The 113,648-nt window shown below is 69.3% G+C and carries 102 protein-coding genes and 4 pseudogenes (2 of these 106 cut by a window edge); 55 read left to right on the top strand and 51 right to left on the bottom strand.

What is annotated here, in order from left to right:
- The 3 genes in view from ACFHYQ_RS03395 to ACFHYQ_RS03385 are tightly spaced (at most 5 nt apart) and all read right to left on the bottom strand, a layout consistent with a single transcriptional unit that may run on beyond the window.
- Positions 1-251 carry the start of a carbohydrate ABC transporter permease gene (locus tag ACFHYQ_RS03395; protein WP_394299540.1) on the bottom strand. Its footprint begins 601 nt before the window's first position, so 251 of the gene's 852 nt are visible here — the first part of the coding sequence; its start codon is at positions 249-251; the stop codon falls past the left edge of the window.
- On the bottom strand, positions 248-1,258 hold the full coding sequence (locus tag ACFHYQ_RS03390) for a carbohydrate ABC transporter permease (protein WP_394299539.1): 1,011 nt from the start codon (positions 1,256-1,258) through the stop codon (positions 248-250). The genes ACFHYQ_RS03395 and ACFHYQ_RS03390 overlap by 4 nt, the downstream gene beginning before the upstream one ends.
- A 5-nt stretch (positions 1,259-1,263) precedes the next feature.
- Positions 1,264-2,616 (bottom strand): sugar ABC transporter substrate-binding protein, encoded by a 1,353-nt coding sequence (locus ACFHYQ_RS03385; RefSeq protein ID WP_394299538.1) that lies wholly within the window; start codon positions 2,614-2,616, stop codon positions 1,264-1,266.
- A gap of 214 nt (positions 2,617-2,830) precedes the next feature.
- Between ACFHYQ_RS03385 and ACFHYQ_RS03380 the strand changes: the two genes are divergently transcribed.
- Positions 2,831-4,006 (top strand): ROK family transcriptional regulator, encoded by a 1,176-nt coding sequence (locus tag ACFHYQ_RS03380; protein WP_394299537.1) that lies wholly within the window; start codon positions 2,831-2,833, stop codon positions 4,004-4,006.
- 15 nt (positions 4,007-4,021) lie between these two features.
- A complete protein-coding gene (locus tag ACFHYQ_RS03375; protein ID WP_204011795.1) occupies positions 4,022-4,267 on the top strand; it encodes a hypothetical protein in 246 nt (81 codons plus the stop codon).
- A 43-nt stretch (positions 4,268-4,310) separates the two neighbouring features.
- On the opposite strand, the gene ACFHYQ_RS03370 is transcribed toward ACFHYQ_RS03375, so the two are convergent.
- Positions 4,311-9,149 carry an Lhr family helicase gene (locus tag ACFHYQ_RS03370; RefSeq protein WP_394299536.1) on the bottom strand — a complete coding sequence of 1,613 codons (4,839 nt, stop codon included), beginning with the start codon at positions 9,147-9,149 and terminating at the stop codon, positions 4,311-4,313.
- Positions 9,150-9,253: 104 nt separating this feature from the next.
- Here ACFHYQ_RS03370 and ACFHYQ_RS03365 point away from each other — a divergent pair, with 104 nt between their 5' ends.
- The 5 genes from ACFHYQ_RS03365 (at position 9,254) to ACFHYQ_RS03345 (ending at position 12,246) form a co-directional block, all read left to right on the top strand.
- Positions 9,254-9,448 carry a DUF3046 domain-containing protein gene (locus ACFHYQ_RS03365; protein WP_394299535.1) on the top strand — a complete coding sequence of 65 codons (195 nt, stop codon included), beginning with the start codon at positions 9,254-9,256 and terminating at the stop codon, positions 9,446-9,448.
- 99 nt (positions 9,449-9,547) lie between these two features.
- A complete protein-coding gene (locus ACFHYQ_RS03360; RefSeq protein WP_394299534.1) occupies positions 9,548-9,988 on the top strand; it encodes a hypothetical protein in 441 nt (146 codons plus the stop codon).
- Positions 9,985-10,293 (top strand): winged helix-turn-helix domain-containing protein, encoded by a 309-nt coding sequence (locus ACFHYQ_RS03355; RefSeq protein ID WP_204011910.1) that lies wholly within the window; start codon positions 9,985-9,987, stop codon positions 10,291-10,293. Before ACFHYQ_RS03360 ends, ACFHYQ_RS03355 begins: the two co-directional genes overlap by 4 nt.
- Positions 10,286-11,164 carry an ABC transporter ATP-binding protein gene (locus ACFHYQ_RS03350; protein ID WP_394299533.1) on the top strand — a complete coding sequence of 293 codons (879 nt, stop codon included), beginning with the start codon at positions 10,286-10,288 and terminating at the stop codon, positions 11,162-11,164. Before ACFHYQ_RS03355 ends, ACFHYQ_RS03350 begins: the two co-directional genes overlap by 8 nt.
- The gene (locus ACFHYQ_RS03345) at positions 11,161-12,246 is read left to right on the top strand and encodes an ABC transporter permease (RefSeq protein WP_394299532.1); all 1,086 of its coding nucleotides are present in this window, start codon (positions 11,161-11,163) and stop codon (positions 12,244-12,246) included. Before ACFHYQ_RS03350 ends, ACFHYQ_RS03345 begins: the two co-directional genes overlap by 4 nt.
- Positions 12,247-12,342: 96 nt before the next feature.
- Here ACFHYQ_RS03345 and ACFHYQ_RS03340 read toward each other — a convergent pair whose 3' ends face one another.
- The 3 genes from ACFHYQ_RS03340 to ACFHYQ_RS03330 form a co-directional block, all read right to left on the bottom strand.
- Positions 12,343-12,618: a hypothetical protein gene (locus tag ACFHYQ_RS03340; RefSeq protein ID WP_204011771.1), complete on the bottom strand. Its 276-nt coding sequence runs from the start codon at positions 12,616-12,618 to the stop codon at positions 12,343-12,345.
- A gap of 108 nt (positions 12,619-12,726) precedes the next feature.
- Positions 12,727-13,389, bottom strand: a complete 663-nt coding sequence (locus tag ACFHYQ_RS03335; RefSeq protein WP_394299531.1) for a response regulator — start codon at positions 13,387-13,389, stop codon at positions 12,727-12,729.
- On the bottom strand, positions 13,377-14,558 hold the full coding sequence (locus ACFHYQ_RS03330; RefSeq protein ID WP_394299530.1) for a sensor histidine kinase: 1,182 nt from the start codon (positions 14,556-14,558) through the stop codon (positions 13,377-13,379). The genes ACFHYQ_RS03335 and ACFHYQ_RS03330 overlap by 13 nt, the downstream gene beginning before the upstream one ends.
- 165 nt (positions 14,559-14,723) lie before the next feature.
- Here ACFHYQ_RS03330 and ACFHYQ_RS03325 point away from each other — a divergent pair, with 165 nt between their 5' ends.
- From ACFHYQ_RS03325 to rny, 6 genes and pseudogenes are all read left to right on the top strand, one after another.
- A complete protein-coding gene (locus ACFHYQ_RS03325) occupies positions 14,724-15,155 on the top strand; it encodes a DUF6069 family protein (protein ID WP_394299529.1) in 432 nt (143 codons plus the stop codon).
- 273 nt (positions 15,156-15,428) lie between these two features.
- Positions 15,429-16,040 (top strand): annotated as a pseudogene (recA, locus tag ACFHYQ_RS03320) (recombinase RecA); the annotation flags it as partial.
- Positions 16,032-16,901, top strand: a pseudogene (locus ACFHYQ_RS03315) (LAGLIDADG endonuclease); the annotation flags it as partial. The pseudogenes recA and ACFHYQ_RS03315, both read left to right, overlap by 9 nt.
- A gap of 228 nt (positions 16,902-17,129) precedes the next feature.
- Positions 17,130-17,651: pseudogene (locus ACFHYQ_RS03310) on the top strand (recombinase RecA family protein); the annotation flags it as partial.
- An 8-nt stretch (positions 17,652-17,659) separates the two neighbouring features.
- Positions 17,660-18,229, top strand: a complete 570-nt coding sequence (recX, locus tag ACFHYQ_RS03305; RefSeq protein WP_394299528.1) for a recombination regulator RecX — start codon at positions 17,660-17,662, stop codon at positions 18,227-18,229.
- A gap of 304 nt (positions 18,230-18,533) precedes the next feature.
- Positions 18,534-20,159, top strand: coding sequence for a ribonuclease Y (gene rny, locus ACFHYQ_RS03300; protein WP_394299527.1), 1,626 nt, complete (start codon positions 18,534-18,536; stop codon positions 20,157-20,159).
- A 42-nt stretch (positions 20,160-20,201) separates the two neighbouring features.
- On the opposite strand, the gene ACFHYQ_RS03295 is transcribed toward rny, so the two are convergent.
- From ACFHYQ_RS03295 to ACFHYQ_RS03270, 6 genes are all read right to left on the bottom strand, one after another.
- Positions 20,202-20,942, bottom strand: a complete 741-nt coding sequence (locus ACFHYQ_RS03295) for a transporter substrate-binding domain-containing protein (RefSeq protein WP_394299526.1) — start codon at positions 20,940-20,942, stop codon at positions 20,202-20,204.
- A 104-nt stretch (positions 20,943-21,046) separates the two neighbouring features.
- Positions 21,047-21,916, bottom strand: a complete 870-nt coding sequence (locus ACFHYQ_RS03290) for an amino acid ABC transporter permease (protein ID WP_394299525.1) — start codon at positions 21,914-21,916, stop codon at positions 21,047-21,049.
- Entirely contained in the window at positions 21,913-22,581 is a 669-nt protein-coding gene (locus ACFHYQ_RS03285; protein WP_204011755.1) for an amino acid ABC transporter permease, read from the bottom strand. Before ACFHYQ_RS03285 ends, ACFHYQ_RS03290 begins: the two co-directional genes overlap by 4 nt.
- Before the next feature lie 94 nt (positions 22,582-22,675).
- Positions 22,676-23,551: a glutamate ABC transporter substrate-binding protein gene (locus tag ACFHYQ_RS03280; RefSeq protein ID WP_394299524.1), complete on the bottom strand. Its 876-nt coding sequence runs from the start codon at positions 23,549-23,551 to the stop codon at positions 22,676-22,678.
- 56 nt (positions 23,552-23,607) lie between these two features.
- Positions 23,608-24,363 (bottom strand): amino acid ABC transporter ATP-binding protein, encoded by a 756-nt coding sequence (locus tag ACFHYQ_RS03275; protein WP_275408887.1) that lies wholly within the window; start codon positions 24,361-24,363, stop codon positions 23,608-23,610.
- Between the two features lie 134 nt (positions 24,364-24,497).
- A complete protein-coding gene (locus ACFHYQ_RS03270; RefSeq protein WP_394299523.1) occupies positions 24,498-25,139 on the bottom strand; it encodes a Uma2 family endonuclease in 642 nt (213 codons plus the stop codon).
- A 170-nt stretch (positions 25,140-25,309) separates the two neighbouring features.
- On the opposite strand from ACFHYQ_RS03270, the gene miaB reads away from it, so the two are divergent.
- The gene (gene miaB / locus ACFHYQ_RS03265) at positions 25,310-26,821 is read left to right on the top strand and encodes a tRNA (N6-isopentenyl adenosine(37)-C2)-methylthiotransferase MiaB (protein ID WP_394299522.1); all 1,512 of its coding nucleotides are present in this window, start codon (positions 25,310-25,312) and stop codon (positions 26,819-26,821) included.
- 992 nt (positions 26,822-27,813) lie between these two features.
- Here the strand turns inward: miaB and ACFHYQ_RS03260 are convergent.
- Together ACFHYQ_RS03260 and ACFHYQ_RS03255 are read right to left on the bottom strand one after the other, a co-directional pair.
- A complete protein-coding gene (locus ACFHYQ_RS03260) occupies positions 27,814-28,257 on the bottom strand; it encodes a hypothetical protein (RefSeq protein ID WP_394299521.1) in 444 nt (147 codons plus the stop codon).
- Positions 28,254-30,647 (bottom strand): nitric-oxide reductase large subunit, encoded by a 2,394-nt coding sequence (locus tag ACFHYQ_RS03255; RefSeq protein ID WP_394299520.1) that lies wholly within the window; start codon positions 30,645-30,647, stop codon positions 28,254-28,256. Before ACFHYQ_RS03255 ends, ACFHYQ_RS03260 begins: the two co-directional genes overlap by 4 nt.
- 308 nt (positions 30,648-30,955) lie before the next feature.
- Between ACFHYQ_RS03255 and ACFHYQ_RS03250 the strand changes: the two genes are divergently transcribed.
- From ACFHYQ_RS03250 to ACFHYQ_RS03215, 8 genes are all read left to right on the top strand, one after another.
- The gene (locus tag ACFHYQ_RS03250) at positions 30,956-31,900 is read left to right on the top strand and encodes a ribonuclease Z (protein ID WP_394299519.1); all 945 of its coding nucleotides are present in this window, start codon (positions 30,956-30,958) and stop codon (positions 31,898-31,900) included.
- A gap of 53 nt (positions 31,901-31,953) precedes the next feature.
- Complete coding sequence (locus tag ACFHYQ_RS03245) at positions 31,954-32,484, top strand: methylated-DNA--[protein]-cysteine S-methyltransferase (RefSeq protein WP_394299518.1); 531 nt, start codon at positions 31,954-31,956, stop codon at positions 32,482-32,484.
- A gap of 87 nt (positions 32,485-32,571) precedes the next feature.
- Positions 32,572-33,495 (top strand): tRNA (adenosine(37)-N6)-dimethylallyltransferase MiaA, encoded by a 924-nt coding sequence (miaA, locus tag ACFHYQ_RS03240; protein WP_394299517.1) that lies wholly within the window; start codon positions 32,572-32,574, stop codon positions 33,493-33,495.
- 11 nt (positions 33,496-33,506) lie between these two features.
- Positions 33,507-34,376, top strand: coding sequence for a diaminopimelate epimerase (gene dapF, locus ACFHYQ_RS03235; protein WP_394299516.1), 870 nt, complete (start codon positions 33,507-33,509; stop codon positions 34,374-34,376).
- 91 nt (positions 34,377-34,467) lie between these two features.
- On the top strand, positions 34,468-35,844 hold the full coding sequence (locus ACFHYQ_RS03230; RefSeq protein WP_394299515.1) for a carbohydrate-binding protein: 1,377 nt from the start codon (positions 34,468-34,470) through the stop codon (positions 35,842-35,844).
- Positions 35,845-36,083: 239 nt separating this feature from the next.
- Entirely contained in the window at positions 36,084-38,366 is a 2,283-nt protein-coding gene (locus tag ACFHYQ_RS03225; RefSeq protein ID WP_394299514.1) for an ATP-binding protein, read from the top strand.
- 374 nt (positions 38,367-38,740) lie between these two features.
- Positions 38,741-39,685: an ABC transporter substrate-binding protein gene (locus ACFHYQ_RS03220; RefSeq protein ID WP_394299513.1), complete on the top strand. Its 945-nt coding sequence runs from the start codon at positions 38,741-38,743 to the stop codon at positions 39,683-39,685.
- A gap of 123 nt (positions 39,686-39,808) precedes the next feature.
- On the top strand, positions 39,809-40,585 hold the full coding sequence (locus ACFHYQ_RS03215) for an HNH endonuclease family protein (protein ID WP_394299512.1): 777 nt from the start codon (positions 39,809-39,811) through the stop codon (positions 40,583-40,585).
- 295 nt (positions 40,586-40,880) lie between these two features.
- On the opposite strand, the gene ACFHYQ_RS03210 is transcribed toward ACFHYQ_RS03215, so the two are convergent.
- The 8 genes from ACFHYQ_RS03210 to aceB all read right to left on the bottom strand — a co-directional run bounded on the left by ACFHYQ_RS03210 (position 40,881) and on the right by aceB (position 49,649).
- Entirely contained in the window at positions 40,881-42,050 is a 1,170-nt protein-coding gene (locus ACFHYQ_RS03210) for a CU044_5270 family protein (RefSeq protein WP_394299511.1), read from the bottom strand.
- Complete coding sequence (locus ACFHYQ_RS03205; protein ID WP_394299510.1) at positions 42,047-42,670, bottom strand: RNA polymerase sigma factor; 624 nt, start codon at positions 42,668-42,670, stop codon at positions 42,047-42,049. The genes ACFHYQ_RS03210 and ACFHYQ_RS03205 overlap by 4 nt, the downstream gene beginning before the upstream one ends.
- 143 nt (positions 42,671-42,813) lie before the next feature.
- Positions 42,814-43,026, bottom strand: a complete 213-nt coding sequence (locus ACFHYQ_RS03200; protein ID WP_204011724.1) for a DUF2277 domain-containing protein — start codon at positions 43,024-43,026, stop codon at positions 42,814-42,816.
- A gap of 55 nt (positions 43,027-43,081) precedes the next feature.
- Positions 43,082-43,846 carry an IclR family transcriptional regulator gene (locus ACFHYQ_RS03195; RefSeq protein ID WP_394299657.1) on the bottom strand — a complete coding sequence of 255 codons (765 nt, stop codon included), beginning with the start codon at positions 43,844-43,846 and terminating at the stop codon, positions 43,082-43,084.
- Positions 43,847-43,848: 2 nt separating this feature from the next.
- Positions 43,849-45,159 (bottom strand): (Fe-S)-binding protein, encoded by a 1,311-nt coding sequence (locus ACFHYQ_RS03190; protein ID WP_394299509.1) that lies wholly within the window; start codon positions 45,157-45,159, stop codon positions 43,849-43,851.
- A 69-nt stretch (positions 45,160-45,228) separates the two neighbouring features.
- On the bottom strand, positions 45,229-46,560 hold the full coding sequence (locus tag ACFHYQ_RS03185; RefSeq protein WP_394299508.1) for an FAD-binding oxidoreductase: 1,332 nt from the start codon (positions 46,558-46,560) through the stop codon (positions 45,229-45,231).
- Positions 46,560-48,029: an FAD-linked oxidase C-terminal domain-containing protein gene (locus ACFHYQ_RS03180; RefSeq protein WP_394299507.1), complete on the bottom strand. Its 1,470-nt coding sequence runs from the start codon at positions 48,027-48,029 to the stop codon at positions 46,560-46,562. The genes ACFHYQ_RS03185 and ACFHYQ_RS03180 overlap by 1 nt, the downstream gene beginning before the upstream one ends.
- A 33-nt stretch (positions 48,030-48,062) precedes the next feature.
- Positions 48,063-49,649 (bottom strand): malate synthase A, encoded by a 1,587-nt coding sequence (aceB, locus tag ACFHYQ_RS03175; protein ID WP_394299506.1) that lies wholly within the window; start codon positions 49,647-49,649, stop codon positions 48,063-48,065.
- A 195-nt stretch (positions 49,650-49,844) separates the two neighbouring features.
- Between aceB and ACFHYQ_RS03170 the strand changes: the two genes are divergently transcribed.
- Positions 49,845-50,534 carry a DUF4097 family beta strand repeat-containing protein gene (locus ACFHYQ_RS03170; protein ID WP_394299505.1) on the top strand — a complete coding sequence of 230 codons (690 nt, stop codon included), beginning with the start codon at positions 49,845-49,847 and terminating at the stop codon, positions 50,532-50,534.
- Positions 50,535-50,556: 22 nt separating this feature from the next.
- On the opposite strand, the gene ACFHYQ_RS03165 is transcribed toward ACFHYQ_RS03170, so the two are convergent.
- Complete coding sequence (locus tag ACFHYQ_RS03165; RefSeq protein ID WP_394299656.1) at positions 50,557-51,960, bottom strand: FAD-binding oxidoreductase; 1,404 nt, start codon at positions 51,958-51,960, stop codon at positions 50,557-50,559.
- A gap of 177 nt (positions 51,961-52,137) precedes the next feature.
- On the opposite strand from ACFHYQ_RS03165, the gene ACFHYQ_RS03160 reads away from it, so the two are divergent.
- From ACFHYQ_RS03160 to ACFHYQ_RS03145, 4 genes are all read left to right on the top strand, one after another.
- On the top strand, positions 52,138-55,533 hold the full coding sequence (locus ACFHYQ_RS03160; RefSeq protein ID WP_394299504.1) for an ATP-binding protein: 3,396 nt from the start codon (positions 52,138-52,140) through the stop codon (positions 55,531-55,533).
- Between the two features lie 135 nt (positions 55,534-55,668).
- A complete protein-coding gene (hflX, locus tag ACFHYQ_RS03155; protein ID WP_394299503.1) occupies positions 55,669-57,081 on the top strand; it encodes a GTPase HflX in 1,413 nt (470 codons plus the stop codon).
- A gap of 450 nt (positions 57,082-57,531) precedes the next feature.
- A complete protein-coding gene (gene hutI, locus ACFHYQ_RS03150) occupies positions 57,532-58,740 on the top strand; it encodes an imidazolonepropionase (protein WP_394299502.1) in 1,209 nt (402 codons plus the stop codon).
- A gap of 202 nt (positions 58,741-58,942) precedes the next feature.
- A complete protein-coding gene (locus ACFHYQ_RS03145) occupies positions 58,943-60,121 on the top strand; it encodes an AAA family ATPase (RefSeq protein WP_394299501.1) in 1,179 nt (392 codons plus the stop codon).
- A gap of 15 nt (positions 60,122-60,136) precedes the next feature.
- Here the strand turns inward: ACFHYQ_RS03145 and ACFHYQ_RS03140 are convergent, their stop codons facing one another.
- Positions 60,137-60,931: a GNAT family N-acetyltransferase gene (locus ACFHYQ_RS03140; protein WP_394299500.1), complete on the bottom strand. Its 795-nt coding sequence runs from the start codon at positions 60,929-60,931 to the stop codon at positions 60,137-60,139.
- Between the two features lie 169 nt (positions 60,932-61,100).
- Here ACFHYQ_RS03140 and ACFHYQ_RS03135 point away from each other — a divergent pair, with 169 nt between their 5' ends.
- Together ACFHYQ_RS03135 and ACFHYQ_RS03130 are read left to right on the top strand one after the other, a co-directional pair.
- Entirely contained in the window at positions 61,101-62,048 is a 948-nt protein-coding gene (locus tag ACFHYQ_RS03135; protein WP_394299499.1) for a ComEA family DNA-binding protein, read from the top strand.
- Between the two features lie 140 nt (positions 62,049-62,188).
- Complete coding sequence (locus ACFHYQ_RS03130) at positions 62,189-64,564, top strand: ComEC/Rec2 family competence protein (RefSeq protein ID WP_394299498.1); 2,376 nt, start codon at positions 62,189-62,191, stop codon at positions 64,562-64,564.
- 70 nt (positions 64,565-64,634) lie between these two features.
- Here the strand turns inward: ACFHYQ_RS03130 and ACFHYQ_RS03125 are convergent, their stop codons facing one another.
- Together ACFHYQ_RS03125 and ACFHYQ_RS03120 are read right to left on the bottom strand one after the other, a co-directional pair.
- Positions 64,635-65,114: an SRPBCC family protein gene (locus ACFHYQ_RS03125; RefSeq protein WP_394299497.1), complete on the bottom strand. Its 480-nt coding sequence runs from the start codon at positions 65,112-65,114 to the stop codon at positions 64,635-64,637.
- A complete protein-coding gene (locus ACFHYQ_RS03120) occupies positions 65,107-65,490 on the bottom strand; it encodes an ArsR/SmtB family transcription factor (RefSeq protein ID WP_394299496.1) in 384 nt (127 codons plus the stop codon). The genes ACFHYQ_RS03125 and ACFHYQ_RS03120 overlap by 8 nt, the downstream gene beginning before the upstream one ends.
- A gap of 110 nt (positions 65,491-65,600) precedes the next feature.
- Between ACFHYQ_RS03120 and holA the strand changes: the two genes are divergently transcribed.
- Positions 65,601-66,566: a DNA polymerase III subunit delta gene (gene holA, locus ACFHYQ_RS03115; protein WP_394299495.1), complete on the top strand. Its 966-nt coding sequence runs from the start codon at positions 65,601-65,603 to the stop codon at positions 66,564-66,566.
- An 80-nt stretch (positions 66,567-66,646) separates the two neighbouring features.
- On the opposite strand, the gene rpsT is transcribed toward holA, so the two are convergent.
- The gene (gene rpsT, locus ACFHYQ_RS03110; protein ID WP_394299494.1) at positions 66,647-66,919 is read right to left on the bottom strand and encodes a 30S ribosomal protein S20; all 273 of its coding nucleotides are present in this window, start codon (positions 66,917-66,919) and stop codon (positions 66,647-66,649) included.
- Between the two features lie 199 nt (positions 66,920-67,118).
- Positions 67,119-68,141 carry a glycoside hydrolase family 18 protein gene (locus ACFHYQ_RS03105; RefSeq protein WP_394299493.1) on the bottom strand — a complete coding sequence of 341 codons (1,023 nt, stop codon included), beginning with the start codon at positions 68,139-68,141 and terminating at the stop codon, positions 67,119-67,121.
- A 141-nt stretch (positions 68,142-68,282) separates the two neighbouring features.
- Here ACFHYQ_RS03105 and lepA point away from each other — a divergent pair, with 141 nt between their 5' ends.
- Positions 68,283-70,112 carry a translation elongation factor 4 gene (gene lepA, locus ACFHYQ_RS03100; RefSeq protein WP_394299492.1) on the top strand — a complete coding sequence of 610 codons (1,830 nt, stop codon included), beginning with the start codon at positions 68,283-68,285 and terminating at the stop codon, positions 70,110-70,112.
- Between the two features lie 50 nt (positions 70,113-70,162).
- On the opposite strand, the gene ACFHYQ_RS03095 is transcribed toward lepA, so the two are convergent.
- The 3 genes from ACFHYQ_RS03095 to ACFHYQ_RS03085 form a co-directional block, all read right to left on the bottom strand.
- Positions 70,163-73,168 carry a M48 family metalloprotease gene (locus tag ACFHYQ_RS03095; protein WP_394299491.1) on the bottom strand — a complete coding sequence of 1,002 codons (3,006 nt, stop codon included), beginning with the start codon at positions 73,166-73,168 and terminating at the stop codon, positions 70,163-70,165.
- Positions 73,165-73,629: a hypothetical protein gene (locus ACFHYQ_RS03090; RefSeq protein WP_394299490.1), complete on the bottom strand. Its 465-nt coding sequence runs from the start codon at positions 73,627-73,629 to the stop codon at positions 73,165-73,167. Before ACFHYQ_RS03090 ends, ACFHYQ_RS03095 begins: the two co-directional genes overlap by 4 nt.
- 317 nt (positions 73,630-73,946) lie before the next feature.
- A complete protein-coding gene (locus tag ACFHYQ_RS03085) occupies positions 73,947-75,233 on the bottom strand; it encodes a glycoside hydrolase family 18 protein (RefSeq protein WP_394299489.1) in 1,287 nt (428 codons plus the stop codon).
- A gap of 124 nt (positions 75,234-75,357) precedes the next feature.
- Between ACFHYQ_RS03085 and hemW the strand changes: the two genes are divergently transcribed.
- The gene (hemW, locus tag ACFHYQ_RS03080; RefSeq protein ID WP_394299488.1) at positions 75,358-76,587 is read left to right on the top strand and encodes a radical SAM family heme chaperone HemW; all 1,230 of its coding nucleotides are present in this window, start codon (positions 75,358-75,360) and stop codon (positions 76,585-76,587) included.
- Here hemW and ACFHYQ_RS03075 read toward each other — a convergent pair.
- On the bottom strand, positions 76,578-77,399 hold the full coding sequence (locus tag ACFHYQ_RS03075; protein ID WP_394299487.1) for a DUF3097 domain-containing protein: 822 nt from the start codon (positions 77,397-77,399) through the stop codon (positions 76,578-76,580). The two genes, hemW and ACFHYQ_RS03075, sit on opposite strands and share 10 nt — an antisense overlap.
- A gap of 264 nt (positions 77,400-77,663) precedes the next feature.
- Between ACFHYQ_RS03075 and hrcA the strand changes: the two genes are divergently transcribed.
- Genes hrcA through ACFHYQ_RS03060 form a run of 3 tightly spaced genes read left to right on the top strand, consistent with a single transcriptional unit; the run spans position 77,664 to position 80,614 of the window.
- Positions 77,664-78,677, top strand: a complete 1,014-nt coding sequence (hrcA, locus tag ACFHYQ_RS03070) for a heat-inducible transcriptional repressor HrcA (protein ID WP_394299486.1) — start codon at positions 77,664-77,666, stop codon at positions 78,675-78,677.
- A gap of 6 nt (positions 78,678-78,683) precedes the next feature.
- A complete protein-coding gene (gene dnaJ / locus ACFHYQ_RS03065) occupies positions 78,684-79,817 on the top strand; it encodes a molecular chaperone DnaJ (RefSeq protein WP_394299655.1) in 1,134 nt (377 codons plus the stop codon).
- Between the two features lie 14 nt (positions 79,818-79,831).
- Positions 79,832-80,614, top strand: coding sequence for a 16S rRNA (uracil(1498)-N(3))-methyltransferase (locus ACFHYQ_RS03060; protein WP_394299485.1), 783 nt, complete (start codon positions 79,832-79,834; stop codon positions 80,612-80,614).
- A gap of 26 nt (positions 80,615-80,640) precedes the next feature.
- Here ACFHYQ_RS03060 and ACFHYQ_RS03055 read toward each other — a convergent pair whose 3' ends face one another.
- Both ACFHYQ_RS03055 and ACFHYQ_RS03050 read right to left on the bottom strand, forming a co-directional pair.
- Positions 80,641-81,351, bottom strand: a complete 711-nt coding sequence (locus tag ACFHYQ_RS03055) for a hypothetical protein (protein ID WP_394299484.1) — start codon at positions 81,349-81,351, stop codon at positions 80,641-80,643.
- Positions 81,348-81,827: a SigE family RNA polymerase sigma factor gene (locus ACFHYQ_RS03050; RefSeq protein ID WP_204011875.1), complete on the bottom strand. Its 480-nt coding sequence runs from the start codon at positions 81,825-81,827 to the stop codon at positions 81,348-81,350. Before ACFHYQ_RS03050 ends, ACFHYQ_RS03055 begins: the two co-directional genes overlap by 4 nt.
- 244 nt (positions 81,828-82,071) lie before the next feature.
- Here ACFHYQ_RS03050 and ACFHYQ_RS03045 point away from each other — a divergent pair, with 244 nt between their 5' ends.
- From ACFHYQ_RS03045 to era, 6 genes are all read left to right on the top strand, one after another.
- Positions 82,072-82,416 (top strand): HIT domain-containing protein, encoded by a 345-nt coding sequence (locus tag ACFHYQ_RS03045; protein ID WP_394299483.1) that lies wholly within the window; start codon positions 82,072-82,074, stop codon positions 82,414-82,416.
- A 255-nt stretch (positions 82,417-82,671) separates the two neighbouring features.
- Positions 82,672-83,628: a PhoH family protein gene (locus ACFHYQ_RS03040; protein WP_394299654.1), complete on the top strand. Its 957-nt coding sequence runs from the start codon at positions 82,672-82,674 to the stop codon at positions 83,626-83,628.
- Positions 83,629-83,736: 108 nt separating this feature from the next.
- Entirely contained in the window at positions 83,737-84,207 is a 471-nt protein-coding gene (gene ybeY, locus ACFHYQ_RS03035) for an rRNA maturation RNase YbeY (protein WP_394299653.1), read from the top strand.
- The gene (locus ACFHYQ_RS03030; RefSeq protein ID WP_394299482.1) at positions 84,180-85,502 is read left to right on the top strand and encodes a hemolysin family protein; all 1,323 of its coding nucleotides are present in this window, start codon (positions 84,180-84,182) and stop codon (positions 85,500-85,502) included. Before ybeY ends, ACFHYQ_RS03030 begins: the two co-directional genes overlap by 28 nt.
- 300 nt (positions 85,503-85,802) lie before the next feature.
- Positions 85,803-86,138 (top strand): cytidine deaminase-like protein, encoded by a 336-nt coding sequence (locus ACFHYQ_RS03025; protein ID WP_394299481.1) that lies wholly within the window; start codon positions 85,803-85,805, stop codon positions 86,136-86,138.
- Between the two features lies 1 nt (position 86,139).
- Positions 86,140-87,072 (top strand): GTPase Era, encoded by a 933-nt coding sequence (gene era, locus ACFHYQ_RS03020; RefSeq protein ID WP_394299480.1) that lies wholly within the window; start codon positions 86,140-86,142, stop codon positions 87,070-87,072.
- Here era and ACFHYQ_RS03015 read toward each other — a convergent pair.
- The 8 genes and pseudogenes from ACFHYQ_RS03015 to ACFHYQ_RS02980 form a co-directional block, all read right to left on the bottom strand.
- Positions 87,063-87,539 (bottom strand): hypothetical protein, encoded by a 477-nt coding sequence (locus ACFHYQ_RS03015; RefSeq protein WP_394299479.1) that lies wholly within the window; start codon positions 87,537-87,539, stop codon positions 87,063-87,065. The two genes, era and ACFHYQ_RS03015, sit on opposite strands and share 10 nt — an antisense overlap.
- Before the next feature lie 2 nt (positions 87,540-87,541).
- Entirely contained in the window at positions 87,542-88,381 is an 840-nt protein-coding gene (locus tag ACFHYQ_RS03010) for an urease accessory protein UreD (RefSeq protein WP_394299652.1), read from the bottom strand.
- Positions 88,382-88,404: 23 nt separating this feature from the next.
- Positions 88,405-89,106, bottom strand: a complete 702-nt coding sequence (gene ureG, locus ACFHYQ_RS03005) for an urease accessory protein UreG (RefSeq protein WP_394299478.1) — start codon at positions 89,104-89,106, stop codon at positions 88,405-88,407.
- Between the two features lie 22 nt (positions 89,107-89,128).
- On the bottom strand, positions 89,129-89,923 hold the full coding sequence (locus tag ACFHYQ_RS03000; protein WP_394299477.1) for an urease accessory protein UreF: 795 nt from the start codon (positions 89,921-89,923) through the stop codon (positions 89,129-89,131).
- A gap of 38 nt (positions 89,924-89,961) precedes the next feature.
- Positions 89,962-91,683 (bottom strand): urease subunit alpha, encoded by a 1,722-nt coding sequence (locus ACFHYQ_RS02995; protein WP_394299651.1) that lies wholly within the window; start codon positions 91,681-91,683, stop codon positions 89,962-89,964.
- 84 nt (positions 91,684-91,767) lie between these two features.
- Positions 91,768-92,154 (bottom strand): annotated as a pseudogene (locus tag ACFHYQ_RS02990) (urease subunit beta); the annotation flags it as partial.
- A gap of 12 nt (positions 92,155-92,166) precedes the next feature.
- The gene (locus tag ACFHYQ_RS02985) at positions 92,167-92,469 is read right to left on the bottom strand and encodes an urease subunit gamma (protein WP_394299476.1); all 303 of its coding nucleotides are present in this window, start codon (positions 92,467-92,469) and stop codon (positions 92,167-92,169) included.
- Positions 92,470-92,577: 108 nt separating this feature from the next.
- Positions 92,578-92,823 (bottom strand): DUF2630 family protein, encoded by a 246-nt coding sequence (locus ACFHYQ_RS02980; RefSeq protein ID WP_394299475.1) that lies wholly within the window; start codon positions 92,821-92,823, stop codon positions 92,578-92,580.
- A 225-nt stretch (positions 92,824-93,048) separates the two neighbouring features.
- On the opposite strand from ACFHYQ_RS02980, the gene leuA reads away from it, so the two are divergent.
- The 3 genes from leuA to ACFHYQ_RS02965 all read left to right on the top strand — a co-directional run bounded on the left by leuA (position 93,049) and on the right by ACFHYQ_RS02965 (position 97,238).
- A complete protein-coding gene (leuA, locus tag ACFHYQ_RS02975; protein ID WP_394299474.1) occupies positions 93,049-94,782 on the top strand; it encodes a 2-isopropylmalate synthase in 1,734 nt (577 codons plus the stop codon).
- Between the two features lie 329 nt (positions 94,783-95,111).
- Positions 95,112-96,347 (top strand): AAA family ATPase, encoded by a 1,236-nt coding sequence (locus ACFHYQ_RS02970; protein WP_394299473.1) that lies wholly within the window; start codon positions 95,112-95,114, stop codon positions 96,345-96,347.
- A 624-nt stretch (positions 96,348-96,971) separates the two neighbouring features.
- Positions 96,972-97,238, top strand: coding sequence for a hypothetical protein (locus ACFHYQ_RS02965; RefSeq protein ID WP_394299472.1), 267 nt, complete (start codon positions 96,972-96,974; stop codon positions 97,236-97,238).
- A gap of 32 nt (positions 97,239-97,270) precedes the next feature.
- Here ACFHYQ_RS02965 and ACFHYQ_RS02960 read toward each other — a convergent pair whose 3' ends face one another.
- The 4 genes from ACFHYQ_RS02960 to ACFHYQ_RS02945 form a co-directional block, all read right to left on the bottom strand.
- Positions 97,271-98,188 carry a nucleotidyl transferase AbiEii/AbiGii toxin family protein gene (locus ACFHYQ_RS02960; protein WP_394299471.1) on the bottom strand — a complete coding sequence of 306 codons (918 nt, stop codon included), beginning with the start codon at positions 98,186-98,188 and terminating at the stop codon, positions 97,271-97,273.
- A gap of 17 nt (positions 98,189-98,205) precedes the next feature.
- Positions 98,206-98,841, bottom strand: a complete 636-nt coding sequence (locus ACFHYQ_RS02955; RefSeq protein WP_394299470.1) for a type IV toxin-antitoxin system AbiEi family antitoxin domain-containing protein — start codon at positions 98,839-98,841, stop codon at positions 98,206-98,208.
- Between the two features lie 292 nt (positions 98,842-99,133).
- Positions 99,134-99,355, bottom strand: coding sequence for a DUF397 domain-containing protein (locus ACFHYQ_RS02950; RefSeq protein ID WP_204019137.1), 222 nt, complete (start codon positions 99,353-99,355; stop codon positions 99,134-99,136).
- Entirely contained in the window at positions 99,343-100,170 is an 828-nt protein-coding gene (locus tag ACFHYQ_RS02945) for a helix-turn-helix domain-containing protein (protein ID WP_204019138.1), read from the bottom strand. Before ACFHYQ_RS02945 ends, ACFHYQ_RS02950 begins: the two co-directional genes overlap by 13 nt.
- A gap of 151 nt (positions 100,171-100,321) precedes the next feature.
- Between ACFHYQ_RS02945 and ACFHYQ_RS02940 the strand changes: the two genes are divergently transcribed.
- From ACFHYQ_RS02940 to ACFHYQ_RS02920, 5 genes are all read left to right on the top strand, one after another.
- The gene (locus tag ACFHYQ_RS02940; protein WP_394299469.1) at positions 100,322-100,774 is read left to right on the top strand and encodes an ATP-binding protein; all 453 of its coding nucleotides are present in this window, start codon (positions 100,322-100,324) and stop codon (positions 100,772-100,774) included.
- 274 nt (positions 100,775-101,048) lie between these two features.
- Positions 101,049-102,335: an AAA family ATPase gene (locus ACFHYQ_RS02935; RefSeq protein WP_394299468.1), complete on the top strand. Its 1,287-nt coding sequence runs from the start codon at positions 101,049-101,051 to the stop codon at positions 102,333-102,335.
- A complete protein-coding gene (locus tag ACFHYQ_RS02930) occupies positions 102,335-102,952 on the top strand; it encodes an RloB family protein (RefSeq protein ID WP_394299467.1) in 618 nt (205 codons plus the stop codon). The genes ACFHYQ_RS02935 and ACFHYQ_RS02930 overlap by 1 nt, the downstream gene beginning before the upstream one ends.
- Before the next feature lie 328 nt (positions 102,953-103,280).
- Entirely contained in the window at positions 103,281-104,141 is an 861-nt protein-coding gene (locus ACFHYQ_RS02925; RefSeq protein WP_394299466.1) for an SAM-dependent methyltransferase, read from the top strand.
- A 105-nt stretch (positions 104,142-104,246) separates the two neighbouring features.
- Positions 104,247-105,701, top strand: a complete 1,455-nt coding sequence (locus tag ACFHYQ_RS02920; protein ID WP_394299465.1) for an FAD-dependent oxidoreductase — start codon at positions 104,247-104,249, stop codon at positions 105,699-105,701.
- 202 nt (positions 105,702-105,903) lie between these two features.
- Here ACFHYQ_RS02920 and ACFHYQ_RS02915 read toward each other — a convergent pair whose 3' ends face one another.
- Complete coding sequence (locus ACFHYQ_RS02915; protein WP_394299464.1) at positions 105,904-106,920, bottom strand: YeiH family protein; 1,017 nt, start codon at positions 106,918-106,920, stop codon at positions 105,904-105,906.
- A 71-nt stretch (positions 106,921-106,991) separates the two neighbouring features.
- On the opposite strand from ACFHYQ_RS02915, the gene ACFHYQ_RS02910 reads away from it, so the two are divergent.
- Positions 106,992-107,900, top strand: a complete 909-nt coding sequence (locus ACFHYQ_RS02910; RefSeq protein WP_394299463.1) for a LysR family transcriptional regulator — start codon at positions 106,992-106,994, stop codon at positions 107,898-107,900.
- Here ACFHYQ_RS02910 and ACFHYQ_RS02905 read toward each other — a convergent pair.
- Complete coding sequence (locus ACFHYQ_RS02905) at positions 107,897-108,595, bottom strand: TetR/AcrR family transcriptional regulator (protein ID WP_394299462.1); 699 nt, start codon at positions 108,593-108,595, stop codon at positions 107,897-107,899. The genes ACFHYQ_RS02910 and ACFHYQ_RS02905 overlap by 4 nt on opposite strands.
- Before the next feature lie 111 nt (positions 108,596-108,706).
- Here ACFHYQ_RS02905 and ACFHYQ_RS02900 point away from each other — a divergent pair, with 111 nt between their 5' ends.
- From ACFHYQ_RS02900 to ACFHYQ_RS02880, 5 genes are all read left to right on the top strand, one after another.
- Complete coding sequence (locus ACFHYQ_RS02900; RefSeq protein WP_394299461.1) at positions 108,707-109,054, top strand: YrdB family protein; 348 nt, start codon at positions 108,707-108,709, stop codon at positions 109,052-109,054.
- A gap of 11 nt (positions 109,055-109,065) precedes the next feature.
- The gene (locus ACFHYQ_RS02895; RefSeq protein ID WP_394299460.1) at positions 109,066-109,995 is read left to right on the top strand and encodes an NAD-dependent epimerase/dehydratase family protein; all 930 of its coding nucleotides are present in this window, start codon (positions 109,066-109,068) and stop codon (positions 109,993-109,995) included.
- 96 nt (positions 109,996-110,091) lie between these two features.
- Complete coding sequence (locus ACFHYQ_RS02890; RefSeq protein WP_394299459.1) at positions 110,092-110,385, top strand: type II toxin-antitoxin system Phd/YefM family antitoxin; 294 nt, start codon at positions 110,092-110,094, stop codon at positions 110,383-110,385.
- A complete protein-coding gene (locus ACFHYQ_RS02885; RefSeq protein WP_394299458.1) occupies positions 110,382-110,774 on the top strand; it encodes a type II toxin-antitoxin system VapC family toxin in 393 nt (130 codons plus the stop codon). The genes ACFHYQ_RS02890 and ACFHYQ_RS02885 overlap by 4 nt, the downstream gene beginning before the upstream one ends.
- A 25-nt stretch (positions 110,775-110,799) precedes the next feature.
- Positions 110,800-111,687, top strand: coding sequence for a Gfo/Idh/MocA family protein (locus ACFHYQ_RS02880; RefSeq protein WP_394299457.1), 888 nt, complete (start codon positions 110,800-110,802; stop codon positions 111,685-111,687).
- A 36-nt stretch (positions 111,688-111,723) separates the two neighbouring features.
- Here ACFHYQ_RS02880 and ACFHYQ_RS02875 read toward each other — a convergent pair whose 3' ends face one another.
- Together ACFHYQ_RS02875 and ACFHYQ_RS02870 are read right to left on the bottom strand one after the other, a co-directional pair.
- A complete protein-coding gene (locus tag ACFHYQ_RS02875; RefSeq protein ID WP_394299456.1) occupies positions 111,724-112,734 on the bottom strand; it encodes an acetamidase/formamidase family protein in 1,011 nt (336 codons plus the stop codon).
- Positions 112,731-113,648, bottom strand: the 3' portion of a protein-coding gene (locus tag ACFHYQ_RS02870) for an APC family permease (protein WP_394299455.1). Its footprint extends 498 nt past the window's final position; 918 of the gene's 1,416 nt are visible here — the last part of the coding sequence; its start codon lies beyond the right edge, outside the window; its stop codon occupies positions 112,731-112,733. The genes ACFHYQ_RS02875 and ACFHYQ_RS02870 overlap by 4 nt, the downstream gene beginning before the upstream one ends.

The following is a 113,648-nucleotide window of genomic DNA, read 5'->3' as shown; positions in this document are numbered from 1 at the left end:
GCCACGATCGCGCTGTTGAGCAGAAACCGCCAGATCGAGTGCCCGGCCACGCCGTTGGTGAACACTGCTTCGACGTGCTCGAGTGTGGGCGGGCTCGGGAACAGGATGAAATCGGTGGTGAAGATCTGGTCGTTCGGCTTGAAGGCCGTGCCGACCATCCAGTAGACGGGGAAGACCGCGACGAGGAACACGATCATCCCGGCGCCATTGAGCGCGAACTTCCCGAGTCGCTTGCGGGCGAGCGGGCTCATCTGACGTCCTCCGTCTTCACGATCTGCCGGACGTACACGAAGGTGATGATCAACAGCATGCCGGTCAGCACTACCGCGATCGCCGCGCCCAGGCCCATCTTCATGGTGCCGCCGAACGCCTCTGCGTACATCCACAGCGAGAGGTTGTACGCGTCGCGGTTCACCGTCCCACCGGCCAGCATGTACAACTGGGTGAAGACCCTGAAGTCCCAGATGATCGACAGCACGATCAGGACCGAGTAGACCGGTCTGAGCATCGGGAGCGTGATCTTCCGGAACGTCGAGACCACCCCCGAGCCGTCCATCTTGGCCGCCTCGTACAGCTCACTGGGGATGCTCTTGAGCCCCGCCAGGATCGACACCGAGATGAACGGGAACGACGCCCACACCACCGCCAGGGTCAGCACCAGGAAGATGGAGAACGCATCGTTGAACCAGGGGTGGCCACTCCAGTCGGATTTGCCGAAGACCAGGTTGGACAGCCAGTCGGGCAGCAGGTTCAGCACCCAGTTCGCGGCGCCGGCGTCAGCGTCGAACAACCACCTCCAGATGATCCCCTGTGCCACGGGCGGCGTGGCCCAGGCGGCCATGACACCGACGATGACGAACAGTGACATCTTGCGGCCGAGCCGGTTGAGCAGCAGGCCGACGAGGGTGCCGACCCCGATCGTCAGGACGACGGCGGCCAGGGCGAAGAAGATCGTGTTGCGTAGCGACGGCCAGAACAGGTCGGAGTCGAAGACCTTCGTGTAGTTGTCAAGGCCCACGAACTCCGGCGGAACCGGGTTGTTCGGCCGGACGTTCTTCAGCTTCATGTCGTAGAAGGACATCTCGGCTACCTGGTACAGCGGATACAGCAGGAGAACTGCGATGACCAGGAGGCCGGGGCCGAGGAGAACGTAGGGAATCAGCCGGGGGGGCAGGCCGGACCCGCGCGAGGCCCGTCTGCGCCGCGACGGGGCGGAGGAAGGACCTCCGCCCCGAACGGTTGTTGACGTATGCGCCATGATCTTTACTGGTTGAGGATGGACTCGACTTCGGTGTTCGCGTCGGCGAGGGCGTCGTCGACGCTCTTCTTGCCCTCGATCACCGCTCTGGCGGCGTTCTGCAGCACCGACTTGACCTCGTTGACGTCACCCCAGTTCGGCGTGGCGGGGTAGGCGTGGGCGACCTTGTAGGCGTCCACGAACGCCTGCTGCTCCGGGTTCTCCTGGGCATACGCGTCAGCCGCCTCCGGGTAGACCGGGATCAGGCCGTTCTCCTTGGCGAACCGGACGCCCCACTCCTTGCCCGTGGCGAGCTTCAGGTACTCGGCGGCGAGTTCCTTGTTCTTGGTGGTTCCCCAGACCGCGAGGTCGTTGCCGCCCATCATGGTCGGGGCGGCACCGTTGCCGTCCTTGGTCGGGATCGGGAAGAAGGCCATCTTCTTCTCGTCGACCTTGCCGTTGCTCTCCTTCTTGATGCTGTCGATGTCCCAGCCCGCGGTGACGTACATGCCGACCTTGTTGTTGGCGAACCGCGTGCGGATATCCGTGCTGTTCTGCGTCAGGCGGCTCTTGCCGGAGACGCCCTCCTTGGCGACCAGGTCGGTGTAGAACTGGAAGCCCTCCTTGGTGCCCGGCTCGGTGAGTTTGCCGACCCACTTGCCGCCTTCGAGCGTCGCATAGTCGCCACCGGCCGACCAGATGAACGGCGACAGCACCGCGTTCGCGTCCGAACCGCCGTTGAAGGCGAAGCCGTCGACGTCCTTGCCCTTCTTGGCCACGATCGTCTTGGCCGTGGCGACGAGTTCGTCCCAGGTCTTGGGGATCTCGAGGCCGAGATCCTTGAACCAGTCCGTGCGGTAGAGGACGGCCCGGGAGCCGCCGCCCCAGGGAACCGCGTAGATCTTGCCCTCTCTGCTCTCGTAGCCCAGCAGGTTCTCCGGGATCTGCTGGAGATCGGCGTCGCCCTTCACCGCGTCGGTGATCTCGGCCAGCGCGTCCTGCTCGACCCAGCCGGGGACCTGGTCGTTACCCATTTCGGTGACGTCGGGCCCCTCGCCGCTGGCCACCGCGGTCGACCACTTGTTCTGTGCGTCGGGCCACGGGATCCACTGGAGGTCGACGTCGGCGCCCGTCTGCTCCTTGAACTTGGCGTTCAGGTCTTCCATGTACTTCACGGCAGCGGGGTTGCTGTCGGGGGAGCCCATCCGCCAGACCTTGAGGGTCTGGCCTTCGAACTTCTTACCGTTCTCCGCCGCCGACGGGGCGGCGGACGAAGAGGAGGAGGAGTCAGATGAGTCGTCGCTGCTGCTGCAGGCGGCGAGGGCAAGAGCCAGAGCAGCGGTCGTGGTGGTCACGGCCGCGATTTTTGCGATCTTCACGTTGGGTATCTCCCTTCCCGGCTTCGCGTCCGGCGAGTGCCTCTCGGGGTTGGCGGCACGCCGCGTACCTGGTCGAGGCGCTCTCCTTTCGGTCGGCGCTCATGGCGTCCCGAGGCTTGATCGGTTGCCTCCGGGGTGGCTGGCGCTAAACTAACAAGAAACTTTCTTATAAGAAACTGGCGTTAGCGGATCGTGACGAGAGGGGAATCAGCCGGTGTCTCAACGACCGGGAACACCAAGGCTGCTCAGGCAGATCAACGACCGCGCGGCACTGGAACTGCTCCTTTCCAAAGGCCCGCTGACCAGGGCCGAGTTGGGAGAGCTTACCGGGCTCTCCAAGGTGACGTCAGGTCAGCTTTTGTCACGATTGGAAAGCAGAGGGCTGGTCACCTCGGCGGGGGAGCGGCCGGGTGGCCGCGGTCCCAACGCGGCCCTCTACGGAGTGAACCCGGCGAGCGCGTACGTCGCGGGCATCGACGTGCTGCCCGACAGCGTCACCGTCGGCGTCGCCGACATCACCGGCACAGTCATCGCGGAGATCAACGTCGATCCGACCGATGCCGGGGACCCGGTGCGAATGGTCCACGGGGCCGTCTCGCGAGCCTGCGCGGCCGCACAGGTCGAGCTGCCCCGGCTGCGCTGCCTGGTGATCGGCACGCGCGGCGTGGTCGATCCTATAAGCGGAGAGGTACGCTACTCCTTCGACCTGCCCGCCTGGCACCTCGGCGTCCTCGCCGGCCTGCGCGACATCCTGGGCGACTGTGTGATCATAGAGAATGACGTCAACCTCGTCGCGCTCGCCGAGCAGACGCATGGCGCGGCCAGGGGCTTGGAGGACTTCGCGATCCTGTGGGCCGGCGTCGGCCAAGGTCTCGGGGTGATGCTCGGCGGCAGGCTGCACAGAGGCATCAGCGGCGGCGCGGGCGAGATCGGCTGGCTGCCCGTCCCCGGTGAGCCGCTGCCGATCGACGTCACTGTCCCGCAGAGCGGGTCCTTCCAGCGTCTCGTCGGGAGGGACGCGCTGGTGGGGCTCGCCCGTGCCCACGGCCTGCACACCGACCTGGGCGCGGACGCCGGCGTCGCGGACCTGGTCCGTACGGCGCTCGCCACCGGCCACCAGAGCTTCCTGGACGAACTGGCGGGACGGCTGGCGATCGGCGTCGCCGCGGTGTCCGTCGTGCTCGACCCCGGACTGGTGGTCCTGAGCGGCGACATCGGCCGCGCCGGGGGGAAGGCGCTGGCGGCCGGAGTCGAGGAGGCGGTGGGCCGCATCTGCCCCAGCCGTCCGACCGTCGCGGTGACCGAGGTCGAGGGCAACCCGGTGCTGAGCGGGGCGATCGTCGCCGCGCTCGGCCGGGCACGCGAGGAGGTCTTCTCCGACACCGTCTGACGGAACATCCTGATTGTGGAGATATTTGCCGACATACTGGTTGGTGTGAAGTGCACCCAGTGCGGCGGTCCAAACCTGGAGCCGGGATTCATCGAAGACGGCGGCGAGCATTCTCAGGGCTATGGCCGCTGGATCGAAGGTCCGCTCGAGCGCGGCGTGTTCGGCGGCGCCAGGCGCCTGGGCAAAGTGCGCTGGATCATCGACGCTTACCGATGCACCCGGTGCTCTCATCTCGAACTGTTCGTCCGCCCGAAAGACTGAACCCGGCCGGCTTCGGGAGGCGGACCGCGCCCTGCTCCGGCCGTCAGGCACGGATGCGCAGGCCGCGTGGCGTCGGGTGGAATCCCGCCGCCTCCAGGGCCGCCGCCAGCGGTGACTCCGCGATGGCGGTCCCATCGGCCCGTTCCACGGTCAGCTTCCCCAGCGCGCCCTGCCGTACGGCCGTCGCCAGCGCGCTCACCGCCGGCCGGAGGTCGTCCGGTTCGTCGTCCGGCCGCTCCGCGTCGCTGAAGGAAAGCAGTGTCTTGCCGCCCCGCTCGACGTAGAGGACCAGCCTCCCCTCCACGAGCACCACCAGTGCGCCCGCCTTGCGTCCCGGCCGATGGGCCACGTCGCCTCCGCGGTCCGGCCATGGCAGGGCCGCGCCGTACGGGTTGGCCGGATCCGCGGCGGCCAGGACCACCGCGCGGCGCGGCGCCGGGCCTGTCCAGGGAGGAGACGGGTACTGCTCGGCGCCCGGCACCGTCATGGAGATCGACGAGGGGACGGTGGACGGACCCGATGCCGCGGCTCGCATACGATCGACCGCCCCCGGGAGAGCGAACTGCGCGCCCCCGAGGCCCTCGACGAAGTAGCCCCGGCGGCACCGGCCGCTCTCCTCGTACGCCCGGAGCACCTGATAGACCGAGGAGAAACCGCCGGGAAGCCGCTCGGCGGCGACGCCGCCCCTGGTCAGCACGCCGTGCCGGTCGAGCAGCACCTCGGCCATGGCCTGCGCCCGCCGGGTGCCGTCGGCAGCCGGATCGGGCACCGGCCACCACCGGCCGCTCACCGTCGGCGGGCCGCTCCTGGTGGGCAGCACAGCCCGCCGGCGCCGGGCAGCCGCGGGCCGGTGGGCCGGCCGCCCCGTGCCCAGGGCCGAGCGGAGCGGGGCCAGCGTGTCTCCGGTCACTCGGCCCGACCACACCAGATCCCACAGCGCCGCCGCCAGCGCCGCGTCGTCCGGCACGCTGCTTCCATACGGGCCGGTCTCACCGCACGGCGCCGCGCCCGCGACGCGGCCGGAAAGTTCGCGGAACAGCAGGGCTCCGCCGCCGCCCAGGATCTCGAGGATCCGCTCGTGCAGCGGGGTCAGCGTGATGTCCTGCGGCGGGGGGAGCAGCAGCGGAGCGGTGTCGGCGAAGTACAGCGACACCCAGCCGTCCCCGCCGGGCAGCGACCCCTGGCCCGCCCAGATCACCTCACCCGAGGAGGTCAGCTCGTCGAGCAGGGCGGGGGAGTAGCCTGCCACCCGGCCCGGCAGGATCAGGGTCTCGAGCGCCGAAGCGGGAACCGCCGCGCCCTGCAGCCGCTCGATCGCGTTGACCAGGTCGTCCATGGCGCGCGCCGGCTGGTGGGCCGCACTCTGCGGTGCAGAGGAGATCGGCGCGATGGCGTGCCACGTGGGGAGGAAAGCGGCCAGCACCTCGGGCGCGACCGGCTCGACCTCTTTGCGTAGCCGGGCCAGCGATCTGCGGCGCAGCAGCCGCAGCACACCCGCGTCGCACCACTCCTCACCCCGGCAACCCGGCCGGAACTCGCCACCGACCACCCGGCCGGCCGCGGACAGGCGGCGCAGGGTGTCCTCGACCACGGCGACGCCCACGCCGAAACGGGCGGCCGCCGTCCCGGACGAGAACGGCCCTCGCGTACGGGCATGCCGGGCGACCAGATCACCCAGCGGGTCAGGGCCGTGAGGCACGAACCCCCGGGCAGCGGAACCGGCGGAGGCTGTGCCACCCGTGCCTGTGCCACCCGTGCCGGCGCCGCTCATATTCGGGGGCTCCAGGAACTCGTGCGGCACGCCCACCGGGAGCGGCACGCCGAGCGCGTCCCGCAGCCGCCACGCGTCCTCGACCGCGGCCCACTGCTCGTGGCCCGCCAGGCGCACGCGGATGGCGCGACGTGCCCCTTCCAACCCGGCCAGCCAGGCGGGGTCTCCCTCACGGATCGAGACGTCCTCAGCCGACAGCGGGCCGTGGGAACGCAGCAGGTCGGCGAGGTCCTCGACATCCCGGAGCGGCCGGTCCAGCCGGGCCAGCTCCCGTTCGACCTCCGTGACGACATCGGGGTCGAGCAGCTCGCGCAGATCGGCCTGACCGAGCAGCTCGGCCAGCAGCGCCGTGTCGAGGGCCAGCGCCTGGGCACGGCGCTCGGCCAACGGGGCGTCGCCCTCGTACATGAAAGCGCCGACGTAGTTGAACAGCAATGACGCGGCGAACGGCGACGGCTGGGCGGTCTCCACTTCGACGACCCGCACTTTCCGGGCCGCCACGTCCCGCATGAGCCCGACCAGGCCCGGTACGTCGAAGACGTCCTGCAGGCACTCGCGCATCGTTTCCAGCACGACAGGGAAATTCGCGTACCTGCTCGCGACGCCGAGCAGGTGCGCCGCCCGTTGGCGCTGCCGCCACAGCGGAGTCCGCCTGCCCGGGCTGCGGCGCGGCAGCAGCAGCGACCGTCCGGCGCACTCGCGGAACCGCGCCGCGAACAGCGCCGAGCCGCCCAGTTCCTCCGTGACGATCTGCTCGATCTCCTCCGCGTCGAAGGCTGCGACATCGGTCGGCGCCTCGTCCAGCGTGTCCGAGATCTGCAGGACGATCCCGTCGTCGGAGTGGACGGCCTGGACATCGACGCCGTACCGCTCGCGCAGCCGCCGCCCGATGGCGAGCGCCCACGGGGCGTGCACCCGCGCGCCGTACGGCGAGTGGATCACCACCCGCCAGTCGCCCAGCTCGTCATGGAAGCGCTCCACCACGAGCGTCCGGTCGTCCGGCACATAGCCGGTCGCCGCCCGCTGCTCGGCCAGATAGGCGAGCAGGTTGCCGGTGGCGAACTCATCCAGCCCAGCGGCCCTGACCCGGTCGTGCGCCGACTCGGACGTGGACAGTTCGCGAAGAAACGTGCCGATCGCCCGGCCCAGCTCGGCGGGCCGTCCGGGAGCGTCGCCATGCCAGAACGGCAGCTTCCCCGGGCGGCCGGGGGCGGGCGAGACCAGCACGCGGTCCGTGGTGATGTCCTCGATCCGCCACGAGGTCGCGCCGAGCACGAACACGTCGCCCACCCGCGACTCGTAGACCATCTCCTCGTCCAGCTCGCCGACCCGGGTCGAGGGCCTGGCCGAGGTGCCGGAGCCGCCGCCCCCGGCGAGGAACACGCCGAACAGGCCGCGATCGGGGATCGTGCCGCCGTTGGTCACCGCCAGCCGCTGCGCTCCCGGCCGGCCGCGCAGTGTGCCGGTCACCCGATCCCACACGATGCGCGGTCGCAACTCGGCGAACTCCTCACTCGGATAACGCCCCGCCAGCATGTCGAGCGTCGCCTCCAGCGCCGATCGCGGCAGCGTCGCGTACGGCGCGGCCCGCCGGACCAGGGCCTCCAGCGAGTCGACCGTCCACTCGTCGAGCGCGGTCATCGCGACGATCTGCTGGGCAAGCACGTCGAGGGGATTACGCGGGTAGCGGATCTCCTCGATCCGGCCGGTCTTCATACGCTCGGCGACCACGGCCGTCTGGATGAGATCACCGCGATATTTGGGGAAGATCACCCCGCGGGACACCGCGCCGACCTGGTGCCCGGCCCGGCCGATGCGTTGCAGGCCGCTCGCGACGCTCGGCGGCGACTCGACGCAGGCCACCAGATCGACCGTGCCCATGTCGATGCCCAGCTCCAGACTGGAGGTGGCGACCACGGCGGGCAGGCGGCCCGACTTCAGCGCCTCCTCGATCTGGGACCGCTCCTCCTTGGAGACCGATCCGTGGTGGGCGCGCACGACCTCGGGCACCGCCCCGTTCGACGCCCCCGCCTGCGCCATCATCGCGGCCGGCCCGGCCTGCGAGATCGGTGGGACCGCTGGGCTCCCCGAGCCGTACCCCAGGCCATCCCCCGGACCATCGACCGCGCCGCCGCGCCGTTCCCAGGCCAGCTCGTTGAGCCGCGTGCACAGGCGCTCGGACAGCCGCCGTGAGTTGGCGAAGACGATCGTGGACCGATGGGCCTCGATGAGGTCGAGGAGGCGCTCCTCCACGTGCGGCCAGATGCTGCGGCGGTGTTCGGTGGGCTCCCCGACCATGCCCGTGATCTCGTCCGGGGTGGCCATCCCGGGAGGGGGCGGGGCGAGCTCCGTCATGTCCTCGACCGGGACCATGACGTCGACCTCGATGACCTTCTCGGCGGGCGGCTGCACCACGGCGGCCGGGCGGGAGCCGCCCAGGAACGCCGCGACCTCGGCGACCGGCCGCACGGTCGCGGACAGGCCGATGCGCTGAGCAGGCCTGGGCAGCAGGGCGTCGAGCCGCTCCAGCGTCAGCGCGAGATGGGCGCCGCGTTTGGTCGCGGCGACCGCGTGAACCTCGTCCACGATCACCGTCTCCACCCCGCGCAGCGCCTCCCGCGCCTGCGAGGTGAGGATCAGGAACAGCGACTCGGGTGTGGTGATCAGGACCTCGGCCGGTTTCGCGGCGAAACGGCGACGGTCTTCCGCGCTCGTGTCGCCCGACCGGATGGCCACCGATATCTCGGGCACCGGACGGCCGAGCCGCGCCGCCGTCTGCCTGATCCCGGTGAGCGGGGCGCGCAGGTTCCGCTCGACGTCGACGGCGAGCGCCTTCAGCGGCGAGACGTACACCACGCGGCACAGCCGCTCGACTCGGGAGGTCCCGGCGGTGCCGGTTTCGAGGGTGCCGGTCGTCTGCTCGGCGGCCAGCCGGTCGATCGCCCACAGGAAGGCGGCCAGGGTCTTTCCCGAACCGGTGGGGGCGACCACCAGCGTGTTGTCGCCGCGCGAGATCGACGACCAGGCGCCCTCCTGGGCCTTCGTCGGCGCGGCGAACGCGCCGGTGAACCACTGCCTGGTCACCGTGCTGAAACCGTCGAGCGCGCTCACCCGCCCATAATGCCTCCGCCCACTGACAGAAATCGCCCCACGAGACGGAGAAGATCGCCGTCGGAGCGGGACGGGCGGCCGCCGGGGCGGACCATACTTGAGGGATGCGCCTCACTGACTTCTGGAGCCGGATGCACCGCCACTTCGGAGAGGCGTACGCGGAGTCATGGGCGAAGGACTACGTCCTCGCCGAGCTCGGCGGCCGGACGGTCGAGCAGGCCATCGCCGAGGGGATCTCCGCCAAACGGGTCTGGCACGCCGTCTGCCAGGTCGAGGACGTGGATCCGAAGCTCCGCTGACCTGCCCTTGCCGCCACGCTTCCTTCACCGCCGCTCCTCTACTTGAACGGTAGTTGAGTGCTTGCTAACGTTTTGAGTGGATGAGGGAGGAGGAAGGACATGAACGCTGAAGAAGGACTCTCTCCCGACCAGGCGCTGCGCGAGGTGAGCAGGGTCGACGGCCGGGTGCGCGACTCCTCGCGTGGACCCGGCTGGATGTTCCTGATCGTCGGTGTGGCCACCATGGTCTACTGGCCGGTCGAATTCCTCACGAAGGGCGTCGGACCTGCTATCGCGGGAGTGGGCTGGATCATCCTGACGATCGCGGCATGCGCGTACTGGTTCCGCCTTCCGGTGTACGAGCAGCGCCTGATGCGGATCAACAGGCAGGTCTCCGTCGTCTACGTGCTGGCCTGCCTGGTCACATTCGTGGTCGGTGCGTTCGTCGCCCCCAGGCATCCGACACCGGTCGGATGGGCTGTCATTCTGGTCGTGCTGGCCGTGATCTCCGGAGCGATCCCCCTCTACGGGTCGTGGCGGCTGCTGCTGGTCAGGCGATGAGCACACATCCGCGCCACGAGCTGGACGAGATCATCCACGCGCCGGTCCGGCTGTCCATCATGGCGGCGCTGGCGGCCGCCGAGAAGGCCGACTTCCGGTTCCTGCGCGACACGATCGAGGTCAGCGACTCCTTGCTCTCCAAGCACATCCTCACCCTGGAAGAGGCCGGATACGTCCGCGTGGACAAGACCTTCGTCGGGAAGCGGGCGCGCACCTGGCTCTCGCTGACCGACCGCGGACGGGCCGCGTTCAAGAACTACATGGACGTACTCCACAGGATCACCGAAGGAACCCCCCTTGCTTGAAATCGATAACCTACGCAAACGCTACGGAGACAAGGTCGCCCTCGACGGGGTGAGCTTCGCCGTACGGCCCGGCGAGATGTTCGGCTTCGTCGGAGCCAACGGCGCCGGCAAGACCACGACCATGCGGATCATCATGGGCGTCCTCGAGGCCGACTCGGGCGAGGTTCGTCACGAGGGCCGCCCCGTCACGTACGAGGACCGCCGCGCGTACGGCTACATGCCGGAGGAGCGCGGGCTCTACCAGAAGATGAAGGTCGCCGAGCAGGTCGAATACTTCGGCAGGCTCCACGGGCGCACCCCGGCCGCGGCTCGCCGGACCACCGCCGAACTGCTCGAACGGCTCGGCCTCGTCGAGCGGCGCGGCGACGCGGTCGAGGCGCTGTCGCTGGGCAACCAGCAGCGCGTTCAGCTCGCGGTGGCGCTCGTGCACGATCCGGCGGTGCTGATCCTCGATGAGCCGTTCTCCGGCCTCGACCCGCTCGCCGTGGACGCACTCGCCGAAGTGCTGAAGGACCGGGCGGCATCCGGCGTCCCGGTCATCTTCTCCAGCCACCAGCTCGAACTGGTCGAACGGCTCTGCGACTCGGTCGGCATCATCTCGGCGGGCCGCATGGTCGCCTGCGGCTCGGTGGCCGAGCTGCGCGCCGGAGAGGGACGCGGGCTGCTCAAGGTCGTCGTCCGGGGCGCCGCACCGGGCTGGGCCGAGGGGCTTCCCGGCGAGGTCACCGTGGACGGCGACCGGCAGGTGCTGCTCAGCGCCGACGGCGACGACCAGACCATCCTCCGCCGTGCCGTACAGGCGGGACACGTCGAGCACTTCGGTCGGCAGGAGCCGACACTCGTGGAGATCTTCCGAGAGGCGGTCGCATGAACGGGCTGTGGCTGGTGGCGCAGCGGGAGATCCGCACGCGCATCAGGACGAAGGGTTTCATCGTCAGCCTGATGATCACCGCTGTGCTGGTGGGCGCGTTCGCGTTCATCCCGAAGCTGTTCGGCGGGAACGACACCTACGACGTGGGCGTCGTCGGTACGGCTCCGGCCGCCGTCGAGCAGGTGAAGTTCGTGACGTACGCCGATGAGGCGGCCGCGCGAAAGGCAGTGATCGACGGGGACGTCGACGCCGCCCTGATCGACGATCAGACCGTGCTGGCCGACGGCGAGATCAACGACCGGCTCGGCCTCATCCTGCAGAGCGCCCACCGCGACGCCCAGATCAAGCAGGCCGGTCTCACGATCACTCCGCTGCGTGTCGTGTCCGTCGGGGCCGACGCCGCCTACGAGGGAGTGCGAGCCGGTCTCGCCATGCTGTTGATGATGATGCTGTTCTTCCTGCTCATCTACTCCGCGATGTTCGTGGCGATGGGCGTGGTCGAGGAGAAGGGCAGCCGGATCGTCGAGATCCTGCTCACCTCCGTGCGGCCCTGGCAGCTCCTGGGCGGCAAGATCGTCGGCCTGGGCGTGCTCGGTCTGATCAACCTCGGCGTCGTCATCGCGGTCGGCCTCGGTGCGGCCGTCGCCAGCGGGCTCGCCACGGATCTCCCGCCGGGAATGGCCGGGATCGTGATCAGCGCGGTGGTGTGGTTCATCCTGGGCTACGCCTTCTTCTCGACGCTCGCCGCCGCATTCGGCTCGCTGGTCTCCAGACAGGAGGAGCTCAACGGTGTGCTGACGCCGATGACGATGCTGATGACGCTGACCTATCTGGTGTCGTACCTGGCGGCCGCCGAGCCGACCGGAACGCCGGCCAGGATCCTGTCACTGATCCCGCCGTTCTCCTCGATGGTCATGCCGGTGCGCACCGCGGCGGCGGAGGTGCCGCTCGGGGAGATCGTCCTCGCCGCGGCACTGATGATCGCGGCGGTCGTGGTCGTGCTGCTCGCCGGCGCCCGCGTCTACGAGCGGGCCGTGCTCCGTACCGGCGCTCGCGTCAAGCTCGGCGAGGTCATCCGATAGACAGCGCCTGCGCACAGGCCCCGGTCGCCGAAGGCCGCCCCGACCTTGAGATCGGGGCGGCCTTCGCGCCTTGGGGAATGGAGAGACGGGCAACGCTCAGACGGGTTGGGACAGCAGCTTCCTGATCCTGTCGGCCGCCAGGCCGGGCTCATCGGCGTTCTCCTGTCCGTCGGGGGACCACAGGAACACCCAGCCCTCCTTGGCAGGGGAGGCGAAGACGATCGTCTGCTTCCTGGTGCGCGGGTGCCAGATCCACAGCACCGGCTCCTCCCCGCCGATCATCCGGCTGGCGAGCCCCCGCTCCGGAAGCTGCCCGGCGAGGGTTTCCAGGAGGGAACGGCGCCGCCAGCCGTACTCACTGGTGCTCGTCACCGTCGCCGCCTTCTCCGGGGATCCGACTTTCCTACAAGCATTGCCGCAGGTCAGTCAGCTGACAACCATGCCGGGGTAAGGCCCGGACATCTAACGGAGAGGTTCGGGTCAGGCCAGCCCCGCGTCGTGCGCGAGGAGCGCGATCTGGGTCCGGTTGTCGAGGCCGAGCTTGCTCAGGATGTTGGAGACGTGCGCCTTGACCGTGGTCACGCTCATGTACAGCTCAGCGGCGATCTCGGCATTGGTCCGGCCCCGCGCCACGGCGAGAACCACGTCGTTCTCGCGAGGGCTGAGGACGGCCAGGGCGGCGCGAGCCCGCTCGTACGCCCCTGCCTGGATGACCGCGCGGTCCATCAGCCTACGGGTGATCCGGGGCGACAGGATCGGGTCTCCCGCGGCGACGCGACGGACCGCGTCGACGATCTGCGCGGGTGGGGTGTCCTTCAGAAGGAAGCCGCCGGCGCCGGCGCGCAGCGCGTACAGGATGTTCTCGTCGGTGTCGAACGTGGTGAGCACGATGACCTCGGGCGGGTGAGGCCGGCGCCGCAGCCCGCGGGTGGCGGTGATGCCGTCGACACGCGGCATCCGCAGATCCATGAGCACGACATCCGGGGCGTGGGCATCGGCGGCAGCCGGCACCTCGTCGCCGTCGGCTGCCTCACCCACCACACAGATGCCGTGGATCCCGTCGAGCATCATGGACAGCCCGGCGCGAACGAGGGCGTCATCGTCCACGAGGAGCACCCTGAGGGGACGGCTCACGCCGGCCATGGTAGCCAGGCCCGCAAGTGGAACTCGTCGCCGGCGGTCACCTCGTGGTCGAGCCTTCCGCCGGCGAGGCGCACCCGCTCGGTCAGCCCGACCAGGCCGGTGCCGGTGCCGGGCGTGATCGGCAGGGCGATCTCAACTCCCCGCAGCGGGTTGCGCATGTCGATCGTCAGCCGGTCACCGGGCCGGCCCTCCAACACCACCTGGACCGGTCGGCCTGCGGCGTGCTTCCTGGCGTTGGTCAGCCCCTCCTGTACGACCCGGTAGGCGGTCCGAGCGGCAGCGGCGGGCAACGTCGCCGGATCCGTCACCTTGTCACTCAACAGCACCTGCTCCCCGGCGTCGCGAGACTCCTCGATGAGCCTGGGGAGATCGGCCAGGCCGGGTTGCGGCCGCTCGCCCGAGTCGTGGTCCTCGTCGCGCAGCAGGTTGATCACCTCGCGGAGTTCGCCGAGTGCCTGGTGCACTCCAGTACGGATCACGCCCGCGGCACGTGAGAGCTGCTCGGGCGGGGAGTCCGGACGGTATTCCAACGCGCCCGCGTAGGTGGCCAGCAGCGACAGCCGGTGGGCCAGCACGTCGTGCATCTCCCTGGCGATGCGATCGCGCTCAAGCATCCGCGCCTCGGCCACCCGCCGGCCCTGCTCGGCCTCGGCGCGGCGGGCACGCTCGCGCAACGAGGTGATGACCGCGCGACGGGACTGAGCCAGCGCACCCCAGCCGACCAGAGCGCCGTACGCGATCGTGATCAGGACCAGCCACCAGCCGAAGGAGATTCCGCCGTTGGGCTGCCACGCACCCTGCACCGCGTGCGCGGCGATCCCGGCCGTGGCGACGGCGGCCGCGACCGGAAAACCGCGCCGCCGAGCGACCTGCAGCGCGCCCATCGTGGCCGCAGGGGTGGCCACGGGCGACAGCGCCGCCAACACAGTCAGCCCCAGCGCACCGCCGACCGGCCGCCACAGCACGACAGGTGACAAAACACAGCTCAACACCCCGATCGTGATGTCGAGCCCCAGCAGCGGCTCCGCCGGGTGCGCGTCCAACCGCCTCCAGATCGTCAGCGCGGCCAGGATCCCCACCCCGGCGATCACACAGGCCACCATGGTGGCTCCTGGGACACGCCGAAGCTCGGATCCCGCCTCCGCATCGCAGTAGATCTCGCCGCTCACCAGGCAAGGCTAGATCCGGGCACCACGGTGGCGGCACCTACCAAAGTAGGAGCGATGCCGTACCGAGGTCGGGATCACAGCGGCCGCCTGCCCGATGCGGAAGCCGTACCGCGACGGCGACGCTGGCATGCGTGATCCAGATGAGATCGTCGAAAGGGGAAACGCGTGCCCAGCGAAACCACTTCCACCCCCACCGCATCGGGGCAGGTCGGCCGACCTGTGATCCGCCGGGTGCTGATCGTGGCCGGTGCGACGGTAGCGGCCGTCGCCCTCTGGGCGTTGGCCGGCCCGGTGGCGGGGGTCGGACTGACGGTCCGGCTCGGCGGAGCGGTTCAGCCTGTCGGGCCGGGCGCGGTCGCCGGGGCGAGTCTCTTCGCCGGACTGGCGGCCTGGGCACTGCTCGCATCGCTGGAACGCGTCATGAAACGGCCTGGCCGGACCTGGACGGTCATCGCGGTCGTCGTGCTCTTGCTGTCGCTGACCGGGCCGCTCGGCAGCGCCGTCGGCACCGCGAGCACGGTCGCGCTGTCCGGCATACATCTGATCGTCGCCGCTGTGCTCATCCCCGGCATGGGCCGTACGGCACGCGGCCGATGAGGCAGGCCCTCACCCGGCCCCCTGCCACGCCGTCGCCGCGTGGGTGCGCTCGTCCCGGGCGGTCAGGCGGCGGACGCCATCATCGGAGGATCGGAGCGATGACGTGAGATGGCATGTGATCGAACAGCCGTTCGGCTATATTTGACTCGTCGCCGCCGGGGTGCGGCGGAGCCGATGGGAGTCCCGAGGGCTCCCGGGAAGCCCCGGAAAATGTCGGTGGCACCCCGTAGTTTTCTGGTGACCGAGCAGACGACGACCCTCCAGGGGGCAGTAATGGCAATCAACGATCGCGAGAAGGCCCTCGAGACCGCCCTCGCGCAGATCGAGCGGCAGTTCGGCAAGGGCTCCGTCATGCGCCTCGGCGATGACACGCGCCCCCCGATCGAGGTCATCCCGACCGGCTCGATCTCCCTCGACGTCGCCCTCGGCATCGGCGGCTTCCCCCGAGGCCGGATCGTGGAGGTGTACGGACCCGAGTCGTCCGGTAAGACGACCGTCGCGCTGCACGCGGTGGCCAACGCCCAGAAGGGTGGGGGGATCGCCGCATTCATCGACGCCGAGCACGCCCTCGACCCGGAGTACGCGAAGAAGTTGGGCGTCGACGTCGACGCGCTGCTCGTCTCCCAGCCCGACACCGGTGAGCAGGCCCTGGAGATCGCGGACATGCTGATCCGCTCCGGCGCTGTCGACATCATCGTCATCGACTCGGTGGCGGCACTTGTACCGAAGGCCGAGATCGAGGGCGAGATGGGCGACAGCCACGTCGGCCTCCAGGCCCGCCTCATGTCGCAGGCCCTCCGCAAAATCGCCGGCGCACTCAACCAAACCCGGACAACCGCCATCTTTATCAACCAATTGCGGGAAAAAATAGGCGTCATGTTCGGATGTGGATCTTTTGACACAAAGGTGACGCTAGCGGACGGAACTCGCGAGAAAATCGGCAAGATTGTCAGCGAGCGGATGCCGGTCGAAGTTCTTTCTTATGACCCGGAGATCGGAGAAATCGTTCCGAAGAGGGTCGTCAACTGGTTCAACAACGGCAAGACCGAGCAGTTCCTCAAGTTCACCGTCGAGCGGGCGGGCGGAGGCTCAGGAAACGGGCGCGCCACCATGGCGATGACGGCGAATCACCTGATCCGGACGCCCGGAGGCTGGCGGGAGGCCGGGGAGATCGCCGTGGGTGATCGAGTCATGCTCGCCCAGCCACACCTGCTCAGTCTCAAGCAGTGGCAGATCATCCTGGGCACTCTGATGGGTGACGGCAACCTGTCCGCACCTGTGAATCCGGAGCAAGCGAGCGCCCGACTGCGTATGGGGCACGGCGCCAAGCAGGCGGCCTACCTGGACTGGAAGGTCTCGATGCTGGAGAACATCCCGCATTGCCGGACGACCAACGCCAAGGGCGCCGTCTTCGCCGACTTCACACCGCTCGCCGAACTGTCCGAGCTTCGTCAGGCCGTTTATTTCGGCGACGGCAAGAAGCATTTCGCGTTCGACTACATCAAGGCGCTCACCCCGCTCTCGCTCGCGATCTGGTACATGGACGACGGCACGTTCACGCTGCGCTCCAAGGGTCTGCAGCGGCGCACTCAGGGGGGAAGCGGCAGGATCGAGATCTGCGTCGAGGCGATGAGCCCCGGTTCTCGTCAGCGGATGATGGACTTCCTGCGGGACACCTATGAGCTGGACGTAAAGCTCGTGCAGCGGGGTGCAAGAAAGATCAGCTTCTTGCATTTCTCCACGATGGGCTCGAAGCTGTTCCAGGAGATCGTCGCCCCATACGTCCACCCCTCGATGGACTACAAGCTGTTGCCGGAATTCCGGGGCAAGTTCAGGGTGGAGCCGGAGTTCGTGGAGCCGACTCTTCACCCGATGCCCGCACGGGTGCTCAAGATCGAGCCTGCGGTCTTCGACAACATGGACCGCTTCGATATCGAGGTGGAAGGCTCGCACAACTACCTCGCGGACGGGATCATCGTGCACAACAGTCCGGAGACGACAACGGGCGGAAAGGCGCTGAAGTTCTATGCGTCGGTGCGGTTGGACGTGCGGCGGATCGAGACGCTGAAGGACGGCACCGAGCCGGTCGGCAACCGGACCCGGGTGAAGGTCGTGAAGAACAAGGTTTCGCCGCCATTCCGCCAAGCGGATTTTGATATTCTTTACGGTCAGGGCATTTCCCGTGAGGGCGGCCTGATTGATATGGGGGTCGAGCACGGGTTCGTGCGGAAGGCCGGCGCCTGGTACACGTACGAGGGCGACCAGCTCGGGCAGGGCAAGGAGAACGCCCGCAACTTCCTGAAGAACAACCCCGACATCGCCAACGAGATCGAGAAGAAGATCAAAGAGAAGCTCGGCATCGGGCCGCGCCTCGACACCCCCGGCGAGGCGGCTCCGGCGGCTCCCGCCGCTCCGGCCGCTCCCTCATCCGGGCGGGCCGCTTCCGCGTCCGGGCGGGGCAGCAAGGCCAGCACGCCCAAGCCGGGTGACGTCTGATCTCCAGGATGAGACGCGACGAGTTCCCCGGCCGGCGTGAGGGCCGGGGACCGGACGGGGACCCCAGGGAGCCCGATGCCGATCCGGAGGCGGTGGCGAGGGCGATCTGCCTGCGGCTGCTGACGATGGCGCCGAAGACCCGGGCTCAGCTCGCGGACGCCCTGAGCAGGCGGGGGGTCCCCGAGGAGGCGGCTCGGGCCGTGCTTGAGCGGTTCTCCGAGGTCGGGCTGATCGACGACGAGGCGTTCGCCGCGGCCTGGGTGAGTTCGCGGCACCACGGCCGTGGCCTGGCCCGGCGGGCGCTCGCCCAGGAGTTGCGGCATCGCGGCGTGGATGAGGAGACGGTCCAGGACGCGGTGGAACAACTCGATCCGGAGCAGGAGGTCGAGACCGCGCGGATGTTGGTCGCACGCAGACTGGCCGCCACGCGCGGTGCCGATCCGAGGGCGCGGACCCGGAGGCTGGTGGGGATGCTGGCCCGCAAGGGCTACTCGCCAGGCCTGGCGTTCCGGGTCGTTCGGGAGGCACTGGAAACCGAGGGTTGCGACGTGGACGATCTCCCCGAGGAGATTGGCTGAGAGTGCCCGAGCAGCCGGACCGCCGGTCCGACCTGAGGAGATCCTGACAGTCTTTGCTTGCTCGTTACCTCTCTGACGCTTAATCTCGACCGCAGTGAGGAGTAACACTCCGCGCAGCGCGGATTTCCATAACGGTGAACGACGGGCGATAGATATTGACCGGCCTCCGGGCCATGTCGGGCGTCCTCCAGGATGTCCGGGGATTGAGACGATATTTGTCCTGGTGACGCCGCCGGGTGCTGTCGTGCTGCGCGTGTGCTCCCTCGCTGGCAGAGGTCGCAAGGCGAGGAGAGGGTGAGCGCGCATGAATACGGTCGTGATCGTTTTGGCGGTTGCGGTGGTGCTGTTGGCGCTCGTGTCGGTCGCGGCCCTAGTGATCGTCGTGCGTCGTACCGGCGGTCTGCTCTCGTCGGCCAGTCCGTCGCCCGAACAGCTCAGCGCGGTGACGGCTGAGGTGGACGAGGAGCTGGAGCGGGCCAGGCGGGAGGCTGAGGAGATCCGCATCAAGGCGGAGAAGGACGCGGAGGAGATCCTCAAGAAGTCCGATTCCCTGGCCGAGAGCGCCGCGGCCATGCGCAAGGATGTCGAGGAGGAGGCCAGGGTCCTCAAGACGGAGCTCAAGGACCTCCGGACCGACCTCGAACGGCGGGAGGGCCGGCTGGCCGAGCGTGAGCAGCGGCTGGACGAGGAGGCCCGCCGGCAGGCCGATCGGGCGCGCAAGCTGGCTGAGACGGAGACCGAGCTGGCCGACCGCCGTGAGGAGCTCGACCGGGCCGCCGAGCGGCGCCGGGAGATCCTGGAACGGGTGGCGGGCCTCACCGCCGGGCAGGCCAAGGGCGAGTTGGTCAGGGAGATCGAGAACCAGGCCAAACGCGAGGCCGCGCTGATCGTGCGGGAGATCGAGAGCGAGGCGCGCAAGGAAGGCGAGAAGCGCGCCTGCAAGATCGTGACATTGGCCGTCCAGCGGGTGGCGACCGAGCAGACGGCCGAGTCGGTGGTCAGCGTGCTCCATCTGCCAGGCGACGAGATGAAGGGCCGCATCATCGGCCGTGAGGGCCGCAACATCCGGGCCTTCGAGTCCACGACCGGCGTGAACTTGATCATCGACGACACGCCGGAGGCCGTGCTCCTGTCGTGCTTCGATCCCGTGCGGCGGGAGACGGCGAGGCTGACGCTGGAGAAGCTGGTTCTCGACGGGCGCATCCATCCCCAGCGCATCGAGGAGGCCCACGAGCGCAGCAAGGCAGAGGTGCTCGACCTGTGCGTCCGCGCAGGGGAGGACGCGCTGGTCGAGCTGGGCATCACCGAGATGCATCCGGAGCTGGTCACGCTGCTCGGGCAGCTCCGCTACCGCACCTCGTACGGGCAGAACGTGCTCAAGCACCTGATCGAGTCGGCGCATCTGGCCGGGATCATGGCTTCGGAGCTGCGGCTCGATCGTGACCTGGTGAAGCGGTGCGCGCTGCTGCACGACATCGGCAAGGCGCTCACCCACGAGGTCGAGGGCAGCCACGCGTTGATCGGAGCGGAGATCGCCCGGCGGTACGGTGAGCACGAGGACGTGGTCCACGCGATCGAGGCGCATCACAACGAGGTGGAGGTCCGCACGGTCGAGGCCGTGCTGACCCAGGCCGCCGACGCGATCAGCGGCGGCAGGCCCGGGGCGCGTCGTGAATCTCTCGAGGCGTACGTCAAGCGGCTCGAGCGGCTCGAGGAGATCGCCCAGTCGTACGAGGGTGTGGACAAGGTGTTCGCGATGCAGGCCGGCCGGGAGATCCGGGTGATGGTGCGACCGGATGCGGTGGACGACATCCAGGCCCAAGTGATCGCGCGGGATGTCGCCAAGCAGGTCGAGGAGGAGCTCACCTACCCGGGTCAGATCAGGATCAACGTGGTCCGCGAGTCGCGGGCCACCGAGTTCGCCCGCTGACCGTCGTTCGCCCGCTGACCGTCGCCGCCACCGCCGGCCGCGCTACAGCTGCGAGCGCGGCAGAGCCGGGGGCGAGGTGTATCGCGTGGCCAGCACGCCGAGATAGTCGATGACCGCGCGTTTCCAGGCGCCGTCGTCGAACATGTGGCGCAGGGCGTCGTTGACCTGGTCCCTGAGCGTGTCCGATCCGGTGCCGATGCCGTACCGCTCGGTGGTCAGGGGGCGGCCGCTGATCCGGAACCGGCCGGGGTACTGCGCGGCGAGCCCAACGAGGACGGGGGCGTCGGCCACGATCGCGTCGATCCTGCCGTCGGCCAGCAGCGGCGCGCACGCGGCCGGGACGTTCGCCTCCGCGAGGAACGCGTCCTTCCATTTCCCGCCGAACGTCCGGATGAGGCGCTTCGCCGACGCGCTGGTCGCGCAGACGCGTCTGCGGGTGAGATCACGCAGCTTGCGAATCGACAGATCACCCGCGCGGACGAGGATGTCGGTGCTGGTGACCAGGTAGGGCCCGGCGACGTTCCGCAGGGCGGATGAGCCCATCGTGCCGAGGACCAGGTCGGCCTGTTCCGGGTTGTCTGTGTAGGTGATCTGGTCGTCGCGGTAGCCGAGCTCATGGGCGACGTAATGGGCCACCGCGATGTCGAAGCCGGAGACTCTCCCGTCGGGGAGGGGTGTGACGAGCCCAGGCTGTCCCTGACGCACGCCGACGACGAGCGTGCCGCTGCTCCCGCATCCCGTGAGCAGCGTGCCCGCCATCGCTACGCCTGCTAACAGGGCCACGACACGCCGCACCTGCCCAGGATCACGGCCGGTCCGACGGGCGGCAAGGAGTGACACGGCAAACACTTGCCCATGGATGACCGGACCGGCCTGATCAAACCGAGCTACTCGCCGATGTCCGCCGTCGCAGGTATCGGTTTCACGGATGTTCTGCGGCTGCGCCTGCTCCGCCTCTCCAGCCAGGTGGCCAGGGCGCTGAGCGTCATGTTGAGACCGACGTAGATGACTCCGATGACGATCGCGGCGGGGATGAGCGATCCGAAGAAGCGAGCCGGGAGGACCCTGAATCCATAGTTGAGCAGGTCGACGTACGCGATGATGTAGCCCAGCGCGGTGTCCTTGAGCAGCACGACGAGCTGGCTCACGATGGCGGGCATCATCGCGGTGACGGCCTGCGGAAGCAGGACCAGCCGCATCACCTGGTTCTTGCGGAACCCGATCGCGTAGGCCGCCTCCGACTGGCCCTTCGGCACGGCCAGGACGCCGGCTCGGACCACCTCGGCGAGGACCGAACCGTTGTAGAGCGTGAGGCCGGCCACCAGCGCGATCAGCGTGTAGTCGCCGCCGCCGAAGACGCTGGGGGCGAGGAAGAACAGGAAGAAGATCAAAAGAAGCAGCGGGATCGAGCGGAAGACCTCGACGACCGCGCCTGCGGACACCCTGATCCACCGGTGGTCGGAGAGCCTGGCCAGACCGAAGACCGAGCCGAAGACGAGCGCGAACACCGCGCTGAGACCAGCGGCCTTCAGCGTGCCGAGCAGTCCGGGGATGATGTACCCGGTCCAGGTCGAGGACTCGGTGAACGGCTCCCAGATCCGTCCCTCCCACTGGTGCTTCTCGTCGAACTTCAGATAGACGAGGTAGGCGATCGCCGCGATCCCGATCAAGGCCAGCAGGGTCAGCGCGTTGTTGCGCAGCCGTGCCCGGGGTCCCGGCGCGTCGAACAGCACCGAAGTGGTCACTGGGCCGCTCATCGGACCACCGCCAGACGTCGGGAGAGTCGGCCGGTGAGGAAGCCGACCGGCAGGGTGATGGCCATGAAGGCGAGGACGAGCCCGATGAAGATGGGGATCGACACGCCCGTGTCGTCGAAGGTGTCCCTCATCACGAATGCCGATTCGGCGAGGTAGCCGGCGGCGATGGCCACCGTGGTGTTCTTGATCATCGCGATCATGACGCTGCCCATCGGCGCGATGACCGCACGGAACGCCTGCGGCAGGATGATCAGACGCAGGGACTGGAAGAAGGTGAGCCCGATCGCGCGGGCCGCCTCCGCCTGTCCCAGGGACACGGTGTTGATGCCCGAGCGCAGCGTCTCAGCTACGAACGAGGCGGTGTACGCGGACAGGCCCAGCACCACCAGCCAGAACGCGTTGGTGCTGGGTTCCTTGGAGAAGGACAGGCCGAGCGTGTCGCTGAGCCCCAGCGCGGAGAAGGCCAGCACCAGCGTCAGGGGTGTGTTGCGCACGATGTTGATGTAGGTGGCGGCGGCCGTGCGCAGGACCGGTGTGGGCGCGACCCGCAGGGACACGAGCACCGTGCCGGCGATCAGTGACAGGACCGCGCACACGAGGGAGAGTTCCACGTTCACCAGGAAGCCCGCGGCCAGGTCGGGCGCGTATTTGATCAGATCATTCATCGTGCTCCACGGTGCTGCTCTGCCGTGCTGCTCTGTCGGGCGACGGCGGCCGGTGACCCGGGGCGCCGGGTCACCGGCCGCGCCGTGCGACAGGTCAGGCGCAGGGCTCGAAGGTGGGGGCGGCCGTGGGGGCGCTGAGGCCCTGGGCCTTTCCGAACCACTTGCTGAACAGTTGCTGGATGGTGCCGTCCTGGTACATCTTGGTGATCGCGGCGTTGACCGCTTCGCAGGTCTTGGTATCGCCCTTCTTCAGGCCGACGCCGTACTTCTCGTCGGTGAACGGCTTGCCCAGGATCTTGAAGCTGGCGCCGCCCTGCTCGGCGGCCTGGGTGGCGAACCCGGCCAGGATGAGGTCGTCGGTGGTGACCGCGTCGAGGTTGTTGCCGCCGAGCTTGTTCACACACTCGGAGTAGGTGGCCGCGCCCACCAGGTCGGCCTTGAGGTTGAGCGCGCCGTCCGGCGGTGGGTCGGTGATCCGCTTGTAGGAGTTGGAGCCCGCGGCCTGGCAGATCCGCTTGTGCTCCAGGTCCTCGGGCTTGGTGATGCCGGTGTCGTCACCGCGGACCATGACGTCCTGGTGAGCGACGACGTACGGCCCGCCGAAGGTCACCTTCTCCTTACGACTTTCAGTGATCGAGTATGACGCGACGATCAGGTCCACGGTGCCGTTGGCGAGGAACGCCTCACGGTTGGAGGAGGCCGACTCCTTCCATTCGATGTCGACGTCCTGGCCGCCGGCCAGCTCCTTGATGACGTACTTCGCGACCTCGACGTCGAACCCTTCGGGCTCGGCCTTGGCGGGGTCTTTCAGGCCGAGCCCGGGCTGGTCCCACTTGGTGCCGACGACGATCTTCTTGGCGTCCTTCACCTTGTCGGCGACGCTGTCGTAGGTCTTGTCGCCCCCGCAGGCCGCGAGGCCCACGACCATGGCCGCGACGCCGAGAACCGCCCCTATTCGACGCACTCGCATTGACTGCCACCTCTACTTCCTCGCCCCGGCCCGATCCGGGCCGGGGACGTGTGTGATCAATGGGTGAGGATCTTGGATAGGAAGTCCCTGGCCCGTTCGCTGCTGGGCTGGGTGAAGAACTCCGCGGGCGGGGCCTGCTCGACGATCTGCCCGTCGGCCACGAACACGACCCGGTCGGCGGCCCGCCGGGCGAAGCCCATCTCGTGGGTGACGACCATCATGGTCATGCCCTCGCGGGCCAGAGCGGTCATGACGTCCAGCACTTCCTGGACCATTTCCGGGTCGAGCGCCGAGGTCGGCTCGTCGAAGAGGATCATCTTGGGATCCATGGCGAGCGCCCGGGCGATGGCGGTGCGCTGCTGCTGGCCTCCAGACAGCTGCGCCGGGTATTTGCCTGCCTGGGCGGCGATGCCGACCCGTTCGAGCAGTTCCATGCCCCGCTGCTCGGCCTGCTGCCGGGAGATCCCGCGAACCTTGGTCGGGCCGAGCGTGACGTTCTCCAGGATCGTCTTGTGGGAGAAAAGGTTGAAGGATTGGAACACCATGCCGACTTCGGAGCGCAGCCGGGCGAGGGCCTTTCCTTCCGCGGGCAGCTCCCGCCCGTCGAAGACGATGGTCCCCGAGTCGATGGTCTCCAGCCGGTTGATCACGCGGCACAACGTGGACTTGCCGCCGCCGGAGGGGCCGATGACCACGACCACCTCGCCGCGTTCCACGGCCAGGTCGATGTCCTTCAGCACGTGCAGCGCGCCGAAGTGCTTGTTCACCCCTTCGAGCTTTACCAGCGGGGCGGAACCACCGGGCTCAGTCATGGTCAACAACGTAGGCGGGTTGATACTGCCAAGTCACTAACCACCTGGTACCGATCCGGTCACGACCTGCGAACTCTCCTGATCAGAGCCGAAATGCACCGCTTCGTAGATCATCAGTTGTACGGCGGTGGAGATCAGAGCCAGGCGAGCGCCGCCGGATCGACCGTCACCTTGAACGGTTCGGTGAGCACGATCGAAGCACCCGCCCCTATCCGATGGGTGAGCTGGTACTGACCGTCTTCGTCGAGTCGGTAGGTGAAGACGACGGGGAGCCGGTCCCCGGCCTGCCCCCGGAAGGGTGACATCTCCACCCGCCAGAAGTACGGAATGCCCGCTTCGGCGTACTTTGCGGGCTTGACCATGCGATCCATCGCCGTGGTCGACTTCGACACGATCTCCACTGCCAGGCGGACCCAGTCTGGCCTGGCCACGGTGGCGCCGTCCCGGATCGGCTGGCGTTCCACAACGGTGACGTCAGGGATGACACCGGGTCTGCCATCGAGGAGCAGTCCCACCGCGGTGATGGCTACAAGATCCTCCGGTACGGCATCCTGCAGGACCGAGCGGAGGTTGTCACCGATCAATTGGTGCCGGGGGAGTGGGGCGGGGGACACGATCAGGCTCCCGTTGATGAGCTCGTAGCGGCTGCCGTCGCCCGCCCGCTCGTTGAGCTCGAACCATTCCTCGACGCTGAGCTCGCCAGGCGTGTGCCAGGGGCTGGTCGTCGCCGGCGACTCGTCCGCCTCCATTGACGCCTCCGCGGTTCGTGCGGGCATCGCCATCGCGGCTCACCACTTCCAGCAATCGGTCCGTTCTCATTTTCGCATGCGGTCGCGAAGGGCAATCTACCTGCTCATACAACGGAGTGTTAGGAAAACGTCACGAATGGTCATTGGTTCGGTTGGCGTACGGGAAGGTGCCGGGGAACGCCTAGGCTTGTATCGCGATGACTGCGACCACGAATGCTGCAACCACCCCGCGCGCCGAGGACGCGACCCGGACCTACGAGGTGCGGACCTACGGCTGCCAGATGAACGTGCACGACTCCGAGCGGCTGGCCGGACTGCTGGAGGACGCCGGATACGTTCGCGCCCCCGAGGGGGAGACCGCGGACGTCGTCGTGTTCAACACCTGTGCGGTGCGCGAGAACGCCGACAACCGGCTGTACGGAAACCTCGGCCACCTGCGGCCGATCAAGACGGCGCGGGAGGGCATGCAGATCGCGGTCGGCGGCTGCCTCGCCCAGAAGGACCAGGGCGAGATCGTCCGCCGCGCCCCGTGGGTCGACGTCGTGTTCGGCACGCACAACATCGGCTCGCTGCCGGTGCTGCTGGAACGCGCCCGGATCGCCCAGGAGGCGCAGGTCGAGATCAAGGACTCATTGGAGACCTTCCCGTCCACGCTGCCGACCCGCCGCGAGTCGCCGTACGCCGCGTGGGTGGCGATCTCGGTCGGGTGCAACAACACCTGCACGTTCTGCATCGTGCCGTCGCTGCGCGGCAAGGAGAAGGACCGCCGTCCCGGCGACGTCCTTGCCGAGGTGCGCACGCTGGTCGACCAGGGTGTGCTGGAGGTCACCCTGCTGGGACAGAACGTCAACACCTACGGCGTCGAGTTCGGCGACCGGTTGGCGTTCGGCAAGCTGCTGCGGGCGTGTGGGGAGATCGACGGCCTGGAGCGGGTTCGCTTCACCTCGCCGCACCCCGCCGCGTTCACCGATGACGTGATCGACGCGATGGCCGAGACGCCGAACGTGATGCACCAGTTGCACATGCCGCTGCAGTCCGGCTCCGATCGGGTGCTGAAGGCGATGCGCCGGTCGTACCGTTCCGAGCGCTACCTCGGCATCCTCGACCGGGTCCGCGCGGCCATGCCCGATGCCGCGATCTCGACCGACATCATCGTGGGCTTCCCCGGCGAGACCGAGGAGGACTTCCAGCAGACGCTCGAGGTCGTACGGCAGGCTCGTTTCGCCAACGCGTTCACTTTCCAGTACTCCATCCGTCCCGGCACGCCCGCCGCGACGATGGCGGACCAGGTGCCCAAGGAGGTTGTGCAGGAGCGGTACGAGCGCCTGGTCGCCCTCCAGGACGAGATCTCCTGGGCGGAGAACCGGGCGCAGGCCGGCCGGACCCTCGAGGTGCTGATCGCCGAGGGGGAGGGCCGCAAGGACGACGCCACGCACCGCCTGTCCGGGCGCGCGGCGGACAACCGCCTCGTGCACGTCGCAGCCGCCGACGCCCGCCCGGGTGACATGGTGACAGCCGAGGTCACCTATGCCGCGCCGCATCACCTGGTGGCCGACAAGGTCCTGTCCGTACGGCGGACCCGAGCCGGTGACGCGTGGGAGGCACGCCAGGGTGCCCCCGAGCGGGGTCGTGCCGTCAGCCTCGGCATGCCGACCGTCGGCCGTCCGGCTCCCACCCCCGCCGACCCTCCCGCCTGCTCGGCCGTCTAGAGCGACCCGGGCAGGTCTGGGAAGTCGGCTCTAGCCGTTCATGAGCTGGTCGAGCACCTGATAGCAGTAGTCCCGGCGTATGTCGTGGAAGGTCGCGCAGGGGTTCGGCGCCGGGCCAGGGCGTTGCCGCGGCGCGTCCCTTTCCGGGTCTTCCGCTGCCGGCCGCGCCGGTACTTCCGCCGTCGATGACTTCTCCGGAGCCGTGGATTCCCGTGGTGCCGGTGTCTTCCGTGGTGACGCTATCCTCCACGGTGCCGGTTCCGCGCTCGGCGAGGCCTTTCCCGCCGCCGGTTGTTGCACCGACGGGCGGCCGGAGCGGGATTCGCGGCTGCCTGAGGAGGTGCTGCCTGAGGAGGCGCTGCTCGAGGAGGTGCCGCCCGGCCTTCGGGCCGGACCGACGCGGCGTTCCGTACCGCCACCTCCCGGGTGCGGGGACCGACGGCCGGCGGTCATTCCCGGCGCCGCGTCCGGAGCCGGATCGGTCGCTTCGCGAGTCGTGTCCGTGGGTCGCGGGACCGGTCCCACGGTCACCCGCTCGGCCGGGACGAGTTCGGGCCGCGCGCTCTCGGTAGGCGCGGGGGCCGGGCTCGGTGCGGCCTCCGGGCTCGTCACGGCTCGCGCCCCAGGCGCCGCCCCGGCATCCGGCATCGGGGCGGGACCCGGACGAGACCCCACGTCCGGTACACGCTGCGCGTCGGCTTCAGGCGTGAGACCCGTCCCGGCGGCCCGCATGCCGCGCGGTTCTTCCAAGGAGTGCGCGGACATTCCATCCGCCTGTGATCGTGCCGAGGCGGCCGGGGAGTGCTCGGGCGCGGCACCGAGGACGATGGCGAAGCCGGCGAGGGCGACCACGCCCGTGATTCCCGCTATGGCGAGAATCCCGGAACCTCTACGGCGGGTCTTCTGGGTTTCCTGGGTTTCCGGTATGGGGTCATACTGCGGCAACGTGGTGATTCTTCCTGATCGCTACGGACCGTTTCCGTCCTTCACGTTCAGTGTGCTCGCCGGCGTCTCGCCTCGGGGACGTTTTCCACAACCGAGTCTTCCTCGCGATTCGCCGTCCCGGTCGTACGGGACGCCCGGGCGCGGCGCAGTCGCCGTACGATCCGCGCGGCCAGCAGGCCGTGCGCCGATCCGGCCGCGACCAGGGCCAGTGCCTCGAACGGCCGGTGGTGGCGGACCAGTTCGCCCGCGACGAGGGCCACGGCGACCACCGTGACGAACAGGGACACCACCTGGTGGAAGCGGATCGCCTCAGAGTGCGGCCAATCCTCGGGGTCGGCCGGACCCGGCGCGTCCGGCACCGCACGCCGATAGCCGGCGAACACCCGTGAGGCCCAGGCGCTGGTCGGCTGGCGGCCGTAGATCTCCAGCACGGTGGCCACCACGAGTAGCGCCACGGCATACGCGGCTATGAACACGACCTCGCCGCTCATCGGCCCACCGGTTCGGCCGGGTCGCCGCCGACGGCCGCCACCTCATCCGGCTGGACGACCTCGGTGAAGAGCAGGACCTGCTCCGGTGCGTCCACCCGCCGTGCCGCGGCGACCCGGTAGCGGATCCCCAGCCAGGTCATCCACAGCAGCGGCAGCACGCCGCCGACCATGAACACCACGTCGCCCGGGAGCCGGAGCCACTCCAGCACGGCGTTCGCCTTGCCCTGGAGGTATCCCAGGCTGCGGGCGTCGGCGTACCCGGCTTCGAGGACCTTGTAGAGCTGCAGCGCGCCGCCGGGCAGGAGGGTGGCGAACGACATCCAGGCCAGGCCCAGGTTGAGCGACCAGAAGGACAGCCGCGGCCAGCGGTCGGACCAGCGCTCCTCCGGGATGAGGTAGCGCAGCGCGAACAGGGCGAACCCCACCGCGAGCATGCCGTACACGCCCATCATCGCGCCGTGTGCGTGGTTGGCGGTCAGCCCGGTGCCGATCTCGTAATAGGACACGATCGGGAGGTTGATCAGGAACCCGAAGATCCCGGCTCCGAGGAAGTTCCAGAAGCCGACGGCGACCAGGAACATCACGGCCCATCGGTGCGGGAACGGCGTGCTCGACGGGCTCTTCTTACGGGCGCCGAGCTGCAGGAAGCTCCAGGCCTCCACGGTCAGGAACAGCAGCGGGATGACTTCGAGCGCGGAGAACATCGCGCCGAGGGCGAGGTGCTCGGCGGGCTCGCCGGAGAAGTACAGGTGGTGCATGGTGCCGATCACGCCGCCGGCGCTGTAGAGGACGATGTCGAGATAGATCACTGCCAGTGCCACCCGCTCGCGCACCACGCCGAGCATGACGAACAGGTAGGCGACGGTGACCGTGGTGAACAGCTCCATGAAGTCCTCGACCCACAGATGCACCACGATGAACCGCCAGAAGTCGGCGCTGGTGAACGACGAGTCCGGCGTGGCGAGCAGACCGACGGCGTAGAACGCCGGAAGCGCGAGCGCGGCGAGGAAGAACAGCCACGGCATGTTGGCCATGCTCTCGCTGCGCAGCCGTCTGCGCAGCCCCCGGAAGAGGATCACCACCCAGAGGGTCAGCCCGCCGACCAGCAGCACCTGCCACAGCCGTCCGAGGTCGAGATATTCCCAGCCCTGGTTGCCGAGCCAGCTCCACATCGAGCCCAGCCACCCCCGCTGCCCGGCCAGCTCGCCCAGGAGGCTGCCGCCCACGACCACGACGAGCGCCCCGAGCAGCAGCCGGGACAGCAGCGCCTGTCTGCGCGGCTCCCAGCCGCGGGAGATCAGCGGTGCCAGGAAGATGCCGATGGCCAGGAACGACGTGACCACCCAGAAGATCGCCAGCTGGGTGTGCCAGGTGCGGGTGAGGTTGTACGGCAGCCAGCGGTCCAGCGGAATGCCGAAGAAGGTGCCGAGGTCGGCACGGTAGTGCTGGGTGGCCGAGCCGACGAGGACCTGCACCAGGAACAGCCCTGCCATCGCGAAGAAGAACCAGGCGGTGGTGCGCTGCGCCGGCGTGAGCAGGACGTCGCGCGGCGAATGGAAGCGCAGGGTCCGCTGGTCACGGCCGTGCCAGCCCAGGAAGTTCCACCGGCCGAACGCGGCGAACAGCGCTCCGGCGCCGCCCAGCAGGAAGATCAGCGAGAGCACGCTCCAGGTCACCGTGTGGCCGGTCGGCCCGTTGTCCACCAGTGGCTCGGCGGGCCAGTTGTTGGTGTACGAGTACGTCTCGCCGGGCCGCTGCGCGGCGGCGGCCCAGGCCGACCAGCCGAAGTAGGCGGTCAGGTTGTGGATGTCCTTCGGGTCGGTCACCGCTTCCGGGCGCAGCCCCTGCTTGCCCTCGGGACGGCCGAGAAGGTCCGCGTAGTGGGCCGTGATCTGCTTGAACGCCGCGGCCTGGGCCGCCGTCCAGACGAGCGTGCCCGTGCGCTCGTCGTATCGGTTCGTACGGAAATCGGAGACGGTGGCGGCGTGCGCGTCCTGCGCCCCGGCCTTGCGATGCTGCTCCTGCACGAACGTGGCGCTGCGGTGCAGGTAGTCCGCGGTGAAGTCGGGGCCCAGGTAGGCGCCGTGCCCGAAGATCGAGCCGTACTGCATGAGCCCGGTGCTCAGGAAGACCTTCTGACCGTTTCGCACGTCGTCGCCAGTGAAGAGCACCTGCCCGTCAGAGGTGGACACGCGTTGCGGGATGGGCGGCTCCGCCTGGTAGGTGCGGACCGCGAGCAGTCCGAGAACGAGGAAGCCGACGACGGTGACCAGGACGGCCGCCTGGACCCAGCCGCGGCCGATCATGCGAGCTCGCCTGCCCGGGGAATCCGGATCGGGTCTGGCCGGAGGAACGTCCTCGGCCGACTGCTCGACGGTGATGTCCGACATCCTCGCTCATCCTCCTTGGGTGCCTGACTACTCCAGTTTTTTCACGAAGAACGTTGTACAAACTACCCGCGGTGAACGGCGGCCCTTCACTCGCCCTCCTTCCGTGCCGGATGGCACCCGAAATCCCAGCTCTACCTGGGATTTCGTATGACGACGAGACTCATTTGATCTTTGGCGACCCGCTGGATCGCCAAGGGTGCCCGATTGTTTTTTTACAAAGTTGACAGTTAAATTACCGTCGCGGCGATCTACTGGTCGCGCCATGAGGGACGGGGCCGCCGACGGAAGCAGCGCCTAGCATCGCGAGTGTGTCCGTTCGTGAACTGGTCGTCCTGGGTACGTCGAGCGCCGTCCCCACCCGTCATCGCAACCACAACGGGTATCTGCTGCGCTGGGACGGTGAGGGCTTCCTGTTCGACCCGGGAGAGGGCACGCAGCGGCAGATGATGCACGCCGGGGTGAGCTCGCACGACCTCACCTGGATCTGCGTGACGCACTTCCACGGCGACCACTGCCTCGGTGTGCCCGGGGTGATCCAGCGCATCGCGCGAGACCGGGTGGACCACCAGGTCCAGGCCGCCTATCCCGCGGCCGGCGAGCACTACTGGCGGCGGCTGCGCCACGCCACCTCCTTCGGCGACACCGCTGTGATCGTCCGGCGCCCGGTCTCCGGTGACCTGGTCGAGTGGCCGGCCGGTCCGGTGACGCTCACCGCCCGGCCACTGTCGCACCCCATCGAGTCGTACGGCTACCGCCTGGACGAGCCGGCCGGCCGCCGGATGCTGCCCGGGGAGCTGGCCCGGCGGGGTGTGCACGGGCCGATGGTCGGCGAGCTGCAGCGGCACGGCTCGCTCACCCTGCCCGATGGCTCGACGGTGACGCTGGCCGAATGCAGCGCGCCACGCCCGGGCCAGAGCGCCGCGTTCGTGATGGACACCCGGCTGTGCGACGGGGTGTTCTCGCTAGCCGACCGCGTGGACCTGCTGGTGATCGAGTCGACGTTCCTGTCCGCCGAGGCGGAGCTGGCCGCCGCCTACGGGCACCTCACCGCGGCGCAGGCCGGCCGGGTGGCGGCGGAGTGCGGGGTGCGGCGTCTCGTGCTGACCCACTTCTCCGAGCGCTACTCCTTCGACGACGAGCCCCGGTTCGTCGCCGAGGTCCGCGAGACGTACGCGGGGGACGTGATCGTGGCGCGCGACCTCATGCGGATCCCCGTGCCCAAAAGGGACACAGCGCCGAAGCGGGCGCCCTGATCTCGCCCTGAACTTCCGTGCGTGTCGTGCCAATCCAGGTGGAGAATGGACGAGTGGGGGAAACCGTAGCGTTCGGGAGCGTCCAGACCCGGCTCGGCGACGTGCTCGCAGCCGTGACGGAGGAGGGCGTCGTCGCCACGCACTTCCGCGACGATCCGCGGGTACGGGCGCGCATCGCCGCCCGCCTCGGGCTGGCCGCGGCCGACGATCCCGCCCGTACGGCTCCCGCCCGCGCCGAGCTCGCCGCCTACTTCCATGGTGACCTGCGGGAGTTCGGCGTCCCGGTCGACTGGCGGCTCACCTCGCCGCTCCAGCGTCAGGTCCTCGGCACGCTCTTCACGACAGTTCCGTACGGAAAAGTCGTGACATACGGAGAGCTGGCGGCCAGGAGCGGGACCGGCGTCCCGGCCCGCGGCATCGGGGCGATCATGGGCGGCAACCCGGTCCCGATCATCGTGCCGTGCCACCGGGTGGTTGCGGGCAACGGCCTGGGCGGGTTCAGCGGCGGCGACGGCGTGGAGTCCAAGCGTTGGCTGCTGACCCTCGAAGGCCATCTTCCGCCGACGCTCGACTGGGACATCTGACCACCGGCACATCTGACCACCGGGACATCTGAGCTTCCCGGCACTGCCACACTGGACGGTGTGGGCCGGCAACCAGGGGAGCAACCAGTGATCGCGGTCGTGGGCGCCACGGCGGCAGGAAAGTCCGATCTGGCCGTCGAGTTGGCGCTCCGGCTGGACGGCGAGGTCATCAACACCGACTCGATGCAGCTCTATCAGGGCATGGACATCGGCACGGCCAAGCTGTCTCACTTCGAGCAGCGGGGCGTGCCGCATCACCTCCTCGACATCTGGCCGGTGACTCAGGCCGCCAGCGTCGCCGAATATCAGCGGCTGGCCCGGCCGCTGGTCGAGGACCTGCTCGCGCGCGGCCGGACGCCGATCCTGGCCGGCGGGTCGGGGCTCTACGTCCGGGCCGTCCTCGACGATCTGGAGTTCCCCGGCACCGACCCGGAGTCGCGCGCCCGGCTGGAGCGGGAGCTCGCCGAGGTCGGTCCGGCCGTGCTGTACGACCGGCTCAAGAGCCGGGACCCGGTGGCGGCCGAGACGATCCTGCCGAGCAACGGCCGCCGGATTGTCCGGGCCCTCGAGGTGATCGAGCTGACCGGCCGGCCCTTCTCCGCCACGATGCCGTCGTACGACTCGGTGTACGAGAGCGTGCAGATCGGGGTCGAGGTGCCCCGGCCGGTGCTCGACGAGCGGATCGAGCTGAGAGTGGCCCGCATGTGGGAGGCCGGGCTGGTGGGCGAGGTCCGCGGCCTGCTGGAGCAGGGTCTGGCCGGAGGGCGGACGGCGAGCCGGGCGCTCGGCTATGCCCAGGTCCTGCGTTTCCTGTCCGGGGAGTGGACCGAGGAGCGGGCCCGCGAGGAGACCGTGCGGGCGACCCGCAGGTTCGCCCGCCGCCAGGAGTCCTGGTTCCGCCGGGATCCCCGGGTCGTGTGGCTGCCGTTCGACCCGGGCGCCGGCTCGGCGGCCTTCGCCGACCTCGTGGACCGGGCACTGGAGCGGACAGGTCGAACCGGAACGCTCTAGACTTCTGTGACATGCGCTTCGTTAAGGGTCACGGCACCGAGAATGACTTCGTCATCCTGCCGGACCCGGACGCCCGGCTGGAGTTGACCCCGGCGAAGGTCGCCGCGCTGTGCGACCGCCGCGCCGGGATCGGGGGCGACGGCGTGCTGCGGGTCGTGCGTACCGAGCGCTGTGCCGAGGCCGCCGATCTCGCCGGCGCGGCCGAGTGGTTCATGGACTACCGCAACGCCGACGGCGGGATCGCCGAGATGTGCGGCAACGGCGTGCGCGTGTTCGCTCGCTACCTCGTCGACGCGGGACTGGCCGCGGCCGGGGAGTTCGGCATCGCCACCCGCGGTGGGATCAGGCGCGTACGGCTCGGCGAGACCGGGGACGTCACCGTCGACATGGGCCGGCCCGGGATCCTGGGCGAGAGCCGTGCGACCGTCGCCGGGCGGACGTACGACGGCCTCAACGTGAACATGGGCAACCCGCACCTGGCCTGTCTGATCGACGACCCTGTCGCCGGGCTCGACCTCGGCCGGGAGCCGGAGTTCGACCGGGAGGTCTACCCCCACGGCGTCAATGTCGAACTGATCAACGTGGTGGGTGATCACGCCGTCGCCATGCGGGTGCACGAGCGGGGTTCGGGGGAGACCCGGTCGTGCGGTACCGGGGCGGTCGCCACCGCGGTGGCCGCCGCCCGCGCGGCCGGGGAGCCGACCGGCGCCTGGCAGGTCCGCGTGCTGGGCGGCTCGGTCACGGTCACCCTCGACGCGGACACGAGCTACCTGTCGGGCCCCGCCGTGCTCGTCGCGTCCGGAGTCATCGAATCGGGACTCCTCGAATCGGGATCCGCTCATGGAAACCCCGCGGTCCCCGCATTTTCGGCCACGCCATAACGCGGCGATAGGGGAAAAACGGTAGATACCTAAAGGAACTGGTCGCAGCTACCTTGAGGGGCATCCCCCAGCTCTCTCAAGGAGACATTGCATGTTCCGGAGGAACTCCCTCATCGTGGCCGGTGCCCTGGTGGCCGCCGGACTCACGATTCCGATCGGCGCGGCTGTGGCCGAACCCGGCCCGACCGCGCAGGAGCAGGCGGTAGCCCAGGCCCCCGCGGGCGACCCCCCGGCCGGCCTGGTCCAGGCGATGCAGCGTGACCTCGGCCTCAACGCCGACCAGGCCAGGACTCGGCTGGCCAACGAGGACCGCGCCACCCGTTCCGAGGCCAGGCTGCGCGGCAGGCTCGGCAACCGGTTCGCGGGCTCCTGGCTGAGCGGCGCCGACGCCAAGCTCGTGGTCGCCACCACCGACTCGGCCGCGAAGTCCGACATCGCGGCGGAGGGTGCGGAGGCCAAGGTGGTCAAGCACCCGTACGCCAAGCTCGTCTCGGCCAAGAACGCCCTCGACCGGGCCGCGAGCAAGGCTCCCAAGACGGCGCCGGTCTGGTACGTCGACGTGCAGAACAACAGCGTCGTCGTGCTGTCCTCCGAGCCGGCGGCGGCCGAGAAGTTCGTCGCGGCCAGCGGCCTCGACAGCTCGATCGTCCGCGTCGAGAAGTCCAGCGAGCAGCCGCAGACCTACTACGACCTGCGCGGCGGCGACGCCTACTACATCGGTAGCGGCAGCCGCTGCTCGATCGGCTTCCCGGTGACCAAGGGCACCACGCAGGGCTTCGTGACCGCCGGACACTGCGGCAACGCCGGCGCCTCCACCAGCGGCTCCAACCGGGTCGCCCAGGGCACCTTCCAAGGTTCGAGGTTCCCCGGCAACGACTACGCCTGGGTCGCGACGAACAGCAACTGGACCGCCCAGCCGTACGTGAACCAGAACGGCGGCAACCTGACCGTCCGCGGCTCGACCCAGGCGCTCGTCGGCGCCTCGATCTGCCGGTCGGGCTCGACCACCGGCTGGCACTGCGGCACCGTCCAGCAGCACAACACCAGCGTCACCTACTCCCAGGGCACGGTCAGCGGCGTGACCCGCACCAGCGTGTGCGCCGAGCCCGGTGACTCGGGCGGCTCGTTCATCTCCAATGACCAGGCGCAGGGCGTGACCTCCGGCGGCAGTGGCAACTGCAGCAGCGGCGGTACCACCTACTACCAGCCGGTCAACCCGATCCTTTCGGCCTACGGCCTCACGCTGAAGACCCCGGGCAGCAACCCCGGCCCGACGGCGGGCCCGACCAGCGGTCCGTCGAACCCGCCGAACCCGCCCGCTCCCGGCGGCACCTGGAAGGTCAACACGTCGTACGCGGCTGGGGCCACGGTGACCTACGGCGGCGCCACCTACCGGTGCCTCCAGGGGCACACCTCCCTGCCGGGCTGGGAGCCGCCGAACGTGCCCGCGCTCTGGCAGCGGATCTGATCCCCTCGCCTGTCGCTAGCTGATTTTCCGCAGCGACCGCGGCGCCGCACCTCGCATGGTGCGGCGCCGCGGCTGTTGCATGTCCCCGTATATGACCGTGTATATGACCGTGCTGTTCACGACCGTGCTGTTCACGCGGCACAGGTGAGGATCGGAGGCAGGCTTTGGCACCGTGGGCTGTTCGGGACGCGCCGTGGGCTGTTTTGGACATGGTCGGCGACCTGGCAGACTGACTGCTCATGGACGTCGACATCTGGGCCTGGGTCGGTGGCACCCAGCGTGAACTGCACGAGACCGGCAACATGGGGCTGGCCATGGCGCTGAGCGACATCCCGGCGCAGGCGCTGGAGGGCCGGTACGCCCAGCTGGACGTCATGGCACCGGCCATCGCCCAGCACGCCGAGACCCTTGAACAGCCCTGGCTGGAACTGTTCGCCCGCTACTGGCACATGATCGGCCGGGTTGGGGACCGGGCCAACGGGGCGGTCGCACTCGACGACGCGGCGGCCCTGGTGGAGTTCGCCGGCCGTGCCGACGTCCGCGACTGCCCGTCCGCCTCCGCCGCCGTCGAAGTGCTCGCGATCACCCAGGCGAACACCGACGGCCCGGGTCTGGCAGGTGAGCGGATGGCCGCGCTCAATGCCGCGCTCAGCGGAGTCGGACCCGAGTCGCCCGCGTTCTCCGGTCTGATCACTCAGTACGTCGCCGCGCTGCTCGACGCCGGGAAGGCGGCCGAGGCCGTCGCCTATGCCGAGACCGCCGTCAACCGGCTGCGCGAGTCCGGCAGCGAGGCGAGCTGGGAACTGGCCGCCGCCTCGGCCCGCGCGCTGCTGGCCGCCGGCCGGACGCAGGACGCGCTGGAGAGGCTGGAGGCCGCCACCGGCTTCAAGCCGGACGACCCCGTCGCGAAGGACCGCCGTGAGAACCTGCTCAGGTCGCTGATCCTGGCCACCGACGGCCGCGTCGAGGAGGCGGTGGAGGCGCTGCCGGACCTCGACGTCATCGGGGAGCACCCCCGCGAGTGGGTGGAATGGGCACATGCGGTCAGCCTGCTCGCGTCGAGTGGTTCCATCACCAACTCCTGGCAGCTCGGCCGCATCCTCCGGCAGTGGATCACCTACTTCGAGACGATGGGCGGGCACCGCGCACGCTTCGAGCTGGCGCTCACGGCCGGTCGGCTCGCCGTGGCCCGGGAGGGCGTCTGGCAGGCCCGGCTGCTCGCCGACTACGCGGAGTCCGTGCTGGCCGACCTCAGCGGCACCGAGGGCCTCGCCGATCGGGTCGCCGAGTTGCGTGCGACGGCTGACGCCGCGGCCGAGTCGCCGCTGCCCGGCCCCCAGGACGAGCTGGTCGCCTACTTCGACGCCGCCGACGGCCGTACCGCCGACCCCGAGCGGTGGGTCGGGTGGCTGTGGTCGCTGTCCGGCACCGACCTGGAGGCGACCCGCCGTCACACCACGACGCTCGGGTTCCTCGGGTACGCGCCCATCGGCGCCGACATCTACTGGAAGTTGATCACGGAGGACGGGGACCCGGCCGCCGCCTCGGACGAGGACATCGCCTACCTCACCGGTCTACTGATCGAAGCCGGACAGGACGAGCGTGTCGAGGGGCTCGCCGCCCGTCTGCCGGAGACCCGGTCGCACCTGACCCTGGCCCGGCTCTACCGCGCCCGCGAGCGCTGGGAGGAGACCGCCGCCGAGGGCGAGCGGGCCGTCGCCGCCGATCCGACGGTCGAGGCGCGCCGACTGTGGTCAGGTGCGGCCCAGCAACTGGGCGACAACGCCAAGGCCGCCGAGATCCTCCGGCCGCTGCTGGAGTCCGGCGAGGGCGAGGAGGAGGACACCTGGCGGATCATCGTCCTGTCCACCGCCATCGAGGACTGGCCGACCGTCCGAGCCGGCGCCGCCAAGCTGGGCATGCCGATCGAGTCGGCGGAGGGCCCGATCGAGGAGGAGTGGCACCTGATCCGGGCCATCCTGCCGGCTCCCGACGGCAGCCAGCGTGAGGTGCTCGCGGTGCGGACCGGCCCGGCCACCGCCAGGCTGGCCATCCCGCAGCCGCGCGGCATGGAGTACAACGCGGGTGACGTGATCGTCATCGATCCCCGCCCGCTGGAGCCGATCCCGGAGAACGAGCAGGAGCGTGAGAGCTTCGTCATCCCGTTCGCCGGGGTGACCATGCTGCGGCCGGGCGGTTACACGAGCTGGTTCTTCGACGGAGCCGCACCCTCTGAGGAGGAGTGGGCGGAGTTCAACGAGGTGCTGGCCGAGCGGGGCTGGCCCATGTGGGTCTACAGTGACGAGAACTACACGGTCACCCATCCCGCGACCGGTGAGCGGCTGTCCGGCGTGTTCGGCTGGGTGGCGATCCCGCCCACGGTGCGGCCGGCCGAGCTCGACGCGGTGCTCGACGACGTCACCGAGCAGTGGTCCCACCCGCTGGCCTGGCTCGACCTGGCGCGTGAGGTCGGGATCGAGGCGGAGCGGCACGAGCGCATCTCCAAGGAGTACGGCCTTTAATGCCTGTCCCATAAGCCATCACGTGACCGCCTGGAAGATCACCAGGCGGTCACGATATGGCGATCAGGTGCTGGCCGAATTCGGGTCGCTTCGGGCCCGGCGTCGTCTCCGCTGACAGAAGAGACGCTCATGGCGCATCGCAGGGAGCCGGGTGCTCGGGAGGCACCGCGGTCGGCGGGCAGGACGTGCGCGGCATACCGGCCGCGGTCTCATCGGCCGCGGGGCCGATACGGCCTTTCCGGTTGTGCAATACTCTGCCCGGTGCTTTACCCGCGAAAATTCCTCGCAGGCTCGGAGTTTCCGCGGGGCCCGCGGTGCGTGTCGCGTCCCCGCAGCGCGTGCCCGCTGGCCGTTCGCGATCGATTGAGGTCTACATGAAGAGGGTCCGTCTCCTTGCCGGTTTGCTGACGATCGCGATGGTCACCGCGTGCGGTGGGAGCGACTCAGCGGAGCGCTCCGCGCCCAAGGGGGCCGACGGAACCGTACGGATCGCGATCAACCCGTGGGTTGGATACGAGGCCAGCGCAGCCGTCGTGGCCTACCTGCTGAAACACGAGCTCGGCTACAAGGTCGAGTTGAAGAAGAGCGGCGAGGCCGACTCCTGGAAGGGCTTCGAGGACGGCACCGTGGACGTCGTCATCGAGAACTGGGCCCACCCCGAGTTGAAGAAGCCGTACATCGAGGACTCCAAGCTCGCGATCAGCGCGGGACAGAGCGGCAACAAGGGGGTCATCGGGTGGTACGTCCCCGAGTGGATGGTGCAGCGATACCCGGACATCACGGACTATCGGAACCTGTCGAAGTACAAGGACCTGTTCAAGACGGACAAGAGTGGCGATCTGGGTCAATATTTGGCCGGTGACCGGTCCTATGTGACCAACGACGAGGCGCTCGTCAAGAACCTCGGCCTGCCGTTCAAGGTGGTCTACTCCGGCAGCGAGGACGCGCTGATCAAGGCGGCGCAGGAGGCCACCGAGAAGAAGAAGCCGCTGCTCATGTACTTCTACGAGCCGCAGTGGCTGTTCAACCAGCTCAAGCTCGTCAAGATCAATCTTCCTCCGTACGCCATCGGGTGCGACAAGGATCCGAAGCAGGTCGCCTGCGACTACCCGCCGTACCTGCTCGACAAGATTGTCAGCATGACGTTCGCCCAGTCGGGTGGCAGGGCGTACGAGCTGGTCAAGAACTTCTCGTGGACGAACGACGACCAGAACTCGGTCGCGTACGACATCGCGGTGAACAAGATGTCCCCCGAGGCCGCCGCGCAGAAGTGGGTCGAGGCCAACAAGATCGTCTGGCAGGAGTGGATCCCGGCCTGACCGGCTTGATGTGGCGGTGTTTCCGGGGGTCTGCGCATCCGACAGGTTCGGTGAACGCCTATTTTGCCCTTTCTTTGGGCACTGTTATACCTAAGTGTGCGATTTCATTACTTAGGGGTGGCAGTGGGCGGGCGTGGAACCAGGGCTGTCGCCGCCGTCTCGGCGGCGGCCGCCGTACTGACCGGGGCACTTGCCGGATGCGGGCCGATGGACGACATCGGCCTCGGGCAGAGCGGCGCCGCCGACGGCGGAGTCGGGAAGGGCGCGGCGCTCGGGGTCAGCCCCCTCAAGAACCCCGACGGCACCGGCCCCGGCCTCGCGCCGATCACCACGAGCGGTGACCGCGCCGAGGCGCGCAAGCTGATCGACAAGGTGCGGACCAAGGGCCGCGGACCGAAGACCGGCTACTCCCGGGACAAGTTCGGGTACGCCTGGGCGGACAGCGTCGACGGCGTCCCCTGGGGACGCAACGGCTGCGACACCCGCAACGACATGCTGAAACGGGATGGCCGAAAGATCGAATATCGCGAGGGCTCGAACTGTGTGGTCATCTCGATGACCATCTATGATCCGTACACCGGCAAGACCCTCGACTGGACCAAGCAGCACGCGGCGAAGGTCCAGATCGACCACCTGGTGCCGCTGTCCTACAGCTGGCAGATGGGCTCCTCCCGGTGGAGCGAGAGCAAGCGCAAGCAGATCGCCAACGACCCGCTCAACCTGCTCCCGGTCGACGGCTCCACCAACGCGTCCAAGGGCGACGCCGGTCCGGCGACCTGGCTGCCGCCGCAACGAAGCATCCGCTGTTCCTACGCCGTGCGCTTCGCCCAGGTCTCCCTCAAGTACGACCTACCGGTCACCACCGCCGACAAGGACGCGATGCTGGAGCAGTGCACCTGAGCTTCTCCTCCTCCCCCCAAACCCCCATTGCCGTGATCTTGCGAATTCTCGCACTTCCCATGCCTGACCTGGGCGGTTGACCTTCGTGATCTTGCAGAAACTCGCACGTGAGGGCGCTGACCTGGACGAACATCCTGCGTGATCTTGCACTCGTAGTCGGAGTGCAAGATCACCGTTGGCATTCGCGCAGGTCAAACCTATAGTGGTCACATTTCTGCAAGTTCGCAAACGGTGTTTCGCCTGATGAGAGGGCGTCTCTGCGAGAAAGTGCAAGATCACGGCCTGGGGGTGGGGGTTAGCTGCCGGTGTCGCAATCCGTGCTCGGGTCGTCAACCTCGGGGGCGCTGTCGGCGACGGTCACCTCGAGCTGAGCCGTCGACGCGACCAGGCTGCCCACCGGCGACTTGGCCTCCTTCGCGTCCACCACGACGCCGCGCTCGCCGAGCAACTCGTACGTCTCCGGGTCGAAGATGATGTCCTCCCGCACGCCGGACGACACCCGGCCGACGCCGATGCCCCTGCGACCGGCGGCGTCCTGTGCGTCCTCCGTGACGGTCACGCCGGGGATCGTGGCGGCCGCCTCGAACAGCGCGGCACGCTGGGCGGCCGGCATGTAGGTCTCCCTGAGCAGGTCGCCCGCCGCCGCCCAGGCCCCCGTGTCCGGCGGGGTGTCACCCTGCTCGCGTGAGTACAGGTAGTCGCGCATCCCCTTGGCGTCGGTCGGCAGCTTCTTCAGTGAGGTGTAGGCGGTGTCCCGCGGCGTGCCGTCGCATACCGGCAGCGAGGCCCACCAGGTGCCCTTCTCCCGATTGGCCTCCTCGGGGATCGGCCAGCCGGGGTAGGCGCGGGGCGTCAGGTTCTCGACCTTCAGCGAGCCGTCCCTGGTGCCGTCGGCGGACAGCCAGATCGTCCGCTTCGTCCGGTAGAGGTAGCGGGTCTCCGGGATGGTCTCACCGGTGTCGGCGTTGGTCTCCCCGCCACCGAAGGCCCCGTACATCGTCTGCGAGCTGACCTTGATGAACTGGTCGTCCCGCGGGTTGAGATCGGTCGCCGCGCGGGCGGCCCGCCCCAGCACCTCCTTGGCCGACACCTTGGCGATTTTCGGCAGTGCCACGACGACGTCCGGCCCCTGCCCCGGATCACTGCCTCCCTGGGTTGACGGGACCCGATCCGACGGCGTCTGAGCCGAGGATGCCTGGGCGACCGAGACCGGGTCGGCGGGGGCCCCGTGCGGCACCACGGTCACGACGGCGACGGCCGCGGCCAGCGCGACCCCGCCGATCGCCATGCCATACGGCCGGCGGGAGACGGCGCGCAGCAGGTCGCGGGCGAACCCGTGCCCGCCGGGGCCGTCCCCGGTCAGCCGCCGGCGCGCGGACGCCCTGGCAGCCAGGGAGTAGGGCGGCGCGTCGGGCCGCTCGCGGGCGATCATCTTGATCTCGTCGTTCCTGATCTCGTCGTTCACGGGGTGCCCTCCTCGGGAAGATTGAGATGACGGCGGAGCTTGGCCCTGATCCGGTGGAGCCGCGATCGGACGGTGCCGATGGGGATGCCGAGTGCCTCGGCGGCCTCCTCATAGGTGAGGTCCGCCCACGCGATGAGCAGGAGAAGCTCCCGCTCGGCGGCAGAGAGCCGGGAGAGCGCGGCGGCGAGGGCGGGTCGCATCGCGGCGGCACTCGCCCGCTCGGTGGTGCGCTCCTCCTCATACGGCTCCCCGCCGCGGTTCGCTATCCGGGCGAACGCCTTCAGCCTGCGCATCTCCGACCTGCGATGGCCGGAGATGAGCTTGCTCGCGATGCCGTACAACCAGGGCCTGGCGTCCGGCCGGGCCGGGTCGTACCGGTGCCGCTTACGGAACGCGAGCAGGAACGTCTCGGCGGTCATATCGTCGGCGTGCTCTGGCCCGAGGCGCCGCCCGACGTAGGCGTGGATCTCGTCGGCGTGCCGGTCGAACACGGCAGCGAACTCGTCGGGCCTGCTCAGCGAGGCGCTGATCAGCTCCGCGTCGGACGGCTCGGCCTGCGGAGCGGCGTGAACCGGCCATGGCGACACAGGCCGGGGGATGTCGGTGGCCGCGGTTTTCACCACCCGTTGTGTCCGTTCATCGGGGAATCCTTCCGTAAGGCGCGTTCGCGCCCTTCATCCCCTACTCCGCCGCGCCGCCGGGCCCGGTTCCCTCTTCCCGTGGAATTTCTCCGTACGGCCGGGTTTCTCCGTACGGCGGGTGCTCAGCGGGCGCCGCGCACCTGAAGGGAGGCCAGCAGCGCCGCGCTGGCCGCTGTGATCGCCTGGACCGCCTGGTCGAAGGCCTCCGCGTTGTGCTGGGCGGGCGCGCGAAAGCCGGAGATCTTCCGCACGTACTGCAGGGCCGCCGCGCGGATGTCCTCCTCGGAAACCTGCTCGGTGAACGGCGGGCGCAATGTCTTGATGCTTCGGCACATGCGCCCATCCTCCCCGGTTTCCCGGCCACGGGGGAGGAATCGCCCCGCACCGCGGTCACCGTCCCTGGTCACCGTCCCCCGCCGAGCCGTCCCCACCGCCGAACAGGGTCGCGCCGAAGTCGTCCGCGGCCTTGCGCAGCATGGCGGCCAGTTCCGCACGCTCGATCGCGTCGATCCGCTCGGCCGGGCCCGACACGGAGAGGGCCGCGAACGTCCGGCCGCCGTCGTGCACCGGCACGGCCATGCAGTGCACGCCGTCCTCCTCCTCGCCCAGGTCCAGCGCGTACCCCCGGGCCCGCACCCGGTCGAGCTCCCCCAGCAGCTCACCGGCCGTGGTGATGGTCCGATCCGTACGGCGCGGCAGTCCGGTGCGGCCGAACACGGCGGCGGCGTCGGGCCGCTCGGCCAGCATCACCTTGCCGACGGCCGTGCTGTGCGGCAGCACCCGCCGGCCCACCTCGGCGAACATGCGCAGCTTGCGCGGCGACGGCACCTGGGCCACATAGACGACGAAGTCGCCCTCCAGTACGGCGAGGTTCGCGGTCTCGCCGGACAACTCCACCAGCTTCGCGAGGTACGGCTCGGCCCACACGGCGAGCATCCGCTCGGCCGCGCCGCCGATGCGCACCAGCGCGCCGCCGAGGGCGTACCGCCGATCGGACTCCTGACGGACGTACCCTCGGGCCAGCAGCGTCCGCAGCAGCCGGTGGATCGTCCCGTACGGCAGGCCGGTGCGAGCGGCGATCTCCGACAGGCCGGCCTGACCGCCGTGCTCGGCCAGCGCCTCCAGCACGTCCAGCGCCCGGTCGACGCTCTGCACGCTCACGTTGCCCCTCCCCGCATGCGCGGCGTCTCCGGAGCTTTGCCGCGTAGCGTCTCCGGTGCGCGGCCGCGTAGGGAGGCGTCGAGCACCTCGGCGGTGTGCGCGACCCGGATCTCGCCGCCTCCCGAGCGTCGGACGGCGGCCGCGATCTGCAACGTGCAGCCGGGATTGGCCGACACGAGCAGGTCGGCCCCGGCGGCAAGCACCCGTTCGGCCTTCCGGTCGCCCAGCTCGCGGGCCGCCTCGGGCTGGAACAGGTTGTACGTCCCGGCCGACCCGCAGCAGATCGCCGACTCCGCGATCTCCCGCAGCTCCAGCCCCGGAATCGCGCCCAGCAGTTCGCGTGGCTGGGCCCGTACGCCCTGGGCGTGGGCGAGGTGACAGGCGTCGTGGTAGGCCACGGACATCGGCAGCGGGTGACGCGGCGCGACCGGCCCCAGCTCGACCAGGAACTCCGCCAGGTCGCGGATCCGCAGCGCCCGCGCCCGCTCCGGCCAGCCCTCCGCTCGCAGGGCGGGATCGCCCGCCAGCACCTCGGCGTACTCCTTCATGCTCGACCCGCACCCGGCCGCGTTGACCACGACCGTGTCGACGGCTTCGAAGGCGGCGATCGTGCGTTTCGCGAACCGTCGCGCTTCGGCCTCCCGGCCCGAGTGGACCGACAGCGCGCCGCAGCAGCCCTGCCCGGGCGGGATCACGACGTCGCAGCCCTCCAGCGCCAGCACGCGCGCGGTCGCGGCGTTGACCTGCGGGAAGAACTCACCCTGCACACAGCCGGTGAGCAGGCCGACCCGGGCCCGGCGCCGCCCGCGCGCCCGCACGACCGGCGGCAGCCGCGGCACGTGCCGCGGCAGCGGGGGAGCGAGCTCGGCCATGGCGCCGAGGGACGGGTGCACGCGTTCGAGGAACGGCCGCAGCCGTGCGCTCAGGCGGAACCGTTCGCCCAGTCGCATGGGCAGGCGCAGCGCCCGGAGCCTGCGACGGTGGGGGAACAGCGCGAAGACCAGGGCCCTGACAGCACGGTCCTCCGGGGTTCGCACGTGCTCCCGCTCGACCGTCGTCCTCGTCTGCTCGATCAGCCGGTCGTACTGAACACCGGAGGGGCAGGCGGTGACGCAGGCCATGCAGCCGAGGCAGGCGTCGAAGTGCCCGGCCATCTCGTCGGTCAGCGGGGTGCCCCCGACATGCTGGCCCATGAGGTGGATGCGCCCACGCGGGGAGTCCATCTCCTCGCCCCAAAGGACGTAGGTCGGGCAGGTGGGCAGGCAGAACCCGCAGTGCACGCAATCCTTGATCAGCTCGGGGTCCATCGAGCCGGCGCGGACGGATCTCCTGATCCAGTCATGATCCGCGCTCCCTCCTTCCGGGAGTGATGACGGTCATCGGATGCCTCCGGCGAACCGGCCGGGAGACATCCGCCGGTCGGGGTCGAAACGTTCCTTCACCCGCAGCATCAGTTCGCGCCGGAGCAGCTCGCGCCGGGTCGACTCCTGTCCCCAGGGGTCCGAGGCGGCCGCCGGGGGTACGGCTTCGGGGGACGTGAGCATGACGACACGGCCGTCCACGCCGCCGTCCCGGGCGATCTCGATCCGGGAGCGGAGCATGGTGACGAACTCGGCGGCCCGTTCCCCGTCAACGGCCCGTTTCCCGTCAACGGCGACGTGCAGCACGCCGGCGGCGATCGAGCCGCGTATCGCCGCCTCGGTCCCCGTCCGCCTCGCGGCCGCCGCGATGTCGGGGACGGCGCCGGGAAGCCGGGACGGCGCCGCCCTGATTTCCAGCAGGAGACCGCCGCCGGGATGTCCCGTCGGCCCGCCCCGGCCGGCAGATGGCAGCCGCCCCCACCACGGCGGCGGCTCGTCACCGACCTGGGAGCCCTCTCCCATCAGGTCGCGTACGGCGAGAGCGCGCTCGGCGGCGGCCGCGCCCTCGACCAGGGCGGCCAGGCTCGGCGCGCCCCCCTCCGGCCCGGGCCAGTCGAGTTCGATCGCGGCAGGCTCCTGCGTCGAGGCGGCGACGGCCGCCACCAGGGCGCCCAGGCGGTCCGGCGATCCCTGTGCGTCGAGGTCGAGCGTCACCCAGGCGCGGGTGGCGGGCAGCGGTTGCAGGCGGAACGTGGCGTCCGCGATGACGCCGAGTGTTCCGTACGAGCCGGTGAACAGCTTGCCCAGGTCGTAGCCCGCGACGTTCTTGACGACCTTGCCGCCGGCTCGGGCGATCGTGCCGTCCGCCAGGACGGCGGTGATCCCGATGAGCAGGTCGCGGGCGGTGCCGTACCGGAACCGGCGCGGGCCGGCGATCCCGGTGGCCAGCAGGCCGCCGACCGTGGTGCCCGGCACCGGCACGTCGAGGGCGAGCTCCTGGCCCTTCGCGGCGAGCGCCTCCGCCAGCGCCTCCATCGCCACCCCGGCCTGGACACGGACGACCAGGTCGCCGGCGGCGTGTTCGACGACCTCGTCGAGGCGCTCGGTGCCGACGACGACGTCGCAGCGGGCCGGAAGGCCGCCCCAGTGCCGTTTGGTTCCGCCGCCCAGCGGGACGACGGCCAGGTCGTGCGCCGCGCTCGCACGCATGACGGCGGCCATCTCCTCGACGCTTCCGGGCAGGGCGACCCACCGGGGTCGCTCGCCGGGGAAGGCGTCGTCGGCGCCGGCCGCGCGGACACGCACTCCGCTCAGCCCGGGAAGGCCGGGAAGGTGGGGGGCGGTCATCAGAACTGCTCCGCGAGGCCGGACTCCACCAGCGGGTGGACGCCCCGGCGCACCCCGGGGACCTCTCCGCACAGCCGGGGAGTGGGGAAGATCTTTCCGGGGTTGGACAGGTTTTTCGGGTCGAAGGCGCACCTCACGAGCTGCATGGTGTCGAGATCGTCCTCGCTGAACATTCGCGGCATGAATTTGGCCTTGTCCACACCTACACCATGCTCGCCCGTGATCGAGCCGCCGTGTTCGACGCACAGGTCGAGGATGCGCCCACTGACGTCCTCGGCGCGCTCGCCCTCACCGGGCACGGCGTCGTCGAAGAGCACGAGCGGGTGCAGGTTGCCGTCGCCCGCGTGGAAGACGTTGGCGACCCGGATGCCGAACTCCTCCTGCAGCCGGTCGATCCCGGCGAGCACCCCGGGCAGGGACGTCCTCGGCACCACCCCGTCCTGCACGATGTAGGCCGGGCTGATCCGGCCGACGGCGGCGAAGGCCGACTTGCGGCCCTTCCAGATCGCGGCGCGCTCTTCGGCCGACGCCGCGACCCGGATCTCGAAGGCGCCGCTGTCCCGGCAGATCCGCTCCACCGCCGCGAACTGGTGCGTCACCTCGGTGCCCGGTCCGTCGAGCTCGACGATGAGCACGGCTCCCGCCCCGGCCGGGTAGCGGCAGTCGACGGCGGCCTCCGCCGCTTCGATCGCGAGTGCGTCCATCATCTCGATCGCGGCCGGGACGACGCCCGCCGAGATGACCGCGGACACGGCCCGGCCACCGCCCTCGATGTCGGCGAAGGCGGCCAGCAGGGTCGTCACGGTCTCGGGCGTCCGCGACAGCCGTACGGTGATCTTGGTGGTGATCCCGAGCGTGCCCTCCGAGCCGATGAACGTGCCGAGCAGGTCGAAACCCGGGTCCTGCTCCGACAACGTGACGATCTCCCCATCCGGGGTGACGATCTCGACCGCGATGACGTGGTTGACGGTGAAGCCGTACTTCAGGCAGTGGGCGCCGCCCGAGTTCTCCGCCACGTTGCCGCCGATCGAGCAGATCTGCTGGCTGGAGGGGTCGGGGGCGTAGTAGTAGCCCTGGTCGCGGACCGCCTCGGTGATGGCCAGGTTCGTCACCCCGGGCTCGGCCACCACGCGGCGGTTCGGAATGTCGATCTCGAGGATCCGCCGCATGCGCGAGGTGACGATCAGCACGCCGTCGGTCCTGGGCAGCGCGCCACCTGACAGGCCGGTCCCCGAACCGCGCGCCACGAACGGCACGCCGTGTTCGTCGCACAGCTTCACGACCGCGGCGACCTGCTCGGCCGACTCCGGGAGCACGACGACCCCCGGAGTGGCCCGATGGTAGGTGAGCCCGTCGCACTCGTAGGTCCGCAGGCGTACCGGATCGGTGATCAGCGCGTCCGCGGGGAACACCTCCCGCAGCCGCGCCGCCAGCCGATCGAGAGCCTCAGACCGTTCGACCGTGGACATCGGTCACCTCCTCGTGACATCGGCGCGTGCGATCTACGGCATGCGCGCGTACGCGGGCAGCGTGAGGAACTCGGCGAAGTCGTCGTCGAGTGCGACCTCCTTGAACAGGGCGGTCGCCTGGGCATAGAGCTTCTCGTCGTATCCGGGTTCGGTGGCGATCTCCGCCAGTTCCTCCTCGATGATCTGCTCCACGAGTTCCCGGGTCACGACCGCGCCGGTGTCCGCGAGCTCGATGTCGTTGTGCATCCACTGCCACACCTGGGAGCGGCAGATCTCGGCGGTGGCCGCGTCCTCCATCAGGTTGTGGATCGCCACCGCGCCGAGGCCGCCCATCCAGGCCGCCAGGTAGCGCAGCGCGACGTCCACGTTGCCCCGCAGCCCGGCCTCGGTGATCTGGCCCGGTGTCTTCGACACCGCGAGCAGGTCCTCGGCGGTGACCCGGACGTCCTCGCGGAGCCGGTCGAGCTGGTTGGGCCGGTCGCCGAGCACGCCGTCGAACACCTCGCGGCAGATCGGCACCAGGTCGGGGTGGGCCACCCAGGACCCGTCGAAGCCGTCGCCCGATTCGCGGGTCTTGTCGGCCCGGACCTTCTCCAGGGCGATCTCGTTCACCTCAGGGTCGCGCCGGGACGGGATGAAGGCGGCCATGCCGCCGATCGCGTGCGCGCCGCGCTTGTGGCAGGTGCGCACCAGCAGCTCGGTGTAGGCCCGCATGAACGGCGCGGTCATCGTCACCGCGTTGCGCTCCGGCAGCAGGAACTCCCGGCCTCGGGTACGGAACTTCTTGATGACGCTGAACAGGTAGTCCCAGCGGCCGGCGTTGAGCCCGGCGGAGTGCTCACGCAGCTCGTAGAGGATCTCCTCCATCTCGAACGCGGCGGGGTAGGTCTCGATGAGCACGGTGGCCCGGATCGTCCCCCGAGGCAGGTCGAGCAGCTCCTGGGCCCGGTTGAACACGTCGTTCCAGAGGCGCGCCTCCAGATGCGACTCCATCTTGGGCAGATAGAAGTACGGTCCCCGGCCCTTGCTGAGCTGCCGGCGGGCGCAGTGGAAGAAGTAGAGCCCGAAGTCGAGCAGCGAGCCCGAGATCTCGGCGCCGTCCACCAGGATGTGCTTGTCCCGCAGGTGCCAGCCGCGGGGGCGGACGACCACCGTGGCGAGGTCCTTGTCCGGCTTCAGTGCGTAGTCCTTGCCTCCGGAGGAGAAGTCGATCGTGCGGTCGAGGGCGTCGCGAAGACTGAGCTGCCCGTTGACAGTGTTCTCCCAGGTCGGCGTGTTGGCGTCCTCGAAGTCGGCCAGCCAGACCTTCGCCCCCGAGTTGAGCGCGTTGATCGTCATCTTGCGGTCGACCGGCCCGGTGATCTCCACGCGGCGGTCCGCCAGCCCGGGTGCCGCCGGCGCGACCTGCCACTCGGACTCCCGCACGTGCTTCGTCTCGGGAAGGAAGTCGAGCGTGTCGCCTGCCGAGAGCCGGGCCTGCCGTTCCTGGCGCGCGTCGAGGAGCCGGCGACGGGTCTCGTCGAACTCCCGGTGCAGGGTGGCCACGAAGTCGAGCGCTTCGGAAGTCAGGATCTCGTCGAACCGATCGAGCATGGGGCCCGTGACCTGAATGCCGTCCATCGAGGTCCTTTCCACAATCCGGAAACAAAGTTCTGAATGATGGAATCGACGCTACCCCACCGCTCATCCGAGGGACAACGCGGGGGCGACGCGGGGGCGCCCGGGGCTGGGCGGGGCACCTCGAGGGGTCGTTCAGGGGCCATCTAAGGGTCTTCCCTGATGGGCGAGGTTCTCCCGGGCCGAAGAATGATGGCCATGAGACAGAAGACGACGATCGTCGCCGCCGCGGGAGCAGTACTGGGCCTGAGCCTGGCTCTCACCGGATGCCGGGTGGGATTCGGCCCGCAGGAGCAGGCCACACAGTCCTATGACGTGACCGACAAGGTCGCCGCTCTTGAGATCCGCACCGGGTCGGGCGAGGTCGTCGTCGGTGAGACGGATCGCCAGGGTGTCCACGTCACCGAGACCCTGCACTGGAGCGGTGAGCGGCCGAGCGACGGGCACCGCGTGGACGGCGACACGCTCAAGTTGGTGTACAGCTGCGTGAACTGCGTCCATTCGGTCGACTACCGGGTCGACATCCCCCGCGGCCTGGCCGTACGGATCGACACCGGATCCGGTGAGATCACGCTGCGCGACCTGACCGGCCGGGTGACCGCCTCGACCGGCTCCGGTGAGATCGACGCGAGAGGGCTGGCCGGCGACCAGGTGGCGGCGAACACCGGGTCCGGTGAGGTCAAGCTCAGGTTCGCCAGGGCGCCCCAGCGGGTGACCGTCCAGACCGGCTCCGGCGACGGCGAGGTCTGGGTGCCGGACGGCACCTACAACGTGACCACCCAGACCGGTTCCGGCGAGCAGAGGGTGGAGGTCGCCCAGGACCCGTCGGCGCCGCAGACGATCGTCGTGAAGACCGGATCGGGCGACGCCGTCGTCCACAAGCAGTGACGCGGCGACCCGCGCCAGAGCGTCAGCCCAGCACGGGGTGGTTGCTGCGGAAGACCCCGGCGGGGTCCCGGCGGTGCTTGATGCCGCGCAGCCGAGTCAGCACGTCCGAGGGGAACGCGGAGGCGGCACTCTCCTCGGGCGCCAGGAAAGTGAACGGCTTGCGCCCGCTCGTATACGGAGTGAGCGTCCTGGAGATCGACTTCTGCCGATCCCTGATAGGGTCCGCCGCTTCGGGCGTGACCAGGACGCCGAGCATCCCGAGCAGGTACGGCTCCTCGATGTGGCCGCAGGCTCCGCCGCTGCCCGCCGGTCGCGCCAGCGCGCCCCCGAGGTGACGTAGTTGCACGTACGTGAGCGGCGCGATCGTGTCCCGCCCCGATGAAGTCAGCAGCGCCTCGGCCGCGGCGTCGTCCAGGTCGGTCAGCAGTTCGCCGCGGAACAGGGTCGGCATGGGGTCTGTCGGCTCGGCACAGATGTCGGAAAGGTTCGCCACCTCCGTCCGGTCCCGGGTATCGATGATCGCGCCGGGGATGGCGTCGAACTCGCGCAGCAGGGCCCGGCCCTCGGACGCCTCTCCGAGGAAGGTCGCATCGACGATCACCGCCGGCAGCCCGCGCAGCGGCTCGGGGAGCTCCGGCAGCGGCGGGAACTGCAGCAGCTGGAACCACACGCTCAGCTCGTCGGGCGCGTTCGCGGTGACGGATCGGTAGGCCGCGAGCACCTCCGGTGCGCGTGCCGCCGGCCAGAGGATGCGCCCGCCGTACAACTGTGCCGCCGGATGCAGGTCGATCTCCATGGCGGTTACCAGCGCGAAGTCGCCGCCCCCGCCGCGCAGTGCCCAGAACAGCTCGGGATCCGACTCCGCCGTCACCCTGCTACGGTCGCCGTAGGAGTCGACGACCTCGAAGGCGCGGGCGCTGTCGGCGGCGAAACCGTACTTCCGGCTGAACCAGCTCAACCCGCCGCCCAGCGTGAAGCCGGTCGCGCTCACGATGCCGGTACTGCCCGCCAGCCCGGTGAGCCCGTGCTTCCCGGCGGCTGACAGCACGTCACCCCAGGTCGCGCCCGCCTCGACGCGGGCCGTACGCCGCTGCGGGTCGACCTCCACTCCCCGCAGCTTCCCGGTGCGAAGGAGGATCGCCCCCTCGAACGCCGCGGGGGCGTGGCCGTACGGCTGGGTCGCGACACCCAGCCCCGCGAGCCGGGCGACGGCGACGACGGCGGCGACGGCGGTGGCGTCAGCGGCCTCCACCACGGCGAGGACCCGCTGGTCGACCGACGCGTCCCATGGGAGCCGGACCGTGTCGAAGCCGTCGTCTCCCCTGACCAGGACTCGGCCACGTGCGGCCTTGCGCAGGTCCTGTCCGAGCCCGTTCACATCATTCAGCACGTTAACCGCTTGCAGTGCGCTGTTCGCGTCGTTCATGTCGGTCACGTCGTTCCTCTCGTATGTTTCCGCCTGGATACGAAGATGGACCGTGCCAGTTGCCGTGTGCTTGGAAACGAGTTGGGGAAGGCCACAAGTCGGTTTCAAGACGCTGAGAGTGCGTCCCCCCTGGCCGGTCGGGCCTACGATTTATGGACCGATCAGATGGGGAAAGTCATGGGTTCGCTGTTCTTCCGGCTCTTCGGGCACTTCGAGGTTGTTTCCGGAAGCGGCGAACAACTGGATCTGGGGTCGCGCAAACAGCGGGCGGTACTCGCCCTGCTCGCGCTGGAACCCGGCCGGACCGTCTCGCTGGACCGGTTGATCGATGAGATCTGGGCGGGAGAGGCTCCGTCGAGCGCTACGGGATCACTGCAGGCATACATATCCCACCTGCGCAGAGTTCTGGAACCCGGCCGGGCGCCGCGCACGTCGCCCAAGGTGCTGCTGACGCGCGAGCCCGGTTACGTGCTTGCCATCGCGCCGCGTCAGGTCGATCTCTCATGCTTCATCTCCTGGGCGGAGGAGGGCCGCCGGGCCACCGCGCAGCGCCGGTACGGCGACGCGCTCGAAGTGCTGGACCGGGCGCTGGCCCTATGGCGAGGTGAGCCGCTGGCTGAATTCGCGGGCTTCGACTTCGCTCAGCCGGTGATCACCGGTCTCGCCGAGTCGCGGGTCACGGCCGCCGAGAACTGGTTCGAGGCCAGGCTCGCTCTGGGGGACAGCGGATCGTGCGTCGCCGAACTCGAACGGATGGTGGAGGCCCACCCCTACCGCGAGCGGTCGTGGGGCCTGCTGGTGCTGGCCCTCTACCGTGCCGGGCGGCAGGCGGACGCCCTGGGTGCGCTTCGCCGGGTGCGTACCCTGCTCGCCGGAGGGCTGGGGATCGAGCCGGGGCCCGAGTTGCGCCGGCTCGAACGGGCCGTGTTCGACCAGTCCGAGCGGCTCGATGCGCCGGAACCGCCGAATGAGACGGTAGCGGCCCCTGCGGTACGGATTTCGGCGGAGCAGGCCCCCGGGGAACCGGTCAGAGAACGGGCGGGAGGAACGGAGCCGAATTTTCCTCTGTCGGCGTCGGAGCCGCTGATCGCGCGAGCGGGCCACCTGACCCGCATCACGGAACGTCTCAGTGACGTACGGCGCGGCCGGGGCGGCGTCATGCTGGTGACCGGGGAGGCGGGCATGGGCAAGACCCGCCTGGCACAGGCCGTGGCCGAAGATGCCGAGGCGCGAGGGATCACCGTCATCTGGGGACGCTGCATGGAAGGGGACGCGGCGCCGCCGTTCTGGCCATGGCTTCAGGCGCTGCGCGCCCTGGGCGAGTCCGGGACGGACGCGGTCCGGCTCCTCGCCGGAGAGGGGGAGGAGACGACCGTCGACCCGGACGCGGCGCTCTTCGAGCTGTACGAGCAGGTGCTCTCCGCGCTGAACGCGGTGTGCAGCCCCGTGCTCCTCGTGTTCGACGACCTGCACTCGGCGGACGCCTCATCACTGCGGCTGCTCGCCTTCATGGCGAGCGAGTTGCGCCGGGCGTCGATCCTCGTACTGGCCACCCTGCGGCCCGAGCCGGGCACGGACCCGGAGCAACTCAGCGAGACCCTCGCCGCGCTGGCGCGTGAGCCCGGGACCGAGCGCATGTCGCTGCCGCCGTTCACGCACGAGGACGTCGCGGCGTTCCTGGCGCAGCGGGACCTCACGGACCCCGCGCTGGCGCAGGTCCTCTACGAGAGAACCGGAGGAAACCCGTTCTATCTGAGGGAGTTGGTCAGGCTTCTCGGGAGCGAACACCGTCTGAACACGGCTTCGCTCGGGGTGCCGGAAGGCGTGCGCGACGTGATCGGCCGGAGGGTCGCGAGGCTGCCGGGTCCGACGCGGGAACTACTCGGCTCCGCGGCCGTCCTCGGCCGCGACGTCGGTCTCGACTTACTCGAGGCTTTCACGGACATCTCGGCGGAGGAGCTGATGACGCGGCTGGAGCCGGCCGTGGCCACCGGTCTGCTGATCGAGACGCCCGGCTTCGACTACCGCTTCTCGCATGTCCTGGTCCGCGACACCCTCTATGCCGGGCTGGGCCGTCTGGAACAGGCTCGCCTTCATCTGCGAGCCGGCGAGGCGCTGGAGTCCTTGCCGGGCGGGGACAGGGCGTCACGCCTGTCGATGCTGGCCCGCCACTTCGCTGTGGCGGCGAAAGTGGGGGGTGCCGGCAAGGCGGTCGACTACGCGACGAAGGCCGCCCGCCAGGCCACCGCGCAGCGCGCGTACGACGAGTCGGTCGAGCTGTGGAACAGGGCCCTGGCCGCGCTCGGCCGGGGAGAGCCCCACCGGCGGGTCCCACTGCTGATCGAGCTGGGCCGGGCGCTACGCGACGTCGGCGATGTCGAGCAGGCTTACGTCGCTCTCGACGAGGCGGTCGGGCTCGCCTCACATATAGGCGACAGAGAGGCGGTGGTGGAGGCCGTCACCGTGTTCGGCGGCCTCACGATCTGGTACTGGCGCCCGTACGGGGTGGTCGACGACCACACGGTGGCACTCCTGGAGCGGCTGCTGGAAGAGCCGTTGGACGATCCGCACCGTGCGGCCGTGCTGGGCACCCTCGGCCTGGAGTTCTACTTCGGCCCGCGCAGGGAGGAGGGCGAGCGGCTGGCCGCCGAGGCCGTTGCAATCGCCCGTGACGTGGGAGATCCCGGTCTGCTCGGACAGGTGCTGAACGACTACGTGCTCGTCACGGCGGTTCCCGGACGCGAGAGGCAGCGGCGCCGCGCGATCGAGGAGATGCTGGCGGTTCCCGGCCTGCCGATCCGCGCCGAGATCATCGCTCGGTCCCTCCGGATGGCGGAGTCATTGAAGGGCGGGTCGCCGGCGGGGTGGTCCGAAGATCGGGCACGGACCGAGCGACTGCTGCGGAAGCTCGCCTGCCCCGAGCTCATCGCCATGTTCCGCATCACCGAGGCCGCCCACGCGACCCTCTACGCCCGCTGGAGCGAGGCGGAGCGTCTCGCGGGCGAGGCGACTGCGCTGCTCGACGGCTCGACCCTGTGGGGGATGGATTTCCCCGAACGCGTCACGGTGTTCACCTGCCGCAGGGCGCAGGGCAGGGTGGGCGAGATCGTCGACGGGCTGATCGCCCGGGCGGACGAGGCAGGCATGGAGCCGCTGCGTCCCGTGGCAGTGCTCGCGGCACTCGACAGCGGAGACACGGAGCTGGCCAGAAGCCTGGTGGACCGCTGGGGAACGGCCATCCGCGACGACTGGTCCGCGGAGTTCCTCACCGTGGTCTGGGGATACGTGGCAGTGCGGCTGGGCGTTCCCGACCCCGCGGCCCTGTATCGCAGGCTCGAGCCGTACGGCGACCGCATGATCGGCGTCGGAACCGGGATGGCGGTCTGGGGCTCGACTCACCAGGTCCTCGCGGAGCTCGCCGCCGTCATGGGGGACACCGGCCTGGCCCGGGTACATGCGCGACGGGCGCACGAGACGCACACCCGTCTCGGCCTCGATTATTGGGCCGGTGAGAGCGCACGCCTGGTGACGAGGCTCGGGGGTGAATGCTCGGGGGTGAATGCTCGGGGGTGAATGCTCAGCGGGAATCCGCCGCGCGGCCCGGGCCGGATATAGGGATGCGTGATGGTGCGCGTCATGTCACCATCTGGGGGAAGACACCTCATCCGGGGAAGACACCGGGGTGTCGGATTGTTGACCTAGCCAGAGATGACATACATGCGATTTGAGCCCCTAGACGATGCAGTGGGCGATTACGAACTGGAAGAGCGTCAGGCGCTCCGCCGGGTGGCGGGCCTGTCGACGGAGCTCGAAGACGTCACCGAGGTCGAATACCGGCGGCTGCGGCTGGAGCGGGTCATCCTGGTGGGCGTGTGGACCGGCGGCACCGTCGTCGACGCGGAGAACTCCCTCCAGGAGCTGAAGCTGCTCGCCGAGACCGCGGGGTCGCAGGTCCTCGAGGGCCTGATCCAGCGGCGTGACCGGCCGGATCCCGCCACCTACATCGGTTCTGGCAAGGCGAGCGAGCTGCGTGACATCGTCGCCTCGACCGGCGCGGACACCGTGATCTGCGACGGCGAGCTGACCCCCGGCCAGCTTCGCCAACTCGAGGACGTCGTCAACGTCAAGGTCGTCGACCGCACGGCGCTGATCCTGGACATCTTCGCCCAGCACGCGAAGAGCAAGGAGGGCAAGGCCCAGGTCGAGCTGGCCCAGCTGCAGTACCTGCTGCCCCGCCTGCGCGGCTGGGGCGGCAACCTGTCCCGTCAGGTCGGCGGCCGCGCCGCCGGCGGTGTCGGCATCGGCGGCCGCGGTCCCGGTGAGACCAAGATCGAGCTGGATCGGCGGCGCATCCGCGAGCGGATGGCCAGGCTCAGGCGGCAGATCAAGGAGATGTCGACGGTCCGGGAGACCAAGCGGCACCGCCGCCAGTCCCACGAGGTGCCGGCCGTGGCGATCGCGGGCTACACCAACGCCGGCAAGTCGTCGCTGCTCAACCGGCTGACCGGGGCCGGCGTGCTGGTCGAGGACGCGCTGTTCGCCACCCTCGATCCGACGGTGCGCAGGGCGCACACGCCCGAGGGCCGGCTGTTCACGATCGCCGACACGGTCGGCTTCGTACGCCACCTGCCGCACCAGCTCGTCGAGGCGTTCCGCTCGACGCTGGAGGAGGTCGGCGACGCCGACCTGATCCTCCATGTGGTGGACGGCTCCCACCCCGATCCGGAGTCCCAGATCGCGGCCGTCCGCGAGGTGCTGGGTGAGATCGAGGGCGCGCGGGACATCCCGGAGATCGTGGTCGTCAACAAGGCCGACGCGGCGGAGCCGGAGGTCCTGGCGCGGCTCACGTTCAAGGAACGGCACAGCGTCGTCGTGTCCGCGCGCACCGGCGCGGGCATCGCCGACCTGATGACGCTCATCGAGCGGGAGCTGCCCCGGCTGGACCACGAGGTCCGCATGCTGGTGCCGTACGACAGGAGCGACCTGGTCGCCCGGGCCCACGACGAGGGCGAGGTGCTCTCGCTGGAGCACACCGGCGAGGGGACGATCCTGCACGCGAGGGTCCTCGCCGGGCTGTTCGCCGAGCTCGACCGGGTGGCCAAGCCCGTCGAGACGGTCTGATCGCGCCCCGGCGTCATGGCCGGGGCGGCCGTACCAAGGGCGGTGACGGGCTGACCGGCGGGTTCACCACGCACGCGGCGCGTGTGTGATGGCTCCGCCGGGGTCCCCCTTGCTACCATCGGCTGCGTCTATGGTGACCGTATGGTGCAGGTAACGAGATGACAGCACAGAGTGCCCACCCGGTCGCGGGGTGTCTCCGGGACACTCGTGGCGGCTGGGACAGAACGACGTTCTTCCCATAACCCTGTACATCAAGCCCCTTTGTGAAATACCGTAACTGAACTGAACCGCGCGGGTTGCACATCCCGGCGGTAGGGTCGTCGCACGAACACCAGTGCGCGATGAGGCAGGAGACCCCCCGATGACGTCCGGATACCGAGCGGACCCGGCGGGCGCGAAGCCCGTGAAGCGGGCCGTTTCGATGTCCGGTGATGCTGGGCAGGTGGTCGGATGACCGTGCGGCTTCTCACCAACATCGGCCGCCTGTGGACGGGCCACGAGGTGTGCGGCAACGCCGCCATCCTCGTCCACAACGACCGGATCGCCTGGGTCGGTCGTGCCGCCGATCTCCCCCAGAGCGTCCCAGGTGTCGTCAACGACATCGTCGACGTGGACCACGTGGAGAACCTGGGCGGCGCTCTCGTGACGCCCGGCCTGATCGACGCGCACACCCATCCCGTGTACGCCGGGAACCGGTACGCCGAGATGGCGATGCGGTCCGGCGGCTCCAGCGCCTCGGCCATCGCCGCGGCCGGCGGCGGCATCGGCTCGACCGTCACCGTCACTCGAGGCACCGACCCGTGGACCCTGTGCAACGGTGTCCGCGAGCGGCTGCACGACTGGCTGATCAGCGGTACCACGACTGTCGAGGCCAAGACCGGTTATCACCTCACCCGTGACGGCGAACTGGCCGACGTGCGGCTGCTGCGCGAGCTCGAGAAAGAGCCGATGATGCCGCGGGTGCACGTCACCTTCCTCGCCGCGCACGTGGTCCCTCCCGAGTTCTTCGGCCGCCAGCGGGACTACGTCGACGCGGTCTCCTCCTGGTGCGCGGATGCCGCGGCCGCCGGGGCGGACAGCGTCGACGTCTACTGCGACGACGGCCACTTCACCGCGGACGAGGCCCGCTGGGTGCTCGCCTCCGGCCGCAACGTCGGTCTCATGCCCCGCATCCACGCCGGTGCGTACAACCGGCGCGGTGCCGTACAGGTCGCCGCCGAGATGAGCTGCGCCTCGGCCGACCTGCTGCATCACGCCTCCGACGAGGACCTCTCTGTGATGGCGCGCTACGGCGTGCCCGCCGTCGTCTGCCCGACTACGGCGCTGCAGGTGGGGCACCTCCCGCCGGTACGGCGGATGCTGGCTCAGGGCATCCCGGTGGCGCTCGGCAGCGACCACAACCCCGGCCACTGCGGCATCACATCGATGTCGCTGGTGATCGGCATGGCCGTCGCGGCCTTCGGAATGAGCGTCAACGACGCGCTGCGGGCGGCGACGATGGGCGGCGCCCAGGTGCTCGGGCACAACGACCGCGGCGTTCTCGCGCCGGGCCGGGTGGCCGACATCGTCCAGTGGGACGCCGACCACGAGGGCGCCTTCGCCTGGTCGTTCGGCCTCAAGGCCCGCCGGGTCTGGCGCGGCGGCATCCCCGTCCAGTAAGCACGGCCCAGTCGATCCCTGCCCCAGGAAGGGCCCGGCAGGCGCGGCTGCGCTGACGCGACGCCGGCCCGGCGGGTTCCTGTTCGGCGCCACCCAGCAGACGGAGGCGCAGAACCTCGCCGACCTCGGAGCGGCCTATGCCGCCTATCGCGGTCTACGTCAGCCGCTCGCCTTCGGAAGCTGGCGGGAAGCGATAGACGAGTTGCTTCGGCTGGGGGAAGACCGGCCCACCCCCCTCATCATCGACGAGTTTCCCTACCTCGTCTCGGCCACGCCCGCGCTGCCCTCCTATCTTCAGCAGGCGCTCAGCCCGCTCGGATACGCCAAGCAGCACACCCAGACCCGGCTGATCCTGTGCGGCAGCGCCCTGACCACGATGGCGCAGTTGCTTTCCGGCGGCGCGCCACTGCGCGGGCGGGCGGTCATGGAGTTGGTCGTGCGCCCGTTCCGATTCCGTGAGGCCGCGGCTTTCTGGGGCGCCGATCACGATCCGGAGCTCGCGTTCCGGCTGCACGCCCTGCTCGGCGGGACCCCCGCCTATCTCGAGATGAGCGGGGGATCGGGACCTGCCGGACTGGCCGACTTCGATCGTTGGATTCAGCGGCGGCTGCTGAACCCGGCCTCCGCGATGTTCCGTGAGGGCGCCCTGCTGCTCCGTGAAGAGCCTTCGATCACCGATCCGACCTCATACTCGGCCACGCTGAGTGCGATCAGTGCCGGTAACCACCGGCGTTCGGAGATAGCCTCGGCACTGGGGCGTCCCAGCAGCGCGCTTGCTCACCTGCTGTCCGGCCTGCAGGACATCGGCCTGATCGAACAGATCGACGATGCCCTGCGCGGCAAGCGCAGCGTCTTCCGCGTCGCCGAACCCGTCGTACGCCTGCATCAGCTCCTCATCCAACGTCACGAGGCCGAACTGATCGCCGGCCGGGCCGATCGCGTCTGGCGTGCCAACGCGCACACCATCGACTCCAAGATTTACGGCGCGCACTTCGAGGACCTCGCGCGGCAGTGGTGCTTCGAGCATGCGGAGCCCGACACCCTCGGCGGCACCGCCACCTCCGTACGTCCGACAGAGCTTCCGTGCCAAGAACACCGGCGCGGCCACGAACTCGATGTCGTGGTCACGGAGTCGACATCCTTCTCCGCTGACCGCGTCACGGCGATCGGTGAGGTCAAGAGCACCGAGGCTCCTGTGGACACACCTCAACTGGAACGTCTGGAACACCTACGCGGTCTTCTCCCCAGTGCCAAGGTCGGCTCCCTCCCCAAGCTGCTCCTGTTCTCCCGCTCCGGCTTCTCAGCCGGTCTCACCCGGCTTGCCGACAAACGCCCCGACGTCGAACTCGTCGACCTGAAACGGCTATATGCGGGAACCTGAGAGCCAGGTCGTTTCTCAGCTTCGCGGCGGTGACCACACGTAGGGAGTCGTGGTGCCCACAGCGTGGAAGCCCAGCCGGCGCAGGATGGGGGCGCTGTCGTCGGAGGCGTCCACCTGTAGGAACTTGACACCCCGGGCGACGGCGAACCCGGCGCGCGCGGCGACCAGCGCGCGGTAGATCCCCCGCCCTCGCCATCCGGGCAGCGTCGAGCCACCCCAGAGCCCGGCGAACTCGGTTCCCGGCTTGAACACAAGCCATGCCGCCGAGACGACTTCGCCGTCGGCCTCGGCGACCAAGACCACGATCTCCTCCGGGGCGGCGGCCACCCGTGAGATCAGATCGTCGGCCAGCCAGCTCCAGTCCTTGCCCCAGACGGCTGATTCCATCGCTGCGATGCGGCGCATGTCGGCATCCGAGGTGACCCGGCGCAGGACGACGCCGTCCGGCAGCACCGGCTCCGCGACCATCTCCTCGGTGCGGCCGATGAGGAGGGTCTCCTGCTCTTCGGGGACGAAGTCCGCGGCGCGCAGCCGGTCGGGGAGGTCGAGCGGCAGGTCATGCCCGTAGGTCTTCCACTCCACCGCCGCTCCTCGCGCGGCGAAGAAGTCGCGCTGCCGGGCGATCAACCGATCCAACTCGGCGCCCCGTACACCGATGTCGCGAGGAGTGCCGATGAAGGCTCGGGACGGGTAGGTGACCCGCAGCACAGGTCCGTCACGCTCGTACGTCCCCCCGTCCGACGGATTGGCCGGGATCCTCATCCGCATCTGCTCGTCGAAGGCCGCGAGCAGGCTGTCCGTGTCAGTCACATCAAAGACAGTACGGCCCCCGGCAACCGATTTTTCTGGCCGAAGAATGAGGTGGGAGGGCCGGCCATAGGCGCGGTCGTGGCGCTTCACGTCCGTGCCGGGACGGGGTTGTCCACAGAACCGGATTCTGCTTCCTTGACCGAGGCGGCGGCGACCTAACGTCCTGGGCGTGCGAAGCAGAGAGCAGCGGGCTCACCGTGTGACCGGGAATCGTGCCGGTGAGAGCCGCGCGGCCGAGACGCGCCTGCGCGTCCTGATCCATCCCATGGCGATGGAGCCGCCCGCCGCCCGCATCCGCTCCTCGCCGATGAAGCCGGTGGCGTCGCTCACGCCGCCGTCGTTCGGCGTGCCCGAGGCGCTCGATGATGTCGAGCCCGGCGGAATACCGCCCCCGTTTCGAAGCAGACTGGTCGAGATCGTCGACCGATGGAGATCCCGTGGCGTGAAGTTCGGTGACGAGGTGCCCATGCTGGATCCAGGTGGACCGGGACTGCGCCTTCTGGTGCTTGTCGGGGTGCTCGCGGCGGCGATCGCCGGATTCGTGGTGTGGCGGACCCGGCCGGTCGCCGAACCCGTCGCCGCGCCCGTTCCGATGAGCATGGGCACGGGCCTGGCGAGCGCGGCGGCGGAGGGCGTGGGGCCGGAAAGCGCGCCACCGGGAAGCGTGAGATCGGCCGCTTCGCCGTCTCCCACCTCGAGCGTGATCGTCTATGTGACCGGAAAGGTCCGCAAGCCCGGCGTGCTCGCGCTGCCGACCGGATCAAGGGTGGTCGACGCGGTCGAAGCCGCCGGCGGCGTGAAGAAGGGGGCGGACCCGGGCGGGGTCAACCTCGCTCGCCGGCTCGCGGACGGAGAGCACATCGTCGTGGGGGCGGACAAGGATGCCGGGGGAGGCGGCCCGTTGGCCGCGCAGCCGGACGGCGGCGGCGTGGTGAACCTCAACACGGCGACCGTCGAGCAGCTCAACACTCTTCCGGGCGTCGGCGATGTGCTGGCCCAGCGGATCATCGATTTCCGGAACGCCCACGGCGGGTTCGGCAGCGTCGATCAGCTCCGTCAGGTCTCCGGCATCGGGGAGAAGAAGTTCGCGGAACTGCGCGACAAGGTCGCCGTATGACCGGGGCCCGACCCGTACAGGCCGACTCGAACCCGGTCTCCAGCGTTGATCGTGGTCCCGATGCTTCCGGTCCCGACGACCCAGGCCCCGACGGTGTCGGCTCCGGCGGTCGCGTGGCTGCGGTTCGGAGGTTGTCCGCGGTGCTGGTCGCTCCCGCCGTCGCGGTGTGGCTGACCGCTCTCGTGTTGCTGGGGTGTCCGGCCGCGGCGGGGGCGTGGGTGGCGGCGACCTCGGCCCTGGCGGCTCCGGTGGCGTGGGCGGCCTGCCGGAGATGGGCCCGCTCGGAAGCGGGACGGTCTGCCAGAGGCACGGCACTCGCCAGGGTGAGTGCCGGCGTGCTGGTGTGCGTGGCGGCCGCTTCGGCTGTGGTCGCGTTCAAGGTGCACTCCGTGCGTACGGGTCCGGTGCCTGACCTCGCGGCCCGTGGCGTCACCGTCACGGCGGAGGCCGTCATCACCGACGACCCGCGGATCCGGCAGCGCCGCGGGGGAGTCACCAGGCGCGACAGCGTCGTGGTCGAGGCGCGGCTGGTCGTGGTCGACGCCCCGGAGGCGCGCTTCCGGGTGGACGTCCCGGTCGTCATGTTCGGCTCGGGTCCGGGGTGGACCGAACTGCTGCCGAGTCAGCGCATCCGGGTCCGGGGACGACTGGCGCCGGCCGATCCCGGTGAACTGACCGCGGCGCTGATGCTCGTGCGGGGTCCGCCGCAGCCGCCCGAGTCGCCTGACGCGGGACCGTCGCTCATCCAGCGGGGGGCGGGGATGCTGCGGGCCGGATTGCGGAAGGCGAGCGATGTGCTGCCGCCCGACCAGCGTGGCCTGCTGCCCGGCCTGGTCGTCGGCGATGTGTCGCGGATGGACGACCAGGTCCGACGCGACCTCAAGACCGCCGGGCTGAGCCACCTCACAGCGGTTTCGGGGTCCAACCTGGCGATCATCGCCGGTGCGGCGCTTCTGATCACGCGATGGGCAGGGCTTCCGCTCCCGGTGAGGGCCGCACTCGCGATCGCCGTGATGATCGGTTTCGCGGTGGTGGCGAGGCCGTCCCCGAGCGTGCTCCGGGCACTCGTCATGGGTTCGGTGGCCGCCGTCGCGCTCGGCACCGGCCGTTCCCGGGACGGCGTCGCCGCCTTATCCGCGACCGTGCTCGCGCTGATCCTGGTCAACCCCGGGCTGGCCAGAGAGTACGGCTTCGCCCTGTCGGTGGCCGCCACCGGCGGCATCCTGGTGCTCGCCCCGCGTTGGCGCGATCGGCTGGCCCGCCGGATGCCCATGCTTGTCGCCGAGGCGTTGGCCGTGCCGACGGCGGCCCAGGCGGCGGTGACGCCGGTGCTGGTGCTGATGGCCGGCACGCTCGACCTGGTCGCGATCCCGGCCAACCTGCTGGCCGAACCGGCCGTCGCACCGGCCACCGTGCTGGGCTTCGCCGCCGCGCTCGTGGCCCCGATCAGCATGCCGCTGGCGCAGCTTCTGGTCCGGCCCGCCGGGCTCGCGGTCGGCTGGATCATCGCGGTGGCGGAGCGGGCGGCGGCTCTGCCGTTCGCGACGGTCTCATGGCCTGGCGGCCTGCCCGGGGTCGCCCTGCTGGCGCCGGCGGCGGTCCTCGGGTGGTTCGTTCTGCGCCGGCCGACGGGCAGGCGCATCGCCATCGCGGTGGTGATCGGCGCGTTGCTGACCATCCTCGTGGTTCGGAGGATGGCCGCGCCATGGCCTCCGCCGGGTTGGCTGCTGGTCGCCTGTGACGTCGGTCAGGGCGACGCCCTCGCCATGTCGGCCGGGCCCGGCGAGGCGGTGGTGGTCGACACCGGTCCGGACCCTGGTCCGGCCGATCGCTGCCTGCGCGACCTCGGCGTCCGGAAGGTTCCCCTGATGGTGCTCACCCATCCACACCTCGATCACGTCGGCGGCCTCTCGGGCGTCCTGCGCGGCCGGGCTGTCGGGGCCGCCGTGGTCAGCCCCGGACGGGTGCCCGAGGGCGAGGCCGCCCGCGTCTCCCGGGACCTTCGGGGCAGGGGGATCCCCGAGTGGGTGGTGATCCCCGGCACCCGGTGGCGATTCGGTGGCTCGGACGGCACGCTTGAGCTCACCGTGCTCGCTCCCGGCGACGGTGAGGCCCGCCAGGGGCCGGGGGAGGGGGCGATCGCGAACAATGCCAGCGTTGTGCTCGTGGCCCGCTGGTCCGGGGCCGCGGGAAACGCCATCGGGTCGGCCCTGCTCGCCGGGGATCTGGAGACCGAGGCGCAGGACGCGCTGCTGCGGCAGGGCGTGCCCCGGGTCGACGTCTTGAAGGTCGCGCATCATGGGTCGTCCCGGCAGGATCCGGGGTTCCTCGCCGCCACCGGGGCGCGGGCCGCGCTGATCAGTGTCGGCGCGACGAACGACTACGGCCATCCCGCCCCGCTGACCATGCGCCGCCTGGCCTGGCTCGGCATGCGGACCTACCGCACCGATCTCTCCGGTGACCTGGCCGTCGTCGAGAGCGGCGGCCGCCTGGCCGTGGTCCCCCGTCATGGTTGAGTCGTGCTCGATGGCTCGATGCGAACGGGAGACCCTGCCCGACCAACCCGGTCGGCCGCGTCCGGAGCCGTCAGCCGGCCTGCAGTTTGGCCAGCAGTTCCTCGATGCGCTCGTGCGACTCGTGGACGCCGTGCTCCATGCCGGAGGCCACCATGGCGTCGCGGTCCTCGACGGACTGGTAGCTCGACACCGTGCGTACGAGCGTCCGGCCGTCGCGCTCCTCGAGGGTGGTCGTCTCCAGGACGACGTGGCCCGGCACGCCCTCGAACTCGAAGGTCCGCACCATGCCGTCAGGGGTCTGGTCGCCGTGGAAGACCCCGCGGAAGCCGAACTCGTTGCCCTCACCGTCCCTGGTGACGTATCGCCACCTGCCGCCGTCACGCAGGTCGTGCCGATCGATGGTCGTGGTCTCGTCCCGCGGGCCGAACCACCGCACCAGCAACTCAGGGTCGGTGTATGCCTGGAACACCAGGTCGCGGGGCGCGTCGAACTCACGACTGACGGTGATCTGGGGGATGCCGGCCTCGGCGATGATCTGCGTCTTACCCATTGTCGTTTCCTCTCGTGGGGACCGCCTCGTCGCGGTCGGGGTCGTCGTTCCGGTCGGCTTGCAGTGCCGCGAGCAGTTCGTCGAGCCGCTCGTGGCTCTCGTCCCAGAACCGCTGGTAGCGGGCAAGCCACGTGGTCACGTCGCGCAGCGGTTCGGCCTCCAGGTGACTGAGCCGGGCGGTCGCGCGCCGGGTGCGTGAGATGAGCCCGGCGTGCTCCAGCACCTTGAGGTGCCGGGAGATCGCGGGCTGGGACACGTCGAACGGCGCGGCGAGCTCGGCGACGGTCGCGTCGCCCTCGGTCAGCCGGACCAGGATCGCGCGCCGGATCGGATCCGTGAGCGCCCCGAACACGAGACTGAGCCGATCGGTCGTCATCCATAACCACCTTGTTTTAGAACGAGTAAGTTAAGAATGCCTCGACGGGATCGGGCTGTCAAGGGCTTCGGGATGTGCCCCGGACCGGGGAGCGTGGCATGCTGCCTTGCATGGCCAATCCAGCACCCGTGACCCTGGTCGTCGGCGACGAGGAGTTCCTGGCGGACCGGGCCGTCGCGTCCGTCGTCACCGCAGTGCGGGCCGCCGACCCGGAGACGGAGGTTCACGATCTGGTCGGCGGCAGGGTGGAGCCGGGGGAGCTGACCACGCTCACGTCCCCGTCGCTCTTCGGCGACAGGTCCATCGTGGTCATCCGGGCCGCGCAGGACCTGCCGAAGGACGTCATCACCGAGATCGTCAAATACGCCGCACATCCCGCCGACGACACCGTCCTGGTGCTGACCCACCCCGGTGGCGTGAAGGGCAAGGCACTGGTCGACGGGGTGAAGAAGGCCGGCGCCGAGGTGATCACCGTCGCCAAGCCGACCAAGGCGGGCGAGCGGCTCGACTTCATCAGGGCGGAGGCCCGCCGCGCCGGGCGGACGATCTCGCCGCCCGCCGCCCAGGCGCTGCTCGACGCCGTGGGCAGCGACCTGCGCGAACTGGCCGCCGCCTGCGACCAGCTGGCCTTCGACACCCCGGGCAAGAGCATCGACGAGGCCGCCGTCGCCCGCTATTACCGGGGACGGGCAGAGGTCAGCGGCTTCACCATCGCCGACCTGGCGATCGAGGGAAAGCTCGGTGAGGCGCTGGAGCAGCTTCGCTGGGCCCTGGCCACGGGCGTCGCGCCCGTACTGCTCGTCAGCGCGCTCGCGACCGGCCTCCGTTCACTGGCCAAGGTCGGCGACGCACCGCGGAACCTGCGCGGCGGTCAGCTCGCCTCCCATGTGGGCATGCCTCCATGGAAGATCGACCGGGTCAAGCGCCAGCTCGGCGGCTGGGGCCCGGAGGGCATCTCCGCCGCCGTGCAGGCGGTCGCCTCGGCCGACGAACAGGTCAAGGGGGCCGGCGCCGACCCGGCCTACGCGCTGGAACGGGCCGTCCACGTCATCGTCGCCAGCCGCACCGGCCGCTGACGCCGTTCACGGGATCTGCCCGCGGACACCAGAACGCCGCATCCCGGGAGCGGGATGCGGCGTGGTGTCTCGGTAGGACGTTACTTGGCTGCCTGCAGGGCGGCGGCGCGCTTGGCGATCGCCGACTTGCGGTTGGCCGCCTGGTTCCTGTGGATGACGCCCTTGCTGACGGCCTTGTCGAGCTGACGGGAGGCGGCCTGCAGGAGGACCACGGCCTCCTCGGCGTTGCCCTGCTCGGCGGCCTCGCGGAACTTGCGGACCGCGGTCTTCAGGGACGACTTGACGGCCTTGTTGCGCAGCCGACGCTTCTCGTTCTGCCGGTTGCGCTTGATCTGGGACTTGATGTTCGCCACGAAGAAAGCCTCGGTGTGAAGTCTCGGTCGGATGGGCGCGCGGGCAAGAGAGAGGGCGCGCCACACGCAGTTCAACAGAATACCCACAGCCGGGCTCGCCGCTCAAATCACGCCGCCGGGCCATCCTCCGCCGGCCCGTGCGCGGGCTCATGCTACCGCGGCACCGGCCGGCGGATGGGATGAACGGCCGCAGTCGGTGTCAGCGAGGATCCACCCAGGCCGTGCGGTATTCCTCCCAGTCCTCCTCGGTGGCGGCGAAGTCGACGTAGAGGGCCAGGCCGAGATCGGTCCTCGGGCCGTGCTCGGTCAGGGCCAGCCGGGTGCCGTCGGCGGCGGTCGCGACGCTTTCGGCTGCGTCGCCCCAGGTCACCCCGTGGTCGTGGTAGGCGGGCGCCCCGATGAGCAGGGTCTTGTCCTCGGGGACCAGGCCCATCGCGATCTCGGCCTGCCGTACGACGAATCCGCCGTACAGGGACCGCAGCGGCATGCCCGAGTCGTACGTCATGACGGCCACCTGGTCGGTCAGTTCGACGACCTGCCGGAAGTAGTCCGACGACCAGTACTTGTCGTGCCCGATCGCCAGGCGGGACGGGTGCCGCAGTCCGGGGAACGGCTCGATCTGCTGGGTGGCGGTCGTCAGCGGCTTCGTGCCGATCGCCTGCCGCGTCTCCCGCAGCATGCTCAGAAACGGCCCGTCCCCGTCCGGGACCGGCTCGAAGTCGTAGTGGATGCCGTCGAAGCCCAGGTCGATCAGCGCACGCGCGCCCGCGACGATCCGCTCCCGCGCCGGCGGATCGGCGAGGTCCAGGCGGGGCCTGTCGTCCGCGCCCACTTTCTGACCAAGCCAGGCCGAGACCCGGACCTCGGGCAGCCGCTCGCGCCACCATTTCAGGAAATTTTGTGCGTTGGGGTACTTGTCCGCCCGGAGCGTGCCGTCGTAGTCCAGTGGCCCGCTGTGCACGTACACGTCCCTGATCCCGCTTCCGCGCAGCCGTACGGCAAGGGCGTCCACGTCCTCGGCGGTGCGGCGGCCGTCCACCCACGCGTGTCCCATCCACAGCGCGTCATGTCCGGTCGTCCTGGCCCAGGGCGCGGGGGTGCCGGCGAACTTCCAGCGCAGCGCGCCCGCCGCCGCGAGGCCGAGCAGGACGAGCACGGCCGCCGCGAGGGCGGCCCACCGTAAGAACCGTAAGATCAGCCCGAGAACCCGTCTGGTGGTCATGGCAAGCATCCGGACATGCCACCATGGAAGGTGGCTGGACTGCCAGCCTCAGACGGGAGGGCCCGCCGGCCATCAGGCGGGCGGCCCGACCGGCCCAATAGTCACCTGCTCTTATCCAAGACCTTGTTGAAACGGACCTCGGTGCGCACTCAGCCTGGCCAGACCGACCCCGCGTTGATCCGCAACTTCTGCATCATCGCGCATATCGACCATGGCAAGTCCACACTCGCCGACCGCATGCTGCAGTTGACCGGCGTGGTGGACGAAAGGTCCATGCGCGCGCAGTACCTGGACCGGATGGACATCGAGCGCGAACGCGGCATCACGATCAAGTCCCAGGCCGTCCGGCTTCCCTGGAACGGCCACGTCCTCAACATGATCGACACCCCGGGCCACGTGGACTTCTCCTACGAGGTGTCCCGCTCCCTGGAGGCGTGCGAGGGGGCGATCCTGCTCGTCGACGCCGCACAGGGCATCGAGGCGCAGACGCTGGCCAACCTCTACCTGGCCATGAACGCCGACCTGCACATCATCCCGGTGCTCAACAAGATCGACCTGCCCGCCGCGCAGCCGGACAAGTACGCCGAGGAGCTCGCCGGGCTCATCGGCTGCGACCCCGGCGACGTGCTGCGGGTGTCCGGCAAGACCGGGGTGGGGGTCAAGGAGCTGCTGGACCACGTGGTGGAGCACGTCCCCGCGCCTGTGGGGGACGCGGGGACGGCCGCCCGTGCGCTCATCTTCGACTCGGTCTACGACACCTACCGGGGCGTCGTGACGTACGTCAGGGTCGTCGACGGGCACCTGTCGAAGCGCGAGCGGGTGCTGATGATGTCGACCGGCGTCCAGCACGAGCTCCTGGAGATCGGCGTCATCTCGCCCGAGCCGCGGCCCGCCGACCAGGGTCTCGGCGTCGGCGAGGTGGGTTATCTGATCACCGGGGTGAAGGACGTCCGCCAGTCCCGGGTGGGTGACACGGTCACCAGCGCGGTCAAGCAGGCCGGCGAGCCACTGGGCGGCTACGAGCATCCCAAGCCCATGGTGTACTCCGGGCTCTATCCGATCGACGGCGACGACTACCCCGAGCTGCGCGACGCGCTCGACAAGCTGCGGCTGAACGACGCCGCGCTCGTCTACGAGCCGGAGACCTCGGCCGCGCTCGGCTTCGGCTTCCGCTGCGGGTTCCTCGGCCTGCTGCACATGGAGATCGTGCGGGAGCGGCTGGAGCGGGAGTTCAACCTGTCGCTGATCTCGACCTCGCCGAACGTCATCTACCGGGTCGTGATGGAGGACGGCCGCGAGCTCGTCGTCACCAACCCCTCCGAGTTCCCCGAGGGCAAGGTGGGGCAGATCTTCGAGCCGATGGTCAAGGCCACGCTGCTCGCGCCGGCCGAGTTCATCGGCGGCATCATGGAGCTGTGCCAGGGGCGCCGGGGGCAGCTTCTCGGCATGGACTACCTCTCGGAGGACCGGGTCGAGATCCGCTACACGATGCCCCTCGGGGAGATCATTTTCGACTTCTTCGACCAGCTCAAGTCGAAGACCCGCGGCTACGCCTCACTCGACTACGAGCCGCAGGGCGAGCAGGAGGCCGACCTCGTGAAGGTCGACATCCTCCTGCAGGGCGAGGCCGTCGACGCGTTCAGCGCGATCGTCCACCGTGAGAAGGCGTACGCTTACGGCGTCGAGATGGCCAAGAAGCTCAAGGAGCTCATCCCGAGGCAGCAGTTCGAGGTGCCCATCCAGGCGGCCATCGGCGCTCGCGTGATCGCCCGGGAGAACATCCGGGCAATACGCAAGGACGTGCTCGCCAAGTGCTACGGCGGTGACATCAGCCGTAAGCGCAAGCTGCTGGAGAAGCAGAAGGAAGGCAAGAAGCGGATGAAGATGGTGGGCCGCGTCGAGGTGCCGCAGGAGGCGTTCGTCGCCGCCCTGTCCACCGACTCCGGGTCCGCCGACAAGGGCAAGAAATAGTACGGCAAGCCGAGCGGACGTGTCATCAAGCCCGATGGTCGGCCTTCACCTCACAGACGGGGTGGAGGCGGCGCTGTCGGCTCACCCTGGTAGACGGGGTCGGAGGGATCATCGATGATCGCGCTGATCCGGTCTGAGGTGGCGATGACCTGCTTGGCCGCGGCCAGGAGTTCGATCATGGACTCGCTGAACGCATTGACGTTTTCGTGGTCGACGGCCTGGATGCACGCTGGACCCGCGCTCCCGGCGATCACCGCGAACCGGTGCCAGTGTGCCTGCGCGGCCGGGTCGGGGACCTGGAAGTAGACGGGTTCCCAGGCGGCCAGGTTTCTCATGTTCTGGCACACCGATCGCATCCTGGACATGAGATCGGCGGTGGCCGCCAGGTGGTGGTCGAGCACCGCCGGGCGCAGTTGTGCCGTCATCCATCTGCTGTTGTGAACGGCATTGTCGAGAAGGTATCGGCCACCGAGCTGATACCAGGCATGAACCTGCTGTCGGCGCATATCCGGCGATACCGGCAGAACTGGCAGACCCGCCGTCCGCTGAAAGGTAGCCTGCGTGGTGACCGTCATTAGCTGTGCCTTGCTCGCGACCTGCTCTTCGGCGTCACCCGCCATCAACACTGCCACGATCGCAAGAGCCGAACCAGGTACGCCCGCTGCTGACAGCACCGCGCCGGCGTACCGTCTTCCAGTCCTGGAGCGTGAGATGGTCGCAACCGGCCTGGGCGCCGGTATGCCGTCCTTCACATGGATCGCCTGCAGGGCGAGGCGGAACAGGGCCGTCGGCGCCGCGGCTGCCACCGCGGCGACCGGGGCTATGAGCAGCGTACTGTGCGCGACCAGGCCGAACATGTTGCCGCCCTGCAGTTGCCGCCAGGCCGGACGCCAGCTGCAGCTGTCATTGAGGACGTTCAACGGTTGGACGCATCCGTCGATGGAGATCAGCGCGGTTGCGGCGCCCAGGCCGAGCAGCGTGCTGATTCCCGTGGCGATGAGCATGGTCAGCAACCGGAACCGGGCCGAGGCCGCCGCGACCAGGGCGGTGACGAGTGCGCCGGCGGCGACCGCCCACAGGGACCAGACCGCGTAGCTGAAGGCGTACATGCCGCCGCGTTGCCCCGGTCCGGCATGCAGGGTGTGCAGCCATGCCTGGACTGCGGCGACGCCGACGGCTGTGACCGCCGCTCCGATCAGCGCGGGCGCGATGGCTTGCCGCAGCGCGGGCACCTGCCATAACACGGGAGCGGTGGTATCAGCCGCTGCGCGCTCTCCGCCGGCGGCGTCCAGTGAGCGGCGCCAGCCGGGGCCGCGCCCGGCGGTGCCCGCGACCCACAGGACAAAGGGCGTGATCCAGGCTGCGACGGCGGACACAGGGGTCAGCGGCTGGTACGCCGCTTCTCGCAGCAAGGTGATCGTCGGGGCCATGACGGCGGTCGTGTCCGGGCGGGCGGTACCTGCTCCGGGGAACCAGTACGCGATGGACGATCGCAGGCCAGCCGGGTCGTACCAGAATCCGGCGGCGTACATCGCCCCGTGGCTGTTCCACCAGGAGAACCACGCCGAGAAGATCAGCCAGCCTGTGATCAGGCACAGCGCCAGCGGCCATCGTAGCGACCGGCCCGGCCAGGAAGCGGCGGCGAGGCGAGCGCACTGAGAGGTCCAGCACGTCACGGCGACTGCGATGGCTATGACCAGCATCAGCACCCACCATCTGCCGGGCAGCCACAGGTACCCCGTGGCCTGGCCGCTGATCAGCGACCCGGCGATCAGTCCCAGACCCAGCCACAGCCCGGCCCGCACACCGGTGGGCGCCGGCCGGTCCAGCACGGCGGCGCGGACCACCGTCCGCCACAGCACTGGTGTGGCGGCCGCCGCGACCACGGTGGCCGGAACGGCGGCGAGGCCCTGCCCGAGCCAGGCGCTCAACACGGCGACGTGAAGTGCGGTGTGCCCTGTCAGGTGGGAGTGCATCAGCATGGCGCTGGTGCCGGTCAGAAACATCAGCAGTGAACTCACCGCGAAGAGCGGCGCCGGGTCGTCGAGGGCATCACGGCGGATCTCCCACCTCGGATGGGTGCGCACCTGGTCCAGCAGGACGCTCGCCAACCGGTGCCGACGCCGGTGCTCGGCCGCGGTGGGCTTCATGGCCCAGATATGCGCCAGCGGCGCGCCCCACCGGTTGGCCGTCAGGTCGGCATACAGCTCCCTGCTGCGCAGCACGTCCGCACGGGCGAAGTACATCACGATGGCGGTGATCACGGGAACGGCCGGATAGCGCATGCTCACGGCGGTGAGCGTCGGACCGGCGCCGGCCGCGATGCCGAACACCCCGAGTCCCGACCACCACAGCAGGGACGGGATGACGACCAGCGTGATGAAGGCCCGCCACAGGGTGACGGTGGCGTAGGTGATCGTGAGATCCCGGTTGGCGACGTGGCCGAGTTCGTGCAGGACAACAGCGTCGAACGTCTGCGGGTCGGTGGTGCGGCAGGCGACCAGTCCGCCGTCCAGAAGCAGCCGGGGGCGGCCGTTGGTGCCGAATACCGCGGCGCTCTTGGTGGTCGCGGCCGGTGCGAAGAACAGTTCCGGCACCTGCGCGACGCGACCCGCGGCGAGTTCCTCGATGCGCGCGGCGACCTCGGAGCCGCCGGCAACAAGGTTCAGGCGAATGCAGCGGCCGGGACGCTGTTTCCACAGCGGTAGCAGGATCGTGACCGCCGCTGCTGCGGCGATGACCACCACGGGCCCGGCCAGGAGCTGCCACAACGGTGGAGGCGGCGCGTACCGGGCCACGCATGGGAGGAACGCCAGCGCCTGCCCCACCATACGCGTTGCCGATGCGATCCTATGGGAGGATTCGAGACCGATGTCGACGCCGGCCGCCAACTCGCACCCTATGTAGTCGCCAGGGCGGAGAGCGGACAATACCGGCACCAGCATGTAACCGCTGGCGGTCACGAGTAGTAGCAGCATCAGCGCGAAGCGGGAGTTCGTGCCAGGGCCGAGTATCCGTTCGTCGAGCCTGGTCCGGCCAGGCTCGACGATGGTCACCGCGGCTCCCTCACATCGACTTCACCAGGGGGCTCGCCCGGCTCGGCCAGTGCCAGGGCGGCAACGACGCCGTCGGCGATCCGCTTGGCCCGATTCGGCGACAGCCCGGCCTCGGCGGCCGCCTCAAGGACCATCTGCTTGACCATCGCCTGCTGCTCACGGGTGAGGGCGGGGATGACCTCGGGCTCCGCTTTCCGGCGCAGAACGCGCCGCCATAATGACGCCGAGCCGCGCGTCGCCCCGTCCACGACCGCGTCGGCCAGTTTCTGGCGGGCGCTTTCCAGCGCCAACCACAGCAGCGGGGTCACCAGAGCAGCGATGTCGGCGACTCCAAAGCCGAGCGGATCGCGCCTGTGTCTGCGTCGGCGCAGCCGGGCCAGCACCTCGGCGTCGCTGTGGCGCAGCAGCCCCTCGACCACGACCGTCTCCTCCGGCGCGCAGTCGGCCACGACCCTTTGCACGACGTCACGGACCAGGACCTCAGCGGGCTGTTCGGGCTGTATGTTCGACCTCCCATCCCGGGTGGAAGTTCGCTGACTTCGGAGCGGAATCGGCCTTCCAGGCGCGATGCTACAGTCATCGGCCGCCGTGCGTCCCGTGATTCCGGAGCGAGGCCGTAATCGGTGCCGCCTCGGCGCACCGCGATGTCGGAGTCCCACCCTTCCCGCCGGAACGGGCCCGAACGCCCGGGGATCCTCGCCGGATCATGCTGAAAAGGGGCCGGGGCCGGAGCGAAACGCTCCGGCCCCGGCCGCCCCCCGATATCTGTGATCTCAGCTCAGCGCAGGATGGAGTACAGCGCCGAGGTGAGGGACGCCTTGGCGTCGTCCTGGTCGATCGACCACATCATCGAGCCGCCCAGGCCCTTGAGCCGGATGTAGGTCGCCTTCTGCAGCATGACGGTCGGGTCGTCGTAGGACCAGAACTCGTTGCCGTCGTACAGCCACATCGTGCCGGTCAGCATGTCGCGGTAGCGCTTGCCGGGCTTCTTGACCAGGTCCTTGTAGTCCTCGCTGCCGGCCTCCCACTTACCGGGGGCGGCTCCGGTGGCCGGGGCGTACAGGCCGTTGCCCTTGCCCTTGGTCTTCACGCCGGTCCAGCCGTGGCCGTACGCGGGGACGCCGATGACGATCTTCTGCTTGGGCGCGCCCCGGGAGATCAGGTCCTTGACGCTCTGGTCCACGCTGTAGCGCACCGGGTTGGGGTCGCGCGGGTCGGTCAGCAGGTTGGCCTGGTGGCCGGTCCGCGTCTCCCAGGTGCCGTGCAGGTCGTAGCCCTGGACAGTGGCGAAGTCGAGCTGGTCGAAGACCTTGCGGACCTCGAAGCCGGCGTCCATCTTGGCGGCGGCGGCGGGGAGGAACGCGGTGAGCTCGCTCGTGCGGTCGAACGCCTTCATCTGGCGGCGCAACTCGGTTACGAAGAGCGTGAAGTTCCGCTTGTCCTCGGGGCGGATGATGTTGCCCTCGTTGCCGTCAGAGCCGGGCCACTCCCAGTCGAGGTCGATGCCGTCGAACACCCCGGCACCGGTGCCCGCCGGCAGGCCGGGCAGGTTGCCCTTCAGCCAGAGGTCCACGCACGAGGCGGCGAGCTTGGTCCGCGCCTCGGGAGTGAGCACCGCGTCGGAGAAGTACTTCGAGCCGCTCCACCCGCCGAGCGACATGAGGACCTTCAGCCCGGGGTGCTTGGCCTTGAGCTTCTTGAGCTGGTTGAGGTTGCCCTTGAGCGGCTGGTCGTCGGCGTCGGCCACGCCGTCGACACTCTGCTCGGCGGGGACCCCGCGCTCCCAGTCGGCCCAGCTGTCGAAGGACACACACGTGCCCTCCTCGCCCACGTTTCCGAAGGCGTAGTTGACATGGGTCAGCTTGGCCGCCGCGCCGCTGGTCTCCATGTCCTTGACGTGGTAGTCGCGCCCGTAGATGCCCCACTGGACGAAGTAGGCCACCCGCTTGTACCGGTCCTGGCCGGGGCGTCCCTGCGCGTCGGCCTGTGCCGCCGACGGTACGGCGGTGGCCGCGAGGCCGGTGGCGACCGCGAGGACGAGGGTGTTCTTGAGAAGTCGTCGCACGATTCTCCTCAGATGCTTGGGGGGGAAGAACTTATAAGAAACTTTCTTATAAATTGAGCAGGATCGTAGACCGCGGCCATCGGGGCGTCAATGGCATCGGTCATTGGGCGGCAGACTGGTAGGCGTGCCTTCCGTGCTTCCCGACGGCGACCCCGTCCCCGCCTCCGGTGCGCTGCCGCCCGGCGCGCTGGCCGGGCTGGGCTCCCGCCCGTTCGGCTTCTACGTGCACGTGCCGTTCTGCCTGACCCGCTGCGGCTACTGCGACTTCAACACCTACACGGCCGAGGAACTGGGCCCGGGCGCGTCGCGACGGGACTACGCGGACACGGTGGTCGCGGAGATACGGCTGGCCCGCCGGGTGCTGGGGGACGCCGCGCCACCCGTCGAGACCGTGTTCTTCGGCGGCGGCACGCCGACGCTGCTGCCGGCGGCCGATCTGGTACGGATCCTCCGTGCGATCGGCGAGGAGTTCGGCCTGGCCCCCGGCGCCGAGGTGACCACCGAGGCCAACCCCGAGTCCGTCGACCCGGCACAGCTGGAGACGTTGCGGAGCGGCGGCTTCACCCGGATGAGCTTCGGCATGCAGAGCGCCGCCGAGCACGTGCTGCGGGTGCTCGACCGCCGGCACACCCCCGGGCGGGCGGCCCAGGCCGTACGCGAGGCGCGCGAGGCCGGCTTCGAACACGTCAACCTCGACCTGATCTACGGCACGCCGGGGGAGAGCGACGACGACTGGCGGGCCTCCATGGACGCCGCCCTGGCCGCCCGCCCCGACCATGTCTCGGCGTACTCGCTCATCGTCGAGGACGGCACCCGGCTGGCCGCCCGCATCCGCCGCGGTGAGCTGCCGATGCCCGACGACGACGTGGCGGCCGACCGCTACCTCATCGCCGAGGAGAAGCTGTCGGCGGCCGGCCTGAACTGGTATGAGATCTCCAACTGGGCCGTGACGGACGAGGCGCGCTGCCGTCACAACCTGCTCTACTGGACCGGTGGCGACTGGTGGGGGGCCGGGCCGGGCGCGCACAGCCACGTCGGTGGGACCCGGTGGTGGAACGTCAAGCATCCGGCCGCCTACGCCGCCCGCCTCGCGTCGGGGTCCTCGCCGGCCCACGCCCGTGAGGTGCTCACCCCCGGCGATCAGGCCGTCGAGCGGCTGATGCTGGAGTTGCGCCTGTCGTGCGGCTTCCCACTGTCCGGCATCGTCCCCGGAGCGCGTACGGCGTGCGCCCGCGCGCTGGCCGATGGTCTGCTGGAGGTGGAGCCTTTCAAGCGCGGCCGGGCCGTGCTAACGCTGCGCGGCCGCCTCCTCGCCGACGCCCTGATCCGTGACCTCGCCCTCGCCTACGGCTGAGTGTCCGCGGTGGGGTGGGTGACGAAGTCGATCAGCTCTTCGACGCGGCCGAGGAGTTCGGGCTCCAGGTCGGTGTACGCGCCCACGCGTCCGAGGATGTGGCGCCACGCTTCCTGGGGGTCCATCCGCCAGCCCAGGGCCGTGATCACGCCCTCCTTCCAGGGGACGCCCCTTGGCACGTCCGGCCAGGCAGGGATGCCGAGCACGGCCGGCTTGACCGCCTGCCAGACGTCCACGTACGGATGGCCGACGACCAGCACATGGTCTCCCGACACCCGGGCGGCGATGCGGCTCTCCTTCGAACCGGGCACGAGGTGGTCGACGAGCACGCCCAGCCGCCGCTCCGGCCCGGGGGCGAACTCCGCGACGATGGCGGGCAGGTCGTCGACTCCCTCCAGGAACTCGACGGCCACGCCTTCAACCCGCAGGTCGTGTCCCCAGATCTTCTCCACCAGGGAGGCGTCGTGCACCCCCTCGACGTAGATCCGGCTCTCCCTGGCGACGCGGGCCCGCAGCCCTTCGACCGCGATGGACCCGGAGGCGCTCCGGCGGGGTCCCTTCGATGCGGCGGCCGGCCGTACCAGAGTGACGGGCCTGCCGTCGAGGAGGAACCCCGCGGGCGACAGCGGGAAGACCCGTCGCCGGCCGCACCGGTCCTCCAGGGTGACGGCCTCCTTGTCGCAGGCCACGACCGCGCCGCAGAACCGGCCCTCCGCGTCCTCGACCACGAGGTCGAGCTCGGCGGGGATCTCGGGGATCTGCCCGCGTCGGGGCCGCCGCCAGTCGCCGGAAAGCACGTCCCGCCCATACATGCCGGGAACGCTAGCAAACGCGGGAACACTCGCGTGCGAGGTGGCGAATCGCACCGCCCGGTGGGGGCGCTCCCTCGGGTAGTGGATTGTCGGAATGTGAGAAAAATATCCCTCGCGACACACTTGGGGCTGCTTGTCCACTGTGTCGCCAGCGTTATCGCACCACCGGTCGCGGGGGCCGTACACTTGGCACTCGGGAACACAGAGTGCCAGAGGCGGCGTTTCTCAGGCACAAGGGTTCCGCAGGCACAGGGAGGTGACACATTGCTCGACGACCGCAAGCTGGCGGTGCTGCGTGCCATCGTCGAGGACTACGTGTCCACCAATGAGCCGGTGGGCTCCAAGGCCCTCACGGACCGGCACAACCTCGGGGTCTCCCCGGCGACGATCCGTAACGACATGGCGGCGCTGGAGGAGCAGGGATACATCCGTCAGCCGCACACGAGCGCGGGAAGAGTGCCGACCGACAAGGGCTACCGGCTGTTCGTCGACCGACTCTCGTCGATCAAACCGCTGTCCGGGGCGGAGCGCAGGGCGATCGAGACGTTCCTCGCCGGAGCGGTGGACCTCGATGAGATCGTCATGCGCACGGTGCGCCTGCTCGCGCAGCTCACCCGGCAGGTGGCCGTGGTCCAGTACCCCTCGCTTACGAGGTCGTCGATCAGGCACGTGGAGATCGTGCCTCTGGCCGAGCGGCGGGTCATGCTCGTGCTGATCACGAACACCGGCCGCGTCGAGCAGCGGGTGATCGATCTCCCCGAGGAGGTCGCCGACGACCGGATCGGGAACCTGCGCGCGGTGCTCAACAGCTGCCTGGACGGCTGTGGCCTGTCCATGGTGCCGGAGACCGTCGCCGACCTCCCAGAGCGGCTGCCGCCCGAGGACCGGCAGGTGGCCGTCACGATCCTCTCCGTGCTCCTCGAAACGCTCGTGGAGAGGCACGAAGAGAAGATCGTGTTCGCCGGCGCCGCGAACCTCGCCGCCGCCGACTTCAGCGTGGGACTGCGCGACGTGCTGGAGGCGCTGGAGGAGCAGGTGGTCCTCATGCGGCTCCTCGGTGAGACCGCCGGAATTTCTGAACTCACCGTCCGGATCGGTTCGGAGAACCCCTACAGCGGGCTGCGGGGCACCTCTATCGTGGCCGCGGGGTACGGTTCGGGCGACAAGGAACTGGCCCGGCTCGGAGTGCTGGGCCCGACGCGAATGGACTATCCGGTGACGATGGGTGCGGTGCGCGCCGTTGCGCGCTACGTCGGCCAGATCCTGGCGGGGTCATAAGTGGCAGTGGCAAAGGACTATTACGAGATCCTCGGAGTCCGCCGCGACGCCGGCTCGGACGAGATCAAGAAGGCGTATCGGCGGCTCGCCCGCGAGCTGCATCCGGACGTCAATCCCGATCCCGAGACCCAGGAACGGTTCAAGGAGATCACTCAGGCGTACGAGGTGCTGTCCGACGCGAACAAGCGCCGCATGTACGACCTCGGCGCCGACCCGTTCGGTGGGGGCGCCGGCGCCGGTGCGGGCGGCTTCGGTGCGGGTTTCCCGTTCAGCGACATCATGGACGCGTTCTTCGGCTCGGCCGGCGCCTCCCGCGGGCCGCGCTCGCGGGCTCGGCGGGGACGAAACGCCACGATCCGGGTCGAGCTCGACCTGGCGGAGACGGCGTTCGGCACCACCCGGGAGATCGTGGTCGACACGGCGGTGCTGTGCGACGTCTGCCAGGGCTCGGGCGCCGCGTCTGGCACCCACCCCGACACCTGTGACATGTGCCACGGCCGCGGCGAGGTCTCCCAGGTGACCCGTTCGTTCCTCGGTCAGGTCATGACCTCCCGTCCGTGCCCGCAGTGCGGGGGCTACGGCAGCGTGATCCGCCACCCGTGCATGGAGTGCTCCGGCGAGGGCCGGGTGCGCACCCGCAGGACGCTCAAGGTGAGGATCCCGGCCGGCGTCGAGGACGGCACCCACATCCAGCTCGCAGGCGAGGGCGAGGTCGGCCCCGGCGGCGGGCCCCCCGGCGACCTCTTCCTGGAGATCGCCGAGCGTCCGCACCAGATCTTCGAGCGCCGGGGCGACGACCTGCACTGCACCGTGCACATTCCGATGACGGCCGCCGCCCTCGGCACCTCGCTCAGCATCGACACGCTGGACGGCGCGCATGAGATCGACGTACGGCCCGGCACCCAGGCGGGCCAGGTCATCCCCCTGTACGGCAAGGGCGTGCAGCGGCTGAACGAGACCGGCAGGGGCGACCTGCTGATCCACGTCAACGTCGAGACCCCGCTGAAGCTGGACGCGCAGCAGGAGGAACTGCTGCGGGAGTTGGCCAAGCTGCGGGGCGAGGAGCGGCCGCCGGGCAAGTTCTCCCCCGGCCAGCAGGGCTTCTTCTCCCGGCTACGCGACGCCTTCAACGGCCGCTGACGCGACGCGAGCGCATGAGCGTTCCCGTGTTCCTGACGGAGGCGGCCGGCCGTGCGACCGGTGACGCGACCGGCGGCGACCGCATCGTCCTCGACGGCCCAGAGGGACGGCACGCGGCCGCCGTCCGCAGGATGCGCCCCGGCGAGCGGATCGACCTGACCGACGGCGCGGGCCGGGTCGCCGAGTGCGTGGTGCTGGACGTGGGCAGGGACCGGCTGACCACCGAGGTGCTGCGCCGGTTCGAGGTCGAGCCGCCCCGGCCCCGTCTGGTCGTGATCCAGGGCCTGCCCAAGGGCGACCGGGGTGAGCTCGCGGTCGAGATGATGACCGAGGCGGGCGTGGACGTGATCGTGCCCTGGGCCGCCGCCCGCTGCGTGACCCAGTGGAAGGGCGATCGCGCGGCCAAGGCTCTCGGCCGCTGGCGCGGCACGGCCCGCGAGGCCGCCAAGCAGTCCCGCCGGTTCCACCTGCCCGTGGTGACCGACCAGGCCACCACTGCCCGGGTCGCCGAACTGATCGCCTCGTCCGCGCTGGCGGTCGTGCTGCACGAGGAGGCCGCCGAACCCCTCAGTGGTCTCGCCATGCCCGCCGACCTCGGCGACGGCCACGATCCGCGGGACGATCCGCGGGACATCGTCGTCGTGGTCGGCCCCGAGGGCGGCATCGCCGACGAGGAGATCGCCGCGTTCCGCGCGGCTGGAGCCGTACCCGCCCTGCTCGGGCCCACGGTGCTGCGCACATCGACGGCCGGGATCGCCGCGGCCGCCGTGCTGCTGACCCGCTGCGGCCGCTGGTAGGCGGCCTCGCCCAGCCGTACGACCGGCTAGGGAGTCGGAGTGTCGCTGGGAGAGGGGGTGGGAGCGGGGACCGGGGTGGGAGCCGGGCTGTGCGGCCGCGGGGTCGGCCGCTGCGGCGGTGGCGACGGGCTGGGCGACGCCCCGGGCGCGGTCGTGACCGTCGGCACCGGCACGGGCGGTTGCGCCGTCGGCTCCGGCGGGCAGGATGACGCGACCAAGGGCGCGACCCCGTGATCCGGTTCGACCACCGCCGGCCCGTCCGGGTCGGGAGCCGGCGTGGTGGAGGGGCACGGATCCGGCTTGGACGGCGAGGGCCTGGCGCTCGGGCCGGTCCGGTGCGGAGTCGGCGTGGGCGTCGGGGTAGGACTCGGCGGCTGGGCGCGCGTGCCGCCGATCGAGGGGACGACGATGACGGCGGGGGGCGGCGAGGCCGGCGGGCGCGTGATGGACGAGGTGTCACGTTCCCCGTCGTCCCCGCTCGTCGTCTGGGAGAGGCCGGTGATCTCGACCACCTGGGTGCGGAGGTCGGGAACGAGCATCACGGCCGCGCTCGCCACCAGGGCGGCGCCGGCGAGGGACGCGCCGATCCGCCACCAGAACAGGTTGCGCAGGCCGCGCCGTGCGATCCGGCCGCGAATGATCTCGAGTCCTTCGGGAGACGGTACGACCGAGTCCGCCTCCGCGCGCAGGGCACGGCGGAGCAGTTCGCCGTGCTCGTCGTCGGGCGGGAAGGTCATGAGAACTGCTCCAGTGCCATCCGTAGTGAGGCCATGCCACGGGCCGTGTGACTTTTCACCGCGCCCTTGCTGATGCCCATCGCGTGTGCGATCTCAGCCTCCGACAGGTCACCGTAGTAGCGCAGCACCAGCGCCTCGCGCTGCCGGGCCGGCAGTTTGCGAAGCGCCTCGATGACCGCCGAACGTTCCAGTTCGCCGATCGCGCCGTTCTCCGCACTGGGTGCGTCGGGAAGGCCCTTCGGGGCGTACTTCTCGACGACCGCGCGATGACGCAGCACCGAACGAGAGCGGTTGACGACCGACTGGCGCAGGTAGGCGAGTGCCTTGTCGGTGTCTCTCAGCCGGCGCCACGCCCCGTGAATGGCGACGAACGCGTCCTGGACGACCTCTTCGGCGCTGGCCACATCGCGCACCAGCAGCACCGCGAGGCGTACCAGCGACCGATAGTGGGCGCTGTAGAGCGCCGTAACGGCCATGTCTGCGTCCCAGCCGACGGGCGCCGCTCTCAGCGACCTGTCGACCACGAGGGTCTCGGTGGTCACGTCGATATGACGCTCGTCGTTCCCGGGGGGTTTACGTTCTTCCGACTCTTTAGGGGGCATGGCCCAGCGATGTCCTCGGCCGACGCTAGGGATTTTCTCTTGTACAGTCTCGCACACCTCAGATTATCCGGCCGGATCATCAGCGTCATCACGGATCGACAACGGCTAATGTTGCCTTGTGACCGACTGCCTGTTCTGCAAGATCGTGGCCAAGCAGGTGCCCGCTGACATCGTCATGGAGGTCGGCCGCGCACTGGCGTTCCGTGACATCAACCCGCAGGCGCCCACCCACGTCCTCGTCGTGCCGAAGTCCCATTACGAGAACGCGGCCGCACTGGCCGCGGCCGACGACGGCCTCGCCGATGACCTGCTCAAGGCATGTCATGCGGTGGCGGTACAGGAGGGTGTGGCGGACGCGGGGTACCGGGTGGTGTTCAACACCGGGCACGGCGCCGGTCAGACGGTCTTCCACGTCCACGCGCACGTGCTGGGCGGCCGCGACCTCACCTGGCCGCCTGGCTGAGCCGCCGGCGCCACGGCTGGGGGCGCTAGCATGAAAAGGAACTAAGGAGTGTCCTGAGGATCTTTGCCGTAGCGACCGCGGTAGGCAAGAAGATCTACGGGACACGACCAGGGAGGCGAGCAGGCCGTAGGGCCGCCCATGACCGAGTCACAGCAAACCCGGACGTCATCGCAAACGCAGACGTCACAAGAGACCCAGGCGTCACAGCAGGTCAACAAGACCCAGGCCAAGGTGGTCATTCCCGAGGGGCAGTCGATGGTCAGCCTCCTCGGTTCGCGTGACGAGCTGCTACGGGTCATCGAGAAGTCCTTCAAAGCGGACATTCACGTGCGTGGCAACGAGATCACGATCACGGGCAATCCCGAGGAGAGCGGTGTCGTCGTCCGCCTGTTCGAGGAGCTTGTCGAACTGGTCGGCTCGGGCGCCGAACTGACCGCCGACGCCGTGGAACGCAGCATCGCCATGGTGCGGATGGCGACCGATCGCCCCGCCGAGGTGCTGTCCCTGGACATCCTCTCCGCGCGCGGCCGGACGATCCGCCCCAAGACCGTCAACCAGAAGCGGTACGTCGACGCGATCGACAAGCACACGATCGTCTTCGGCATCGGCCCCGCCGGGACCGGCAAGACGTACCTCGCGATGGCCAAGGCCGTGAAGGCACTGCAGAACAAGCGGGTCAACCGGATCATTCTGACCCGGCCCGCAGTCGAGGCCGGCGAGCGACTGGGTTTCCTGCCCGGCACCCTCTACGAGAAGATCGATCCGTACCTGCGGCCGCTTTACGACGCGCTGCACGACATGATCGATCCCGAGTCGATCCCGCGGTTGATGTCCGCCGGCACGATCGAGGTCGCGCCGCTGGCGTACATGCGCGGGCGCACGCTCAACGACGCGTTCATCATCCTCGACGAGGCGCAGAACACCTCGCCCGAGCAGATGAAGATGTTCCTGACCCGGCTGGGCTTCAACTCGAAGATCGTCGTCACCGGTGACGTGACCCAGATCGACCTCCCGGGCGGCCAGGAGAGCGGACTGAAGGTCGTCCAGAACATCCTCGAGGGCATCGAGGACATCCACTTCAGCAGGCTCACCAGCGCCGACGTGGTCCGGCACCGGCTGGTCAGCGACATCGTCGACGCCTACGGCCGCTACGACGCCGCCCTGGCCGCCGAGCCGCAGGCCATATCCAAGCGGCCCCGAGGCAGACGGTGACACGAGGCAGACGGTGACACGAGACAGACGGTGGGCGGAGAAACAGTGAGCGAGGGCACGGTGAGCGCGGGGGCCGAGGACACGAACATGCCGGACGAGGAGATCGGTTTGAGCATCGAGGTGGCCAACGAGTCGGGCGTGGAGGTCGACGAGTCCGCGCTCGTGAAGCTGGCCGGTCACGCGCTCAACCGGATGGGCGTCAATCCGCTCGCCGAGCTGTCGATCCTGGTGGTCGACGAGGCGGCGATGGCCGAGCTGCACGAGCGGTGGATGGGCGAGCCGGGCCCGACCGACGTGCTCGCCTTCCCGATGGACGAGCTGCGGCCGGACTCCGGCCGGGACGAGGACTCCTCTCCGGACCCGGCGCTGCTCGGCGACGTCGTGCTCTGCCCGCAGGTCGCCGCCCGACAGGCGGCGGAGGCCGGGCACACCGCGCAGGAGGAGCTTGAGCTGCTGTGCACGCATGGCATCCTCCACCTGCTCGGCTACGACCACGCGGAGCCCGAGGAGCACGCCGAGATGTTCGGCCTGCAGGATGAGCTGCTCGGATCGTGGCGGGAGGTGCGGCGGAAGCCGTGAACAACGGCTGGCTGCTGTCTGCCGTCATCCTGATCGTGATCGGCGGCCTGCTGGCGAGTGCCGAGACCGCGCTGACCCGCATCTCCCGGGTGCGGGCCGAGGAGTTCCTCAAGGAGGGGCGGCGCGGGGCGCGGCGGCTGCGCGCGATCCTCGCGGATCCGCCACGCTACCTGAACCTGGTGCTGCTGCTCCGGCTGAGCTGTGAGCTGGTCGCCACCGTGATCGCCACTCTGCTGTTCATCGACTGGCTCGGCGACCGGGGGCAGGCCTACGCGGCGGCCGCCGTCGTCATGATCATTGTGAGTTATGTGATCGTCGGCGTGTCGCCGCGCACGCTCGGCCGGCAGCACGCCGAACCGGTCGCGCTGGCGAGCGCGCCCGTCGTGTACGGCCTGACCAGGATCTTCGGCCCGCTGCCCAAACTGCTGATCCTGCTGGGCAACGCGCTCACGCCGGGCCGGGGATTCCGTGAAGGCCCGTTCACCTCCGAGGCCGAGCTGCGGGACCTGGTCGACCTGGCCGAGGAGCGCCGCGTGATCGAACCCGACGAGCGGGAGATGATCCACTCGGTGTTCGAGCTGGGCGACACCCTGGTCCGCGAGGTCATGGTCCCGCGTACGGACATGGTCTTCATCGAGCGGGGCAAGACGTTGAGCCAGGCGCTCTCACTGGCACTGCGCAGCGGCTTCTCCCGCATCCCGGTGGTTGGCGAGAACGAGGACGACGTGATCGGCATCGCCTACCTCAAGGACATCGTGCGCCGCATGCAGGACACCGGCGACTCCGGCGCACGGGTGGACGGGCTGATGCGCCCGGCGACCTACGTCCCGGAGAGCAAGCCGATCGACGAGCTGCTGCGCGAGATGCAGGCCCGGCAGACCCACCTCGCCATCGTCATCGACGAGTACGGAGGCACCGCCGGGCTCGTCACCATCGAGGACGTGATCGAGGAGATCGTCGGGGAGATCACCGACGAGTACGACCAGGAGATCCCTCCGGTCGAGTGGCTCGACGACGGCGCGGTGCGGGTCACCGCCCGCCTGCCGGTCGACGAGTTGGCCGAGCTGTTCGGCACCGAGATCGAGGCCGAGGACGTCGACACCGTCGGCGGGCTGCTCGCCCATGCGCTGGGCCGGGTGCCGATCGCCGGTTCCCAGGCCGTGGTCGGCGGGCTGCGGCTCACCGCGGAGAACCTGGCGGGCCGCCGCAACCGGATCAGCACTGTCGTCGTACGCCGCGTGCCGCCACCCGACAGCGGCGACGAGATCGTCGCCGCCACCGCCGAACGCGACTGACAGCCACGGCACAGTGCGAGAGGCGGGCAGCGTAAGCGGCGCACTGCAAGCGGCTTTTAAGCGATTTGCAAGCGACGCGGGGCATAGTGACATCAGGTGGCCCGGGAGGGAACGGGGCATCTGGTGAGGGAGCCGGAACGCCGGGAGGGGTTCACGACGATCCGGACCCTCGTGGGGGGATCTGTACAAGTAAGGGGCTCTCGTCCGCACCAGACGAGAGCCCCTTACCTGTGCGGTCCGGCGTTCTCGCGGCTCCATGCGCTCAGGCGGCCCGGTCCCGGGGATCGGTACGCTTGACTCGTGACAGAGACGCTGGACCCCGAGGACAACAAGATCATTACGCTGGCGAGGTCGGTCCGTGCCCGCAACGGTTCACCCGAGGGGGCCGCCGTTCGGGACGAGACGGGACGGACCTACGCCGCGGCCGGGGTCGCACTGCCGTCGCTCACGCTGTCGGCGATCCAGGTCGCGGCCGCCATGGCGGTGTCCAGCGGTGCGAAATCCCTGGAGGCGGCCGCGCTGGTGACCGACGCCGACGACCCGGCCGCGGCCGACCTCGCCGTAGTCAAGGACCTGGGCAACGGCACGCTGTTCCTCGCCGCTCCGGACGGTTCCCTGAAGGGCCGGTACATCTGACATGAACACGGACCTCCACGCCGGCTTCGGCGCCGGCGCGGACTTCCACGCGGGGTTCGCCTGCTTCGTGGGCAGGCCGAACGTCGGCAAGTCCACGCTCATGAACGCCCTGGTCGGCACCAAGGTGGCGATCACCTCGTCGAAGCCGCAGACGACGCGCCGGGCGATCCGCGGCATCGTGCACCGGCCCGACGCGCAACTCGTGATCGTGGACACGCCGGGTTTCCACCGTCCGCGTACGCTGCTCGGCGAGCGGCTGGACAGCCTCGTGCTGTCCACGCTCACCGAGGTCGACGTGATCGGCTTCTGCGTGCCGGCCAACGAGCCCGTCGGCAAGGGCGACCGGTTCATCGTCGACAAGCTGGCCGCGGTGAAGAAGACCCCGGTCATCGCGGTCGTCACCAAGTGCGACCTCGCCACCCCCGAGCAGATCGCCGGCCAGCTCCTGGCGGTGTCGGCACTGGCCGAGTTCGAGGAGATCATTCCGGTCTCGGCGGCCAACGGCGAACGGCTCGGCGTGCTCGCCGACCAGCTCATCGCGCGGCTGCCCGAGTCTCCGCCGCTGTACGCCGGAGGGGAGCTGACCGACGAGCCCGAGCAGGTCCTGGTCGCCGAGCTGATCAGGGAGGCCGCGCTGGAGGGCGTACGCGACGAGTTGCCGCACTCGATCGCGGTAGTGGTGGAGGAGATGACCCCGCGCGAGGGCCGCGACGACCTCCTCGACGTCTACGCGTTCATGTACGTCGAGCGGCCGTCACAGAAGGCCATCGTCATCGGTCCCGGGGGAGCCAGGCTGAAGGATGTCGGCACTCGTGCCCGTCAGCAGATCGAGGCGCTGCTGGGTACCCGCGTCTACCTCGACCTCCGCGTCAAGGTCGCCAAGGAGTGGCAGCGCGACCCCAAGCAACTGCGCCGCCTCGGCTTCTACGACTGACGGAGGAAGGCGGTGGCGGCGAGGGCGGCCACGACGATGGAGGTCAGCAGGGCGGCGAACCAGCCGTACTGGATCGCCGGGTGCACGTCGAGCAGCCCGGGGATGCGGAAGTCGAGCCGGTCGGCCAGCTCCCGGGGGTCGGTGAGGAACATCGCGAGCGCGAAGGCCGCCACCGCGCCGGGCAGGATCGCGAACCCCGCGTACAGCCGGTCGCGCCGCAGGCCGAGTAGCCCGAGCAGCATCGCGGCGATCCCCGCCCCCATGACGAACCATCCCGCCCCGTAGTCGACCCCGCGGACCGAGTGGGTGAGCTCCGCGTCGAGGAGGGCGGTCTTCGCGGTCACCCCCGCCCAGGGCAGCAGCGCGGTGACGGCCATCGCCAGACCGGTCACGGTCACACCGGCGGCCGGCAGACCGCCGGTGTGGGGACGCGGGGTTCCGTCCGGCGGGGGAGTGAGTTCGGCCACGGTCACCAGGCTACGATCCTTCCGGCCGCTATCCGTTCGGCGGCCTCCTCGCCACGGGTCAGGCGGGCCCTGAGCTCGACCGCGTCGGGGGCGAGCGCCGAGACGAGCACACCGGGTCCGGCCAGGGGCAGCGCCGCCCAGCCGTCCCCGCTCGCCTGCACGGTAGCCGCCGGCGGGTCGTTCCCGATCGCCGGTACGGCCCGGGCCGAGCAGCGGGGACTTGCGACCAGGCTGGATCCCACGCAGCGGGCGTGGCCGTAGACGGCGGGGCTGCCCTCGACCGAGGGCCTGCCGACGACCAGGTCCTGGCGGAGCAGCGGCCGGTCGGCGACCGTGACGTCGAACCGGCTGTGGCCGCGCCCGGGCCGCTCCCCGTGCCGTCCGAAGATGATCTCCTCCCGCCAGAACACCTCGGCGTCGGCCGCGAGCGAGAGCCGTACGGCGAGGCGGTGGGCGCATCCGGCGGCGAGCACGGTCGGCTCGGGGGAGAAGCGCAGCGAGGCGCCCGCGCCCACCCGTGCGCTGACGGTCATCATCGAGTCGGCCGGACCGGGCAGGACCAGCATGGCGGCGACCGACCGGATCTCCAGCGCGGTGCCGGGAGCGATGTCGACGTCGAGCGTGAGGTGATCGCCGCCCAGGGGGCCCGCCCCCGATCCCACCAGGTGGACCCGGGCGGGTCCGGTCCGCCGCAGCGTGAGCGGCGGATCGGACAGCAGGGTTTCCAGCCGGGTCGTGCCGCCGGGACCGGCCGCCGTCCTGATCACCGCGCGGGCGGTGATCGCGCCGGCGCCGGTCGCGCTCATCGCGGCCCCAGCGGTCGGAGGGGCCGTCCCCGTCATGCCGCTCACGGTGGTCATGGTGGTCAGGCCGTTTCCGACGCGGTCCGGGTCCGGTCTGCCACGTGTCGCTCACGCGGCCGGTCCTCCAGGAGGCCGATGACCCATTCGGCGACCTCACGGGCGCCCGTGTCCCGCCTGATCGAGGTGAACTGGACCGGCCTGCCGTGTCGTACGGCCCGCGCGTCGCGTGACATCACGGTCAGGTCGGCGCCGACCAGCGAGGCCAGGTCGGTCTTGTTGATCACCAGGAGGTCGGCGGTGGTGACCCCGGGACCGCCCTTGCGGGGCACCTTGTCGCCCCCCGCCACGTCGAGGACGAAGATCTGCCGATCCGCCAGTCCACGGCTGAAGGTGGCGGTCAGGTTGTCGCCGCCGCTTTCGATGATCACAAGATCGAGGGGTCCGAAGCGCTTTTCGAGCGTCTCCACCGCGTCGAGGTTGGCCGCGATGTCGTCGCGGATCGCGGTGTGCGGGCAGCAACCGGTCTGGACCGCGACGATCCGTTCCGGGTCGAGGACGCCCGCGCGACGCAGGAAGTCCGCGTCCTCGGTCGTGTAGATGTCGTTGGTCACCACGCCCAGGCGATGGGCCAGGCCGAGGCTGTGGCACAGGGCCGCGACGAGGGCGGTCTTGCCGCCGCCGACCGGGCCGCCGATGCCGAGCCGCAGCGCGCGCCCGTGCGGCAGCGCGTGATCGTCGTGCGGATCCTCGTGGTTGACACTCATGCCGACATGCCTTTCTGGAGCTTCAGGAGACGAAAAGTCGCAGCGGATCGCGCCGGTGGCCCTCGGCGAGCAGGTCGAGGGCCGGGGCGGCGTGCGCAGGAAGACCCGGCCACCCGGCGGAACGGGCCCCGCCGAGCGACGCGCAGGCGGCGTGAGCCGTACCGTCGAGCTCGGGGGCCAGCGCCGCGAGCAGGCCGTGTACGGCGACCGGATCCAGGCCGAGGAGCCGGACGGCCGCCGTCGCCGGTGCGGCCACCGAGCCGTGGGCGGCCGCCAGCGCGGCCTGCCGAGGCTCGCAACCGGCCACGGCCGCGGTGGCGCCGAGCACGACGGGATGATGCGCCCCGTCGGGTACGGCTCGCGCGAGCGTGTCGAGCACGGCCGAGGGCCATATCCGGCGGGCCGTACGGATGAGGAGCCGGCCCTGGGTCCGGGCGTTCTCCCGCAGCGCGGGTGAGGCCGTACGGGCGTCCGCCTCGGTGTCGAGCCGCTGCCACAGCCGGCAGACGTCATCGGCCCCTTCGTCTTCCATGTCCTCTTCGATGTCCTCTTCGACGTCCTCTTCGACGTCCTCTTCCATGTACTCCGCGTCCGCGAGGGCGGTGCCCAGCTCGCAGGCGGCGGCGGCCAGGGCCGCGGCGACGAGACCGGCGGTCGCGAGCCGGCCACGGAGAAATCCGGCCAGGTCGTCCCTGTCGGTGATCGTGCCCAGCCGGATCGCCTCCTCCACGCCGCCCGAGTGGGCGTGACCGCCGGCGGGGAGCCGGGAATCGGCCAGCAGGAGCAGCGCCGCCTCGCCGGCTGATCTTGGCCGCATGTCGCCCCTTCCTCCGCTTCCGGCCTCGCCTTTCCCGCTCAGAAGAGGAAATAGCGCTGTGCCATCGGCAACTCTCCGGCGGGCGCGGGTTCGATCACCTCTCCATCGATCCGTACGGTGAACGTGTCCGGGTCCACCTCGATGGCGGGCAGCGCGTCGTTGAGCGGCATCGAGTCCTTGCGGCGGTCGCGCACCCCGGTCACGGGGACCAGGCGCCGGCGGACGGCGAGCCGCTCGGCCAGACCGTCCTCGATGGCAGCGGGCGCGACGAAGTGCAGCGACGTGGCCGCGGCCGTGACCGGGGAGGCGCCGAACATCGGCCGGGACAGCACCGGCTGAGGGGTGGGGATGGAGGCGTTGGCGTCGCCCATCTCCGCGTAGGCGATCATCCCGCCCTTGATCACGAGCTCGGGCTTCACCCCGAAGAACGCCGGGTGCCACAGCACCAGGTCGGCCAGCTTGCCAGCCTCGACCGAACCGATCTCGGCGTCGAGACCGTGCGCGATAGCCGGATTGATCGTATATTTCGCGACATAGCGGCGGGCGCGCAGGTTGTCGGCGGGGAAGGCGCCGCCGGTTTCGCCGGGGAGCGCCCCGCGGCGGCGTTTCATCACATGGGCGGTCTGCCACGTGCGAATGATCGTCTCGCCGATCCGTCCCATTGCCTGCGAGTCGGAGCCGATCATCGAGATCGCCCCGATGTCGTGCAGGACGTCCTCGGCCGCCATCGTCGCCGGCCGGATCCGGGACTCGGCGAAGGCCAGATCCTCCGGGATCGCCGGGTTGAGGTGATGGCAGACCATGAGCATGTCGAGGGCCTCATGGTGGGTGTTGACCGTATGCGGGCGGGTCGGGTTGGTGGACGACGGCAGCACGTTCGGACGCGAGGCGATCTTGATGATGTCGGGGGCGTGCCCGCCTCCCGCGCCCTCGGTGTGGTACGTGTGGATCACCCGGCCGCCGATGGCCTGAAGCGTCGACTCCACGAATCCCGCCTCGTTCAGCGTGTCGGTGTGGATCGCCGCCTGCACCCCGGTCGCGTCGCACACCTTGAGGCAGGCGTCGATCGCGGCGGGGGTGCAGCCCCAGTCCTCGTGGAGCTTGAAGCCGGAGGCTCCGGCCCTGAGCTGCTCCAGCAGGCCCTCCTCACTCACCGTGTTGCCCTTGCCGAGCAGCGCCACGTTGACGGGATAGGGGTCGAGCGCCTCCAGCATGCGGGGGAGATATCCGGTGCCGGTGACCGTGGTGGCCTTCGTGCTCTCGGCCGGTCCGATCCCACCGCCGATGATCGTGGTCACCCCGGCGGCCAGCGCCACGTCGAGAAGCTGGGGGCAGATCAGGTGGACGTGACAGTCGACCGCGCCCGCCGTGAGGATCCTCCCGTTGCCCGCGACGATCTCCGTGGCCGGGCCGATCACCAGCTCGGGGTGGATCCCGTCCATGGTGTCCGGATTGCCCGCCTTGCCGATCGCGCTGATCCGGCCGTCGCGTACGCCGATGTCGGCCTTGACGACGCCCCAGTGGTCGAGGATCACCGCGCCGGTGATGACGAGGTCGGGGGCGCCGTCGGCCCGGGTCGCGCGGGACTGGCCCATCGACTCACGGATCACTTTGCCGCCGCCGAACACCGCCTCGTCGCCCGATCCCGCCGGCCCTCTGGACAGGTCGTCGGTCACCTCGACGAACAGATCCGTGTCGGCGAGCCGGATCCGGTCACCGGTGGTCGGACCGTACACGGCGATGTAAAGGGGCCGGTCGATGCCGCGGCGCGCCGGGCGCTCGCCCACCGCCGGGCCCGGGCCCAATGCCGGAGGCGTGCCCAGCGGGGACGGGTCCAGCGGGCCGGCCCACTCGGGCCGCAGTCCGGGTACGACGCGCCGTCCGACGATCGGCACCAGCGGCACGTCGCGTTCGACACCCGGTTCGAACCTGATCGAGGTGCCGGCCGGGATGTCGAGGTGCGTCCCCCAGGCGGCGGCGCGGTCGAACTCCAGAGCCGGGTTGGCGGCCGCGAAATGATAGTGCGAGCCCACCTGCACCGGACGATCACCGGTGTTGACCACCCGCAGTGTCAGGTGCTCCCTGCCCGGGTTCAGCGGTACGGGCGCCTCGCCGTACACGATCTCCCCGGGAACGGCGGGGACCTCGCCACCCGGGCCACCCGAGCCGTCTGGGCCGGCTGGGCCGTCTGGGCCGGCCGGGCCGGCCGCGTTCGTGTCGCGCTCGGTCATCGATCGGCTCTCTCAGGAGATCGGGTCGTGGATGGTGACGAGCTTGGTGCCGTCGGGAAAGGTGGCCTCGACCTGGACGGAGTCCAGCATCTCGGGCACGCCGTCCATGACGTCCGTACGGCTCAGCACGGCGCGGCCCGCGTCCATCAGTTCACCGACGCTCCGGCCGTCACGCGCACCCTCGATCACGAACGACGCGATCACCGCGATGGCCTCGGGATGGTTGAGGCGAAGGCCGCGCTCCCGCCGGGCGCGGGCAACGTCCGCGGCGACGTGGATGAGCAGGCGTTCCCGTTCGTGTGGAGTCAGCCGCATGGCGGGACGGTAAGCACCTCATGTTTCACAATTGTTACAACATCGTTTCGCGGGGGTGTCACAGAAGTGATTTTAGGGCCTGTTGTGCCGATTGAGGGCTGCAGCTCGCTACTGTCCGTAGTCCTCGATCTCGCTCACCGGGCGCGGGGAGGCGTGATCGGGGTCCTCGCCCGCGTCGCGGCGGGCCCGCCGCTGCCGCACCAGGTCCCAGCAGCGGTCGAGCGCCTGCTCGATGCATCGCATTTCCTCGGCTCCTTCCTCCGGGCTGATCTCCCCGGCCGTCAGCCGTTCGCGCAGCCGGTGCTCTTCGCCGATGAGCCGGCTGATCTCCCAGAGAATCTGGTGGTCCCTCATACGCCCCCTCCTCCCGGGCTGTCGATTGCCGGGCTTCTGCTACCCTTCATGCCATGCTGCGCGGGCTCCTTCTTATCCGCCGCGGCGAGGGCCTGTAACAGGCCGGCTCCCTCGCCGCGGAGGCGAGTCATGCGCGTCGGCCGCTGGTCTTCTTCCACCGGCGACCTTTCTCTCGAGTCCTCGGTCTCCCGATCCCTCGTGTCGCCGGTCTGCCCGACGAGGAGCATGATGAACGCGAATTCGCAGCAGCAACCCAGCCCGATGCCGTTCCACCGATATACGCCGTTCGAGCCGGTACGGCTGACGGACCGCACCTGGCCGAACCAGGTGATCACCAAGGCGCCGCGCTGGTGCGCGGTCGACCTGCGCGACGGCAACCAGGCCCTGATCGACCCGATGGACTCCCACCGCAAGCTCAAGATGTTCGAGCTGCTGGTCCAGATGGGCTACAAGGAGATCGAGGTCGGCTTCCCGGCCGCCTCGCAGACCGACTACGACTTCGTACGTCAGATCATCGAAGAGGACCGCATCCCCGAGGGCGTGGCCATCCAGGTGCTGACCCAGGCCAGGCCGGAGCTGATCGAGCGGACCTTCGAGTCGCTGCGCGGCGCCAGGCAGGCCATCGTCCACCTGTACAACTCGACCTCCACGCTGCAGCGCCGGGTCGTGTTCGGCCTGGACAAGGAAGGCATCACCGCCATCGCCGTCGAGGGCGCCAAGCTGTGCAAGAAGCTGGCGGCCCAGATGGACGGCACCGAGATCTTCTTCCAGTACTCGCCCGAGTCGTTCACCGGCACCGAGCTCGAGTACGCCGTGGAGGTGTGCAACGCCGTCAACGACGTCTGGCAGCCGACCCCCGACCGCAAGGTCATCGTCAACCTGCCGGCGACCGTCGAGATGGCCACCCCGAACGTGTACGCCGACCAGATCGAGTGGATGAGCCGCAACCTCGCGTACCGGGACTCGATCGTGCTGTCACTGCACCCGCACAACGACCGCGGCACGGCGGTGGCCGCCGCCGAGCTGGGCTACCTGGCCGGCGCCGACCGCATCGAGGGCTGCCTGTTCGGCAACGGCGAGCGCACCGGCAACGTCTGCCTGGTCACCCTGGGCATGAACCTGTTCTCCCAGGGCATCGACCCGGAGATCGACTTCTCGCACATGGATGAGATCCGCCGGGTCGTGGAGTACTGCAACCAGCTGCCGGTCCACCCCCGCCACCCGTGGGGCGGCGAACTGGTCTACACGGCCTTCTCCGGTTCGCACCAGGACGCGATCAAGAAGGGCCTCGAGCACCTGGAGCGCGACGCCGCGGCCGCCGGCGTGCCGGTGGACGAGTTCGCGTGGGCCGTGCCGTACCTGCCGATCGACCCCAAGGACATCGGCCGGACCTACGAGGCCGTGATCCGGGTCAACAGCCAGTCGGGCAAGGGCGGCGCCGCCTACATCATGAAGGCCGACCACAGCCTCGACCTGCCGCGCCGCCTGCAGATCGAGTTCTCCCGGGTCGTCCAGGGCCACACCGACACCGAGGGCGGCGAGGTCACCCCGGCCGAGATGTGGGAGCTGTTCACCGACGAGTACCTGCCCAACCCCGCCAAGCCGTGGGGCCGGGTCGGGCTGCTGGCCCACCGGCACACCTCGACCGTGGACGACAAGGACGTCATCAACGCCGATGTACGGTTCGACGGCGAGGTCAGGGAGGTCGAGGGCGTCGGAAACGGCCCCATCTCCGCCTTCTGTGACGCGCTCGCGGTGCTGGGCGTCACGGTCCGGGTGCTGGACTACACCGGGCACGCGATGAGCGCGGGCACCGACGCCAAGGCGGCCTCCTACGTTGAGTGCGAGGTGGCCGGTCCGGACGGCGCCCAGGTCCTGTGGGGCGTCGGCATCGACGCCAACACCACCACCGCCTCGCTCAAGGCCATCATCTCCGCCGTCAACCGCGCCACCCGCTGACCTCCCCCCAACCAACCCGGCCGTGATCTTGCAGTTGCTCGCAGAAAGGCGGCATGACCTGCCCCGATCCGGTTCGTGATCTTGCAGAAACTCGCACGTACGGCCGTTGACCTGCCCAAAAGGCTTTCGTGATCTTGCAGTAGGGGCGGCACCCGAGCGACCCCCGGGTGCCGCCCCTTCTGCGTTCACTGCTGTCGTCTTCCCCGTACGGCCCCAGCACTGCCATATGCGATCAGGAGGACGATGGGATTTGAAGCCTGATTCAGTGGGTTTTCCTCGCAGGACGCCATAAGATTCGGTCAGACACCTCACCTGTCCGGGAGGATCGCATGTTGGTGGGTTTCCGAGCCGCGAACGTCCTCTCGTTCCGGGGAGAGCTTGAGCTGTCCCTGCTTGCTCCGGAGGGCGGAGACCGAACCGCACGGACAATCAACGGACTGCGGGTCTCTCCCGTTGCGGCCATCTTCGGCGCGAACGCCTCGGGGAAGACCAACGTCCTCGCAGCCATGCGCTGGATGCGTCACGCGGTGCTCGACTCCGTCGCCGACTGGGCGCGTGCCAAGGGAGTGCCGAGGCAGCCGTTTGCGCTGGATCGTGAGGCGGCGCAGGAAGCCTCCCTGTTCGAGGTCGACGTCGTCATCGAGAGCAACCGCTACGTCTACGGGTTTGAAGTGTCCGATGTCCGGGTGGAGACGGAATGGCTGCATGTCTATCCCCGAGGTAGCCGACGTCGACAGGTCTGGTTCGACCGGGATGCGGAGCGAGCTGATGAGTACCGGTTCCCCAGTGACCGGCTCAAGGGGCCGAAAAGGCCGTTGATCGAATACACCAGGCCGAACGCGCTGTTCCTCACAGCCGCCGGCTCGCTGCGTGTCAGGCAACTGGAGCCGCTGTTCAACTGGTTCAACGACAATCTCTGGCTGCTCGGGCCGGATGACGATCAGCGCCAACGTGACGCCTACATCAGGCGTGAGCTGCTGAAACCCGATTTCCGCAGGCGTGTCGAAGGCTTGCTGGCGGTGGCGGATCTCGGCGTGACAGGGGTCGAGGCGGAGGATCGGGGCGACGAGTTGCCGGAGATCTCTCTCGTCCACCTGGGCAAGGACGGCCCGCTGCCTTTGGATCTCCGTCATCAGGAGTCCTTCGGGACGCTCACCTGGCTGGCTTTTCTCGGCCCGCTGCTCAAGGCGCTCGACGACGGTGCCGTTCTGCTGGTCGACGAGCTGGATTCCAGCTTGCATCCGCTGCTCGTCGCCGAGATCGTCCGGCTGTTCGAGGACGCCGTCGCCAACCCGCAGGGCGCACAACTGGTGTTCACCGGGCACGATGTGACCTTGCTCAGCAAGGCTCATCTTGAACGTCCCCTCGACCGGGATCAGATCTGGATCACCGAGAAGAGACGCACAGGCGAGTCCGAGTTGTATCCGCTGACGGATGTCGGAGTGCGCCTGGACGAAAGCATGGAACGGGGATACCTCAGAGGCCGGTATGGCGGTATCCCGCGGATCGGCCTCAGAGGTGTCGCTGTGGAGGTCGAGCAGCATTCAGCCGGAGCCGAGGCATGAGCCCGGTCAGGAGAAGAGGGGCCCCGAAGCAGGGCGACTTCAAAGTCGCATGATCGCGCGCCGGGTCGGGTGTCTCCGCCGGTCATGGACGCGTCGTCGTTGGTGGAGCTGCGGAGGGCCGCATCTTTGATCACGTCGTGATTGCGGGTGGGTCGCCGCTATGTCTCAGCACGCCACCGGATGCGGTGGCCGAACAGTTCTCCCAAGCGGGAACCGGACCCACGACCGATTGGACAGCAAGACGGGTTCCCCGAAGATCGGTGATCCGCCCACGCGGGCTCCCGCAGGAAGCCAAGTGATCAACAATTAATCGACCATGACGTTGTTGTCGCGAAACCCGCGGTTTTCCAGCAACAACGTCTTGATCGATGGCGAGGCCGCACCTCCCGAGGACGTGCTTATCTGTGCGGTCGGAGCGACTGCACCCGTCGCCAGGACGGCCGCGGGCAGAGAAGGGTAACGGTCGGTTCCCCCATTGACCATGTGCAAGATGGACCCTCACATCTGGGAGGCGCGACGTTTACCGGTAGCCTTTTCATCGGGAGAGCACCCTCGGCCAGTGGCTTTTCGGCCGGCCTCAACACGGCGAGGGAGTCCGGCTGGCCAACATCTATGCATTCGGCGATGGGCCTGGTGGAGAAGGCGGAGACCGTGGCCCGGATGTTGCGGCGGCTGGGGCGGGCGATCGCCGCCGAGCTGACCGCGATCGAGAGCCAGGAGCGCCGGGCGGACGAGGACCGGCGGCTACGCTGGACCGCGGCCATGGCCATCGGCTTCGTCTCCACGGTCGCCGTGCCACTCGGGCTGATCCGCGCGTTCCTCGGCGTCAACGCACGCGAGGTAGATCCCGGCCGGTCTGTACGCACAACAGCGCCGGGCCATACGCCGTGACGGCCGATTTGAATCCCCGGAGGGAGCCGGAATCACAGCGGAGAGATCGGGCTCCAACTCAGCGCTACCGGGTCCCAGGTTCCAGAGGTGACCTGTCCGGATAGAACGGGGTCGACCAGTGCCTTGGCCACGACCAGTGCCTCGGAGAGCGATCGTTCCGCGATCCAGGGAAGGTCGGCGACCACGCCGGCGTATCCGGCTGTCCACATCGCTTCTTCAGGCGCTTCGAGTTCGGCCCGGTGAAGCAGCTTGCGTCGGTGTTTCTCCGAGGTGAACGCGATGCTGAGTGCATCCGCCTGTAGCGATCGCGATCTGGCGATGAGAACCAGGTCGACAAGGTCGCGAAACCGAGTGCTCGGCCTGCCATTGTGCTGTTTCAGCATTGCCATGACCTTGTCGGAGACGGTGTCGACCAGTGGATAGAGCCGGTACGAGGGCCGGACCAGTCCCGGGATGTCGAGTGCGAGAATCGGCGGGGACACCTCTGGCTCGCCCGTGACGACAGCGCCGGTGACCAGATCGACTCCGAATCTCTCGAAGCGACGGGGACCCAGCCAGGCTTCCACACCCACCCGGATGCCCTCGACTCCCTGTATGAGGGACCGCGGGCGGTCGAAGCGGAAGGTGAAGAAATCCCCCAGTTCGGTCTCAGTAACTTTGCACAGTGCTGCGAATCCCGCCTCCGGCGAATCGGCAATGGCCATAACGTCGACATCGGCGGAGTGACGGGCCACGGAGAGGCGGGCCAGCAGGGCCACGCCACCCTTGAGAATCCAGCCGTTCTCATCGCTCGTGAAGAGGCGAGCGAGTAACCGGTCGTACGCGAACTGGCGACGACGTTGACTGGTCGAGTACGGCGAATCGCCAGAGGTCCTCTTGAAGCGATCCATGATGGCGGCGCCGAAAGCGTGGGGAGTGGCGTAGGGGAAGGTCTCGCCGGTGGGCTGCATGTGAATGCCGCTCGTCCTTATCGATGGGTCAGGTGCTCCAGGAACTCCTGACCGGTCGCGTCGGGCAGTCCGTAGGCCGTGGCATAGGGCGCCAGGGCCGTAGCGAGATCGTCGGGCTGAGCCAGATCCCGCTCCAGCATGTCCGCCACGACGAGGCCCAGATGGCCGCCGTCGAATCGGCTTGATGCCAGGTCGATCACTGTCCGACGTGGCGTGGTCACGAGGAGTCCGTCGAGCCATTCGACATCATCGCCGGCGAGTCGCGCACGGTGAATGGCCACATCCTGTCGCCGGGTTCGGAAACGACGCGGTGGCGGGATGATGAATTCCCACCGCAGGGGATCGAGAAGTCCTACGTCGTATACAAAAGCTGCACTGCTGTGCGAGACGACACCGTGAGTGCTTCCTCGCTCGTCCGCCTGAAGGTCCGGGGCGAGTTGGAGCCAGGCGGCACGCAGCTCCTCAAGACTGGGACGGGGAGCGCCCGCCACCCGGTAGACGCCGTGGGCCACATGCTCGAGGGCCCCGGCCTGGACCAGGCGGCTCAGATCGCGTCGGTGAGCGCCGTGGTTTTCCGCCTGTCGGGTCGTCACCAAGCCGTGTTGCGCCTCCGCAAGGGGCGACAGCCTACTGAGCGCACTACCGAGACCCATGGCACGATTGTCTCATTACTGAGACAGTCGTGCCAGGCCGCCGCCTCGTGCAAGTGTGGTCATCCCGATGACTTCGACGGTATGGGGCACCTGCGATCAACGATGGCGGCAGCGAAGCCCCCCGTCAGATGATCAACGAGATCGACCAGGTGAGCGGGGTGTGTTCACGGGAGACTTTGGTCTCACAGCGTTTCTCTGCCGGAGTGCGCACCCAAGGAAACCGCCTGACTGTTCCTGTCGACGCTCCAGTCGAGCAACCTGGAGGTGGTGAGGGGATGGACTATCGGGGGGATCAGGTCAGGTCGTCGAACTCGCCGTCCTTCACGCCTTGAATGAAGGTGTGCCACTCGGTGGCGGTGAAGATGAGTGCTGGGCCAGTCGGGTCCTTGCTGTCGCGGACGCCTCGGCGTCCCTGGGACAGCGTGGCTACCTCGACACAGTTGCCGCCCTCAGGCCCCGACCTAGTGGACTTACGCCAGGCCGCAGTCCGAAGTTCCTTGGTCAACTCGTCCATCGCTTCATTGTCTCCTCAATCAGCTTCAAGGACTCACGTTGCGGCAGGGCCTCGGCGCGGATCCCCTCGAACCTGAACATCAGGTTTCTGACGTCCTCTGGGCTTTCGGTCGCTTGGCTCATGTTTCCTGGGGATTCGACAAATGCAGTATCACAAACTCCCTGCGTTTGCGCGATGGCGAATGCTCCAGAGAGACCAGTGGTGGAGTAGGCGATGAGGGGGAGGACCTGGATGGTGATTCTGGGGGTCTGGCCGGCTTCGACAAGGTGGGTGAGCTGGGTCGCCATGACAGCGGGGCTGCCGATCGGGCGGTGCATGACTCCCTCGTCGATGACCACCCACAGCATCGGCGGCTTGGGCCGCTTGAGAATCGCCTGCCGTTCCATGCGGGCGACCACGTGCTTTTCGATCTCCTCGACGGTGACTCCGGGCTCGCCGCTCAGGATGGCCCTGGCATAGTCCTCGGTCTGCAGCAACCCCGGCACGAGGAGCGGTTCCCAGGTGCGGATCGCTTCGGCGGTCGCTTCCACGTCCAGCCATGGCCGGAACCATGGCGGGGCCGAGGCGTGGCTGACCATCGGCCATAGCCGCATGAGAGCGCCGTCCGCCTCCAGCGCCTCATCGCAGTGCCGGGCGAACTCCTCCGACGGAGACCGCTTCGCGGTCTCGATCATGCTGATCGTCCCGACCGAGTACGGCACGGCACGGGCCAGCCGCAGTTGGGACCAGCCGCGGGCCTTACGGTGTCGCCGCAGCTCGAAGCCGAATAACGCGGTGGGGGAGTCGGTGGGGTTGAGCACGCTCTCCGGTGGCATCCGGCCCTCCTCGTCCGCATTGCTGCATTTCAGCGGAGCTTTCACCGAAACCGTTGATAGCTCGTTGAAGTCATTCGACTACGAACTGTAGCTGAGACCTGCGAAGGTCGGAAGGCAGATCGGAACTCACGTCTGACAGGTGGGTGAAGTCATGAAAACGGCGAACGCGCTGCCGGGGATCCACCACGAGATCCGCCTTCCGGGCGATCCCGCCTCCGTCTCCCACGCGCGCTCCGAGGTACGGCGTCTGCTCGGCCACGAGCATCCGGCGGTGGATGACGTCACGCTGGTGACGTCCGAGCTCGTGACGAACGCCATAAAGCATTCCGGTTGCCAAGCCGGCGACTTCATCCGTTTCACGCTGGTCGCGTCGGACGGGGTTGTCCGTGTCGAGGTGCACGACCCGGGATCGGCACCCGCCGAACCTCGCCTCCGGCTGGATCCGGACGCGGAAGATGGTCGCGGCCTGCTGATCGTCGATGAGATCTCCGCCGAGTGGGGGATCTGTGAGCGCTACGACGGCCCGGGCCGTACGGTCTGGTGCGCCATCCGCTCCGCGCACGCCCCCGATAGCTCGTCCGTCCCCGAGGTCGTGTCCGGATAGGGAGGCGGACGACGGCCCCCGCGATTGCGCGCCGATCTCGGGGGCAAAGCGGGTCTCACGCCTTTCCGGAGAGAGGTGAGGCCCGTGAACGTGTCCGGCCGGGGCCTTCCCCCGTAGCTCCCGGCTGGGCACATCCTCTCGGACCTGATCGTCGGGAGGGGTCGGAGCGTAAGCACCTGCATGCAGGTCGCACTGCACACAAGCCCTCAATTTCGTCATGACTCTACGAGCTAGCCCCTGTGTCCGCATCTCCAATGCGGGGTAGGGTGGGACAGTGTTGATCAGATTCGGGGCCGCGAACCATCGCTCCATCCGAGAGTCCGTCGAGCTCTCGATGGTCGCGATTGATCGGGATCGCGAAGAGGCACGTCCGGCGCCGCTGCTCGGAGAGAGCCTCCTGCATGTTGCGGCGGTGTACGGGCCAAATGCCTCAGGAAAGTCAAATGTTATAGCCGCGCTCTCCTGGCTGCGCGACGCGGTTCAGCATTCTCTTCGTATTTGGGAGGATGAGATCCCGGTCGAACCGTTTGCCTTTGGTGATGGCCCTGCCTCCGCAACTGAACTCAGCATCGAGATCGCGATCAATGGTGTCCGGTTTGAATACATGCTCGAAGCGGATCGTGAGCATGTGATCTACGAAGGGCTCTTTCATTACCCTGAGAAGAAGCGCAGGCGAGTATTCGAAAGAGAAGAATTGGAGCTGAAGCTGCAAAGGGGGCTTGGTGGACTATCCGGGACCCGCGAACTCCTGACGCACAGGACGCTGGCCCTCTCAATTGCTCGGCGATTTGACGAGCCATTGGTGTCCAACTTCACTCGCGAGCTCCTGGGTATACAGAACATCGGCCGCACGCTCAGGCGCAGGACGAGCTTCCCGTCAGGAGCACTTCGAAGCTCTTTTTCTCGCCCCACTGTTCGCTGGTTCGAAGAAGCGAACGACCAACTCACTCTTTTCGACGAAGGCGACTTCGGCGCCAGAATTATCGGGACTCGACAGCAGGCACTGGCGCTGTTGCGTCTAGCCGACCTTGGCATCGAAGACGTAATTATAGATAGACAAGAGGTCGGCTACCCCGACTCTGAGGTGCGTACCCAACGTAGAATTCGGCTGGTCCATAAGACCTCGGAGGAGAGCGTACCGTTCGACTGGCACGCTGAGTCCGAGGGAACGAGAACATGGTTTGCTCTCATTGGCCCGGTGCTAACCGCTCTTCAGCAGGGATCGGTTGTTCTCTTCGATGAGCTGGACGCGAGTCTGCATCCGACCCTGTCAGCGGAGTTGCTTCGCATCTTTCACAACCCTGTCACCAACCCTCGTGGCGCTCAACTGATCTTCACGTCTCACGACACAAGTCTCCTGAACTATCTGAACAGAGATGAAGTATGGCTCACCGAAAAGCGGGCCGACGGCTCCACCCGCCTCGGCGCACTGGCCGAGTTCGCCGGAGAGCGCGTGCGGAAATCCCAGAACCTTGAGAACGCCTACCTTCACGGCAGATTCGGTGCGCTGCCTCAAGTGGATCAAACTTCCCTGTTGCGTGCTCTTGGATTGATCGGCTGATGGTCTCGGGTAGGCGTCAACGAGGCGGAAGACCGCTGAAAAGAACCGCCGAAAAGCGGCCCGAACTCCGCACAATGATGGTGTTTTGCGAAGGGCAGAACTCGGAGCCTGATTATATAAATGGACTGAGGAGACTCCCGCACATAGCCGAGAACACGGCACTGAATATACAAATTCATCCCGACCGGGGGGTGCCGCTCACGCTGGTTAGGAAAGCGATAGAGTGTAAGTCTGACCCCGAGATCGATGAATGCTGGTGCATTTTTGACGTAGAATGGCCGAAAAACCACCCGAATCTGGCACAGGCGATTGATCTCGCGCGGACGCATGAGATAAACCTTGCGATATCTAACCCATGTTTCGAGCTGTGGCTAATTTTGCACTATCGGGACTGTGGTGCATTTGTGGACACGGATTCGGCGGAAAGTCTCTCCCGTTCATTGGACGGTCGGGCAGGAAAAACGATCGATCCCGCTGTTTACATGCCTTTACGGAAAAAGGCGGCCCGACGTGCCGGACGTCTGGATATGCGACATGATCAGGATGGCACAAAATTTCCACATGATAATCCATCCTCGGGGATGTATAAATTGCTGTGGAGACTTGAAGGCGAATAGCTCGTCGAGATGTCCGGCAGCGGTGCTCGCATGCCCGGCGGTGGTGCGCCCCCGTCCGTGCCTGGGGTGAGGCCGGGACGGGGGTGCCGGAGTCGCCGAACGGATGGGCGTGTCCAGGTGCACGATCCGGGATCACCGGCTGCCGTGCCGTGGTGGCTGAGGTGGAAGGGGATGCCGCGCCTGTTGTGGTGAGTTCTTGATCGATTAGGATGCGATCATAGCCCTGCTTGGCGCCGTCAGGCTGGGCAAAGGTCACCCCTGACGAGCTGGGGACCGGCCCGCCTGCTGCAGGAGGCGCCGTCACAGTGGAGGAAGGAATTTTCGCGCTATGAGCAACGACGTTCCGGCCCCGACCGCGGCGGAAGGTGGGGCGTACAACCCCGCCGTGCCCAATGCCGCGCGGATCTACGACTACCTGCTCGGCGGCAAGGACAACTTTCCCGCCGACCGGGCCGCCGCCGAGGGACTGGTCAAGATCGTGCCCGACATGCGTCAGCGGACGCGGGAGAACCGGGACTTCCTGATCCGGGCCGTACGGCACCTGGCCGACTCGGGAGTGCGCCAGTTTCTCGATCTGGGCTCCGGCCTGCCGACCGGGGAGAACGTCCACGAGGTCGTGCACCGGATCGCGCCCGATGCCCGGGTCGTGTACGTGGACAGCGACGAGGTCGCCGTCGTCCACGGCCGGGCGCTGCTGGCCCGGCATCCGGAAGGACTGGTGCGCATGGTGCACGCCGACGTCTGCGACACCGCCGCCATGCTGGCCCACCCCGATGTGGTCGAGTCGTTCGACCGCGAGCAGCCCGTCGCGGTGGTCATGGTCGCCCTGCTGCATTTCATCCCTGAACCGCAGGTGCGCCACATCCTCGACACGCTCCGCACCTGGATGCCACCGGGAAGCCATGTGGTGATCTCCCATGCCGCCCCCGGCCAGATGAGTCCGGAAGAGCAGCGCGAGGTCCTCGCCGTCTACGAGCGGGCGAACATGCGCATCCACGGCCGCTCCTTAGAGCAGATCACCGCCATGTTCGACGGATTCCAGCTCACCGAGGAGGGCGTGCTGCCCGTCTCCCACTGGCGTCCGGACGGACACCTCTACCACCTGGACGAGCTGCCCCGGAGCGGGTATTTCGCCGGAGGTGTGGCTCAACTCGCGCCTCAGGGGACAGGCACTCGCGCCTCCCGCTGATTGGGATCGGTACGGGACCCCCGTGATGTCCTGGCTACGATCCCGTCGACCTGTAAGGCCGTCGCCCACGGGGTCGTCGGCGGGTCCGATGCGGACGGAGCGAGGATGGAGCCATCCCAGCAGCGGTACGACCGGCAGGCCGATGTCGTGGTCCTCGGAGCCGGCGCGGCCGGTTGCGCCGCCGCCATCGCGGCGCATGACGCCGGCGCCGAGGTCCTGATCCTGGAGAAGTGCCCGCCGGAGACCGCCGGCGGCAACACCCGGGTGTCGGGCGGCAGCTGGTTCGAGAACCTCGACGCCGACCGGGCCGCCGTCTATCTGCGGAACCTGTGCGGCGACTTCCCGGTGCCCGAGGAAGTCATCCGCGCCTGGGCGGAGGAGACGCGGCTCAACTCCAAATGGATGGAGAGCCTCGGCGGCAACGTGGTCGCGAACGGGGTCTACACCCCCGAATACCCGCACCTCGACGGCGCGGACTGCTACGGCGGCTACCGCAGCATCGAGGGCCGGATGGGCGACCAGGTGCTCTACCGGTTCCTCACCGACGCCGTACGCGCCCGCGGCATCGAAATCCGCTACGCGACCCCCGGCCGGGAACTGATCACGGACGGCGGCGCGGTCGTGGGCGTCGTCGCCGAGCAGGACGGCGGGCAAACGCGGGTGCGGGCCCGGCGCGGCGTGGTGCTCGCCACCGGCGGCTTCGAGAACGATCCGGCCATGGTGCGCGACTACCTCCGGCTCCCGCCGTGCCCGGTCTGGGGCAGCCCGGCGGGCACCGGCGACGGACACCGGATGGCGCAGAAGGCCGGGGCCGACCTGTGGCACATGGACAACATGGCCGCGTTCACGGGGATCCGCGTCCCAGGCTCGCACAGCGGGTTCTTCATCAGGCCTCCCGCGACGGGATTCATCTGGGTCGCCGATGACGGACGGCGATTCGTCGACGAGGCCCCGGCGCTCGGCGGCCACGGCCAGGCCCGGGTGCACGGCCGCGATGAGCTGCACCCGGTGCGGGCGGCGTACGTCGTGTTCGATGAGCGGACACGTCGCGCCGGGCCGCTCTGCCCGCCGCGCATGTACCTGCCGGTCGGCTGGCAGCTGCTCATGGAGGGCTACGACTGGAGCCCCGACAACCAGGCCGAGATCGACCGCGGCTGGATCCGGCGCGCCGACACCGTCGCGGAGCTCGCCGTCGAGCTGGGACTCGACCCGGAGACCCTCACCGAGACGGTCAGCCGCTGGAACGCCGCCTGCGCCGCCGGCCGCGACGACCACTTCGGGCGCAGGCCCGAGAGCCTCACCCCGCTCGACGAGGGCCCGTTCTACGCCTTCGAGTCGGCGCCGCTGCTGGGCTGGACGAGCGGCGGCCCGCGCCGTGACGAACACTGCCGGGTGCTCGACCCGTACGGCTCGGTCATTCCCGGCCTGTACGCCGCCGGGTCGGTGAGCTCGACCTACAGCTGGGCGAAGGACGGCGGGTTCCACATCGCCGACGCCCTCGCCTTCGGACGGGTCGCCGGCCGTCACGCCGGAGGTCGTACGGCAGAGCCGACGCGCTGATCATGCTGCCGGCGGACCCGCGCTCATGGTCTTGCGTTGATCGACGTACGGTGCGGGCGGCGTCAGCCGTACCGGAGAATGAACTCATCGACGTGGTCGCTGTCCCCGCCCAGCGTCCACCCGGCGGCCCACAGCATGAGCCGCACCGCTTGCGGACTCCTTGCCCTGCGACCGCAGGAGAAGAGGACACAGTGAAGAACAGTCACGCGGGGGAGCCGAGGACGGTGACGCCTGCCAGGGCGACGAGTGCGATGAGGACCGTGGAGAGGGCGCCGAGGACGACGGCCCGGCGGCCGGTGCGCAGCAGGGTCCGCAGGCGTACCGCCGCCCCCATGCCGAACAGCGCGGCGGTGAACAGCAGCGTCTCGGCGGTCTTGAGCGGGGGCAGCAGCGCGGGCGGCAGGACGTCGAGGCTGCGCAGGGCGACCATGGCCAGGAAGCCGACGACGAAGAGCGGCACTACGGGCGGCCGCCCGCCTTCGACGGCCCCGGCCGTACGGCGACGCCACAGGCTGATCCCGGCGATCAGCGGGGCGAGCAGGACCACCCGGGTCAGCTTGACGACCACGGCCGTGGTCAGCGCGGCCGCGCCGACCGCTTGAGCGGCGGCCACGACCTGGGCCACCTCGTGCACGCTGGCGCCCGCCCAGATGCCGAACGTCTCCACCGGCAGGTGCAGTACACCCTGGGCCAGGGGCAGTGCGACGATCGCGAGTGAGCCGTACAACGTGATCAGGGCGACGGCGGTCATGACGTCCTCCTCGTCGCTGTCGGCCACGCCGTCCATGGCCGCGACCGCCGCCGCGCCGCAGATGGAGAAGCCGGTGGCGACGAGCAGGGACAGCTCTCGCCCGAGTCCGAGCCTGCGACCGAGCCACTGCGTGCCGAAGAAGGTGGCGGTGACCGTCACGATGACCAGCAGCAGCACCGGGAGCCCGAGGGCGAGGACGTCGGGCACGGCGAGTTGCGCGCCCAGGACCACGATGCCGAGCCGGAGGAGGTGCCTGGTGGCGAACGTCAGGCCGGGCCGCATGGCAGGGGAGCGCAGGCCGAGGTTGGTCATGAGTGCGCCGAGGACGAGCGCCGCCATCAGCGGGCTCACGGCGGGAACGAGCCAGTTGATCGCGAGGGCCACGGCGACTCCGATCGCGGCTGTGAGCAGCCCTGGCAGTACGGAACGGGGGGCGGCGGCTCGCAGTGGATCGGCAGTCAACGTCATGTACGCGATCGTCGCGAAGTCCTTTATGCTCCGGTAGCCACCACTTTCGCAGTGCCTCATACGGTAAGTGCATGACTGTACGGTGGCCTGATCTGGACAGCCTCGAACTGCTGCTCCTCGTCGCGGAGCAGGGCAGCCTCGGAAAGGCGGCGAAGCTGCACGGCATCACGCAGGCGTCGGCCAGCCGCCGCCTCGACACGCTGGAGCGGGAGCTCGGCGTGCCGCTGCTGCACCGCTCGACGAGCGGATCGCGGCTCACCCCGCAGGGCCAGGTCGTCATCGACTGGGCCCGTGCGACGCTGGCCGCGGCCGGTGACCTGCTGGAGGGCGTACAGGCCCTGCGCCGCCGGCGCGACGTGTCGGTGCGGGTCGCCGCGAGCATGACGATCGCCGAATACCTCATGCCCGGCTGGCTTGTGGCGTTGCGCCGGGCGCTGCCGGAGGTCGAGGTGGGGCTGCGCGTGGTCAACTCGAACGTGGTCTGCCGGATGGTGCAGGAGGGTGAGATCGATGTGGGGTTCGTCGAGTCGCCGTCCGTGCCGCAGGGGCTGACGGGCTATCACGTCGCCCAGGACCGGCTCGTCGTGGTGGTGGCGCCGAGGCACCCGTGGGCGGCGCGCCGCGGTGCCCCCCTGGAGGTCGCCGACCTGGCCTCGACGCCGCTGGTGGTACGCGAGCCGGGCTCTGGGACGCGCTATACCCTCGACCGCGTCCTGGCCGGGTGGGAGGTCGCCGCGCCGGCCCTCGAGCTGTCGTCGAACGCCGCGGTGAAGGTGGCGGTGGAGACCGGTGTCGCGCCCGCCGTGCTCAGCGTGCTCGCGGTCGCCGCCGAGCTGCGCGAGGGCCGCCTGATCGAGGTGCCCGTACGGGGTCTGGACCTGAGACGGGCGCTCAGCGCCGTGTGGCGCGGCCGGACCCGGCTGGCCGGGCCGGCGGCCGAGCTCGTCCGGCTCGCCGCCACATCCGGGGCGGAGAGCTAGCCGGAAAGCCCGAGGAGCCGGGCGAGGCAGGCCATGTTGTGCTCGAACAGCTCGGCGCGGTGCTCGATCACGTTGTTGAACTGGCCGAACAGCTCGAAGCTGACCATGCCGAACAGGCTGGTCCAGGCGATGACGGCGCGGGCGACCACGTCGCCGGGGACGCCGGGCATCATCGCCCGGACCGCCTCGATGTCCGGTGACAGGACGGCCGGCGGCTCCGGGCACATCGGCGGCGGCGACAGCCGCCCTTCCTGGTGTGCCTCGGCGATTATGCGGCCGTAGACGATCGTGTCACGGGACGCCGGCCCGATCGTGTCGGCCGGGGCGCGATAGCCGGGCACCGGTGATCCGTACAGCAGGGCGTACTCATGCGGGTGCGCCAGGGCCCAGTCCCGTACGGCACGGCAGACCGCGAGCCAGCGCCGGGTGAAGTCCTCGCGGGGGCAGGCCGCGTCGGCCTTCTCCACGGCATCGCCGATCGCGTTGTACCCATTGATGATCAGCGCGGTGAGCAGGTCGTCCCGGCTGGGGAAGTACCGGTAGATCGCCGAGGACACCATCCCCATGTCACGGGCCACGGCACGCAGTGACAGCCCGGCGGCACCCTCGGTCGCCAGGTGGCGCCGCGCGATGTCCGTGATTTCGCGGATCAGCTCCGCCCTCACCCGCTCCCGCGCGGTACGGCTCGCGTTCATGTCGCCATCGTATCAGAGCACCCGAAGAGAACGAGAGCACCGCTCTTGACTATTTCCGCTCCAATGAGAGAGCATTGCTCTCGTAAGGGAGCGACGAACACGGAGTGACCGATGCTGACTGCGGTGAAGGGCGTTGCGGCGGGGCTGATGTTCCTGCTGGAACTGGGTGTGCTGTTCTCGGTAGGCCGCTGGGGCTTCACCCTCGACGCCGGGATCGTGGTCAGGATCCTGCTGGGGCTCGGCACGCCGGCCGTGTTCGCGACCCTGTGGGGGCTGTTCGCGGCCGGCGGCAAGGCCCCGTATCAGCTCCACGGTCTCGCCCGCGCCGCGTTCGAGGTCGTCTGGTTCGGCGGCGGGGCCGCCGCCCTGGCGGCCTCAGGAATGGTCACCGCGGGTGTCGTCTTCGCCGTCCTCTACGTGGCCGACGCCGTCGCTCGGCTGCTCACCCACCAGGTCTGAAGGAGAAAGCCATGGGAAAGCACGTCATCGTCGGGGCCGGGCAGGTCGGCGGCCAGGTGGCGGAACTGCTGGCGAACGTCGGCCACGAGGTCGTGGTCGTCACCCGCTCCGGATCCGGCCCCCGCAGGGCCGGGGTCACGCTGGTCGCCGCCGACGCCGGTGACGCCGCGACGATGCGGCGGATCACCGAGGGGGCCGGCGCTCTGTACAACTGCGCCAACCCGCGATACCACCAGTGGGTCCGGGACTGGCCGCCGATCGCGGCCTCGCTGCTGTCGGCGGCCGAGGCGAGCGGGGCGGTCCTGGTCACGCTCGGCAATCTGTACGGCTACGGCCCGGTCGAGGGTCCGATGACCGAGGACCTGCCCCTGGCCTCCAACGGCGTCAAGGGCGGGGTGCGGGCCCGCATGTGGGAGGACATGCTCGCCGCGCATCGGGCAGGCCGGGTGCGGGTGACCGAGGTGCGTGGCTCGGACTACTTCGGCCCGCACGCCTCGGACCAGTCGTACTTCGGCGAGCGGTTGCTCGCGCCGCTGCTGTCCGGCAGGCCGGCGACGGTGCCCTGGAACCCGGGCATCCCGCACAGCTGGACCTACCTGCCCGACGTCGCGCGGGCTCTGGTGGCAGCGGCGGCCGAGGAGCGGGCCTGGGGCCGGGCCTGGCACGTGCCGACCGGCCCGGCGATGACCATGCGGCAGATGGCGGAACGCCTGTGCCTGCTCGCCGGCGCCTCCACTCCCCGTCTGAGGCGGATCCCCGGCTGGATGCTCGCCGCGGCCGGCCTGGCGGTGCCGTTCATCAGGGAGTTGCTGGAGCTCCGCTACCAGTTCGACCGGCCGTTCGTCCTCGACTCCTCGGCGTCGGAGGCCGCCCTCGGTCTCTCCCCGACACCGCTGGACGAGGCACTGAAGGAAACCATCTCCTGGTGGCGCAGCCAGTGAGCTGGCAGCGTACCTTTGTCAATCTAGTGGTACGCACTATCGATCCCGTGTACCGTAACCCTTGAAAGTGGACGGTCCGGCGTTAGGCTTGGTGACATGACGGATGAGGTCATCAGCGTCGGAGTTCGGGAGCTGCGCGACCGGCTCGCGCACTTCCTGCAGTTGGTCCAGACGGGGACCGTCGTGGAGATCACGGAAAGGGGGCGGCCCGTGGCGCAGCTCGCGGCTCTGCCGCACGATCGTGTCGTCACCGAGAAGCTCGTTGCTGAGGGGCGGATGACGATGCCGGAGATCGAGATCGACTGGACCGACTGGCATGTCACGCGCGGGCAGCCGGGCGAACCGCTGCCCAGCGAGACGCTGGCCGACCTCCGGTCGGCGGAGCGGTGATCTATCTCGACTCTTCAGCCCTGGTCAAGCTGGTCGTTCGGGAGTCGGAGACGGACGTGCTCGGGCAGTGGCTGGCGGCCAGGGCGACGCCCGTGGTCACGTGCGCCCTGGCACGGACCGAGGTGCCACGGGCGGTACGGTCACATGGACCCGAAGCCATCGCCGGCGCGCGAAGCCTGGTGTCCCGATTGCGGATCATCGCCCTGGACGACCGGCTCCTCGACGCCGCGGGAGAGATCGGGTCGCCGAACCTCCGGAGTCTCGACGCCGTCCATCTCTGCGCCGCCCAGGCGCTTGATCGCGCGCTCGACTGGTTCGTCGCCTACGACAAGCGCCTGCTCGCCGCCGCCGAAGACGCGGCCATGCCCACGATCTCTCCAGGAGCCTGACCTCCGGCCGGATTAAGCTCTTCGCATGCGAATTGGGATCATTGGGCTGGGGGACATCGCGCGCAAGGCGTACCTGCCGGTGCTGGCGGCCACGGCGGGCATCGAGCCGCACCTGTGCACGCGCGACCGGGAGGTCCTCGACCGGCTGGGCGACGCCTACCGGATCGGCCCCAGGTTCACCTCGGTCGACGAGTTGATCGACGCGGGGATCGACGCGGCGTTCGTCCACGCCGCCACGGAGGCGCACGTGCCGATCGTGACGGCGTTGCTGGAGGCGGGCGTGCACGTCTACGTGGACAAGCCGCTCGCCTACGAACTCGCCGACGCCGACAAGCTCGTACGGCTGGCGCGGGAGCGGGACAGGTCGCTGATGGTCGGTTTCAACCGGAGGTACGCCCCCGGCTATGTCGGGCTGAGGGATCTGCCACGCGACCTGGTCGTCATGCAGAAGAACCGCTCGGGCCTGGCCGACGACCCCCGCAAGGTGATCTTCGACGATTTCGTCCACGTCGTCGACACACTGCGCTTCCTCGCTCCGGCCGAGGTGACGGACACGGTCATCAGGACCCGGGTGCGCGACGGGCTGCTCGAGCACGTCACGCTTCAGCTCGGCGGCGACGGGTTCACCGCGATCGGCGTGATGTGCAGGGTCAGCGGCGCCGTCGAGGAGACCTGTGAGGTCATGGGCGGCGACGCGAAGCGGAGGGTCGTCAACCTCGGCGACGTGATCGACCACGCCGGGGGCGAGACTCTCACCAGGAGGGGCGACTGGATCCCGGTGGCCCGGCAGCGCGGCATCGAGCAGGCCTGCGGCGCGTTCCTCGACGGGGTACGGCAGGGCCGTACGATCAGCGCGGACGACGCCCTCGTCACCCACGCGATCTGCGAGGACATCGTGGCCGCCGCCGGTTGAGCGCCGGCGGCGGCCTGGATCACCGGAGAAGGGCGATCACCGGGAGGTGAGGTACCGCTCGCCGAGGGCGCGCAGCCGGGCGTGGGCCGATTCGTACGCCTCCGGACGGCCCAGGTACGCCTTGGGCAGCTTGGCGACCATCGTGTAGTTGGTGTCGACCACGTTGCCCACGGGGGCCTCACCGCCCTGACTGACGAGCTGGTAGGCGTCGAGCGTGTCGAGCCCGGTGAGCGAGGCCGTCCAGGTGACGAGGTCGTGCTGGCTGATCCGGTAGGCGTCCTCCAGTGGCCTGGCGGAACCGGTGGCCATCAGGTGGTCGTCGTCCTCAAGGCGCGGCCACGGCGTGGCGACGCCCTTGACGAGCTCGACCGCGACGACGGTGTTCATCGCGGCCTCCACGGCGGTGCCGCACACCTCGCCGTGGCCCTGCCGGCAGTGCCCGTCACCGACGGAGAACAGCCCGCCCTCGACGTTGACCCCCAGGTAGAGGGTGACGCCGGCCCGCAGCTCGGGCGTGTCCATGTTGCCGCCGTGCGCGTCCGGAGTGATCGTCATCCGTGACTCGAACGCCGCGGGGGCGACCCCGACCGTGCCGTGCATCGGGTCGAGCGGCATCTCGACGCTGAAGTCGCCGCGCCGCGCGTGGTAGCGGACCACCCCTTTCTCCACGTCGACGTCGTACATCCAGACGACCTCGTCGAGCGGCGGGTGCAGCATCGCCGTGGTGTGGGTCGTGGTAAGCGCCCCGAAGTGCGGGAACGTGGTGGAGACCGCCCAGTCGCGCGCCGGCTCGATCGACACGAAGTGCAGCGCGATCGTGTCGCCGGGTTCGGCACCCTCGACATGGAACGGCCCGGTGACCGGGTTGAGGTACGGAAACTCGCAGACCTGCGAGGGCAGGTCCTCGGGGCCGCGCACCCGGCCGCCGAAGCAGTCCTCGGTGTAGATCTCCAGGATCGTGCCCGGGGTGATCCTGCCCACGGCGGGCCGCCCGCCGAAGGTGTAGGACAGCTCTTCCGGCCTGGGCCGGTAAGAGACGACGTTCACTCGGAGACCTCCGTCTCGTCGGGAAGGGAGGGGCGACGGCGGAACAGAAACAGCAGGCCGAGGACGATGACGCCGAGGGCCAGCCAGGTCAGGCCGACGGTCTGGGCGGCGACCCTGGCGTTGATCACGACGTAGAGCAGGATCAGGAAGCCGATGCCGGGGGCGATGAGGTGCCGCCACCAGTCGCGGCTGCCCTTGCGTACGAAGTAGTGGACGACGACCGAGATGTGCAGTGCGAGGAACGCGGTCATCGCGCCGAAGTTGATGAGCGAGCTGAGCAGGTCGATCCCGTCGTCACGCGAGGACATGTAGATGCCCAGGATCAGTGAGACGGTGGCCACCAGCAGCGTCGCGTAGATCGGCACCTTGCTCTTGGAGTGGACCTTGCCGAGGAAACGGGGGAGTTGCCGGTCGCGGGCCATCGCGAAAAGCAGACGCGAGGTGGCGGCCTGGGCGACCAGGGAGTTGGCGAAGCCCCACGCGATGGCGGTGGCGATGGCCGTGAGCACGCCCAGCCAGTGGCCGCCGGCGAACTCGGCGGCGTCGTAGAACGCCGTGCCCTCCGGGTCTCCGTTCGCGAGCAGTCCGGCGCGGTCCGGCACGAGCAGCGAGGCCACCCAGGTCTGCGTGATGAACAGCAGGCCGGCCAGCATCAGCGCGCCGACCATGGCGCGGCCGAGCTTGCGCGCGTCCTCGCGGCTCTCCTCGGCGAGCATCGAGATGCCGTCGAAGCCGAGGAAGGACAGCACCGCGATCGACACGGCCCCGAACGCGAGCGGCCAGGTGAACGTCGAGGAGTCGAAGATCGGACTGAAGAAGTCTCCGTGACCCTTGCCCTGTGCGAGCGCGGTGATGCCGACGACCAGGAAGATCACCAGAATGATCAGCTCGCCGATCAGCATGATCTTGTTCAT

This window comes from Sphaerimonospora cavernae (assembly GCF_042435035.1).
In the GTDB taxonomy this organism is placed as follows: domain Bacteria; phylum Actinomycetota; class Actinomycetes; order Streptosporangiales; family Streptosporangiaceae; genus Sphaerimonospora; species Sphaerimonospora cavernae.
This window is presented reverse-complemented; position numbering and strand designations above follow the sequence as displayed.

What these genes read in the sequence shown, in the direction of transcription:
- ACFHYQ_RS03390 (WP_394299539.1), bottom strand. Translation starts at nt 1,258, where the DNA reads ATGGCGCATACGTCAACAACCGTTCGGGGCGGAGGTCCTTCCTCCGCC.
- ACFHYQ_RS03365 (WP_394299535.1), top strand. Translation starts at nt 9,254, where the DNA reads ATGCGCCTCACTGACTTCTGGAGCCGGATGCACCGCCACTTCGGAGAG.
- ACFHYQ_RS03360 (WP_394299534.1), top strand. Translation starts at nt 9,548, where the DNA reads ATGAACGCTGAAGAAGGACTCTCTCCCGACCAGGCGCTGCGCGAGGTG.
- ACFHYQ_RS03355 (WP_204011910.1), top strand. Translation starts at nt 9,985, where the DNA reads ATGAGCACACATCCGCGCCACGAGCTGGACGAGATCATCCACGCGCCG.
- ACFHYQ_RS03345 (WP_394299532.1), top strand. Translation starts at nt 11,161, where the DNA reads ATGAACGGGCTGTGGCTGGTGGCGCAGCGGGAGATCCGCACGCGCATC.
- ACFHYQ_RS03335 (WP_394299531.1), bottom strand. Translation starts at nt 13,389, where the DNA reads ATGGCCGGCGTGAGCCGTCCCCTCAGGGTGCTCCTCGTGGACGATGAC.
- recX (WP_394299528.1), top strand. Translation starts at nt 17,660, where the DNA reads ATGAGACGCGACGAGTTCCCCGGCCGGCGTGAGGGCCGGGGACCGGAC.
- rny (WP_394299527.1), top strand. Translation starts at nt 18,534, where the DNA reads ATGAATACGGTCGTGATCGTTTTGGCGGTTGCGGTGGTGCTGTTGGCG.
- ACFHYQ_RS03290 (WP_394299525.1), bottom strand. Translation starts at nt 21,916, where the DNA reads ATGAGCGGCCCAGTGACCACTTCGGTGCTGTTCGACGCGCCGGGACCC.
- ACFHYQ_RS03285 (WP_204011755.1), bottom strand. Translation starts at nt 22,581, where the DNA reads ATGAATGATCTGATCAAATACGCGCCCGACCTGGCCGCGGGCTTCCTG.
- ACFHYQ_RS03280 (WP_394299524.1), bottom strand. Translation starts at nt 23,551, where the DNA reads ATGCGAGTGCGTCGAATAGGGGCGGTTCTCGGCGTCGCGGCCATGGTC.
- ACFHYQ_RS03275 (WP_275408887.1), bottom strand. Translation starts at nt 24,363, where the DNA reads ATGACTGAGCCCGGTGGTTCCGCCCCGCTGGTAAAGCTCGAAGGGGTG.
- ACFHYQ_RS03270 (WP_394299523.1), bottom strand. Translation starts at nt 25,139, where the DNA reads ATGCCCGCACGAACCGCGGAGGCGTCAATGGAGGCGGACGAGTCGCCG.
- miaB (WP_394299522.1), top strand. Translation starts at nt 25,310, where the DNA reads ATGACTGCGACCACGAATGCTGCAACCACCCCGCGCGCCGAGGACGCG.
- ACFHYQ_RS03260 (WP_394299521.1), bottom strand. Translation starts at nt 28,257, where the DNA reads ATGAGCGGCGAGGTCGTGTTCATAGCCGCGTATGCCGTGGCGCTACTC.
- ACFHYQ_RS03255 (WP_394299520.1), bottom strand. Translation starts at nt 30,647, where the DNA reads ATGTCGGACATCACCGTCGAGCAGTCGGCCGAGGACGTTCCTCCGGCC.
- dapF (WP_394299516.1), top strand. Translation starts at nt 33,507, where the DNA reads ATGCGCTTCGTTAAGGGTCACGGCACCGAGAATGACTTCGTCATCCTG.
- ACFHYQ_RS03230 (WP_394299515.1), top strand. Translation starts at nt 34,468, where the DNA reads ATGTTCCGGAGGAACTCCCTCATCGTGGCCGGTGCCCTGGTGGCCGCC.
- ACFHYQ_RS03225 (WP_394299514.1), top strand. Translation starts at nt 36,084, where the DNA reads ATGGACGTCGACATCTGGGCCTGGGTCGGTGGCACCCAGCGTGAACTG.
- ACFHYQ_RS03220 (WP_394299513.1), top strand. Translation starts at nt 38,741, where the DNA reads ATGAAGAGGGTCCGTCTCCTTGCCGGTTTGCTGACGATCGCGATGGTC.
- ACFHYQ_RS03200 (WP_204011724.1), bottom strand. Translation starts at nt 43,026, where the DNA reads ATGTGCCGAAGCATCAAGACATTGCGCCCGCCGTTCACCGAGCAGGTT.
- ACFHYQ_RS03190 (WP_394299509.1), bottom strand. Translation starts at nt 45,159, where the DNA reads ATGGACCCCGAGCTGATCAAGGATTGCGTGCACTGCGGGTTCTGCCTG.
- ACFHYQ_RS03185 (WP_394299508.1), bottom strand. Translation starts at nt 46,560, where the DNA reads ATGACCGCCCCCCACCTTCCCGGCCTTCCCGGGCTGAGCGGAGTGCGT.
- ACFHYQ_RS03180 (WP_394299507.1), bottom strand. Translation starts at nt 48,029, where the DNA reads ATGTCCACGGTCGAACGGTCTGAGGCTCTCGATCGGCTGGCGGCGCGG.
- aceB (WP_394299506.1), bottom strand. Translation starts at nt 49,649, where the DNA reads ATGGACGGCATTCAGGTCACGGGCCCCATGCTCGATCGGTTCGACGAG.
- ACFHYQ_RS03170 (WP_394299505.1), top strand. Translation starts at nt 49,845, where the DNA reads ATGAGACAGAAGACGACGATCGTCGCCGCCGCGGGAGCAGTACTGGGC.
- ACFHYQ_RS03165 (WP_394299656.1), bottom strand. Translation starts at nt 51,960, where the DNA reads ATGAACGACGCGAACAGCGCACTGCAAGCGGTTAACGTGCTGAATGAT.
- ACFHYQ_RS03160 (WP_394299504.1), top strand. Translation starts at nt 52,138, where the DNA reads ATGGGTTCGCTGTTCTTCCGGCTCTTCGGGCACTTCGAGGTTGTTTCC.
- hflX (WP_394299503.1), top strand. Translation starts at nt 55,669, where the DNA reads ATGACATACATGCGATTTGAGCCCCTAGACGATGCAGTGGGCGATTAC.
- hutI (WP_394299502.1), top strand. Translation starts at nt 57,532, where the DNA reads ATGACCGTGCGGCTTCTCACCAACATCGGCCGCCTGTGGACGGGCCAC.
- ACFHYQ_RS03125 (WP_394299497.1), bottom strand. Translation starts at nt 65,114, where the DNA reads ATGGGTAAGACGCAGATCATCGCCGAGGCCGGCATCCCCCAGATCACC.
- ACFHYQ_RS03120 (WP_394299496.1), bottom strand. Translation starts at nt 65,490, where the DNA reads ATGACGACCGATCGGCTCAGTCTCGTGTTCGGGGCGCTCACGGATCCG.
- holA (WP_394299495.1), top strand. Translation starts at nt 65,601, where the DNA reads ATGGCCAATCCAGCACCCGTGACCCTGGTCGTCGGCGACGAGGAGTTC.
- ACFHYQ_RS03105 (WP_394299493.1), bottom strand. Translation starts at nt 68,141, where the DNA reads ATGACCACCAGACGGGTTCTCGGGCTGATCTTACGGTTCTTACGGTGG.
- ACFHYQ_RS03075 (WP_394299487.1), bottom strand. Translation starts at nt 77,399, where the DNA reads ATGTATGGGCGGGACGTGCTTTCCGGCGACTGGCGGCGGCCCCGACGC.
- ACFHYQ_RS03060 (WP_394299485.1), top strand. Translation starts at nt 79,832, where the DNA reads ATGAGCGTTCCCGTGTTCCTGACGGAGGCGGCCGGCCGTGCGACCGGT.
- ACFHYQ_RS03055 (WP_394299484.1), bottom strand. Translation starts at nt 81,351, where the DNA reads ATGACCTTCCCGCCCGACGACGAGCACGGCGAACTGCTCCGCCGTGCC.
- ACFHYQ_RS03050 (WP_204011875.1), bottom strand. Translation starts at nt 81,827, where the DNA reads ATGGCCGTTACGGCGCTCTACAGCGCCCACTATCGGTCGCTGGTACGC.
- ACFHYQ_RS03040 (WP_394299654.1), top strand. Translation starts at nt 82,672, where the DNA reads ATGGTCAGCCTCCTCGGTTCGCGTGACGAGCTGCTACGGGTCATCGAG.
- era (WP_394299480.1), top strand. Translation starts at nt 86,140, where the DNA reads ATGAACACGGACCTCCACGCCGGCTTCGGCGCCGGCGCGGACTTCCAC.
- ACFHYQ_RS03010 (WP_394299652.1), bottom strand. Translation starts at nt 88,381, where the DNA reads ATGACGGGGACGGCCCCTCCGACCGCTGGGGCCGCGATGAGCGCGACC.
- ureG (WP_394299478.1), bottom strand. Translation starts at nt 89,106, where the DNA reads ATGAGTGTCAACCACGAGGATCCGCACGACGATCACGCGCTGCCGCAC.
- ACFHYQ_RS03000 (WP_394299477.1), bottom strand. Translation starts at nt 89,923, where the DNA reads ATGCGGCCAAGATCAGCCGGCGAGGCGGCGCTGCTCCTGCTGGCCGAT.
- ACFHYQ_RS02985 (WP_394299476.1), bottom strand. Translation starts at nt 92,469, where the DNA reads ATGCGGCTGACTCCACACGAACGGGAACGCCTGCTCATCCACGTCGCC.
- ACFHYQ_RS02980 (WP_394299475.1), bottom strand. Translation starts at nt 92,823, where the DNA reads ATGAGGGACCACCAGATTCTCTGGGAGATCAGCCGGCTCATCGGCGAA.
- leuA (WP_394299474.1), top strand. Translation starts at nt 93,049, where the DNA reads ATGATGAACGCGAATTCGCAGCAGCAACCCAGCCCGATGCCGTTCCAC.
- ACFHYQ_RS02970 (WP_394299473.1), top strand. Translation starts at nt 95,112, where the DNA reads ATGTTGGTGGGTTTCCGAGCCGCGAACGTCCTCTCGTTCCGGGGAGAG.
- ACFHYQ_RS02965 (WP_394299472.1), top strand. Translation starts at nt 96,972, where the DNA reads ATGGGCCTGGTGGAGAAGGCGGAGACCGTGGCCCGGATGTTGCGGCGG.
- ACFHYQ_RS02960 (WP_394299471.1), bottom strand. Translation starts at nt 98,188, where the DNA reads ATGCAGCCCACCGGCGAGACCTTCCCCTACGCCACTCCCCACGCTTTC.
- ACFHYQ_RS02955 (WP_394299470.1), bottom strand. Translation starts at nt 98,841, where the DNA reads ATGGGTCTCGGTAGTGCGCTCAGTAGGCTGTCGCCCCTTGCGGAGGCG.
- ACFHYQ_RS02950 (WP_204019137.1), bottom strand. Translation starts at nt 99,355, where the DNA reads ATGGACGAGTTGACCAAGGAACTTCGGACTGCGGCCTGGCGTAAGTCC.
- ACFHYQ_RS02945 (WP_204019138.1), bottom strand. Translation starts at nt 100,170, where the DNA reads ATGCCACCGGAGAGCGTGCTCAACCCCACCGACTCCCCCACCGCGTTA.
- ACFHYQ_RS02940 (WP_394299469.1), top strand. Translation starts at nt 100,322, where the DNA reads ATGAAAACGGCGAACGCGCTGCCGGGGATCCACCACGAGATCCGCCTT.
- ACFHYQ_RS02930 (WP_394299467.1), top strand. Translation starts at nt 102,335, where the DNA reads ATGGTCTCGGGTAGGCGTCAACGAGGCGGAAGACCGCTGAAAAGAACC.
- ACFHYQ_RS02925 (WP_394299466.1), top strand. Translation starts at nt 103,281, where the DNA reads ATGAGCAACGACGTTCCGGCCCCGACCGCGGCGGAAGGTGGGGCGTAC.
- ACFHYQ_RS02920 (WP_394299465.1), top strand. Translation starts at nt 104,247, where the DNA reads ATGGAGCCATCCCAGCAGCGGTACGACCGGCAGGCCGATGTCGTGGTC.
- ACFHYQ_RS02915 (WP_394299464.1), bottom strand. Translation starts at nt 106,920, where the DNA reads ATGACGTTGACTGCCGATCCACTGCGAGCCGCCGCCCCCCGTTCCGTA.
- ACFHYQ_RS02910 (WP_394299463.1), top strand. Translation starts at nt 106,992, where the DNA reads ATGACTGTACGGTGGCCTGATCTGGACAGCCTCGAACTGCTGCTCCTC.
- ACFHYQ_RS02905 (WP_394299462.1), bottom strand. Translation starts at nt 108,595, where the DNA reads ATGAACGCGAGCCGTACCGCGCGGGAGCGGGTGAGGGCGGAGCTGATC.
- ACFHYQ_RS02900 (WP_394299461.1), top strand. Translation starts at nt 108,707, where the DNA reads ATGCTGACTGCGGTGAAGGGCGTTGCGGCGGGGCTGATGTTCCTGCTG.
- ACFHYQ_RS02895 (WP_394299460.1), top strand. Translation starts at nt 109,066, where the DNA reads ATGGGAAAGCACGTCATCGTCGGGGCCGGGCAGGTCGGCGGCCAGGTG.
- ACFHYQ_RS02890 (WP_394299459.1), top strand. Translation starts at nt 110,092, where the DNA reads ATGACGGATGAGGTCATCAGCGTCGGAGTTCGGGAGCTGCGCGACCGG.
- ACFHYQ_RS02880 (WP_394299457.1), top strand. Translation starts at nt 110,800, where the DNA reads ATGCGAATTGGGATCATTGGGCTGGGGGACATCGCGCGCAAGGCGTAC.